This window comes from Aeromonas sp. FDAARGOS 1409 (assembly GCF_019048705.1).
In the GTDB taxonomy this organism is placed as follows: Bacteria; Pseudomonadota; Gammaproteobacteria; order Enterobacterales; family Aeromonadaceae; genus Aeromonas; species Aeromonas sanarellii.
Genome location: NZ_CP077395.1, coordinates 1,460,001 through 1,573,009 on the forward strand (window position 1 = coordinate 1,460,001; position 113,009 = coordinate 1,573,009).

General features: G+C 64.8%; 100 protein-coding genes, 1 tRNA gene and 2 rRNA genes (2 of these 103 cut by a window edge). 52 read left to right on the forward strand and 51 right to left on the reverse strand.

All coding sequences use genetic code 11. The features are described from left to right. Both I6L39_RS06990 and rrf read left to right on the forward strand, forming a co-directional pair. Window positions 1-784 (forward strand): 23S ribosomal RNA (locus tag I6L39_RS06990) (it extends 2,105 nt beyond the left edge of the window). A gap of 78 nt (window positions 785-862) precedes the next feature. Next, window positions 863-977 (forward strand): 5S ribosomal RNA (gene rrf / locus I6L39_RS06995). Window positions 978-1,056: 79 nt separating this feature from the next. Here the strand turns inward: rrf and I6L39_RS07000 are convergent. From I6L39_RS07000 to ilvY, 3 genes are all read right to left on the reverse strand, one after another. Next, a complete protein-coding gene (locus I6L39_RS07000) occupies window positions 1,057-3,636 on the reverse strand; it encodes a bifunctional acetate--CoA ligase family protein/GNAT family N-acetyltransferase (protein ID WP_216991405.1) in 2,580 nt (859 codons plus the stop codon). Window positions 3,637-3,726: 90 nt separating this feature from the next. After that, complete coding sequence (locus I6L39_RS07005; protein WP_209794471.1) at window positions 3,727-3,918, reverse strand: hypothetical protein; 192 nt, start codon at window positions 3,916-3,918, stop codon at window positions 3,727-3,729. A gap of 95 nt (window positions 3,919-4,013) precedes the next feature. Further along, complete coding sequence (gene ilvY, locus I6L39_RS07010; RefSeq protein WP_209794469.1) at window positions 4,014-4,907, reverse strand: HTH-type transcriptional activator IlvY; 894 nt, start codon at window positions 4,905-4,907, stop codon at window positions 4,014-4,016. A 213-nt stretch (window positions 4,908-5,120) separates the two neighbouring features. Between ilvY and ilvC the strand changes: the two genes are divergently transcribed. Next, on the forward strand, window positions 5,121-6,602 hold the full coding sequence (ilvC, locus tag I6L39_RS07015) for a ketol-acid reductoisomerase (RefSeq protein ID WP_216991406.1): 1,482 nt from the start codon (window positions 5,121-5,123) through the stop codon (window positions 6,600-6,602). Between the two features lie 257 nt (window positions 6,603-6,859). On the opposite strand, the gene pgi is transcribed toward ilvC, so the two are convergent. Continuing rightward, window positions 6,860-8,509, reverse strand: coding sequence for a glucose-6-phosphate isomerase (pgi, locus tag I6L39_RS07020; RefSeq protein ID WP_216991407.1), 1,650 nt, complete (start codon window positions 8,507-8,509; stop codon window positions 6,860-6,862). Window positions 8,510-8,922: 413 nt separating this feature from the next. Here pgi and I6L39_RS07025 point away from each other — a divergent pair, with 413 nt between their 5' ends. Next, a complete protein-coding gene (locus I6L39_RS07025) occupies window positions 8,923-9,111 on the forward strand; it encodes a holin (protein WP_209794463.1) in 189 nt (62 codons plus the stop codon). 123 nt (window positions 9,112-9,234) lie between these two features. Here I6L39_RS07025 and I6L39_RS07030 read toward each other — a convergent pair whose 3' ends face one another. The 4 genes from I6L39_RS07030 to coaBC form a co-directional block, all read right to left on the reverse strand. Continuing rightward, complete coding sequence (locus tag I6L39_RS07030) at window positions 9,235-10,068, reverse strand: mechanosensitive ion channel domain-containing protein (protein ID WP_209794460.1); 834 nt, start codon at window positions 10,066-10,068, stop codon at window positions 9,235-9,237. A gap of 279 nt (window positions 10,069-10,347) precedes the next feature. Then, window positions 10,348-10,944 (reverse strand): nucleoid occlusion factor SlmA, encoded by a 597-nt coding sequence (gene slmA / locus I6L39_RS07035; RefSeq protein WP_042078227.1) that lies wholly within the window; start codon window positions 10,942-10,944, stop codon window positions 10,348-10,350. 69 nt (window positions 10,945-11,013) lie between these two features. Continuing rightward, window positions 11,014-11,472 (reverse strand): dUTP diphosphatase, encoded by a 459-nt coding sequence (dut, locus tag I6L39_RS07040; protein WP_010676116.1) that lies wholly within the window; start codon window positions 11,470-11,472, stop codon window positions 11,014-11,016. 90 nt (window positions 11,473-11,562) lie between these two features. Beyond that, the gene (gene coaBC / locus I6L39_RS07045; RefSeq protein WP_216991408.1) at window positions 11,563-12,765 is read right to left on the reverse strand and encodes a bifunctional phosphopantothenoylcysteine decarboxylase/phosphopantothenate--cysteine ligase CoaBC; all 1,203 of its coding nucleotides are present in this window, start codon (window positions 12,763-12,765) and stop codon (window positions 11,563-11,565) included. A gap of 147 nt (window positions 12,766-12,912) precedes the next feature. Here coaBC and radC point away from each other — a divergent pair, with 147 nt between their 5' ends. The 6 genes from radC to I6L39_RS07075 all read left to right on the forward strand — a co-directional run bounded on the left by radC (window position 12,913) and on the right by I6L39_RS07075 (window position 16,575). After that, window positions 12,913-13,587 (forward strand): DNA repair protein RadC, encoded by a 675-nt coding sequence (radC, locus tag I6L39_RS07050; RefSeq protein WP_042078226.1) that lies wholly within the window; start codon window positions 12,913-12,915, stop codon window positions 13,585-13,587. 136 nt (window positions 13,588-13,723) lie between these two features. Further along, window positions 13,724-13,960 carry a 50S ribosomal protein L28 gene (rpmB, locus tag I6L39_RS07055; protein ID WP_005307492.1) on the forward strand — a complete coding sequence of 79 codons (237 nt, stop codon included), beginning with the start codon at window positions 13,724-13,726 and terminating at the stop codon, window positions 13,958-13,960. 11 nt (window positions 13,961-13,971) lie between these two features. Beyond that, a complete protein-coding gene (gene rpmG / locus I6L39_RS07060) occupies window positions 13,972-14,139 on the forward strand; it encodes a 50S ribosomal protein L33 (protein WP_005323752.1) in 168 nt (55 codons plus the stop codon). A gap of 90 nt (window positions 14,140-14,229) precedes the next feature. Continuing rightward, window positions 14,230-14,685, forward strand: coding sequence for a hypothetical protein (locus I6L39_RS07065; RefSeq protein ID WP_216991409.1), 456 nt, complete (start codon window positions 14,230-14,232; stop codon window positions 14,683-14,685). Between the two features lie 27 nt (window positions 14,686-14,712). Continuing rightward, window positions 14,713-15,525 carry a bifunctional DNA-formamidopyrimidine glycosylase/DNA-(apurinic or apyrimidinic site) lyase gene (gene mutM / locus I6L39_RS07070; protein WP_216991410.1) on the forward strand — a complete coding sequence of 271 codons (813 nt, stop codon included), beginning with the start codon at window positions 14,713-14,715 and terminating at the stop codon, window positions 15,523-15,525. Window positions 15,526-15,702: 177 nt separating this feature from the next. After that, on the forward strand, window positions 15,703-16,575 hold the full coding sequence (locus tag I6L39_RS07075; protein WP_216991762.1) for a VirK/YbjX family protein: 873 nt from the start codon (window positions 15,703-15,705) through the stop codon (window positions 16,573-16,575). 93 nt (window positions 16,576-16,668) lie between these two features. On the opposite strand, the gene coaD is transcribed toward I6L39_RS07075, so the two are convergent. Then, window positions 16,669-17,151: a pantetheine-phosphate adenylyltransferase gene (gene coaD / locus I6L39_RS07080; RefSeq protein ID WP_216991411.1), complete on the reverse strand. Its 483-nt coding sequence runs from the start codon at window positions 17,149-17,151 to the stop codon at window positions 16,669-16,671. A gap of 220 nt (window positions 17,152-17,371) precedes the next feature. On the opposite strand from coaD, the gene I6L39_RS07085 reads away from it, so the two are divergent. After that, window positions 17,372-18,415, forward strand: coding sequence for a glycosyltransferase family 9 protein (locus I6L39_RS07085; RefSeq protein ID WP_216991412.1), 1,044 nt, complete (start codon window positions 17,372-17,374; stop codon window positions 18,413-18,415). 230 nt (window positions 18,416-18,645) lie between these two features. On the opposite strand, the gene I6L39_RS07090 is transcribed toward I6L39_RS07085, so the two are convergent. Next, the gene (locus I6L39_RS07090) at window positions 18,646-19,434 is read right to left on the reverse strand and encodes a glycosyltransferase family 2 protein (protein ID WP_216991413.1); all 789 of its coding nucleotides are present in this window, start codon (window positions 19,432-19,434) and stop codon (window positions 18,646-18,648) included. Window positions 19,435-19,750: 316 nt separating this feature from the next. Here I6L39_RS07090 and waaF point away from each other — a divergent pair, with 316 nt between their 5' ends. The 3 genes from waaF (at window position 19,751) to I6L39_RS07105 (ending at window position 23,108) form a co-directional block, all read left to right on the forward strand. Beyond that, a complete protein-coding gene (gene waaF, locus I6L39_RS07095; protein WP_216991763.1) occupies window positions 19,751-20,848 on the forward strand; it encodes a lipopolysaccharide heptosyltransferase II in 1,098 nt (365 codons plus the stop codon). Between the two features lies 1 nt (window position 20,849). Continuing rightward, entirely contained in the window at window positions 20,850-22,118 is a 1,269-nt protein-coding gene (gene waaA / locus I6L39_RS07100) for a lipid IV(A) 3-deoxy-D-manno-octulosonic acid transferase (protein ID WP_216991414.1), read from the forward strand. A gap of 111 nt (window positions 22,119-22,229) precedes the next feature. Next, window positions 22,230-23,108 carry a DMT family transporter gene (locus I6L39_RS07105; protein ID WP_216991415.1) on the forward strand — a complete coding sequence of 293 codons (879 nt, stop codon included), beginning with the start codon at window positions 22,230-22,232 and terminating at the stop codon, window positions 23,106-23,108. A 177-nt stretch (window positions 23,109-23,285) separates the two neighbouring features. On the opposite strand, the gene I6L39_RS07110 is transcribed toward I6L39_RS07105, so the two are convergent. After that, window positions 23,286-24,149: a YicC/YloC family endoribonuclease gene (locus I6L39_RS07110; RefSeq protein WP_216991416.1), complete on the reverse strand. Its 864-nt coding sequence runs from the start codon at window positions 24,147-24,149 to the stop codon at window positions 23,286-23,288. A gap of 146 nt (window positions 24,150-24,295) precedes the next feature. Here I6L39_RS07110 and rph point away from each other — a divergent pair, with 146 nt between their 5' ends. The 9 genes from rph (at window position 24,296) to I6L39_RS07155 (ending at window position 34,051) form a co-directional block, all read left to right on the forward strand. Then, a complete protein-coding gene (rph, locus tag I6L39_RS07115; RefSeq protein WP_216991417.1) occupies window positions 24,296-25,012 on the forward strand; it encodes a ribonuclease PH in 717 nt (238 codons plus the stop codon). A gap of 341 nt (window positions 25,013-25,353) precedes the next feature. Then, complete coding sequence (pyrE, locus tag I6L39_RS07120; RefSeq protein ID WP_042078213.1) at window positions 25,354-26,007, forward strand: orotate phosphoribosyltransferase; 654 nt, start codon at window positions 25,354-25,356, stop codon at window positions 26,005-26,007. Window positions 26,008-26,167: 160 nt separating this feature from the next. Continuing rightward, complete coding sequence (locus tag I6L39_RS07125; protein WP_216991418.1) at window positions 26,168-28,591, forward strand: heavy metal translocating P-type ATPase; 2,424 nt, start codon at window positions 26,168-26,170, stop codon at window positions 28,589-28,591. 10 nt (window positions 28,592-28,601) lie between these two features. Beyond that, a complete protein-coding gene (gene cueR / locus I6L39_RS07130; RefSeq protein ID WP_216991419.1) occupies window positions 28,602-28,991 on the forward strand; it encodes a Cu(I)-responsive transcriptional regulator in 390 nt (129 codons plus the stop codon). A 105-nt stretch (window positions 28,992-29,096) separates the two neighbouring features. Further along, window positions 29,097-30,251 carry a diguanylate cyclase gene (locus I6L39_RS07135; RefSeq protein ID WP_042078210.1) on the forward strand — a complete coding sequence of 385 codons (1,155 nt, stop codon included), beginning with the start codon at window positions 29,097-29,099 and terminating at the stop codon, window positions 30,249-30,251. 31 nt (window positions 30,252-30,282) lie between these two features. After that, a complete protein-coding gene (locus I6L39_RS07140; RefSeq protein ID WP_042078209.1) occupies window positions 30,283-30,546 on the forward strand; it encodes a YihD family protein in 264 nt (87 codons plus the stop codon). 197 nt (window positions 30,547-30,743) lie between these two features. Next, window positions 30,744-32,192, forward strand: a complete 1,449-nt coding sequence (ccoG, locus tag I6L39_RS07145) for a cytochrome c oxidase accessory protein CcoG (RefSeq protein ID WP_042078207.1) — start codon at window positions 30,744-30,746, stop codon at window positions 32,190-32,192. A gap of 126 nt (window positions 32,193-32,318) precedes the next feature. Continuing rightward, complete coding sequence (locus I6L39_RS07150) at window positions 32,319-33,308, forward strand: serine/threonine protein kinase (RefSeq protein ID WP_042078205.1); 990 nt, start codon at window positions 32,319-32,321, stop codon at window positions 33,306-33,308. Between the two features lie 134 nt (window positions 33,309-33,442). Then, window positions 33,443-34,051, forward strand: coding sequence for a thiol:disulfide interchange protein DsbA/DsbL (locus I6L39_RS07155; RefSeq protein ID WP_042078204.1), 609 nt, complete (start codon window positions 33,443-33,445; stop codon window positions 34,049-34,051). An 82-nt stretch (window positions 34,052-34,133) separates the two neighbouring features. On the opposite strand, the gene phnE is transcribed toward I6L39_RS07155, so the two are convergent. The 5 genes from phnE to I6L39_RS07180 all read right to left on the reverse strand — a co-directional run bounded on the left by phnE (window position 34,134) and on the right by I6L39_RS07180 (window position 39,312). Further along, on the reverse strand, window positions 34,134-35,681 hold the full coding sequence (gene phnE, locus I6L39_RS07160; protein ID WP_216991420.1) for a phosphonate ABC transporter, permease protein PhnE: 1,548 nt from the start codon (window positions 35,679-35,681) through the stop codon (window positions 34,134-34,136). Further along, window positions 35,669-36,430 carry a phosphonate ABC transporter ATP-binding protein gene (locus tag I6L39_RS07165; protein WP_216991421.1) on the reverse strand — a complete coding sequence of 254 codons (762 nt, stop codon included), beginning with the start codon at window positions 36,428-36,430 and terminating at the stop codon, window positions 35,669-35,671. Before I6L39_RS07165 ends, phnE begins: the two co-directional genes overlap by 13 nt. Then, complete coding sequence (locus I6L39_RS07170) at window positions 36,427-37,272, reverse strand: putative selenate ABC transporter substrate-binding protein (protein WP_209794429.1); 846 nt, start codon at window positions 37,270-37,272, stop codon at window positions 36,427-36,429. Before I6L39_RS07170 ends, I6L39_RS07165 begins: the two co-directional genes overlap by 4 nt. Before the next feature lie 124 nt (window positions 37,273-37,396). Continuing rightward, on the reverse strand, window positions 37,397-38,575 hold the full coding sequence (gene pncB / locus I6L39_RS07175) for a nicotinate phosphoribosyltransferase (RefSeq protein ID WP_042078200.1): 1,179 nt from the start codon (window positions 38,573-38,575) through the stop codon (window positions 37,397-37,399). Between the two features lie 101 nt (window positions 38,576-38,676). Continuing rightward, entirely contained in the window at window positions 38,677-39,312 is a 636-nt protein-coding gene (locus I6L39_RS07180) for a nicotinamidase (RefSeq protein WP_216991422.1), read from the reverse strand. A 74-nt stretch (window positions 39,313-39,386) separates the two neighbouring features. Between I6L39_RS07180 and I6L39_RS07185 the strand changes: the two genes are divergently transcribed. Together I6L39_RS07185 and I6L39_RS07190 are read left to right on the forward strand one after the other, a co-directional pair. After that, complete coding sequence (locus I6L39_RS07185; RefSeq protein WP_042078198.1) at window positions 39,387-40,037, forward strand: DNA mismatch repair protein MutT; 651 nt, start codon at window positions 39,387-39,389, stop codon at window positions 40,035-40,037. Then, window positions 40,034-40,522: a DUF523 domain-containing protein gene (locus I6L39_RS07190; RefSeq protein WP_216991423.1), complete on the forward strand. Its 489-nt coding sequence runs from the start codon at window positions 40,034-40,036 to the stop codon at window positions 40,520-40,522. The genes I6L39_RS07185 and I6L39_RS07190 overlap by 4 nt, the downstream gene beginning before the upstream one ends. On the opposite strand, the gene I6L39_RS07195 is transcribed toward I6L39_RS07190, so the two are convergent. The 3 genes from I6L39_RS07195 to I6L39_RS07205 form a co-directional block, all read right to left on the reverse strand. Further along, window positions 40,465-41,412 (reverse strand): acyltransferase, encoded by a 948-nt coding sequence (locus I6L39_RS07195; RefSeq protein ID WP_216991424.1) that lies wholly within the window; start codon window positions 41,410-41,412, stop codon window positions 40,465-40,467. The genes I6L39_RS07190 and I6L39_RS07195 overlap by 58 nt on opposite strands. Before the next feature lie 7 nt (window positions 41,413-41,419). Further along, window positions 41,420-42,319, reverse strand: a complete 900-nt coding sequence (locus tag I6L39_RS07200; RefSeq protein WP_216991425.1) for an acyltransferase — start codon at window positions 42,317-42,319, stop codon at window positions 41,420-41,422. 132 nt (window positions 42,320-42,451) lie between these two features. Then, window positions 42,452-43,969, reverse strand: coding sequence for a YifB family Mg chelatase-like AAA ATPase (locus I6L39_RS07205; protein ID WP_216991426.1), 1,518 nt, complete (start codon window positions 43,967-43,969; stop codon window positions 42,452-42,454). A 384-nt stretch (window positions 43,970-44,353) separates the two neighbouring features. On the opposite strand from I6L39_RS07205, the gene ilvG reads away from it, so the two are divergent. The 6 genes from ilvG (at window position 44,354) to ompA (ending at window position 52,110) form a co-directional block, all read left to right on the forward strand. After that, the gene (ilvG, locus tag I6L39_RS07210; protein ID WP_216991427.1) at window positions 44,354-46,000 is read left to right on the forward strand and encodes an acetolactate synthase 2 catalytic subunit; all 1,647 of its coding nucleotides are present in this window, start codon (window positions 44,354-44,356) and stop codon (window positions 45,998-46,000) included. Beyond that, window positions 45,997-46,260 (forward strand): acetolactate synthase 2 small subunit, encoded by a 264-nt coding sequence (gene ilvM, locus I6L39_RS07215; RefSeq protein WP_042078191.1) that lies wholly within the window; start codon window positions 45,997-45,999, stop codon window positions 46,258-46,260. Before ilvG ends, ilvM begins: the two co-directional genes overlap by 4 nt. 12 nt (window positions 46,261-46,272) lie before the next feature. Then, on the forward strand, window positions 46,273-47,205 hold the full coding sequence (locus I6L39_RS07220; protein WP_216991428.1) for a branched-chain amino acid transaminase: 933 nt from the start codon (window positions 46,273-46,275) through the stop codon (window positions 47,203-47,205). A gap of 146 nt (window positions 47,206-47,351) precedes the next feature. After that, window positions 47,352-49,193, forward strand: coding sequence for a dihydroxy-acid dehydratase (ilvD, locus tag I6L39_RS07225; protein ID WP_216991429.1), 1,842 nt, complete (start codon window positions 47,352-47,354; stop codon window positions 49,191-49,193). Between the two features lie 3 nt (window positions 49,194-49,196). Continuing rightward, window positions 49,197-50,729 carry a threonine ammonia-lyase, biosynthetic gene (gene ilvA / locus I6L39_RS07230; RefSeq protein WP_042078187.1) on the forward strand — a complete coding sequence of 511 codons (1,533 nt, stop codon included), beginning with the start codon at window positions 49,197-49,199 and terminating at the stop codon, window positions 50,727-50,729. Window positions 50,730-50,982: 253 nt separating this feature from the next. Next, the gene (ompA, locus tag I6L39_RS07235) at window positions 50,983-52,110 is read left to right on the forward strand and encodes a porin OmpA (RefSeq protein WP_042078186.1); all 1,128 of its coding nucleotides are present in this window, start codon (window positions 50,983-50,985) and stop codon (window positions 52,108-52,110) included. A gap of 156 nt (window positions 52,111-52,266) precedes the next feature. Here ompA and priA read toward each other — a convergent pair whose 3' ends face one another. Then, window positions 52,267-54,474, reverse strand: coding sequence for a primosomal protein N' (gene priA / locus I6L39_RS07240; protein WP_042078185.1), 2,208 nt, complete (start codon window positions 54,472-54,474; stop codon window positions 52,267-52,269). A gap of 147 nt (window positions 54,475-54,621) precedes the next feature. On the opposite strand from priA, the gene rpmE reads away from it, so the two are divergent. The 3 genes from rpmE to I6L39_RS07255 all read left to right on the forward strand — a co-directional run bounded on the left by rpmE (window position 54,622) and on the right by I6L39_RS07255 (window position 57,823). Next, a complete protein-coding gene (gene rpmE / locus I6L39_RS07245; protein WP_042078184.1) occupies window positions 54,622-54,837 on the forward strand; it encodes a 50S ribosomal protein L31 in 216 nt (71 codons plus the stop codon). Window positions 54,838-54,953: 116 nt separating this feature from the next. Further along, window positions 54,954-56,387: a DUF2867 domain-containing protein gene (locus I6L39_RS07250; RefSeq protein WP_042078183.1), complete on the forward strand. Its 1,434-nt coding sequence runs from the start codon at window positions 54,954-54,956 to the stop codon at window positions 56,385-56,387. A 179-nt stretch (window positions 56,388-56,566) separates the two neighbouring features. Further along, entirely contained in the window at window positions 56,567-57,823 is a 1,257-nt protein-coding gene (locus I6L39_RS07255) for a malic enzyme-like NAD(P)-binding protein (protein WP_042078182.1), read from the forward strand. Window positions 57,824-57,906: 83 nt separating this feature from the next. Here the strand turns inward: I6L39_RS07255 and I6L39_RS07260 are convergent, their stop codons facing one another. The 4 genes from I6L39_RS07260 to trmA all read right to left on the reverse strand — a co-directional run bounded on the left by I6L39_RS07260 (window position 57,907) and on the right by trmA (window position 61,569). Beyond that, window positions 57,907-58,083, reverse strand: coding sequence for a hypothetical protein (locus I6L39_RS07260; protein WP_167335715.1), 177 nt, complete (start codon window positions 58,081-58,083; stop codon window positions 57,907-57,909). 54 nt (window positions 58,084-58,137) lie between these two features. After that, a complete protein-coding gene (gene rstB / locus I6L39_RS07265; protein WP_042078181.1) occupies window positions 58,138-59,463 on the reverse strand; it encodes a two-component system sensor histidine kinase RstB in 1,326 nt (441 codons plus the stop codon). 115 nt (window positions 59,464-59,578) lie between these two features. Next, window positions 59,579-60,286 carry a two-component system response regulator RstA gene (rstA, locus tag I6L39_RS07270; RefSeq protein WP_216991430.1) on the reverse strand — a complete coding sequence of 236 codons (708 nt, stop codon included), beginning with the start codon at window positions 60,284-60,286 and terminating at the stop codon, window positions 59,579-59,581. Window positions 60,287-60,435: 149 nt separating this feature from the next. Next, window positions 60,436-61,569 carry a tRNA (uridine(54)-C5)-methyltransferase TrmA gene (gene trmA / locus I6L39_RS07275; protein WP_216991431.1) on the reverse strand — a complete coding sequence of 378 codons (1,134 nt, stop codon included), beginning with the start codon at window positions 61,567-61,569 and terminating at the stop codon, window positions 60,436-60,438. A 179-nt stretch (window positions 61,570-61,748) separates the two neighbouring features. Here trmA and I6L39_RS07280 point away from each other — a divergent pair, with 179 nt between their 5' ends. After that, a complete protein-coding gene (locus tag I6L39_RS07280) occupies window positions 61,749-62,882 on the forward strand; it encodes a DUF5610 domain-containing protein (RefSeq protein WP_216991764.1) in 1,134 nt (377 codons plus the stop codon). A gap of 95 nt (window positions 62,883-62,977) precedes the next feature. Next, window positions 62,978-63,511 (forward strand): ATP--cob(I)alamin adenosyltransferase, encoded by a 534-nt coding sequence (locus I6L39_RS07285; protein ID WP_216991432.1) that lies wholly within the window; start codon window positions 62,978-62,980, stop codon window positions 63,509-63,511. 84 nt (window positions 63,512-63,595) lie between these two features. On the opposite strand, the gene malZ is transcribed toward I6L39_RS07285, so the two are convergent. The 9 genes from malZ to I6L39_RS07330 all read right to left on the reverse strand — a co-directional run bounded on the left by malZ (window position 63,596) and on the right by I6L39_RS07330 (window position 72,146). Then, window positions 63,596-65,425, reverse strand: coding sequence for a maltodextrin glucosidase (gene malZ / locus I6L39_RS07290; protein WP_042077094.1), 1,830 nt, complete (start codon window positions 65,423-65,425; stop codon window positions 63,596-63,598). Window positions 65,426-65,670: 245 nt separating this feature from the next. After that, on the reverse strand, window positions 65,671-66,519 hold the full coding sequence (locus I6L39_RS07295) for an HDOD domain-containing protein (protein WP_209794387.1): 849 nt from the start codon (window positions 66,517-66,519) through the stop codon (window positions 65,671-65,673). 70 nt (window positions 66,520-66,589) lie between these two features. Then, the gene (locus tag I6L39_RS07300; protein ID WP_042077098.1) at window positions 66,590-67,009 is read right to left on the reverse strand and encodes an META domain-containing protein; all 420 of its coding nucleotides are present in this window, start codon (window positions 67,007-67,009) and stop codon (window positions 66,590-66,592) included. Window positions 67,010-67,219: 210 nt separating this feature from the next. Continuing rightward, entirely contained in the window at window positions 67,220-68,581 is a 1,362-nt protein-coding gene (yegD, locus tag I6L39_RS07305) for a molecular chaperone (protein ID WP_216991433.1), read from the reverse strand. A gap of 102 nt (window positions 68,582-68,683) precedes the next feature. Then, a complete protein-coding gene (locus tag I6L39_RS07310) occupies window positions 68,684-69,673 on the reverse strand; it encodes a 2-hydroxyacid dehydrogenase (RefSeq protein ID WP_042077102.1) in 990 nt (329 codons plus the stop codon). Window positions 69,674-69,750: 77 nt separating this feature from the next. Beyond that, a complete protein-coding gene (locus I6L39_RS07315) occupies window positions 69,751-70,227 on the reverse strand; it encodes a CreA family protein (RefSeq protein WP_042077103.1) in 477 nt (158 codons plus the stop codon). A gap of 20 nt (window positions 70,228-70,247) precedes the next feature. Further along, a complete protein-coding gene (locus I6L39_RS07320) occupies window positions 70,248-70,694 on the reverse strand; it encodes a DUF962 domain-containing protein (protein WP_042077105.1) in 447 nt (148 codons plus the stop codon). Between the two features lie 52 nt (window positions 70,695-70,746). After that, window positions 70,747-71,604 carry a hypothetical protein gene (locus tag I6L39_RS07325; protein ID WP_042077107.1) on the reverse strand — a complete coding sequence of 286 codons (858 nt, stop codon included), beginning with the start codon at window positions 71,602-71,604 and terminating at the stop codon, window positions 70,747-70,749. Window positions 71,605-71,759: 155 nt separating this feature from the next. Then, entirely contained in the window at window positions 71,760-72,146 is a 387-nt protein-coding gene (locus tag I6L39_RS07330) for a TraR/DksA C4-type zinc finger protein (RefSeq protein ID WP_042077108.1), read from the reverse strand. Between the two features lie 462 nt (window positions 72,147-72,608). Here I6L39_RS07330 and I6L39_RS07335 point away from each other — a divergent pair, with 462 nt between their 5' ends. The 10 genes from I6L39_RS07335 (at window position 72,609) to I6L39_RS07380 (ending at window position 85,321) form a co-directional block, all read left to right on the forward strand. After that, window positions 72,609-73,940 carry a glutamine synthetase family protein gene (locus I6L39_RS07335; RefSeq protein ID WP_042077110.1) on the forward strand — a complete coding sequence of 444 codons (1,332 nt, stop codon included), beginning with the start codon at window positions 72,609-72,611 and terminating at the stop codon, window positions 73,938-73,940. Window positions 73,941-74,216: 276 nt separating this feature from the next. Further along, window positions 74,217-75,578 (forward strand): aspartate aminotransferase family protein, encoded by a 1,362-nt coding sequence (locus tag I6L39_RS07340; RefSeq protein ID WP_216991434.1) that lies wholly within the window; start codon window positions 74,217-74,219, stop codon window positions 75,576-75,578. A 54-nt stretch (window positions 75,579-75,632) separates the two neighbouring features. Beyond that, the gene (locus I6L39_RS07345; RefSeq protein ID WP_216991435.1) at window positions 75,633-76,730 is read left to right on the forward strand and encodes a polyamine ABC transporter substrate-binding protein; all 1,098 of its coding nucleotides are present in this window, start codon (window positions 75,633-75,635) and stop codon (window positions 76,728-76,730) included. 120 nt (window positions 76,731-76,850) lie between these two features. After that, entirely contained in the window at window positions 76,851-77,936 is a 1,086-nt protein-coding gene (locus I6L39_RS07350; protein WP_084202771.1) for a polyamine ABC transporter substrate-binding protein, read from the forward strand. 76 nt (window positions 77,937-78,012) lie between these two features. Beyond that, window positions 78,013-79,167, forward strand: coding sequence for a polyamine ABC transporter ATP-binding protein (potA, locus tag I6L39_RS07355; RefSeq protein ID WP_042077118.1), 1,155 nt, complete (start codon window positions 78,013-78,015; stop codon window positions 79,165-79,167). Next, entirely contained in the window at window positions 79,164-80,069 is a 906-nt protein-coding gene (locus tag I6L39_RS07360) for an ABC transporter permease subunit (protein ID WP_042077120.1), read from the forward strand. Before potA ends, I6L39_RS07360 begins: the two co-directional genes overlap by 4 nt. A gap of 76 nt (window positions 80,070-80,145) precedes the next feature. Next, window positions 80,146-80,988 (forward strand): ABC transporter permease subunit, encoded by an 843-nt coding sequence (locus I6L39_RS07365; RefSeq protein WP_042077122.1) that lies wholly within the window; start codon window positions 80,146-80,148, stop codon window positions 80,986-80,988. A gap of 48 nt (window positions 80,989-81,036) precedes the next feature. Beyond that, a complete protein-coding gene (locus I6L39_RS07370) occupies window positions 81,037-81,762 on the forward strand; it encodes an MOSC domain-containing protein (protein ID WP_216991436.1) in 726 nt (241 codons plus the stop codon). A gap of 140 nt (window positions 81,763-81,902) precedes the next feature. Next, window positions 81,903-81,979: transfer RNA gene (locus I6L39_RS07375), tRNA-Pro, on the forward strand. Between the two features lie 363 nt (window positions 81,980-82,342). After that, window positions 82,343-85,321: a hypothetical protein gene (locus I6L39_RS07380; protein ID WP_216991437.1), complete on the forward strand. Its 2,979-nt coding sequence runs from the start codon at window positions 82,343-82,345 to the stop codon at window positions 85,319-85,321. A gap of 599 nt (window positions 85,322-85,920) precedes the next feature. Here the strand turns inward: I6L39_RS07380 and I6L39_RS07385 are convergent. Beyond that, a complete protein-coding gene (locus I6L39_RS07385) occupies window positions 85,921-86,448 on the reverse strand; it encodes a hypothetical protein (RefSeq protein WP_084202773.1) in 528 nt (175 codons plus the stop codon). Window positions 86,449-86,572: 124 nt separating this feature from the next. After that, complete coding sequence (locus tag I6L39_RS07390; protein ID WP_042077125.1) at window positions 86,573-87,037, reverse strand: thioesterase family protein; 465 nt, start codon at window positions 87,035-87,037, stop codon at window positions 86,573-86,575. A 133-nt stretch (window positions 87,038-87,170) separates the two neighbouring features. Between I6L39_RS07390 and recQ the strand changes: the two genes are divergently transcribed. Further along, window positions 87,171-88,994: an ATP-dependent DNA helicase RecQ gene (gene recQ, locus I6L39_RS07395; RefSeq protein ID WP_216991438.1), complete on the forward strand. Its 1,824-nt coding sequence runs from the start codon at window positions 87,171-87,173 to the stop codon at window positions 88,992-88,994. 51 nt (window positions 88,995-89,045) lie between these two features. On the opposite strand, the gene I6L39_RS07400 is transcribed toward recQ, so the two are convergent. Then, window positions 89,046-89,348: a c-type cytochrome gene (locus tag I6L39_RS07400; protein WP_216991439.1), complete on the reverse strand. Its 303-nt coding sequence runs from the start codon at window positions 89,346-89,348 to the stop codon at window positions 89,046-89,048. 103 nt (window positions 89,349-89,451) lie between these two features. Here I6L39_RS07400 and I6L39_RS07405 point away from each other — a divergent pair, with 103 nt between their 5' ends. The 3 genes from I6L39_RS07405 to I6L39_RS07415 all read left to right on the forward strand — a co-directional run bounded on the left by I6L39_RS07405 (window position 89,452) and on the right by I6L39_RS07415 (window position 92,028). Then, window positions 89,452-90,879 carry a YdiU family protein gene (locus I6L39_RS07405; protein WP_216991765.1) on the forward strand — a complete coding sequence of 476 codons (1,428 nt, stop codon included), beginning with the start codon at window positions 89,452-89,454 and terminating at the stop codon, window positions 90,877-90,879. Window positions 90,880-90,896: 17 nt separating this feature from the next. Next, window positions 90,897-91,184: a DUF3630 family protein gene (locus tag I6L39_RS07410; protein ID WP_216991440.1), complete on the forward strand. Its 288-nt coding sequence runs from the start codon at window positions 90,897-90,899 to the stop codon at window positions 91,182-91,184. A gap of 169 nt (window positions 91,185-91,353) precedes the next feature. After that, on the forward strand, window positions 91,354-92,028 hold the full coding sequence (locus tag I6L39_RS07415) for a 7-cyano-7-deazaguanine/7-aminomethyl-7-deazaguanine transporter (protein WP_216991441.1): 675 nt from the start codon (window positions 91,354-91,356) through the stop codon (window positions 92,026-92,028). A 282-nt stretch (window positions 92,029-92,310) separates the two neighbouring features. Here I6L39_RS07415 and rraA read toward each other — a convergent pair whose 3' ends face one another. Next, window positions 92,311-92,796, reverse strand: a complete 486-nt coding sequence (rraA, locus tag I6L39_RS07420) for a ribonuclease E activity regulator RraA (RefSeq protein WP_042077135.1) — start codon at window positions 92,794-92,796, stop codon at window positions 92,311-92,313. A 145-nt stretch (window positions 92,797-92,941) separates the two neighbouring features. On the opposite strand from rraA, the gene I6L39_RS07425 reads away from it, so the two are divergent. Continuing rightward, window positions 92,942-94,795, forward strand: a complete 1,854-nt coding sequence (locus tag I6L39_RS07425; protein ID WP_216991442.1) for a methyl-accepting chemotaxis protein — start codon at window positions 92,942-92,944, stop codon at window positions 94,793-94,795. 58 nt (window positions 94,796-94,853) lie between these two features. Here the strand turns inward: I6L39_RS07425 and mgtE are convergent, their stop codons facing one another. The 11 genes from mgtE to I6L39_RS07480 all read right to left on the reverse strand — a co-directional run bounded on the left by mgtE (window position 94,854) and on the right by I6L39_RS07480 (window position 108,764). After that, window positions 94,854-96,278, reverse strand: a complete 1,425-nt coding sequence (gene mgtE, locus I6L39_RS07430; RefSeq protein WP_216991443.1) for a magnesium transporter — start codon at window positions 96,276-96,278, stop codon at window positions 94,854-94,856. 132 nt (window positions 96,279-96,410) lie between these two features. Further along, window positions 96,411-97,817 carry a siroheme synthase CysG gene (cysG, locus tag I6L39_RS07435; RefSeq protein ID WP_216991444.1) on the reverse strand — a complete coding sequence of 469 codons (1,407 nt, stop codon included), beginning with the start codon at window positions 97,815-97,817 and terminating at the stop codon, window positions 96,411-96,413. A 12-nt stretch (window positions 97,818-97,829) separates the two neighbouring features. Beyond that, window positions 97,830-98,642 (reverse strand): nitrite transporter NirC, encoded by an 813-nt coding sequence (gene nirC, locus I6L39_RS07440; RefSeq protein WP_216991445.1) that lies wholly within the window; start codon window positions 98,640-98,642, stop codon window positions 97,830-97,832. A 136-nt stretch (window positions 98,643-98,778) separates the two neighbouring features. Then, window positions 98,779-99,096 carry a nitrite reductase small subunit NirD gene (gene nirD / locus I6L39_RS07445; protein ID WP_016352322.1) on the reverse strand — a complete coding sequence of 106 codons (318 nt, stop codon included), beginning with the start codon at window positions 99,094-99,096 and terminating at the stop codon, window positions 98,779-98,781. 100 nt (window positions 99,097-99,196) lie between these two features. Beyond that, window positions 99,197-101,743 (reverse strand): nitrite reductase large subunit NirB, encoded by a 2,547-nt coding sequence (gene nirB / locus I6L39_RS07450; protein ID WP_216991446.1) that lies wholly within the window; start codon window positions 101,741-101,743, stop codon window positions 99,197-99,199. A 303-nt stretch (window positions 101,744-102,046) separates the two neighbouring features. Next, the gene (locus I6L39_RS07455) at window positions 102,047-103,135 is read right to left on the reverse strand and encodes an ABC transporter permease (protein ID WP_216991447.1); all 1,089 of its coding nucleotides are present in this window, start codon (window positions 103,133-103,135) and stop codon (window positions 102,047-102,049) included. Window positions 103,136-103,137: 2 nt separating this feature from the next. Continuing rightward, window positions 103,138-104,253 carry an ABC transporter permease gene (locus I6L39_RS07460; RefSeq protein WP_216991448.1) on the reverse strand — a complete coding sequence of 372 codons (1,116 nt, stop codon included), beginning with the start codon at window positions 104,251-104,253 and terminating at the stop codon, window positions 103,138-103,140. Then, the gene (locus I6L39_RS07465) at window positions 104,250-105,989 is read right to left on the reverse strand and encodes an ATP-binding cassette domain-containing protein (RefSeq protein WP_216991449.1); all 1,740 of its coding nucleotides are present in this window, start codon (window positions 105,987-105,989) and stop codon (window positions 104,250-104,252) included. Before I6L39_RS07465 ends, I6L39_RS07460 begins: the two co-directional genes overlap by 4 nt. After that, on the reverse strand, window positions 105,986-106,954 hold the full coding sequence (gene hlyD / locus I6L39_RS07470) for a secretion protein HlyD (protein WP_216991450.1): 969 nt from the start codon (window positions 106,952-106,954) through the stop codon (window positions 105,986-105,988). Before hlyD ends, I6L39_RS07465 begins: the two co-directional genes overlap by 4 nt. Continuing rightward, window positions 106,951-107,583 (reverse strand): TetR/AcrR family transcriptional regulator, encoded by a 633-nt coding sequence (locus I6L39_RS07475; RefSeq protein WP_216991451.1) that lies wholly within the window; start codon window positions 107,581-107,583, stop codon window positions 106,951-106,953. The genes hlyD and I6L39_RS07475 overlap by 4 nt, the downstream gene beginning before the upstream one ends. Before the next feature lie 257 nt (window positions 107,584-107,840). After that, window positions 107,841-108,764: a LysR family transcriptional regulator gene (locus I6L39_RS07480; RefSeq protein ID WP_216991766.1), complete on the reverse strand. Its 924-nt coding sequence runs from the start codon at window positions 108,762-108,764 to the stop codon at window positions 107,841-107,843. 164 nt (window positions 108,765-108,928) lie between these two features. On the opposite strand from I6L39_RS07480, the gene I6L39_RS07485 reads away from it, so the two are divergent. Next, complete coding sequence (locus tag I6L39_RS07485) at window positions 108,929-110,353, forward strand: MFS transporter (RefSeq protein ID WP_216991452.1); 1,425 nt, start codon at window positions 108,929-108,931, stop codon at window positions 110,351-110,353. Window positions 110,354-110,497: 144 nt separating this feature from the next. Here the strand turns inward: I6L39_RS07485 and hslU are convergent, their stop codons facing one another. The 3 genes from hslU to I6L39_RS07500 all read right to left on the reverse strand — a co-directional run. Next, a complete protein-coding gene (gene hslU / locus I6L39_RS07490; RefSeq protein ID WP_042078733.1) occupies window positions 110,498-111,826 on the reverse strand; it encodes an HslU--HslV peptidase ATPase subunit in 1,329 nt (442 codons plus the stop codon). A gap of 53 nt (window positions 111,827-111,879) precedes the next feature. Continuing rightward, window positions 111,880-112,413, reverse strand: coding sequence for an ATP-dependent protease subunit HslV (gene hslV / locus I6L39_RS07495; protein ID WP_042078734.1), 534 nt, complete (start codon window positions 112,411-112,413; stop codon window positions 111,880-111,882). A 186-nt stretch (window positions 112,414-112,599) separates the two neighbouring features. Next, window positions 112,600-113,009 carry the 3' end of an SPOR domain-containing protein gene (locus I6L39_RS07500; protein WP_216991453.1) on the reverse strand. Its footprint extends 439 nt past the window's final position, so the window shows 410 of its 849 coding nt (coding positions 440-849); the start codon falls outside the window, past its right edge; the stop codon is at window positions 112,600-112,602.

Consider the following 113,009-nt stretch of genomic DNA (forward strand, 5'->3'; position numbering starts at 1 on the left):
TGGGAGGCTTTGAAGGCGTGACGCCAGTTGCGCTGGAGCCGTCCTTGAAATACCACCCTTGTATGTTTGATGTTCTAACGCAGGGCCCTGAATCGGGCTCGCGGACAGTGCCTGGTGGGTAGTTTGACTGGGGCGGTCTCCTCCCAAAGAGTAACGGAGGAGCACGAAGGTTGGCTAATCCTGGTCGGACATCAGGAGGTTAGTGCAATGGCATAAGCCAGCTTAACTGCGAGACGGACAGGTCGAGCAGGTACGAAAGTAGGTCATAGTGATCCGGTGGTTCTGAATGGAAGGGCCATCGCTCAACGGATAAAAGGTACTCCGGGGATAACAGGCTGATACCGCCCAAGAGTTCATATCGACGGCGGTGTTTGGCACCTCGATGTCGGCTCATCACATCCTGGGGCTGAAGTCGGTCCCAAGGGTATGGCTGTTCGCCATTTAAAGTGGTACGCGAGCTGGGTTCAGAACGTCGTGAGACAGTTCGGTCCCTATCTGCCGTGGGCGTTGGATGATTGAAGGGAGTTGCTCCTAGTACGAGAGGACCGGAGTGAACGAACCTCTGGTGTTCGGGTTGTCACGCCAGTGGCACTGCCCGGTAGCTAAGTTCGGAATCGATAACCGCTGAAAGCATCTAAGCGGGAAGCGAGCCCTGAGATGAGTCATCCCTGACCCCTTGAGGGTCCTAAAGGGCCGTTGGAGACCACAACGTTGATAGGTGGGGTGTGTAAGCGCGGCGACGTGTTGAGCTAACCCATACTAATTACCCGTGAGGCTTAACCATACAACACCCAAGAAGTGTTTCTGGCCTTGTGACAAATACGAAACTACTTACATCAGCTTTCTCAGATTGAAGATTTTGCCTGGCGGCAATAGCGCAGTGGAACCACCTGACCCCATGCCGAACTCAGAAGTGAAACGCTGTAGCGCCGATGGTAGTGTGGCATTCGCCATGCGAGAGTAGGACACTGCCAGGCACCCAACACGAAAAACCCCGCTCATTTGAGCGGGGTTTTTTAATGCCTGAAATTCTTCATCCCTTCCATTTTCTGTACGTTACGCCCCTTCGACCCGCTCCGCACAGGGCAGCACCATATTGACGACGCCATCTTCCAGCTGGATATCGATCTTGAAGCCGAGTCGCCTGGCCAGGTTGATCATGCCACGGTTGCTGGGCATGGTCATGCCCGACAGCTGAACTATGCCGCGCTCTCTGGCATAGCGCACTATCTTCTCCATCATCAGCTTGCCAAGCCCCAGCCCTTTCAGGTCGGAGCGCACCAGGATGGCAAACTCGGCGTCGCTCAGATCCGGCGTCGAGATAGCGCGTACCACCCCTAAGATCTGCTCTTTCCGTTCCCCATCCTGTCCCACGGCGACAAAGGCCATCTCCCGGTCGTAATCGATCTGGGTCATACGGGCCAGCTCCTCATGGCCCAGCTCCCCTACATCGGCGAAGAAGCGCTTGTACCTGTCTTCGTCGGAGACTTGCAGCACGAACTGCTTGTGGGCCGGTTCGTCCTCCGGCCGGATCGGGCGAAGCAGCATATGGCTCTGATCCTTGAGCCAGGCGCCCTCCTCCAGCTCGGTGGGATAGGGACGAATGGCCAGCGGCAACATCGGTTGCCCCTTTTCCATCAACACCAGGCGGGCATCCAGGATCACCATCTCTTCGCCGCAGGCCTGCAGCGGGTGCAGATCCAGCTCCTGGATTTCGGGGAAGGCCAACAGCAGCTCGGACAGTTGGCACAACACCTGGCCGAGGGCGTCGATATCGAGCCGTACCGGGCTGGCCTGCTCGCGGATCTTGCCGTCCTTGAGGGCGCCGATGATCTGGTAGCGCGCCAGCGCCTGGTTGAGGGGCGGCAGGGCGGCGACCATCTCGCGGGGCTCGGCGCCGGACTCCCCTAGCAGGATGACGGGGCCGAACACGGGATCCTGCTGCAGGCGGATCCGCAGCTCCAGCCCGCCGCTGCGGCGGGCCATGCGCTGTACCAGCAGGCCCTCGATGCGGGCGCCGGGATCGTGCTGGCGTACCCTGTCCAGGATGGCGTCCGCCGCCTGGGCGACCTCCGCCGAGGTGCGCAGATTCAACATGACGCCGTGTACTTCGGACTTATGGGCGATGTCGGGGGAGCGCAACTTCACCGCCACCGGGTAGCCTATCTGCTCCGCCGTCAGGGCGGCCTCGATGGCATCGGAGACAATCCAGGTGGACAGGGTGGAGAGCCCGGCGGCCTGCAAGATGGGGTGAGCGAGGTGGGTATCCAGCACGCGCTGCTGGCGATCCAGCGCCTGCCGGAGCAGTTGCTGGCAGCGCTCGACATCGAGCCTGTCCCCGTGCAGAGAGGCCGGGGTTTCCATCAGCTGCTTCTGGTTGCGGCGGTATTCCACCATGTGCATGAAGGCGGTAACGGCACTCTCCGGAGTGCGATAGGTGGGGATCCCCGCCTCGTTGAACAGGCGACGCCCCTCCTGGGCGGAGTATTCCCCCGCCCAGTTGGTGAGGATGTTGAACCGCCTGGCCCTGGGATGCTGCCTGATAAAGGCGATCAGCTCGTGTGCCAGTGTCACACCGCGGGCGGTCAGCGATGGGGCGTGGATCAGCAGGATGGCGTCGGCGCCCTCCCCTTGCAACAGAGTTTCCAGCGCGCTCTTGTAGGCCTCGATATCGGCATCGCTGCCGATGTCGAGGGGCGGCATCGCCAGCTTGCCCCCCCGAGACAGCAGGACGTCTGCTGCCATGTTGGCGAGGCCGCGTCCATTGGAGAGGATGGCGAGCCGCTCCCCCTTGAGCGTCAGGGAGTGGCTCAGGGTCTCGACGGTGGCAAACAGCTCGTGGGTGTCCCGCACCCGCAACATGCCGGCGCGGCGGATGGCGGCGTCATAGACGTTGTCGAGGCCGTTGGCCGGGTCGTGCCGGCCGCTCTTGAGCACCAGGATGGGCTTGTTGCGGGAGGCGGCGCGGGCGGCGGAGAGAAAGTGCCTCGCATCGTGCAGCTTGTCCATGTAGATCAGGATGGCGCGGGTTGCCCCGTCGCGGGAGAGCTGATCCAGCAGTTGACCGAAGTCGATGTCGCAGTGATCCCCGAGGGAGATGAAGGCCGAGAAGCCGAGCTCGCGCTGCTTGGCCCAGTCGAGGATGGTGGTGCTGACTGCAGCGGACTGGGAGAGAAATGCCACCTGCCCCGGGGTGGCGGCGATGGGCGAGAAGCTGGCGTTGATCCCCTGGCCCGGCAGCAGCATGCCCATGCTGTTGGGGCCGAGCAGGCGGATGCCGTACTGCCGGCACAGCTCTCTGAGCCGTTGGCGCTCGTCACCGGAGAACTGGGCAGCCAGTATGATGGCGGCCCCGGTTCCCTTCTTGCCGAGCTCCTCGATAAGCGGCAACACCCGTTCGCGCCGGGTGCAGACGATGGCGAGATCCGGCGCTAGGGGCAGGCTGGCGATATCGGGATAGGCTAGTACCCCTGCGACGGCCTGGCTGTGAGGTGCAACCGGCAATACGGGGCCCTTGAACTGGCCTGCCAGCAGGTGCCTGATGACCACATGGCCGGCCTTCTGCGGATCGCCGGAGGCGCCGATGACGGCGATAGAGTGAGGTTTGAAGAGGCGATCCAGGCCGCTTGGTTTCATGGGCACTCCTCGTGGCGACCCCCGGGGCGAGGGTGACGGATGGTGCCAGTCTAATACGCTTTGCGTGCGCGATCTGTGACCGATTGCGGATCACGACCGGGCCAGGGCATTGGCGCGCAGATAAAAGCGCAGCTCGCCCTGAATGCATTGCACCGTGGCCAGGTGCCTGTCCTGCAAATAGATCTCCTGTTCCCGATCGAGTTCATGGCGCTGAACCCCGAGGCTTTGCAGATATTCTGCGAACAGGATGGCACTGCGGATTTCGACAAGATGCTGGCTCACGCTCTATCCCCTGATGGTGGCTGGATGTGGCGGCCAGTCTCTCCTCTTCTGCGCGACTTTCATACTGACACATTTGACACCGACCCGTTGCGGGCTCAGCGTGCACCGTTCTGGCCGCGCGCCGTATCCCAGAAGGCGCGGATCAGCGGCTCCTCCAGCCGTTTCTTCTGTACGGCGATGCCCACATCGAATGGCTTGAGGGCGGGTTTGGGCTCGACGATACGCACCTTGTCCCCCATGGGACTGTGATCGATCACGGCGGCGGGAACCACGCCAACGCCAAAGCCGAGCGCCACCATGGCGACTATGCCCTCGTTGCCCGCCACCTCGGCGTAGAGGTTGGGGGCTATCCCCTTGTTGCGCAGCCACTGATCGCAGCGTTTTCTGGCCAGCCCCTGCTCGGAGAGGATCAGGGGCAGCCTCTCCCAGTCCGGCTCGCCCTGCTGGAACCACTGGCTCGACTGCGGGGCGGCCCGGGGGGCGATAAAGACCAGCGGGACTTGCTGCAGGCTGGCAAATTCCAGCTTGGAGGAGAGCGCGTCCGGCCGCGCGGCGATGGCCAGATCGGCTTCGTCCGCCAGGATCTTGTCCACCGCCAGCGCCGGGTCCCCGGTTTCCAGCTTGATCTCCAGCTGGGGATAGCGGCGGCGGAAGCGTTCCAGCACTTCGGGTAGCAGGAAGTAGCTTGCAGTCACCGAGCAGAAGACCCGCAGCCGGCCCTGCAGCGGTTCGTCGCTGCGCTTGAGCTCCTGTCTGAGTCGGCGCCACTCCTGCAACAGGCTGCCGCCAAACTCCCGCAGCTTCTCGCCCGCAGGGGTGAGCCGCACCGAGCGATTGTCCCGCTCGAACAGCACGCAGCCGGTCTCCTGCTCCAGCCGCTGGATGGCGCGGCTCAGGGTGGAGGGGCTGACCGCCATGGCGTCGGCGCTCTTGCCGAAATGGAGGGAGTCGGCGAGGTGGAGAAACAGCTCGAGATTGCGAAGATCCATCTTTCAATTCCTGCTAAGGCGTGTAGTGGCGACGGCGTTCGTGGTTCCTTGCGCCCTGTGGCGGCGAAACGGGGCGAGATTGCGGCGTCTCACATTTCAATAAATGCAACGTACTGTTTCGAATATATCAGTTCAGGCAATAAGTGTCCCACGCTATAGTGGTTTGGACAACGCCGTTACCCGGCATGGAATCAATCGAACGGAGCAATCACCATGGCTAACTATTTCAACACCCTGAACCTGCGTCAGCAGTTGGCCCAGCTGGGCAAGTGTCGTTTCATGCAGCGCGAGGAGTTCGCGGACGGCTGCAACGTGCTCAAGGGCAAGAAGGTGGTGATTGTGGGCTGTGGTGCCCAGGGTCTGAACCAGGGCCTGAACATGCGCGACTCCGGGCTGGACATCTCCTACGCCCTGCGCAAGGCCGCCATCACCGAGAAGCGCGCCTCCTGGCAGAAGGCCACCGACAACGGCTTCGCGGTCGGCACCTATGAAGAGCTGATCCCGACCGCCGATCTGGTGCTGAACCTGACCCCGGACAAGCAGCACTCCGACGTGGTGAAAACCGTGATGCCGCTGATGAAACAGGGCGCCGCCCTGGGCTACTCCCACGGCTTCAACGTGGTGGAAGAGGGTCAGCAGATCCGCGCCGACCTCACCGTCGTGATGGTGGCGCCCAAGTGCCCGGGTACCGAAGTGCGTGAAGAGTACAAGCGTGGTTTCGGCGTGCCGACCCTGATCGCCGTGCACCCGGAGAACGACCCCAAGGGCGAGGGCATGGCCATCGCCAAGGCCTGGGCCTCCGCCACCGGCGGCGACCGTGCCGGCGTGCTGGAATCCTCCTTCGTGGCGGAAGTGAAATCCGACCTGATGGGCGAGCAGACCATCCTGTGCGGCATGCTGCAGGCCGGCTCCCTGCTCTGCTACGACAAGCTGGTTGCCGAAGGGACCGACCCGGCCTATGCCGGCAAGCTGATCCAGTTCGGCTGGGAGACCATCACCGAAGCCCTGAAGCAGGGTGGCATCAGCCTGATGATGGACAGGCTCTCCAATCCGGCCAAGCTGCGTGCCTTCGAGCTCTCCGAGCAGCTCAAGACCCTGATGCGCCCGCTGTTCGAGAAGCACATGGACGACATCATCGCCGGCGAGTTCTCCCGCGGCATGATGGCCGACTGGGCCGAGGATGACGTCAAGCTGTTCACCTGGCGCGAAGAGACCGGCAAGTCCGCCTTCGAGAATGCCCCGGCCTATGCCGGCAAGATCGCCGAGCAGGAGTACTTCGACAATGGCGTGGTGATGGTGGCCATGGTCAAGGCGGGTGTCGAGCTGGCGTTCGAGACCATGGTGGCCTCCGGCATCTATGAAGAGTCTGCCTACTACGAATCCCTGCACGAGCTGCCGCTGATCGCCAACACAGTTGCCCGCAAGCGTCTGTACGAGATGAACGTGGTCATCTCCGACACCGCGGAGTACGGCAACTATCTGTTCGCCAACGCCGCCGTGCCGCTCCTGCGCGAGCACTTCATGCCGACGTTGCAAGCGGGGGATCTGGGCAGTGCCCGTGCCGAGAGCAAGGCCGTGGACAACCTGGCGCTGCTGGCCGCCAACGAGGCGACCCGCAATCACCCCATCGAGAAGATCGGCCAGACCCTGCGCGGTTATATGAAAGACATGAAGCGCATCGCAGTCGGCGGCTAATCTGGCATGACCCGCAACGATGCCAGGTGCGAGAAGATCGGCCAGACCCTGCGCGGCTGCATGAAGGACATGAAGCGTATCGCCGTCGGCGGTTAAGCCTTCACCGCGCTGTATCAGAAGGGGCGGGGGTGACGATCCCCGTCTTCTGGCTGGCTTAGACACCTGGCCAGATCTCCAAAGGATGGCAACGCCGGTATCCGGCAATAAAAAGCCCCGCTCATCGAGCGGGGCTTTTGCGTTCAGGAAGGCGTGAGCGATCAGGCCTTCCAGGCTTTCCAGGTGTTGATCAGACCGTTGGTGGAGGCGTCGTGGCTGGTGACGGCCTCGTCGTTGCCCAGCTCCGGCAGGATCTTGTTGGCCAGCTGCTTGCCCAGCTCCACGCCCCACTGGTCGAAGCTGAAGATGTTCCAGATAGCGCCCTGCACGAAGATCTTGTGCTCGTACATGGCGATCAGGGAGCCGAGGGTTTTCGGGGTCAGCTGCTTGAACAGGATGCTGTTGGTCGGGCGGTTGCCCTCGAACACCTTGAACGGCACCAGATCCTTGACCTGCTCCAGCGTCTTGCCGGCGGCCAGGAACTCGGCTTCCACCGCTTCCTTGCTCTTGCCGAAGGCCAGTGCCTCGGTCTGGGCGAAGAAGTTCGCCAGCAGTTTCGGATGGTGATCGCCGATGGGGTTGTGGCTGATGGCCGGCGCCAGGAAGTCGCAGGGGATCAGCTTGGTGCCCTGGTGGATCAGCTGGTAGAAGGCGTGCTGGCCGTTGGTGCCCGGCTCACCCCAGATGATGGGGCCGGTCTGGTAGTCGACCGGGTTGCCGTCGCGATCCACGTACTTGCCGTTGGACTCCATGTTGCCCTGCTGGAAGTAGGCGGGGAAGCGGTGCATGTACTGATCGTAGGGCAGGATGGCCTCGGATTCGGCGCCATGGAAGTTGTTGTACCACAGGCCGATCAGGGCCAGCAGCACCGGCACGTTCTGCTCATAGGCGGCGGTTGCGAAGTGCATGTCCATCTCGAAGGCGCCTTGCAGCAGGGCTTCGAAGTGCTCGAAGCCGAGGGAGAGGGCGATGGGCATGCCGATGGCGGACCAGGAGGAGTAACGACCGCCGACCCAGTCCCAGAACTCGAACATGTTGTCGGTGTCGATGCCGAACTCGGCCACGGCCTTGCCGTTGGTGGAAAGGGCGGCGAAGTGCTTGGCGACGTGCGCCTTGTCACCGGCGTGGCCGAGGAACCAGTCGCGGGCGGTCAGGGCGTTGGTCATGGTCTCCTGGGTGGTGAAGGTCTTGGAGGCCACCAGGAACAGGGTGGTTTCCGCATCAATCTTTTTGAGCGTCTCGGCGATGTGGGTGCCGTCGACGTTGGAGACGAAGTGCATCTCCAGATGGTTTTTATAGGGACGCAGCGCCTCGGTGATCATCACAGGGCCGAGATCCGAGCCGCCGATGCCGATGTTGACCACGTGCTGGATCGGCTTGCCGGTATAACCCTTCCACTCGCCGCCGATGACCTTCTCGCAGAAGCCCTTCATCTTGGCCAGCACGGCGTTCACTTCCGGCATCACGTCCTTGCCATCCACCTCGATGGGGCGGTCGGAGCGGTTGCGCAGGGCGGTGTGCAGCACGGCACGCCCTTCGGTCATGTTGATCTTGTCGCCGTTGAACATGGCGTCGATGGCGCTGCGCAGGTCGGTCTCGTTGGCCAGGCTCACCAGCAGCTTGAGAGTCTCCTCGGTGATCAGGTTCTTGGAGTAGTCGACCAGGATGTCGCCACCGAAGGTGAGGGAAAATTTGTCGAAACGCTTCGGATCCTGTGCGAACAGATCCTTGAGCCGAGTCTCTTTGTTAGCTGCAAAGTGGGCTTCCAGCGCCTGCCAGGCCTGGGTCCGGGTTGGATTGATGTTTTTCATAGGATTATCAGTCTTCCAAGTTGTGTTTGAACCTTGCAGGCAAGGCCCCGCCAAACCTTATTATTCGAGCACTATGCCGGGCCCATTATACCGGGCTCATTGTGCGGTCCGTGTAACAGAGCTTTACCAATTGTCTGTCGTCGAAGGAGTTTACAACCAAAACGCGGTGATTATGAGTCACCCATGGCGGCCGGATCTTGCGTTTGCGCATGCTTGGCACGGCTTCTCCCGGGTGAAAGGGCTTTCAGTCCGGGGTCGGGGAGGCGCAGCCTCCATCCCGGTGAAAGGCCCCAGACAATACACCTTTTCGTCGATTTTATGCGCAAACGCAAACTTGCTCCGTCCGGAGCCGGTTATCATCCGGTCAGATGGACGATGCTCCCAGGGATGGCTGTTGGAACGAGGAGATCGACATGAAACGCGTACTGTCCCTGTTTGCCCTTAGCCTGATTGCCACCGGCCTCATCGGCCTGCTGACCCTGGCATTGACCACGGCCGCCCCGACCCTGGAGATGCGGGTGCTGGCGGTCATGGGGGCCGTGCTGGGTGGCTATGTGCTGGTGCAGCCGTTGCTCAACCGGTTGGCACACCGGCTGGTTTGAGTGCGGCCCGGCCGCGGGTTGCCCACGGGAGGCCCGTAGCCGATCCCGGTGGCCGGCTCGGCCGGGATCCACAAACAACAATGCCAGCCCGAAGGCTGGCATTGGATCACCACGCCGTGCGAATTACTGCGGCTTTTGCATGTGCATGACCATCTGCGGGAAGGGGATCTCGATGCCTTCGGCGTCGAAGGTCAGCTTCACCTTCTCGTGGAAGTCGAACCAGACACCCCAGTAGTCGCCGGTCTTGACCCAGGGGCGCACGACTATGTTGACCGAGGAGTCGGCCAGGGCGGCGACGGCGATGGTGGCCTCGGGATCCTTCAGGATGCGTGGCTCTTCGCTCACCAGACGCTCCAGGATCTGCTTGGCCTTGCGCAGGTCGGAGCCGTAACCGATGCCGAAGGTCATGTCGACGCGGCGGGTGTCCATGCGCGAATAGTTGACTATGGTGCCGTTGAGGATGGCGGAGTTCGGCACCACCACCATCTTGTTGTCACCCGAGGTGAGGGTGGTGGTGAACAGCTGCACAGATTGTACGACCCCCGCTGTCCCCGCGACCTCGATAAATTCCCCCGCCTTGATGGGGCGGAAGATGATCAGCAGGAAACCGGCGGCGAAGTTGGAGAGGGACCCCTGCAGCGCCAGACCGATGGCCAGGCCGGCGGCACCTATGATGGCCACGAAGGAGGCGGTCTGTACCCCGACCCTGCCCAGCGCGGCAATCACCACGAACACCAGTATGGTGTACTTGAGGATGCTGCCGACGAAGTGGGTGACTGTGGTATCCAGCTTGCGGCTTTGCATCACCTTGACCGCGCCACCGCTGAGGATGTTGGCGGCGATGTAACCGATCAGCAGGGTGAGCAGGGCGGCGGCGATGTTGACCGCATACTCGATGATCAGTCCCTGGTTGTTGACCAGCCAGGTCTGTGCTTCGGTAATGATCTCGGGTTCCATAAGGTATCCTGTTGCTCTAAAGGTGGATGGCGCGTGAATCTAACACCGACGCGCGACAGCCTGGGTCGCATCTGGTGCTCATCATTTCTTTTGTGCCACAAAAAACAAGGGAGGCCAAGGCCTCCCTCCGTGTTCCAGTCCACCTGCGTCGGGTGATCCGGCCCTTTGACTCAGCTTTGCAATAGCTGGCTGCGCATAAACTGCCACTGGTCTTCAAACCCGGCGGTGGGCTTGAGCTTGAACTCGGGGCGGACGCATCGGGTGATCCGGCCCTCTGACTCAGCTTTGCAATAGCTGGCTGCGCATAAACTGCCACTGGTCTTCAAACCCGGCGGTGGGCTTGAGCTTGAACTCGGAACGGACGAACTGGCTGATGCGGCCCTCCGCATAGGCGAGCAGCAGGTTGGCCAGCATGGTCTCGTCGAGCTGGAAGCCCTGGCCTTCCCGTAGCCGCTTCTCCCGCAGCGCCTGTTTGAGCTGGGTTTCCAGCTTGTCGAACAGGATGCTGATGCGATCCCGCAGCCGATCGTGCTCCCCCAGCAGGGCGTCGCCGTTGAGGATGCGGGTGATGCCCGGGTTGCGCTCGGCGAACACCAGCAACAGCTGCAGTATGTGGTGGCAGCGGGCCATGGTGTCCTTCTCTTCGGCCATGATCAGGTTGACCCGTGACAGCAGGGAATCCTCGATGAAGTCGATCAGCCCCTCGAACATCCTCGCCTTGCTGGGAAAATGCCGGTAGAGGGCCGCCTCGGACACGCCCACCTCGGCCGCCAGGCGTGCCGTGGTGATGCGCTGGCCCGGGCTGGTTTCCAGCATGTGGGCGAGTGCCTGCAGGATCTGATCGCGCCGACTCTGTTTCTGGTTACTGCTTGCCATGGATTCCCCTAAAAAAACAATGGCTTGATTCTGTTATTTGGCACCGGCCCCGGGGCCGGTGTGGTCTTGTTATTGGCGACCAGAAGAACCAAACCCGCCTTCACCCCGTTCACTCTGATTGAATTCGTCGACCAGCTGGAAGCTGGCCTGGACCACCGGCAGGATCACCAGCTGGGCGATGCGCTCGCCGGGCTGCATGGTGAAGCTGTCGTTGCCGCGGTTCCATACCGAGACCATCAGCTGGCCCTGGTAATCGGAGTCGATGAGGCCCACCAGGTTGCCCAGCACGATGCCGTGCTTATGGCCGAGACCGGAGCGGGGCAAGATGGTGGCGCACAGACCTGGATCCTGGATGTGGATGGCAAGCCCGGTCGGCACCAGCGTGGTGTCGCCGGGGGCCAGGGTCAGCGGGGCATCCAGCAGGGCGCGCAGGTCCATGCCGGCGGAACCCGGGGTGGCGTAGGCGGGCAGCGGGAAGTCGGTGCCGATGCGGGCATCCAGGATTTTCAGTTCAATTTGTGTCGTCATGAATATCGTTCAATTGGATCGCCGGGCGATCGGGTGGTTCAGCGGGTGCCCGCGGGGCACCCGGCATGTTCAACGGGCCCGGGAGAGGGCTTAAGGTCGATAGTGGCGTGCGATCAGGGCGACCAGATGACGAGCCAGCGTCAGCTTATCGGCCAGGGGCAGTGCGGCTTGACCCCCCTGCCAGAAGACGGTCAGGGCGTTGTCATCGGCATTGAAGCCCTGGCCGGCACGGGACACATCGTTGGCGGCGATCATGTCCAGCCGCTTACGTCGAAGTTTGTCGAGGGCGTATTGTTCCACATCCACGGTTTCGGCGGCAAATCCGACGGTGAAGGGTTTGTCTGACAAGGCTCCCACATCGGCGATGATGTCGGGATTCTTGACCAGGGTCAGCGCCATCTGGTCGTTGTCGCCGCTCTTCTTGATCTTCTGGCTGGCCACCTGGGCGGGGCGATAGTCCGCCACGGCGGCGCAGCCGATGAAGAGGTCGCACTGGCCGACCCGGCTCATCACCGCCTCATGCATCTGCAAGGCGCTCTCCACGTCGACCCGCTCAACCCCCAGGGGCGTTGGCAGGGCGACCGGGCCGCTCACCAGGGTCACCTCGGCGCCCGCCTCACGGGCGGCGCGGGCGATGGCATAGCCCATCTTGCCGGAGCTGTGGTTGCTGATGTAGCGCACCGGGTCCAGCGCCTCGCGGGTCGGCCCCGCGGTCAGCAGCAGCCTGACCCCCGCCAGCAGCGGTTCGGCGGCGAGCTGCTGGCAGCAGCGCTCCACCAGGTCGAGGGGATCCAGCATGCGGCCCGGGCCCACGTCGCCGCAGGCCTGGCTGCCGGAATCCGGCCCCCACAGCAGGATGCCGCGGCCGGCCAGGGTCTTGAGATTGGCCTGGGTGGCGGCATTGCGATACATCTGCTGGTTCATGGCGGGCGCCAGGGCGACCGGTGCCGGGGTGGCCAGGCAGAGGGTGGTGAGCAGCTCGTCCGCCATGCCGGCGGCCATGCGCGCCATCAGGTTGGCGCTGGCGGGGGCGATCAGCACCAGATCGGCCCACTTGGCCAGCTCGATGTGACCCATGCCCGCCTCGGCGGCCGGGTCCAGCAGGCTGTCGGCCACCGGGTGACCAGAGACGGCTTGCAGGGTCAGCGGGGTGATGAACTCCTTGGCGGAGCGGGTCATCACCACTCGCACCTCGGCCCCCTGATCTTTCAGGCGACGTACCAGTTCGGCACTCTTGTAGGCGGCGATCCCGCCACTGACACCCAACAGGATGCGTTTATCGGCCAATCTCATCTGCTGCATCTCTTCCGGCTCACTCTGACTGGTCGGGTAAGATAGCACAGGCGATGGACGGCGACAGAGGCTGACATGGGGGAGTTGTGGTCGGGCTCCCGCGATTCTTTGCTATGTTTTCTCTCAACAGCAATGAGGGAGAGACAAATGAGCATCAAGGAGTGGCCAGAGGATGAGCGCCCGAGGGAGAAGCTGCTGCGGCGCGGGGCGACGGCGCTCTCCGATGCCGAGCTGCTGGCCATCTTCCTGCGCACCGGGGTCAGCGGCCTGAGCGCGGTGGATCTCTCCCGCCAGCTGCTCAGCCAGTTTGGCTCCCTGCGGGCGCTGCTCGGGGCCGAGCAGCAGGCCTTCTGCGGGGCTCATGGGCTGGGGCCGGCCAAGTATGCCCAGTTGCAGGCGGTGCTGGAGATGGGCCGGCGTCATCTGGCCGAGCAGCTGCAGCGGGGAGAGGCGCTCACCTCGCCCCAGCTGACCCGGGACTTTCTGCAGGCCCAGTTGCGGGATCGCGAGCGGGAGGTGTTCGCCCTGTTGCTGCTCGACAACCAGCACAGGGTGGTCCGGTTCGTCGAACTTTTTTACGGTACCCTGGACTCGGCGAGCGTCTGGCCCAGGGAAATCGTGCAGATCGCGCTCAAACATAATGCAGCCGCCGTGATTCTGGCGCATAATCACCCGTCCGGCGTGGCCGAGCCCAGTCGGGCGGACCGCCAGATCACGGATCGGATCTTGGCCGCCCTGGCCCTGGTCGATATCAGAGTGCTTGATCACCTGGTGATCGGTGATGGCATCACGGTTTCTTTCGCAGAGCGTGGTTGGTTGTGACTGGGCTCTGGCACTGTATTAGTTGATCTTTGATCACGGATGCTGTATAAAATGCCGCCTTCTGTTTGCCCCGCAATCGAAGGCCAGCGGGGCAGATATTTGCTCGAGCAATGAAGTAAGATTTGGAGAGACTGACATGTCTAGAGTATGCCAAGTAACCGGCAAGCGCCCGGCAGTTGGTAACAACCGTTCGCACGCTAACAACGCTACCAAGCGTCGTTTCCTGCCGAACCTGCACACTCACCGTTTCTGGGTTGAGAGTGAAAAACGCTTCGTGAGCCTGCGCGTATCCGCAAAAGGCATGCGTATCATCGACAAGCGCGGCGTTGAAGTGGTTCTGGCTGAACTGCGTGCCAGCGGCGTTAAGGTATAAGGAATTAGATCATGGCTAAAGGTATTCGCGATAAGATTCGCCTGAACTCCAGCGCCGGTACTGGTCACTTCTATACCACTACCAAGAACAAGCGCACCATGCCCGAAAAAATGGAGATCAAGAAATTTGATCCCGTGATTCGTCAGCATGTGATCTACAAAGAAGGCAAAATCAAGTAATTACTTGGTTTCGCTGCAAAAACCCGGCCTAGTGCCGGGTTTTTTTATGGCTGGAATTCAGTACACTGCCGGTTCGAAGGGAGGCTAGCCATGTTCAAACTGAGCCGCAAAGGCTGGAACAACGTGATCATCGTGGTCGTGTTGATCGTCATTACCCTGCTGCACCGGCTGGAGCAGGCCCAGCAGGAGAACAGCGCCCAGCGACCGCGTCCGCTGTTGCCGGAGAACGCCGTGGTGCTCACCTGGCAGGGGCCGAGCTGGCAGATAGAGCGCATCGGCCAGGGCTGGCGCAGCGGGCCGGATCTCGGGCTCGACAGCACCCGGCTGGCCGCCCGCATCGAGGCCTGGCAGGGCTGGCTGCTGCCGCCCGGCGAGGCCGTGCGCGGCACGCCGGTGACCCTCAAGATCTGGATCGCCGGTCAGAGCGATCCCGTGGAGGTGGGGCTCTATCAGGATGACGGCAAGTTTGCCGCCCTGCTGCCTCCCTCGACCTGGCTCAGCCTGAGCCAGGCGCAGTATCGTGACCTGATGCGTCCCACCCCCTGAACCCTGCTCTGAGCGAGAGGCCCGTTTATGCCCGAATTACCGGAAGTCGAAGTCAGTCGCCAGGGGATCTCGCCCTGGCTCACCGGCATCAAGGTCACCCGAGTGGTGGTGCGGGACGGCCGGTTGCGCTGGCCGGTGCCCGGCGAAATCCAGGAGCTGGTGGAGCTCGTCATCCACCGGGTCCGCCGCCGCGCCAAATACCTGCTGCTGGAGACCGACTTCGGCACTGCCATCCTGCACCTCGGGATGTCCGGCAGCCTGAGGGTGCTGGACATAGGCACCCCGGCCGAGAAGCACGATCACGTGGATATCGAGCTGGCCAACGGCAAGCTGCTGCGGCTCAACGATCCGCGCCGCTTCGGTGCCCTGCTGTGGACCCGCGAACCGGCCGAGGCCCACGCCCTGCTCGCCAAGCTGGGGCCGGAGCCGCTCACCGACGCCTTCAGCGCCGACTACCTGCGGGAGCGGGCCAGGGGGCGCAGCACCGCCATCAAGCAGTTCCTGATGGACAATCACGTGGTGGTCGGGGTGGGCAACATCTACGCCAACGAGGCGCTCTATGCCGCCGGCATCCACCCCAAACGGGCGGCAGGCAACATCAGCGCCGAGCGGCTGGGCACCCTGGTGAGCGAGATCAAGCGAGTGCTGGCTGAAGCCATCCGCCAGGGGGGGACCACCCTCAAGGACTTCACCAGCGCCGACGGCAAGCCGGGCTATTTCGTCCAGCAGCTGCAGGTCTACGGCAGGGGCGGCCAACCCTGTTTCCACTGCCACACCGTGCTGACCGAGGTGAGGATGGGCCAGCGCACCACGGTGTTCTGCTCCCACTGCCAGCGCTGAAAGGCCGATTGTTGAGCCGGGATCGGCCAAGTTGTAAGAGAGTATTGCCAGTCTGTTGAAGCCGCGTCAGCCCATGACTACCATCTCGCCAGTTCAGGCTGCGAGGTAACAAAAATGACAGCTAAATCAATAGACTGGGATCATTTATCCCGGCAGGGGCACTATTGCGCCCAAAAAATGGCCCGCTTCCTCTATCCCGACGACAGTGTCCGCAAGACCTTCAATCGCGGCAAGTTCGTGCTGCGCAGCCTGCTCTACCGGCCGCAGCTGAACCGGGTGTTCGAACTGTTTCAGACCGAACCCCTCAGGGCCCTGCCTGCCCACCACCCCGAACTGCTCGACAAGCCGATACGGCCCTATCGGTTCGCCTGCTCGACGGTAAACCAGAGGGTCAGGATGGTGGAGGATCACTACCGCCTGTTGCTGGGCCTTTATCCCGATCTCATCGACCCGCTCTATCTGGGGGAGGGGATCGAACTCGGCCGCTATCCCGAGGGGGATTATCGCATCGTGCTGCGCCACGACGGCACCTTTCGCCGGGAGGCGGAGCTGGCTCTCTCCATCGTCAGCGAGAAAGGCGAGCGGCTCTACAGCTGCGCCTTCTCCCTGGCGGGCAACGAGCGCGAGCTGGCGCTGGTGATAGGGTCGGTGCAGGGGCCCGAGCCCAGTGTCGCAGAGCCCCAGAGGCAGGTGCGGGCCCTGACCAGGGCGGGCCACGGCCTGAGACCCAGGTCGCTGGTGGTGATGCTGGTGCTGGCGCTGGCCGGAGCCATGGGGGCAAGCCGCGTCTCGGCCGTGCGGATGAGGGCGCACATCTTCCAGGCCAGGCGTTACAGCAAGAAGAAGAAAGCCTGCCTGCAGGCGGATTATGACGCCCTGTGGCAGGAGTTTGGCGCCATCGATCTGGACAGCAACTTCGTGCGGCTGCCGCCAGCCCAGCGCAAGCCGCTGGAGGAGATCGCCTCCAAGAAGAGGGCCATGTACCGGCGCCGCTACGAGTGGCTCGATCTGCTGGTACAGGGGATGGCCGGGCAGTTTGCCCGCCAGTAACCGGCAAGCTGGCCGTGGTCAACACAACGAGACTAATACAACAAGGGCTACCCGCGGGTAGCCCTTGTGCATTGTTGCCGGTGGGGGAAGGGGTCACCCTTTCTGCTTGGCGGCGATGGCCTGGGCCACCGCGGGGTCGACGAACTGGTGGATGTCGCCACCGTGCAGCGCCACCTCCTTCACCAGGGTGGAGGAGATGAAGGAGTTCTCCTCCGCCGGGGTGAGGAAGACGCTCTCCAGTTCCGGCATCAGGCGGCGGTTCATGTTGGCCAGCTGGAATTCGTATTCGAAGTCGGAGACGGCGCGCAGGCCCCGGATCAGCACGTTGGCCTGCTGCTCCCTGGCAAAATCCACCAGCAGGCCGGAGAAGCCGACCACCTTGACGTTGGGGAGGTGCGCCGTCACCTGGCGGGCCAGCTGGACGCGCTCCGCCAGATCGAACAGGGGCCGCTTGCTCGGGCTGTTGGCGACCCCGACCACCACTTCGTCAAACAGTCGGGCGGCCCGGCCGATGAGGTCGGTATGGCCATTGGTGATGGGGTCGAAGGTGCCGGGATAGATTACCTTGTTGGTCATGCTGGTGATTCCTGAAGCCGGAAAGTTGGTCGCATTATAGGGGCTGTTGCCGGTCCGGTGCGACTGCGATGGCGCGGATCCTGGCGTGAGCCCCCTGCTTCGTCCGCACAAATCGGGGCCCCGTGGCGTCTTCGCTTGAGAATAGCCCTGCATCAGGCAAGAATACCCGCATCGCGCATCAAGCCTCCTTCATTGGTGACAGGGAGCATAGGGATTTTTTATGAAACGTATTCTGGTAGTCCGCAATGACAAGATTGGTGACTTCATGCTGGCCTGGCCGAGCTTTGCCATGCTCAAGCGCTCCATGGAGTGTCATGTGACTGCCCTGGTTCCCGCCTACACGGCGCCGCTGGCCCGCCTCTGCCCCTGGATCGACGAGATCATCCTGGATCCGGGTGCCCGGGCCGACAAGGAGCAGCAACGGGCCTTGCTGGCGCGCATCAAGGCGGCCGCCTTCGATGCCTCCATCTGCCTCTTCTCCAACACCCGCAATGCCAAGCTGGTGTGGCAGGCGCACATTCCCTACCGGCTGGCCCCGGCCACCAAGCTGGCCCAGGTGCTCTACAACCAGCGCCTGGTGCAGCGCCGTTCCCGCTCCCAGAAGCCGGAGTACGAATACAACCTGGATCTGGTGCGCCGCTTCCTCGCCGACCAGCACCAGGCGGTGGTGGAGCCCCAGGGGCCCTACCTCGGCTTCGACCCCGAGAGCCTGCAACAGGTGCGCGAGCAGGTCGCCGCCCGTCTCAGGCTCGACGCCAGCCGCCCCTGGCTGATGGTGCACGCCGGCAGCGGCGGCTCGGCCAACAACCTCTCCATCGAGCAGTACTCGCGCCTCATCATCAAGCTCAACCAGGCCTGTCCCGAGTTGCAGTGCGTGCTGACGGCGGGGCCGGGGGAGGAGGGGAAGGCGGAGCAGCTGGCGGCCGAACTGCTGGCCCATGGGGGCAACGGCTGGATCTATCGCTCCGACGAGGGGCTGCCGAAGTTCTGCCAGGTGATGGCCAATGCCGCCCTGTTCGTGGCGGGCAGCACAGGGCCGCTGCACATCGCCGCGGCGCTGGACGTGCCGACCGTCGGCGTCTTCCCGGCGCACCGCTCCGCCACGCCGCTGCGCTGGCGACCCCTCAACAGCGAGGGGCGCCATCTGGCGTTCAGCCCGCCGGAGGACAGCGATCATCCGGATGACATGAGCCAGCTCGATCCCAAGGCCATGGCGGCGGCGATCGCCCGCTGGGCGCCGCCGTTCTGGCGCGCCGAGGGCTGAGAGCGAACACAGGAAATGCAGACAGGGCCCCGAGGGGCCCTGTCTCGTCACGGGAGCTGCCGACGGGCAGCCAGGGTTTGCTGGTGGCTTACTTGCCAGCCTGATCCGGTGCCTGGGGCTGCTGGCGGATCCAGCGAGCCGGTCTTTGCACGGGGCCGATTACTTGTCGGCCTGCTCCGGCGCCTGGGGCTGCTGGCGGATCCAGCGAGCCGGTCTTTGCACGGGGCCGATTACTTGTCGGCCTGCTCCGGCACCTGGGGCTGCTGGCGGATCCAGAGGTCCGCGTACTTCACGAAGGTGGAGTGGGCGGAGAGGATGGCCAGCAGCAGTCCCTGCTTGCCGTCGAGGAAACCGGCCTTGAGCAGGTACATCTTGAGGAAGCAGCCGACGGCGTGCACCAGCCCCTGGCCCAGGGATCCCTTCTTGCCGCGGGCGGTGCGCTGATCGGCCCAGGCGCGGGCGTAGCCGGCGGATTTGACCAGATAGTGCTCCAGATCCCGGTAGGTGTAGTGGAGCAGGTCGCCGTGCAGGTTGACGATCTTCATGTTGGCGCGTACCTCCACCTTCTCGTGCACCAGCGCCTCATTGTAGCCGGTCAGCGCCTTGGGGTAGAGGCGCAGCACCCGATCCGGGTACCAGCCGCTGTGGCGGATGAAGCGACCGAACACCCAGGAGAGGCGCGGGATGGAGTAGATGGTGTCGCTGGCCGGGTTGGCCATGACGTCCTGGATGGCGCTCCTGAGCTCGGGGGTGAGCCGCTCGTCCGCGTCCAGCCACAGCACCCAGTCGGACTGGACATGGGACTGGGCGAGGCGGCGCTGGCGGCCGAAGCCGGGCCAGGCCGTGTTGACGAAGAAGCGGGCGCCGAACTCGGCGGCGATGGCGGGGGTGTCATCCTGACTGCCGGAGTCGAGGACGACGATCTCATCCACCAGGTCTTCGAGGGAGGCGAGGCAGGCACGCAGGTTGTCGGCTTCGTTCTTGACGATCAGGACGGCCGCCAGGGTCGGTTTTTTCACAGGCAAGGGACTCTCATTGGCACCCGGCGGGCGGGTCATGCTCGGATTGGCGCCCATTCTAGCCTAAAACCCCGGCCGGGGCATGGGCTGGGCTCATTTGACCGGCCTGCCTGCCACCGTGGCATCTGGTGGCGCCAGCACGCCTCTATCGGGGCGGGAAAAGGCGCTTGTGTGGCTGAGCGGGCGCAGCGGATCCCGACAAAGAGGCTGTCCGGCGGGGCTGACGGGTATCTTCTGTTATTTCTTCTGCCTTTCTTGGGGCATAATCTCGCCCAGTAACGATCAACAGCCGGGCCAGCCCGAGAGAAGACGCGTGATGAAGATATTGGTGATCGGCCCCTCCTGGGTCGGCGACATGGTGATGTCCCAGAGCCTCTACAAGGCGCTCAAGAGCAACTACCCGGGCAGCGAGCTCCATGTGATGGCGCCGGCCTGGTGCGTTGCGCTGCTGGAGCGCATGCCCGAGGTGGACAAGGCCATCCCCATGCCGCTCGGCCACGGTGACTTCAAGCTGGGGGCGCGCCGCCGCCTCGGCAAGCAGCTGGCCGCCGAGCAGTACGATCAGGCCATCATCCAGCCCAACTCCATGAAGTCGGCCCTCATCCCCTGGTTTGCCAGGATCCCGGTGCGCACCGGCTGGAAGGGGGAGCACCGCTTCGGCCTGCTCAACGACATGCGCAGCAACAAGCAGGCCTTCCCGCTGATGGTGGAAGGCTATCTGGCGCTGGCCTACCCCAAGGGGCAGATGAAGAGCCGGGCCGACATCCCCGCCATTCCCCATCCCTCCCTGCACGTGGATCTTATCAACCAGGGCAAGGCGCTGGAGCGGCTCGGCCTGAATCGCGCCCGCCCCGTGCTGGTGCTCTGTCCGGGGGCCGAGTTCGGTCCGGCCAAGCGCTGGCCTGAGGGGCACTACGCCGTGGTGGCCCAGAAGCACCTCGACGAGGGCTGGCAGGTGTGGATCTTCGGCTCGGGCAAGGACGTGGAGGTGGCCAACACCATCCGCGATCGGATCAACCCCCTGTCACGCCCCAACTGCCACGTGCTGGCGGGCAAGACCAGCCTGCACGAGGCGATCGATCTGATGGCCCTGGCCGGTCGGGTCATCGCCAACGACTCGGGTCTGATGCACGTGGCGGCCGCCCTCAACCGGCCGCTGATCGGGGTCTATGGCTCCACCTCGCCGCTCTACACCCCACCGCTGGCGGACAGGGTCGAGATAGTCCACACCGACATCGAGTGCCGCCCCTGCTTCAAGCGCACCTGCAAGTTCGGCCACCTCAAGTGCCTGATCGAGCTGATGCCGGAGCAGGTCATCGAGGCTGGCAAGCGACTGGAGCGGAGCGAGCCGGAGGATCGGGTGATCGCGCTGCAGCCGGTGGCTCAGGCCGCCGACGGGGGCGAAGGCCGATAACATGATCTACCGGTTGCTCTACAACCTGCTGATCCACTTGGGGTTGCCCCTGGCGCTGCTGGCGCTCTACAAGCCCAGGAAAGGCAAGCCCGGCTTCGGCAAGCGCTGGGCCGAGCACCTGGGGCGGACACCTGCCACCGGGCAGGAGGCGCCGCTCTGGATCCATGCGGTGAGCGTGGGGGAGACCCTGGCCATCACCCCCTTCATCCGTGCCCTCAAGGCCGAGCGCCCCGAGCTGCCCATACTGCTCACCACCACCACCCGCACCGGTGCCGAACAGGCGGCCAAGCTCGGGGATCTGGTGGTGCACCGCTATGCGCCGCTCGACTACCCCTGGGCCGTCTCGGCGTTTCTGAGCACAGTCAAGCCCCGCGCCCTCTGGGTGATGGAGACCGAGCTGTGGCCGAACTGGCTGGCGGCCTGCGAGGCGCGCCACCTGCCGGTGACCATCCTCAATGCCCGCCTCTCGGAGCGATCCTGCCGGCGCTATGGCCGCTTCCAGGGCGCCTTCGATGCCCTCAGCCGGCCCCTGACCCACCTGCTCTGCCAGCATCAGGACGACGCGGATCGCTTCCATCGGCTGGGAATCGCGCGCAACCGGCTGGCGGTGACCGGCTCCATCAAGTTCGACATCCAGTTTGGCGACGAGGTGCAGGCCAGGGGCCGTGCCCTGCGCCAGCAGTTGGGGGAGGCCAGACCTGTCTGGATCGCCGCCAGCACCCACCAGGGGGAAGACGAGCAGGTGCTGGCCGCCTTCGAGCTGGTGATCAAGGCCCATCCCTCCGCCCTGCTGATCCTGGTGCCGCGCCATCCCGAGCGTTTCGATCGGGTGGCCGAGCTGTGCGCCCCCTACGGTTGCGTGCGGCGCACGGCGGGCAGTGCGGTCGGCGAGAGCGACAAGATCTACCTGGGTGACACCATGGGCGAGCTGCCGCTGATGCTGGCGGCGGCGGATCTCGCCTTTGTCGGTGGCAGCCTGGTGCCGGTGGGCGGTCACAACCTGCTGGAACCGGCGGCGCTGGGCAAACCCTGCCTGACTGGGCCCGTCTATTTCAACTTCAGCGACATCACCCGCCAGCTGGTGGCCCAGGGTGGCGCGGCCGTGGTGGCGGACGCCGAGGCGCTCGGCCACCGGGTGAGCACCCTGCTCGGCGATGCCCCTGCCCGCCGCGAGATGGGGGAGCAGGCCCGCGCCGTGGTGCTGCGCAATCAGGGGGCGCTGGCACGCACCCTGTCCCATTGCCTCGCCAGCCTGGAAAGTGACGACTGAGGCGGGGCGGTCTCGTGGCCGCCCCGCCAGCGCGTCTGCCAAACCCCGGGAGACAATGCGCGTCCCTTTCCTTTATGCTCTGCCCTTTGCCCCTGACCCTGTGATGCCCCGATGAACCGCGCTCCCCTGCTGTTGATGATACTGGTCACCCTGCTGGCCGCCGCCGGCTGGCTCTTCTCGAAAGAGGCGATCCGTGAACTGCCCACCGCCGCCTTTATCGGCAGCCGCTTCCTGCTGGCCGCCCTGCTGCTCTTGCCGCTCGCCTGGCTGCGGGAGCCGCCCCCCAGTGGCTCACAACTGCTGCGTGCCGCCGGCTGCGGCACCCTGCTCGGGGCCAGCCTGCTGTTTTGGGTTACCGCCATCAGCCAGAGCGAAGCCCTGGGCAGCGGCGCCTTCATCATGAGTGTGGCCACCCTGATGGCGCCGCTCGCCGCCTGGGCCGCCTTCAAGGCCAGACCCGGCCGCCACTACTGGCTGACCCTGCCCGTCGCCGTGGCCGGTCTGCTGCTGCTCTCCAGCAGCACCCACTGGGGGGTGTCGCTCTCCCTGTTCTGGTTTCTGGCGGCGGCCGCCACCCTGGGGGTTCAGCTCGCGGTGCACCGCCACTTCGCCCAGTCCATCCCTCCTACCTGGCTCACCTGCATCCAGCTGGCGGTGACCGGGTTGCTCGGCACCCTGCTCTCCCTGCTGACCGAGCAGTGGCCCGCCAGCATCGGCACTGGCATCTGGGGCTGGTTTGCCGCCAGCGTCCTGATCGCCACCACCTTGCGTTACTGGCTGCTCACCCATGCCCTGAGCCGGATGACCACGGCCCACGCCGCCCTGCTGATGCTGCTGGAACCGGTCTGGACCCTGATCCTCAGCACCCTCTTCTATGACGAGCCGCTGGGCCCCGCCAAGCTGGCCGGCGCCGGCCTGGTGCTGGGCGCTCTGGTGCTCTACCAGCTCCCCCTGCTGCTGCGCAGCCGCAGGCTGAAGTCACCGGTCTAGCCTGCACGGGCGACGAGCGTAAATGGTTCGGAAAAGCGAGAGGGTTTGCATGGCAGACCCTCTTTGCGTGATGGCGCATGTCGAGTTGGGCTGCCATCAGTCAGGCGGCTGATCACTGCGGGCAACGGGCATAAAAAAGCCCCCGCGTGGCGGGGGCCGGTGTATCGAGGAGGGGGATCACTCGATGTTCTGGATCTGCTCGCGCATCTGCTCGATGAGGACCTTCAACTCGACGGCGGACTGGGTCACCTCGGCGTTGATGGACTTGGAACCTAGGGTGTTCGACTCGCGGTTGAACTCCTGCATCATGAAGTCGAGGCGACGGCCGCAGGCGCCCCCCTTCTTCATGATCTTGGTGGTCTCGCCGATGTGCATCTCCAGGCGATCCAGCTCTTCGGCCACGTCGATCTTCTGGGCCAGCAGCACTATCTCCTGCTCGATGCGGGCAGGATCCAGCTCCACCTTGGCCTCGGCCAGACGGTCGGTGAGCTTCTGGCGCTGCCACTCGATGATCTGCGGCAGGTGTTCGCGCACCTTCTTCACTTCCACCTGGATGCCGGCCAGACGCTGTTCGATCAGCGCCTTGAGGTTGGCCCCTTCGCTGGCGCGGGAGGCGAGGAAGTCGTCCATGGTCAGGTCGAAGCCGGCCATCAGCTCGGTGGCGACCACGTCCATGTCCTGCTCGGCGGCGGCCATGACCCCCGGCCAGCGCAGCACGTCCACCGGGTTGAGCTGGCCCTGACCCGCCTCTTTCATCACCCAGTTGGCGCTGTCGATGATGAGCCTGGCCAGCTCTTCATTGACGTGGAGCTGGCTGGCGGCGGCCTGGGCGGCCTCGAAACGCAGGTTGCACTCCACCTTGCCGCGCTGCAGCTTGGCACGGAAACGCTCGCGCAGGACCGGCTCCAGGCTGCGCAGTTGTTCCGGCAGGCGAATGTAGGTCTCCAGATAGCGCTGGTTGACCGAACGAATTTCCCAAACGGCTGTGCCCCAGTCGCCCTTGAGTTCCTTGCGGGCGTAGGCGGTCATGCTGTGAATCATTGATTGTTCCGGGCTTGATGAAGTGTGCGGCCAGTATACTCAGCCAGGCCTGCCCCGTCAGCCGACGAGGTGGTTTTAGCGGCTGATATTTGAGTAGCAATCGCTTATACTCCTGCGCCAATTCAGCCAGCCCAGAGGTCAGTCCCATGTCCCGTCCCAGCGATCGCAGTGCCGCCCAGGTGCGTCCGGTTACCATCACCCGCAACTTCACCAAGCATGCGGAAGGGTCCGTGCTGGTGGAGTTTGGCCATACCCGGGTGCTCTGCACCGCCAGCGTCGACACCAGCGTGCCGCGCTTCCTGAAAGGCAAGGGTCAGGGCTGGGTCACCGCCGAGTACGGCATGCTGCCGCGTTCCACCCATTCGCGTATGAACCGCGAGGCGGCCGCCGGCAAGCAGAGCGGCCGCACCCTGGAGATCTCCCGTCTGATCGCCCGTTCCCTGCGCGCCGCGGTGGACCTGACCGCGCTCGGCGAGCACTCCATCACGGTGGACTGTGACGTGCTGCAGGCCGACGGCGGCACCCGCACCGCCGCCATCACAGGGGCCTGCGTGGCCCTGGTGGACGCCCTGAACTGGATGGTGGAGAAGGGCATGCTCAAGCAGAGCCCGCTCAAGCAGATGATCGCCGCCGTCTCCGTCGGCATGTATGAGGGGGAGGCCATCTGCGATCTGGAGTACGTGGAAGACTCCGCCGCCGAGACCGACATGAACGTGGTGATGACCGAAGACGGCCGCATCATCGAGGTGCAGGGCACCGCCGAGGCCGAGCCCTTCACCCACGAGGAGCTGCTGGCGATGCTGGCGCTCGCCAAGGGCGGCATCATGGACATCATCGCGCTGCAGAAGCAGTCACTTTCCTGATACCAGGATCTGTTGATGTTTCGGCACAAGTCGCGTTGCAGTGTCAAAGGATGCCAGGCTAGGCGCAGGATGCCGCCAATGGTTATTCCCTTGGCAAGTCCTGCAACAACGCATGGCATCCTTTGCCACGCAACCCATAGGGACGGGTCTGTTTTTGTGCATAACGTCGTTATTCGATGCCTCGTTTGGATCACCAAACTTCGCATCTCATGCCTAGTTCTGCGCAAAAACCGACTCCGTCGCGGCTGTGACGAAGCGTCAACAGATCCTGCAAACGCGGCATTGACCGCGTTTTTTTATACCCCCACAACAGTCAACGACAAGCCAAGCAAGGAGCCAGAATGAAAGCCTACCAGCGTCAATTTATCGAGTTCGCCCTGGAGAAACAGGTCCTCAAATTCGGTGAATTTACCCTGAAATCCGGCCGCAAGAGCCCCTACTTCTTCAACGCCGGCCTGTTCAACAGCGGCCGCGATCTGGCCCGTCTCGGCCGCTTCTACGCCGCCGCCCTGATGGATGCCGGCATCGAATTCGACGTGCTGTTTGGCCCGGCCTACAAGGGGATCCCCATCGCCTCCGCCACCGCAGTGCAGCTGGTGGAGCAGCACGACGTGGACGTGCCCTGGTGCTTCAACCGCAAGGAGGCCAAGGATCACGGTGAGGGCGGCAACCTGGTGGGCAGCCCGCTCAAGGGGCGCATCATGCTGGTGGACGACGTCATCACCGCCGGTACCGCCATCCGCGAATCCATGGATCTGATCCAGGCCAACGGCGCCTCCCTGGCCGGGGTGCTGATCGCCCTGGACCGTCAGGAGAAGGGCAAGGGCGAGCTCTCCGCCATTCAGGAGGTGGAGCGTGACTACGGTGCCCACATCATCGCCATCATCCAGATGAGCGATCTGATCCAGTATCTGGAGGAGAAGCAGGCCGAGCAGCCCGAGCTGGCCTCCCAGCTGGCGGCCATGAAGGCGTATCGCGCCCAGTACGGCATCTGAGCCTCTCCGCATCCATGAGAATGGCGTCGCCCCTGCCGGGGCGGCGCCATTTTTCATGGATAAAAAAGTGGTCATCGCGACTTGAGCTTACCCTTACAGTAAAGGTTAGGGTTTGATCATCGGCATTGGTTCTGGCCGACTGGTTCCTGGGAGGAACATCATGACCACAGATATTCAATCACCCATCCATCTGCAGTTGCCGCTCAGCGGCATGAGCTGCGCCAACTGCGCCAGCCGCATCACGACCGCCCTCAACAAGCTCGACGGGGTGCAGGCCACCGTCAACTTCGCGCTGGAGCAGGCGGCCATCGACCTGGCCAGCCCCGACCGTCTGCCCGAGGTGCTGGAGAGCATCAAGGCCCAGGGCTATGACTATGGCCAGGAGACGCTCACGTTCCAGATAGGCGGCATGACCTGTGCCGGCTGCTCTGCCCGTTTGAACAAGATGCTGGTGGCGCTGCCCGGCGTCATCTCGGCCGACGTCAACTTCTCCCTCGAGCAGGCCCGCCTCGTGCTGGTGCCCGGGATGCAGACGCCGGCCTCCCTGCGCACCCGGATCGAGGCCCTCGGCTTTGACGCCCAGCTGGCACAGGGCTCCGCCAGCGGTCGCCGCCAGCAGTTGCTGGAGCGGGAGGCGCAGGAGTCTGCCGCCGCGCACCAGGCGCTGATCCAGGTCTGTATCTCGGCACTGCTGACCCTGCCGCTGCTGGTGGGCATGCTCTCCATGGCCGGGCTGCTGCACTGGCATCTGCCCGCCTGGCTGGAGCTGGTGCTCGCCACCCCGGTGCAGTTCTGGATCGGGGCCCGCTTCTATCGCGGCGCCTGGCTCGCATTGCGCAACAGGGCGGCCAATATGGACGTGCTGGTTGCGACCGGTACCAGTGCCGCCTACTTCTACAGCCTCTATCTGCTGCTGACCCTGGGGGCTGCCGCCAGCGGCAAGCTCTACTTCGAGGCGAGCGCCATCATCATCACCCTGATCTCCCTCGGGAAGCTGCTGGAGGCGAGAGCCCGCCGCAGCACCCAGTCCGCCATCCGCGAGCTGATGGCCCTGCGCCCCGAGACGGCTACCGTCTGGCGCGGGGGGGAGTGGCGCAGCGTCGGCATCGACGAGGTACTGCGTGGCGACAGGCTGCGGGTGCTGGTGGGCGAACGGGTGCCGGTGGACGGCAAGATAACGAGCGGCGAGAGCGAACTGGACGAATCCATCCTCACCGGCGAGAGCCTCCCGGTGCCGCGCGCGCTGGGGGATGCCGTGCTGGGCGGCGCCATCAACCGCTCCGGCGTGCTGGAGATCGAGGCCACGACCGTGGGGGAGGACTCCAGCCTCAGCAAGATCATCGCCCTGGTGGAGAGCGCCCAGATGGGCAAGGCACCGCTGCAACAGCTGGTGGACAGGGTCTCCGCCGTGTTCGTGCCCGTGGTGATGGCCATCGCCCTCTTTACCCTGCTGGCCTGGTATGCCGCAAGCAACGACTTCGGCCAGGCGCTGCTGGCGGCGGTGGCCGTGCTGGTGATCGCCTGCCCCTGTGCCCTCGGGCTGGCGACTCCGGCCGCCATTGTCACCGGCACCGGGGTGGCGGCGCGCCACGGCATCCTGATCAAGGACGTCGACACCCTGCAGAAGGCCCACGCCATCAAGGCCCTCATCTTCGACAAGACAGGGACCCTGACCCAGGGCCGGCCTGTGCTGGCGAGCTGGAGCGGCAGCGACGAGCAGCTGCGCCTCGCCGCCGCCCTGCAACAGGCGAGCGAACACCCGCTGGCGCTGGCCATGCGCGAGGCAGCTGGCAAAGATGCCGCGCTGCCCCAGCCGGAGGCGGTGGAGGTGCGGGTCGGTGCCGGCATCCTCGGTCAGGTGGCGGGCCATGGGGTCGCCATCGGCAACAGTGTCTTGCTGGCCCAGCTCGGCATCGAGGCGCCTGCGCAGGAGGAACAACCTGCCGACGGGGCGACCCGGGTCTGGGTGGCCATCGACGGCGTGGTCGTCGGCCTCGCCGCCCTGGCCGATACCCTGAGGCCGGAGAGCCCCGAGGCCATCGCCACCCTGCGCCAGCGCGGCATCGCCAGCTGGCTGGTGAGCGGCGACGCGCCCGCGCCTGTGGCCCACATCGCCGCCAAGCTGGGGCTGGACGGGGCCTTCGACTCCGTGCTGCCCGCCGGCAAGGTGGACAAGGTGGCGGCGCTGCGGGCGCAGACCTCCGGGCTGGTGGCCATGGTGGGGGACGGGGTGAACGATGCGCCGGCACTCGCCGCGGCGGACGTGGGGATCGCCATGGGCTCCGGCTCCGATGTGGCCATGGAGACCGCCGCCATCACGCTCATGCGATCTGACCCTCGGCTGGTGGCCGATGCCATCGACATCTCGGCGGCGACCTGGCGCACCATACAGCAGAACCTGTTCTGGGCCTTCGTGTTCAACGTGGTCGGCATTCCGCTGGCGGCGCTGGGCTATCTCAGCCCGGAGCTGGCGGGGGCGGCCATGGCGCTCAGCAGCGTCACCGTACTGAGCAATTCCCTGTTACTGAAGCGCTGGCAGCCCAGGGCGGGCGCCCGCGTCGCAAGCACCCATTCGAGCCAATAAGGAGGCGAGCATGAACATCAGCAAGGTTGCCAAGGCCACCGGCCTGACCGCCAAGACCATCCGGTATTACGAGAGCATCGGGCTCATCACGGCGCCGGTGCGCAGCGACAACGGCTATCGCAGCTACGGCGACGGCGCCCTGCGGGAGCTGCGCTTCGTCAAGCGGGCGCGGGAGACCGGCTTCAACCTGGAGGAGTGCCAGGAGCTGCTGGCACTCTACCGGGACGAGCACAGAACCAGCGCCCAGGTGAAGAAGCTGGCCCAGGAGAAGATCGTCGATCTGCGTGCCCGCATTGCCGGCCTTCAGGCCATGCTCGTTGCGCTCGAGGAGGTGGTGAGCTGCTGCCACGGGGATGCAAGCCCCGAGTGCCCCATCCTCGAGGAGCTGGAGAAAGGGTGAGCGGGCCGGAGGCAGCGCTGAGCGTCAGCTTAATAGCGGGCGATTGATTGTTGAGCAGGAAAGGGGAGTGGTAGACTGTGCGGCTCTTGTACAGGGAGTGCCCAGTTGACCCAGAGTGTGAAACATCAGGTGCGGCGTGCCATCATGGTCCAGCTCTATACCCACGCCTCCTTCAGCCTGCCCTGTCTGGCGCTGCTGGCGATCAGCTGGAGCCTGCTGTGCCACGACTACCTGCCGGTGGGGGAGGCCCTCGGCTGGCTGGGGCTGGTCTTCCTGTTGCTGCTGGGGCGCTGGTGGCACCTGCGCTGGCGTCAGCCCAGACTGACGCAGCTCCCGCTGCCGGTGCTGGAGCGGGAGCTGTTCATCGGCGTCACCATCACCTCCATCATCTGGGCCCTCGGCGTGCTGCTCTACATGGACAGGCTGCCGGACACCTACCGCGCCGCCATGATGATGCTCGCCAGCCTGATCCTCACCGGCAGTGCCATCATGCTGTTCGGCAGCCGCCGCACCCTCTACGGGGCCGTGCTGCCGCTCGGGTCTGCCATGCTGTTCGAACTGGGTGGCGGCAACGAGCAGGAGCGCATCGTCTCCTGCATGTTGGCGGGCTATCTGTTCGTGTTTCTGCCCACCCTGCTGCGACGCCTGCGGCGGGACCAGGTGGCCTCCCTCTACCACAGCTTCTCCAACGCCGAGCTGGTGGCGGAGCTCAAGGCGGTCTCCGAGCACCTCAAGCTCACCTCCCGCCTGGACGGGCTGACCGGCATCGCGAACCGGGCCCATCTCGATGACAGCCTGGCGCGGGCCTGGCGCCGCTGCCACCGGGCCCAGGCCCCCCTCTCCCTGGTGCTGGTGGACGTGGACTACTTCAAGCAGTTCAACGATCACTATGGCCACCAGCTGGGGGACCAGTGTCTGCAGCAGGTGGCGAGCCTGCTGGCCGAGGTGCTGCGCCGGGAGGACGATCTGGCCGCCCGTTACGGGGGGGAGGAGTTCGCCCTGCTGCTGCCCTGCACCACCTTGCAGGGGGCCATGCAGATCGCCGAGCAGGTGCGCACGGCCCTGCGCACGCTCGGCATTCCCCACCACAAGTCCCGGGTCTCGGGGCGGGTCAGTTGCAGCTTCGGGGTGGCGACCCTGGTGCCGGACCAGCACCACTCCATCGCCGATCTCATCCAAAAAGCGGATGCGGCCCTCTACCAGGCCAAGCATAATGGCCGGGATCGTATCGAAGTAGCCTTGATGGGTAAGGTTGCCTGAGTTTCACAAGACAGAGTTGAAGAGGTCGTCTATGCAATGTCATCGTATCGAAGAGCTGCTGGAGCTGCTGCAGCCCGCCTGGATCAAGGAACAGGACCTCAGCCTGGTGCAGTTTGTCGCCAAGCTGGCCGAGGAGGCGGGATTTGACGGTCCCCTGTCCGAGCTGACCGACGACATGCTGATCTATCACCTCAAGATGCGCGAGTCCGACAAGCAGGCGATGATCCCGGGGCTGGCCAAGGATCATGTGCCCGACTTCAAGGAGGCCCTGCTCAAGGCCCGCGGCATCAAGTAACCCGACCGCCGGGTTGCCGGAAGAGGAAGGTTTCAAGGGAATCTCGCAAAAGGCGCATAGTCAACTGGCTATGGGCCTTTTTTGTTGCCTGAAATTGCGACGGCACTCGAACTATAGATACATTTAACCCACACAATTAGCAGGTTGTTTAAGATATAATCGGCTTCATAACAATGTGAGTGGAGCTATGTGTTGCGATGGCCGACCAGGACAAGATCGATATCAAGGACGTGACCGGTGACGTCACCGGGACCTTCAATCCCAATACCTTCAAGGCGGGTGACGACAGGTTCAACCCCGGCAAGCGCATCTATGTCCGCTCCCAGACCGGCTACTGGCAGCGGGTGCGCAAGGCCATGGGCTGGTTCTTCGTCGCGCTCTTCGTCGCCCTGCCCTGGCTGCGTTACGACGGTCGCCAGGCGGTGCTGTTCGATCTGGAGCACCAGCAGTTCCACATCTTCGGCGCCACCATCTGGCCGCAGGACCTCACCCTGCTGGCCTGGGTCTTCATGATCGCCGCCTTCGCCCTCTTCTTCGTGACCACCTTCCTCGGCCGGGTCTGGTGTGGCTATCTCTGCCCCCAGACGGTGTGGACCTTCATGTTCATCTGGTTCGAAGAGAAGCTGGAAGGGGCCGCCAACAAGCGGCGCAAGCTGGATGAGGCGCCCTGGAGCGGCGAGAAACTGGCGCGCAAGGGGGCCAAGCACCTGGCCTGGATCCTGCTGTCGCTAGGCACCGGGCTCACCTTCGTCGCCTACTTCCAGGACGTCTTCCATCTGGTGCCCGACTTCTTCACCCTGCAGGCGGGCGGCTGGGTCATCTTCTGGGTGCTGTTCTTCGCCGCCTGCACCTATGGCAACGCCGGCTGGATGCGCGCCATCATGTGCATCCACATGTGCCCCTATGCCCGCTTCCAGTCCGCCATGTTCGACAAGGACACCTACATCGTCGGCTACGACAGCCAGCGCGGCGAGACCCGGGGTGCCCGGGGCCGCAAGGCCGACCCCAAGGCGCTGGGGCTGGGAGACTGCATCGACTGCGATCTCTGCGTGCAGGTCTGCCCGACCGGCATCGACATCCGCGACGGCCTGCAGTACGAGTGCATCAACTGCGGCGCCTGCGTCGATGCCTGCGACCAGACCATGGATCGGATGGGCTACCCGCGCGGCCTCATCAGCTACACCACTGAGCACAAGCTGGCCCACAGCGAGACCCAGGTCGCGCGGCCCAAGCTGATCGGCTACGGCCTGGTGATGGTCATCATGCTGGGGGTCTTCGTCTACAACGCCATGTCCATCATGCCCATGGGGCTCGACATACTGCGGGATCGCAACCAGCTGTTCCGCGAGAACAGCGAGGGGCTCATCGAGAACACCTACACCCTGAAGATCCTCAACAAGACCCTGCAGTCCCAGACCTATCTGCTGGATGTGGAGGGGCTGCCGGAGCATCAGTGGTTCGGTCCGCGGGAGGTGACTCTCAAACCAGGGGAGATTTTCACCCTGCCGGTGAGCCTGGCGGTGGATCCCTTCAACCTGAAGCGGCCGACCCTGGATGTGCAGTTCGTGTTGAAGCGGGAAGGGGCGGCTGCGGACGACAGCAAGGGCACCCTGCGTCAGCCCAGTAAATTTATCAGCAGGTTGTGACCACGGGGCACCCTGCTTTGAAGCAAGCCAGCAGATTTATCAGCGGGTTGTGACGGTTTCCGGGAGGGCGGGTCGTCCATCCCGGGCTGGATCGGATAGAATGGGGCGCAACAGCGCCCCTTTCCTATGGTGGATGACATGCGTTTCAACTATTCCGACCTCAATCCCGATCTCATCATGGATGCCATCGATCTCAGCGGCCTGCGCATCGATTCAGGCCTGATCGAGCTCAACAGCTACGAGAACCGGGTCTACCAGTTTCAGGACGAGGATCGCCGCCGCTACGTGGTGAAGTTCTATCGTCCCGGTCGCTGGAGCCGGGCCCAGATCCTGGAGGAGCACGAATTCGCCGCCCGCCTGATGGAGACGGAGATCCCGGTCGCCGCACCCCTCAGCTTCGCCGGCGAGACCCTGCTGGAGCATCAGGGCTACCCCTTTGCCATCTGGCAGAGCGTCGGTGGCCGTCAGTTCGAGGTGGACAACCTGGATCAGCTGGAGTGGGTGGGGCGCTACCTTGGCCGCATCCACAGGGTCGGTGCCAGCCACGGGTTTCATCACCGCGTCCCCCTGGACGTGGAGACCATGCTGCACGAGCCGCGCCAGTTGCTGGCGGCAGGCGAATGGGTGCCGAGCGGCCTGGCCAAGCCCTTCTTCGGGGTGCTCGACGAGCTGATCCGGCACGTGAGCGACGCCATGACCCTGGACGTGGCGCGCATCTCCCTGCACGGCGACTGCCACCCGGGCAACATACTGTGGCGTGACGGCCCGCTGTTCGTCGATCTCGACGACTGCCGCACCGGCCCTGCCATCCAGGATCTCTGGATGATGCTGAGTGGCGAGCGTCACGAGCAGCAGCTTCAGCTCGACACATTGCTGGCGGGTTACGAGGAGTTCATGGAGTTCGACCAGCGGGAGCTGGCGCTCATCGAGCCCCTGCGGGCCATGCGCATCGTCCACTACATGGCCTGGTTGGCCCGGCGCTGGGAGGATCCCGCCTTCCCCCGCCACTTCCCCTGGTTCAACACCGAGCACTACTGGCGCCAGCAGATTGCCACCCTGCACGACCAGCTGGCGGCCCTGAAGGCGCCGCCGCTGAGCCTGATGCCGCAATGGTGAGGGAGGCAGCCGGGGGAGGCATGCCAGTCTCCCCCGGCTGCCTTTGCCATTGACGGCACGAGGGTGACGCAATAGGCTTGGACTGCTTCGGTTCGCCGGGCGTGCCTCACAGTGATCCCTTAACAGGAAACGTCATGAAAAAAATCCTATTTTTCCTCGCCGCCATGCTGATGATCCCCATGGTTCACGCCGCCCCGCAATTCAAGGAAGGCGTCAACTATGACGTGGTCACCCAGACCGGCAGCGCCCAGCCGGAAGTACTGGAGTTCTTCTCCTACTACTGCCCGCACTGCGCCAAGTTCGAGCCGATCGCCGAAGATCTGAAGAAGAGCCTGCCCGAAGGCGTGCCCCTGAAGAAGAACCCGGTGGCCTTCCTGGGCCGCGAGATGGGTCCGGAGATGCAGCGTGCCTACGCCGTCGCCAACCTGCTGAACGTGGAGGCCAAGCTGACCCCGGCCATCTTCGACAAGATCCACACCCAGCGTCAGATCCCCCAGAGCCGTGCCGACGTGAAGCAGATCTTCGTGGACAACGGCGTGCCGGCCGAGGAGTTTGACGGCGCCGTCGACAGCTTCGCCGTCTCCGGCATGGTCTCCCAGTTCGATCGCAACACCGAGACTTACAACGTGCGCGGCGTGCCGGCCTTCCTGGTCAACGGCAAGTACATGGTGAAGATTGAATCCATCACCTCCCAGGAACAGTTCAACCAGCTGGTGCAGTTCCTGCTGGCCAAGAAGGACTGATCCAGACTGACCTCGTGAAAAAAGCCCGCCGGTGCAAACCGGCGGGCTTTTTGTTTATCGGGCCCATGACGACGGGAAGGGCTCAGATCTGGCAATCCCGCTGGGTGGGGGCCGGGCGTGGCAGACGGGTACGGCGGCTGAGGGCCTCCGCCAGCCAGACCAGCAGCAGTATGGCCAGCAGCAGGGTGGCCGCCTGATCGTAGCGGAACAGGCTTAAGGAAACATAGAGCTGCTGCCCCAGCCCGCCGGCCCCGACCACCCCGAGGATGGTGGCGGCCCTCAGGTTCATCTCGCCGCGATAGAGGCTGTAGGCCAGCCACTGGCGTGACACCAGGGGAAACAGCCCGTACCAGAAGCTGGCCACGGCGCCGGCGCCGCTCAGTTGCAGGGCGAGGCGGGGGGCGGGGTCCGCATTCTCCAGGGTCTCCACGAACAGCCTGGCCAGCACGCCGGTGGTGTGCAGGGTGAGCGCCAGTATGCCCGCCACCGGCCCCAGCCCGACCGCGATCACCAGCAGGCTGGCGAAGATGAGCTCGGGCACGGATCGCAGCAGGTTGAACAGCAGCCGCAGCGGCCAGCAGTGGCGCGCGAGGCAGGCCAGCGGCAGGGCCAGCAGGGCGCTGAAGAGGGTGCTCAGCAGCGCCATCTGCACCGTATCGAGCAGGCCTGTGCCCACAGCCTTGAGGAAGGGCCATGACCAGTCCGGTCGCAGAAACTCCCCCACGAAGGCGCCCAGGCCGTCCAGGGAGAAGCTCAACATGCGCCAGTCGAGCCGATAGAGGGCCAGGACCCCGGCCAGCCCCAGGCAGATCAGCAACAGCAGGCCGGGGGAGCGGCTGTGGCGCAGCCAGGCGCTGAGGCCGTCCGCCAGGGTCACCAGCAGGATGAAGGCCAGCAGCAGGGTCATCACCTCGCCGCCGGCAAACATGCGCAGGGAGAGCTCGAGCTGCTGGCCGAGCCCGCCCGCCCCGACGAAGCCCATGATGACGGAGGCGCGCAGGGCGCACTCCCAGCGATAGACGGTGTAGGAGAGCAGCTCCTGGCGCACCGCGGGCAGCACGCCATACCAGAGCGCCTGCAACCGGCCGCTGCCGCCGAGCAGCAGGGCGCGGGCCGGTTGCAGGGCGCCGCTCTCCATGATCTCGTTGTAGACCTTGGCCAGCATGCCGCCGTAGCTGACGGCGATGGCCAGGATGGCGGCCAGCGGTCCGAGCCCCGACAGGCGCACGAACAGCAGCGCCCAGATGAGCTCGGGCAGGCTGCGCAGCAGGATGGCGACGAGGCGCGAGAGGGCCCGCAAGGCGCCGCGCAGCGGGCTGGGGACCGGGCCCAGTTCGGCGAGCGACAGGGCGCGCGAGCCGAGCAGGGCGAACGGCACGCCGAGCAGCAGGGCGCCCGCCAGCCCCAGGGTCGCCACCGCCAGGCTCTCCAGAGTCGCGGTCAGGGTCAGGGCGAGAAAGTCCCGATCAAAACGGGGCGGCCAGCTGGTGGCGACAAAGTTGCCCATCTGCCGCCAGCTCTGGCCATCGAACAGGCCGAGCCAGCCGTCGGCCTGCTGCCACAGGCTGTAGCCGATGAGCAGCAGCAACCAGGGCAGGGGATGACGCCAGTGGAGGGTCAGACCAAACACGCTGCCGCCTCGTCGTCACCGGCGTAGAGCTCGGCCAGCATGGCCGGGGTGACGGCCGCCGCCGGGCAGTCGAACTGCACCCGCCCCTCCCGCAGGCCGATGATGCGGGGGAAACGGTCGAGGGCCAGCTCGACTGCGTGCAGGTTGGCGACGAGGGTGCTTCCCCGGGTGCGGGCCTGGGCCAGCAGGGCATCCAGGCTGCTCTGGGCGAGCACGGGATCGAGGGCGGAGACAGGCTCGTCCGCCAGGATCAGGTCCGGCTGCTGGTAGAGCACCCGGGCGATGCCGACCCGTTGCAGCTGGCCGCCGGAGAGCTCGCCGCAGCGCTGCTGCCACTTGTCGGCGAGGCCGAGGCGGGCCAGCTCGGCCCGAGCACCGTCGGGATCCCGGGGGCGCAGCAGGGAGATCAGGGAGCGGCCGAGGGACCACTGACCGAGGCGGCCGGCCAGCACGGCGGTCACCACCGGCTGGGAGGCGGGCAGCGGAGGCTGCTGCCAGACCATGCCGATCCGGCTGCGCAGCCGCTGGCGGGCCCGGGTGGAGAGGGCCCAGGGATCCTGGCCCCAGAGGGTGAGCTCGCCCTCGCCGCGCAGCTCGGTGGCGATCAGCCGCAGCAGGCTGGTCTTGCCCGCGCCGCTCGGCCCGATGACGGCCACGCACTCCCCCGCGGCTATCTGCAGATGAAGCGGGTGCAGGATGCGGCTCTGCCCGAGCCGCAATCCTTTCCCGTCCAGCGCGACGGCGATCACTTCAGCAGGCCGGCCTGGGTCGCGGCGGCTTCGATGCCCTGGTAGTTCTCGGGCCTGGTCTCGATGAAGCGGCTGGCGCGTTGCAGCTTGAGGATCTCGGCCTGAGCGGGCACCGCCGGATCCAGGCTGAGGAAGGCCTGTTTGATCTTCTCCTGAAGGGCCGGATCCAGATCGCCGCGCACCGTCCAGTTGTAGTCAAAGTAGGTCGGCGTGGTCCAGATCACCTTGACCCTGGCGGTATCGACCTTGCCCTCTTCCACGAGCTTCTCCCACACCGAGGCGTTGAGCGCGCCGGCCGGCACCTTGCCGGAGGCGACCCAGGCGACGGTGGCGTCGTGGGCGCCGGAGAAGGCAACGTGGGCGAAGTCACGCTCCGGGTTGATGCCCTGCTCGGCCAGGAAGTGGCGCGGCATCAGGTGACCCGAGGTGGAGGAGGGGGAACCGAACGCGAAGTCCTTGCCCTTGGTGTCGGCCAGGGTCTTGATGCCGCTGTCGACGTTGGCGATGAACTTGGACGTGAACTGGGCGTCTTCCTGGCGCTGCACCAGGGGTACCACCTTGTCGGCACGGCGATGGGCCTGCACATAGGTGAAGCCCCCGAGCCAGGCCATGTCCAGCTTGCCGGCGGCCAGCGCCTCGACCACGGCGGCGTAGTCGTTGACCGGCACGAACACCACCTCGCGGCCCGTCTTCTCGGCCAGGTAGTCACCCAGGGGGGCAAACTTGCGCTGCAGTTCGGTGGGGGCCTCGTCCGGGATGGCGGAGACCCGCAGCGGCTCGGCGGCGACGGCACCCAGGCTGGCGAACAGAGTGGTGAGGGCAAATATCCATTTGGAGGTCATGGGCGGTTCCTTGTGGTCTGGCGTTCAAACAAGCGAAAGGTCCGACGGGGGCCGGACCTTTCAGGTGAGTCATGGTAGGGGGCCATCGGCGCAGTGCGCAAGATGGGGCACTCAAAAAGGCGTCTTATACCCCGACGTGGAACGCCTGCTTGAGGTTGCGGATGAAGTCCGCATCCCGGCACAGGGTCTTGCCCGGGCTGTCGGAGATCTTGGCGACCGGGCCGCCGTTGCACTCCATCAGCTTGAAGACGATGTTCATGGGGGTGACGCCCGGCAGATCGCAGGTGAGCTTGGTGCCGATGCCGAAGCTGGTGTTGATGCGGCCACGGAAGTGGCGGAACAGTTGGACCGCCTTGTCGAGATCCAGGCCGTCCGAGAACACCAGCGTCTTGGTGGCGGGATCGATGCCGAGGCGCTGGTAGTGGCTGATGGCCTTCTCCCCCCACACCACGGGGTCGCCGGAGTCGTGGCGCAGCCCCTGGTAGCGGCTGGCCAGCTCGAAGTCGAAGTCGCGCAGGAAGGCATCCATGGTGATGCAGTCGGTGAGCGCGATGCCGAGGTGATTGGTGAATTCATCCAGCCAGCTGGTGAGGGCCGCGCGCTGGCTGAGCTCCAGCGGGAAGCCGAGCTGCTGATGGGCCTGGAACCACTCGTGGGCCTGGGTGCCCACCGCCGGCAGCCGGTACTTGCGTGCCAGCTGGTAATTGCTGGTGCCGCGAAACGCCGGCAGCCGCTCCTGGAGGCGGCCCACCACGGCATCCTGCACCGCGTGGGAGAAGCGGCGGCGGGTGCCGAAGTCGATGAGGTTGAACTCCTGCATCTCCGCCGGGCTCAGCTCCCGCTCCAGCTTGTCGAGCTTCTGGTCGAGTCGCGCCAGCGCCTGGCTCACCCCGAACTGGGGGTAGCGGAAGCGGTTGCGCATCTCGCTGATGATAGCGAGCACCGGGATCTCCCACAGGATGACGTCCTGCCAGGGCCCCTCGACCCGCACATTGATGCGCCCATCCCGCTCGAACACCTTGAGCAATGAGGCATCCAGTGGCTTGCGGCGCAGGTGATCCAGATAGTCGGCGGTGAAGAAGGGGCGTTCGGCCAGGAAATCGAGTTCGGAGCGGGTCAGGCGCAGGGAGCCGGCGAGGCGCAACTGCTCCTCGATCTGGCCCATCATGGGCAGCAGATCCTCTTCGTTGCGGCTGTGGAATTCGGCCACCACCTCGGCATCCGGGTAGCGGTGGAACACCGCCTGCTGCATGTGCAGCTTGTAGGCGTCGGTGTCGAGCAGGCTGTGGAGGATGGGAGGCATGTCAGGCTCCTCGCAGGCGGGAGCGAACAGTGTCGTTCCCCTGCTGCATGGGTAAGGTGCGGGCGTCGGTATCGAGCAGGCTGTAGAGGATGGGGGGCATATCAGGCGTCCAGCAGGCGTTGTACATCGGCCAGGGTCTGGGCCAGCTCGGCACCGGCCTCGATCATCTGGGTGCGGGCCTGGGCCACCGTCCCGGGGGCAATGCCGCGGCAGGCATCGAGATGGACGATCACCCTAAAACCGGCGCGGCGCAGCTGCAGCACGCTGGTCTTGACGCAGTAGTCGGTGGCGAGGCCGCCCACCAGCACAGTCGCGACATTGCGGGCCTGCAGGAACTCGATGAGCCCGGTGCTGCGCCGCTCTGCCAGATCGTGGTAGCAGGCGCCATAGGGATGCAGATCAGGCTCGACCCCCTTCCAGACGAAGAAGTCGTAATCGATGGGGGCGGGCAGGCCGTCCAGCAGCTCGAACCCCGGGGTGCCCGGCACGCAATGGGCCGGCCAGGTGAGATCGGCATTCGCCAGCGCAAGGGGTTGCAGCATGGCGGCCGGCTCGCTCACCACCCAGGCGGCGTTCACGGGGTGGGCATCCTTGCTGCCGATCCGCAGGCTGGCGAGGGTAGCCTGAGCGTTGAGGGCGGCCACTATCTCGTCCCCGCCCGCGACGGGCAGTTCATTCGGGCAGAGGGGGCTGAACCCCTTCTGCGCATCAATATCCAGGCTGGCGACGATTCCCATGGACGGCTCCTTCACATAGTATTCTTGTGATATTATCTACCAAACATTATTAGAAGGCGAGCAGGTCGACCAGGATGCCGAGAATGAGTCTGGATATGGTGGTGCTGCGGTTGCGCGAGGAGCGGCTCGAACTGCTCCTCGAGACCCGGGATCGCCCCCCCTTTGCCCACTGCTGGCAACTGCCGGCCCTGCGCATCGACGAGACCCGGGACCGGGATCTGGATGCCGCCCGCCACCGATTGCTGGCGCAGTGGGGACTGGAGCAGTGCTACAGCGAGCAGGTCTGTACCCTGGGCAACCTGGAGCGGGATCCCCGGGGATGGTCGACCACGCTCGTTTATCTGTGCCTGGCGGAGCCAGAGGCAGGGGCCGTGCGCGGCTGCTGGCACCCGCTTGCCGACCTGCCCGGCCTGGATCTCGCCTTCGATCACGGCCAGCTGGTCGCCATGGGGCTGGAGCGGCTGCGGATCAAGAGCCGCTACAGCACCTTGCCGTTGCACCTGCTGGGGGCCGAGTTCACCCTCTCGGAGGTGCAGCGGGCGTTCGAGATCGTCCTGCAGACCCCCATGAACACGGCCGCCTTTCGCAAGCGGATCCACCGTGCCGAGATCCTGGTGGACACCGGTCGCAAGCGCACCGGCAAGCAGCGCCCCGCCATCCTCTACCGGCTGGAGAGCCCCTGCTGCGTGATGTTCGACCAGGTGATGAACGGAGCGGAAGCATGAAGGATGTCTGCTTGCACAAGGTGCTGGTGAGCGCGTGTTTGCTGGGTCAGCCGGTGCGCTACGACGGTCGGAGCAAGGGGATTGTCAGCGACTGGCTGAAGGCCCTCGGTGCCGAGGGGCGGGTGCTGGCCTTCTGCCCCGAGGTGGCGGGCGGTCTGCCGACCCCGCGTCCACCCGCCGAGCGGCAGGGGGAGAGGGTCGTGACCGAGGGTGGGCTGGATGTGACGGCGGAGTTCGATCGGGGTGCCCTGCTGGCGCTCGAGCTCTGCCAGGCCCAGGGCATCCGCTTCGCCCTGCTGAAAGAAGGGAGCCCCTCCTGTGGCAGCGGCCGCATCTACAACGGCCGCTTCGAGGGGCAATCCGTGGTGGGCGAGGGCAAGACCACGGCCCTGCTGCGCCGCCACGGCATCGCCGTGTTCAGCGAGGATCAGCTGCCCGAGCTGGCGTCGGCGCTCTCCTTGGCGGTCAACGCCGCGGGCGCCTGAGCCTGCTGCCAGCCTTCCAGCACCTCGTCCTTCTCCTGCCAGCGCCGGTTCAGCCACTCCTGGAAGCCGCGCTTGAACTGCTTGTCGTTGAAGTAATCCCCCACCAGCTGCTCGTCCACCGGCAGCTCCTCGATCCGCACCCGAATGCGCTTCATCCGCCCCATCAGGAAGTCCTTGAAGGGGGTCTCGGGGTTGTCCGGGTAGCTGATGGTGACGTTGATCAGGCTGTCGAACTGATCGCCCATGGCCGCCAGGGTGAAGGCGAGCCCCGCTGCCTTGGGGGGCATCAGGTGGCGAAAGCGGGATCGGGAGGCGTCGCGCTTCGCCTCGGTGAAGCGGGTGCCCTCCACGAAGTTGATGACGGTGGTGGGGATATGGCGAAACTTCTCGCAGGCGTTGCGGGTGGTCTCGATGTCCTTGCCCCGCAGGTGCGGGTTGCGCAGCAGAAACTCTCTCGAATAGCGGCGCATAAAGGGCATGTCCAGCCCCCAGCAGGCGAGCCCCAGCAGCGGGATGTAGATGAGCTCGTGCTTCATGAAGAACTTGGGCACCGGCAGCCGGTCGCGGAACAGGTGACCGAGCACGACAATGTCGGTCCAGCTCAGGTGGTTGCTGATGATGAGATACCAGCCATCCTTGCGCAGCCGGGTGTCGTCCTCCACCTGCCAGTCGATGCGGGTGGTGAGGCGGATCACCAGGGCGTTGCAGGCCAGCCACAACCGCATGAAGCGGTTGTTGAGCCGGCTGCAGGCACGGCCGAAGGCCGGCACGGGGAGCAGCAGCTTGGCCAGGGACACCAGCAGGATCAGGCTGGCGCACAGGGCGGTAAACAATATGGTCAGGCCGGCGCTGATGAGCAGCACCAGGGGGCCGGGGAGCAGGTTTGGCATGGATGTCTTACTGCGTCTTGTCCGCCAGCAGTTGGCCCAGGGTCTGATCTTTCTCGTGCCAGATCCCGTTCAACCACTGTTGAAACTCTTGTTGGAACTCGGGGTCATTGAAGTAATCCCCCACCAGATTGCGTTCGATCGGCAGAAAGCGGACCCGAACCTTGATCTCCCTGACTCGACCGCACATGAAGTCCCAGTAACTGGGGATGCCACCCGGATAGGCGATGGTCACATCCACCAGCTTGTGCAGTTGATCACCCATGGCCGCCAGGGTAAAGGCGATGCCACCCGCCCGGGGGGCAAGCAGATGACGATAGGGTGCCCCCTGTTTGTCGTGCTTGCCGGTGGTGAAGCGGGTGCCCTCCACGAAGTTCATCACGCTCACCGGAATGTGGCAGAATTTGGCACAGGCCTTTCGCGTGGTTTCTATGTCTTTTCCTTTCAGATGCGGGTGTTTTTCCAGAAATTTTCGGGAATAACGTCGCATAAAGGGGAAGTCGAGGGCCCACCAGGACAGACCGAGAAAAGGTACCCAAATCAGTTCTTTCTTGAGGAAAAACTTCAGGAAGGGGATTTTCTGATTAAAAATCCGCTGCAATACCAGTATGTCGACCCAGGATTGATGGTTGGCAATCACCATATACCACTCATTCCGGCGCCCTTTGTCCACTCCGACCACCTCGAAAGGGGTCCTGATGATGGTTTTCTGGATCAGGTTGTTGAAACCTATCCAGCAGCCGGCGCAGCCATCCAGCAGCGCGTTGCACAGGGTGCGCCACCCCTTGATGGGCAGCAGCAGCTTGATGAGGCCAAGCAGCAGGACGGGGGCAAACCAGAACAGGGTGTTGATGAAATAGAGCAGGGTCGAGAGGCTGCCGCGCAGTCGCTCTATCAGCTTGTTGGGCATGGTGGAATCCGTTTTCGTGTCGGTGGATGGCAACCAAGTGGTCAGATCTGTGGTCATGATATCAGCCGATCCGCGGCTAGACCATGGAGACGCCCTCCCCGGACGGGGATCCCCGTGTCGCTTGCTCCGCCTTCACTGGCCGCCGCGCAGGCGCGTCAGCAGCCGGTCCATGGCCCGGTAACCGAGCGCCTCGATGAGATGCTCCCTCTCGATGGCGGGCCGCCCTGCGAGATCGGCGATGGTGCGCGACACCCGCAGGATCCGGTGCCAGGCCCGGATGCTGAGCCCCAGCTTCTGGATGGCGTTCTCCAGAAATTCGGCATCCTGCGGTGATAAACGGCAAATTTCTTCGATTTCACGGCTGTCCAGCAGGTTGTTGAGCTTGCCGTTGCGGGCCAGCATCCGCTCGCGCGCCCTCAGCACCCGTTCGCGGATCTGACCGCTCGATTCCCCCCGCTGTGCCTTGCCGGTCAGGCTCCCCTTGGGCAGCAGCGGCACCTCCACCGTCAGGTCGAACCGGTCGAGGAAGGGGCCTGAGAGCTTGCCGAGGTAGCGCAGGATCTGGTCCGGACTGGAGCGGGTCTGGCCGTCGCCATAGTGGCCGCAGGGGCTGGGGTTCATGGCCCCCACCAGCTGGAAGCGGGCGGGAAAGTCCACCTGGCGGGCGGCGCGGCTGATGGTGATGTGGCCCGTCTCCAGCGGTTCGCGCAGGGAGTCGAGCACCTTGCGCTCGAACTCGGGCAGTTCGTCCAGAAACAGCACGCCGTTGTGGGCCAGGGATATTTCGCCAGGACGAGGGTGACTGCCACCGCCCACCAGGGCTACCGCCGAGGCGCTGTGGTGCGGCGTACGATAGGGTCTGTGGTGCCAGTGACCGGCCCGCGGGGTGAGGCCGCCGATGGAGTGGATGGCGGCGGTCTGCTGCGCCTCCTGTTCGCTCAGCGGCGGCAGAATGCCGGGCAGCCGGCTCGCCAGCATGCTCTTGCCGGTACCGGGCGGGCCGATGAACAGCAGGTTGTGGCTGCCGGCGGCGGCGATCTCCAGTGCCCGCTTGGCCTGGGACTGGCCGATCACGTCCTGCAGATCCGGCACATCGGGCGGCGTCTCCGTGCTCTGGGGCTCCGGCAACGGGAGCTCGTACTGGCCTGCCAGCCAGGCGGTGACCGCCAGCAGCTGGTGGGCGGTGCGCACCTCGGCATCCTGAATAAGCGAAGCCTCGGGGCCGTTCTCCCGCGGCACCAGCAGGGTGCGGCCCGCGTCGCGGCAGGCGAGCACCGAGGGAAGCACCCCGAGTACGGGGCGGATCTCGCCGGTCAGGGCCAGCTCCCCCAAAAATTCGTGATCAAGCAGGTATTTTGCCGGTATCTGCTTGGAAGCAGCGAGAATGCCGATGGCGATGGCCAGATCGAAACGGCCCCCCTCCTTGGGCAGGTCGGCGGGGGCCAGGTTGACCGTGATGTGCTTGGCCGGGAACTCGAAGTTGCCGTTGAGCAGGGCGCTGCGTACCCGATCCCGCGACTCTTTCACCGAGGTTTCCGGCAGCCCCACCATGTTGAAGGCGGGCAGACCGTTGGAGAGGTGCACCTCCACCGTGACTTGCGGCGCCGTGATCCCCAGGCTGGCACGGCTATAAACCACAGCTAATGACATAAATCCCGTCCTTGGTTTGATGTATGTGCTGGTTAACCGTTTTTTATTAGTTTTTTGTTCCAACTGGCGCGTTCTGACTCAGTCAAATTCAGAGTCTTGTCAGGCAAAAATCGCTTGCCCAATAAAAATCACCGTGCTAGTTCTAATAGCCATTCGCGGCAAGCTCCGCCCCTATTTCACAGGATTTCCGGTTGTAACTATGAACATGGCCTCCCGTTTCGTCAGCATTATCGTGGTCCTAGTGGTGATTATTATCTCACCGCTCGGGGCTCGTTTGGCTGCACGGAACAAGGGATAGACCCACCACCGGACAGAACGAAACAAGCGACCCCCGAGCCTTAAGGCCCGGGGGTTTTTTTTCGACCAAAGGACAGGATTTTCCACATGAACGGCGCGCAGTTTTTGGTACAGGCTCTCAAGAAACAGGGTGTGACCCAGGTGTTTGGTTACCCGGGCGGGGCCATCATGCCGGTCTACGATGCCCTGTATGACGGCGGTCTGGCCCATCAGCTCTGCCGCCATGAGCAGGGGGCCGCCATGGCGGCTGTAGGTTATGCCCGCGCCTCCGGTCAGGTGGGGGTCTGCATCGCCACCTCCGGCCCCGGTGCCACCAACCTGGTGACCGGTCTCGCGGAGGCGCTGCTGGATTCCGTGCCCCTGGTGGCCATCAGCGGCCAGGTGCCCTGCGCCGCCGTCGGGACAGATGCGTTTCAGGAGGTCGACGTGCTCGGCATGTCCCTCTCCTGCACCAAGCACTCCTTCATGGTGACGGACGTGGCGGATCTGCCTCAGGTGATTGCCGAGGCCTTCGCCATCGCCAGCGAGGGGCGCCCTGGCCCGGTGCTGATCGACCTGCCCAAGGATGTGCAACTGGCCGCCGTTCCCTCCCAGAGCCCGCTGTTTGCGGTGGCGGAGCCCGAACATCTCAATCCGGCCGACCTGAAGGCCGCCCGCATCCTGCTGGCCGCTGCCGAGCGTCCCGTGCTCTACGTCGGTGGCGGTGTGGGGATGGCCAATGCCGAGCAGCAGCTGCGCGAATTTGCCGCCGCGACCGGCATGCCGGCGGTCACCACCCTCAAGGGGATAGGGGCGCTCGATCCCGACAGTCCCGTCTATCTCGGCATGCTCGGCATGCACGGCACCAAGGCCGCCAACCTCGCGGTGCAGCAGTGCGACCTGCTGCTGGTGGTGGGCGCCCGTTTCGATGACAGGGTGACCGGCAAGCTGGAGGAGTTCGCCCCGGAGGCCAAGGTGATCCACCTGGACGTGGATGCCGCCGAGTTCGGCAAGCGCCGCGCCGCCGAGGTGGGTATCACCCAGGATCTGAAACAGGTGCTGCCACGCCTCGCCATGACTCTCGACATCGACCGCTGGCGTGAGCACTGCGCCGCCATGGCCCGGGAATATGCGTTTCGCTACGACCACCCTGGCCAGGCCATCTACGCCCCGGCCCTGCTCAAGGCGCTCTCCGCCCGGCTGGCGGAGAGCAGCGTGGTGGCCTGCGACGTGGGTCAGCACCAGATGTGGGTGGCCCAGCACATGCGCTTCACCAGCCCGCGCAACCACCTCTCCAGCGCCGGTCTCGGCACCATGGGTTTCGGCCTGCCCGCCGCCATCGGCGCCAAGATGTCGCGCCCGGAGGATGAAGTGGTGCTGGTAAGTGGTGACGGCTCCTTCATGATGAACGTGCAGGAGCTCGGCACCATCCGCCGTGCCCAGCTCAAGGTGAAGATGGTGCTGCTGGACAACCAGCGCCTCGGCATGGTGCGTCAGTGGCAGGAGCTGTTCTTCGACGGTCGCTACAGCGAGACCAATTTGTCCGACAACCCCGACTTCATCGCCCTGGCCGCCGCCTTCGGCATCCCCGGCGAGACCATCACATGCAAGGAGGAGATAGCCCCGGCGCTCGATCGCCTGCTGGCGAGCGAGACCGCCTATCTGCTGCATGTGGCCATTTCAGAGGAAGAAAACGTCTGGCCCCTGGTTCCGCCAGGAGTCGCCAACCACAAGATGATGGAGCAACGCCCATGAGTCAGCACAGTCAGCACCAGCACACCTTGCATATCCATGCCCAGCCCAGACCCGAAGTGATGGAGCGAGTGCTGCGGGTGGTCCGCCACCGCGGCTTCGCCCTCAATGCCCTGCACATGGAGCAGGATTGCCAACAGCTGCGGATCACGGTTACTGTCGAGTCGGTGCGTCCCATCCAGCAGTTGTGGAGCCAGCTGAACAAGCTGGTGGACGTCTCCCGGGTCGATGCACTGGAACAGCCATCCCGGATCAGCGCTTAAGGAGCCAAGCCAATGTCACAGCCTTCCCACCCTCAATACATCTGGTTCAACGGCAAGCTGGTGCCCTGGCAAGATGCCCAGGTGCACGTCATGAGCCACGCCCTGCACTACGGCTCCTCCGTGTTCGAGGGGGTGCGCGCCTATGACACCCCCAGGGGCACCTGCATCTTCCGCCTGCAGGAGCACACCCACCGCCTGTTCGACTCCGCCAAGATCTACTGGATGGATGTCCCCTACAGCGAGGCCGAAGTGAATGAAGCCTGCCGCACCGTGGTGCGCGAGAACGGCCTGAAAAGCGGCTACCTGCGTCCGCTGGCCTTTGTCGGCAACGTGGGGCTGGGGCTGCATCCGCCGCTGGATGCCAAGGCAGACCTCATGGTCGCGGCCCTGCCCTGGGGCGCCTATCTCGGTGAAGAGGGGCTGAAAAACGGGGTGGATGTCTGCGTCACCTCCTGGAACCGGCTCGCCCCCAACACCATCCCCACCGGCGCCAAGGCGGGCGGCAACTACCTCTCTTCCCAGCTCATCAGCCGCGAGGCCAAGCGCAACGGCTTCGCCGAGGGGCTGGCGCTGGACGTGAACGGCTACCTGAGCGAAGGGGCGGGGGAGAACCTGTTTCTGGTGAAGAACGGCGTGCTGTTCACCCCGCCTGCCACCGCCGCCATCCTGCCCGGCATCACCCGTGACACCATCATGACGCTTGCGCGTGACTTGGGTTATGAGGTGCGGGAGCAGGCGCTGCCCCGCGAGGCGCTCTACGTCGCGGACGAGATCTTCATGACGGGCACGGCCGCCGAGGTGACCCCGGTGCGCTCGGTGGATCGGATGAAGGTGGGCGCCGGTTGCCGTGGCCCGGTGACCGAACAGCTGCAGAACGCCTTCTTCGGCCTGTTCAACGGCCAGACCGAAGACAAGTGGGGCTGGCTGACCCCCGTCAACGACTGATGAGAGCGGGGAGGCGTCACGCCTCCCCGAGTCGCTTCCGGTGAAGGCTCCCCGAGGTGCCTTCACCAGGATCGATTCCCGATCCGCGAATCACACATTCATGTTGAAAGACAATGCGCCCCAGGGGCATTCAGGGAGTAGAGACAATGCCGAAGTTGAGATCCGCCACCACCACCCACGGACGTAACATGGCCGGGGCCCGCGCCCTCTGGCGTGCCACCGGCATGACCGATCAGGATTTCGGCAAGCCCATCATCGCCGTGGTCAACTCCTTCACCCAGTTCGTGCCCGGTCACGTGCATCTCAAGGATCTCGGCCAGCTGGTGGCCCGGGAGATCGAGGCGGCCGGCGGGGTCGCCAAGGAGTTCAACACCATCGCCGTGGATGACGGCATCGCCATGGGCCACGGTGGCATGCTCTATTCCCTGCCGTCCCGCGAACTCATCGCCGACTCGGTGGAGTACATGGTCAACGCCCACTGCGCCGACGCCATGGTCTGCATCTCCAACTGCGACAAGATCACCCCGGGGATGCTGATGGCGGCCCTGCGCATCAACATCCCGGTGATTTTCGTCTCCGGCGGCCCCATGGAAGCGGGCAAGACCAAGCTCTCCGACCAGATCATCAAGCTGGATCTGGTGGACGCCATGATCCAGGGGGCAGACCCCAAGGTCTCCGATGCCCAGAGCGATCAGATCGAGCGCAGCGCCTGCCCCACTTGCGGCTCCTGCTCCGGCATGTTCACCGCCAACTCCATGAACTGCCTGACCGAGGCACTCGGTCTCTCCCAGCCGGGCAACGGCTCCCTGCTGGCGACCCACGCGGATCGCGAGCAGCTGTTCAAGCTGGCGGGCCAGCGCATCGTCACCCTGGCCAAGCGCTGGTATGAGCAGGACGATGCCTCGGCGTTGCCGCGCAACATCGCCACCAAGGCGGCGTTCGAGAACGCCATGGCGCTGGATATCGCCATGGGGGGTTCCACCAACACCGTGCTGCACCTGCTGGCGGCGGCCCAGGAGGCGGGTGTCGACTTCACCATGGCCGACATCGACCGCATGTCCCGCAAGGTGCCCCAGCTGTGCAAGGTGGCGCCCTCCACCCAGAAATACCACATGGAGGACGTGCACCGCGCCGGCGGCGTGGTCGCCATCCTTGGCCAGCTGGAGAAGGCGGGCCTGGTGCACGGGGATGCCCGCAATGTGCTCGGCACCTCGCTCAGCGAGCTGCTTGAGGCGTACGACGTGAGCCGCTGCGATGACAAGGCGGTGCACGACTTCTACCGCGCCGGCCCGGCCGGGATCCGCACCACCAAGGCGTTCAGCCAGGATTGCCGCTGGCCCGAGCTGGATCTGGACAGAGCGGAAGGCTGCATCCGCTCCTTCGACAACGCCTACAGCCAGGAGGGCGGCCTCGCCGTGCTCGCCGGCAACCTGGCGCTGAACGGCGCCATCGTCAAGACCGCCGGGGTGGATGAGGAGAACCTCCGCTTCCGTGGCCCGGCCCGGGTGTTCGAGAGCCAGGAGAGCGCGGTGAGCGGCATCCTGGACGGCACGGTGAAAGCCGGTGAGGTGGTGGTGATCCGCTACGAAGGGCCGAAAGGGGGCCCTGGCATGCAGGAGATGCTCTACCCCACCACCTATCTCAAGTCGATGGGATTGGGCAAGGCGTGCGCCCTGATCACCGATGGCCGCTTCTCCGGCGGTACCTCGGGTCTCTCCATCGGCCACGTCTCGCCGGAGGCGGCCTCCGGCGGCACTATCGGTCTGGTGGAGGATGGCGACATCATCAACATCGACATCCCGGCCCGCAGCATGGTGCTGGAGGTGGCCGACAGCGTGCTGGCCGCCCGTCGCGTGGCCGTCGAAGCCCGTGGCTGGAAGCCGCTGGATCGCCAGCGTCAGGTCTCATTCGCCCTGCGTGCCTACGCCATGTTCGCCACCAGCGCCGATAAAGGCGCGGTGCGCGATCGCTCGATGCTGGGGGAATAAGCCATGGTCTCTGCGGCGGATTATCTGCGCAAGGTGCTGCTCTCCCCCGTCTACGAGGCGGCGCGGGTCACCCCCCTGCAAACCCTGAAGAAGCTCTCCGAGCGGCTCGGCAATCACGTCAGCCTGAAGCGGGAGGACCTGCAACCGGTCCACTCCTTCAAGCTGCGCGGCGCCTACCACAAGATCGCCACCCTGACCCAGGAGCAGAAGGCGCGCGGCGTAGTGGCGGCCTCGGCGGGCAACCACGCCCAGGGGGTCGCCCTGTCGGCTGCCAAGCTCGGTATCAAGGCGATCATAGTGATGCCCAAGACCACGCCAGACATCAAGATCGACGCGGTGCGCCGTCAGGGCGGCAACGTGCTGCTGTTTGGCAACAGCTTCGACGAGGCCTATGGCGAGAGCCGCCGCCTCGCCGAGAGCGAGGGCTATACCCTGATCCCGCCCTTTGACGACGTCGAGGTGATCGCGGGTCAGGGCACCATCGGCAAGGAGCTGCTGGAGCAGGATACCCACCTCACCCACGTCTTCGTGCCGGTGGGGGGCGGCGGCCTGGCCGCCGGGGTGGCGGTCTACATCAAGCAGCTGCTGCCGGACGTCAAGGTGATCGGGGTGGAGGCGGAGGGCTCCGCCTGCCTCAAGGCCGCGCTGGCGGCCGGCGAGCCGGTCAACCTGGAGCGGGTCTCCCTGTTTGCGGACGGGGTGGCGGTCAAGCGCATCGGCGAGGAGACCTTCCGCCTGTGCAACCAGTATCTGGACGAGGTGGTGACCGTCTCCAACGACCAGATCTGCGCCGCGCTGAAAGACATCTTCGACGACTGCCGCGCCATCGCCGAGCCGTCGGGGGCCCTGTCCCTGGCCGGCCTCAAGGCCTATAGCGAGCGGGAGCAGGTGAAGGGCGGGCGGATGGCGGCCATTCTGTCGGGCGCCAACGTCAACTTCCACAGCCTGCGCTACGTGTCGGAGCGCTGCGAGATAGGCGAGAAGCGCGAGGGCATGCTGGCGGTGACCATCCCCGAGCGCAAGGGGGCCTTCCTCGACTTCTGCCGTCAGCTCGGGCCCCGCATGGTGACCGAGTTCAACTACCGCTACGCCGATGCCGAGCAGGCGTCGCTGTTCGTCTCGGTGCGCCTCACCGGCGGTGACGAGGAGCTCGGCCAGATCATCGATCAGCTCGGCGGTAACGGCTATCCGGTGGTCAACATGACCGAGAGCGAGCTGGCCAAGAACCACGTGCGATACATGATTGGTGGCCGGCCTGCCCGGCCGCTCGGTGAGCGGCTCTACAGCTTCAAGTTCCCGGAGCAGCCGGGGGCCCTGATGCGCTTCCTCGAGACCCTGGGCTGCCGCTGGAACATCAGCCTGTTCCACTACCGCAACCACGGTGCCGACTATGGCCGGGTGCTCTGTGCCTTCGAGCTGCCGGACGAGGACGTGGCCGCCTTCCACGACTACCTGCACGAGATTGGCTACGGCTGGAAGGAGGTGAGCGACGATCCCGCCTACCGGTTGTTCCTGGCGAGCCAGGGCAGTCAGTGACGGCGGCTTGACGATCCGCGCTACGAGATGAGAAACGAAGAGCCCGGCTCTTCGTTTTTTTATGGGCGACGTTCCAACCCCCCATGATTGGGGGCACGGTGGTCGATAATGTCGCCAATATCACACTCCTGAGGCCCTGGTCGTTTGAGGCTGGTTGCAGATGGGATAATCTGAAGACGGGGCTTGGATTCGGGGCCCCGTCAGGGAAGAGAGGCGCAGTCGCGTCATAACAATTCATTGCAGGGGCTCATCCATGAACAGATCTATGCTCGCCGTCCTGATCGGCGCTCTGATGGCAACGGGGACGGTGCAGGCTGCCGCCCAGGACAACACCTGGTACGCCGGTGGCAAGGCCGGCTGGTCCAGTTTTTACGGGGTGGATTACGACGATCAGGTCAAGGATCTGCTCGATACCTATGATCCGGACAAGGATCACAGCGACCTGGGCCTGGGGCTCTTCGCCGGTTATCAGGTCAACCGGAACGTGGCGATCGAGCTGGGTTACGACTGGCTCGGCAAGTACCAGGTGGATCAGCGCTTCTCGGGCAACGGTGTCGATGCGGGTCTGAATGGGGAAGCCAAGGCCCAGATGATCCAGGCCACCATGAAGATCGGCTTCCCGGCGACCACGGCGCTGGACATCTATGGTCGGCTGGGGGGCGCCTACGCCTGGACGGAGAGCACCATAGATGCCTGGGCCAACGACGGCACCACCAATCTCACCGAGTCGGGTGGGGGCAAGTACCACGGTGCCGCCTTCGTGGGGGCCTTGGGGGTGGAATACGCCATCGACAAGGACTGGGCCGCCCGCCTCGAATACCAGTACACCACGCCGCTCGGCAAGACCTCGCTGGATGAGTCCGGCATAGAGATGGACAACGGCCTGCTGTCGGTCGGCATGCTCTATCGTTTCGGCCAGATAGGCGACGAGCCGGTGGCGCCGACCCCCGCGCCCGAGCCTGCGCCCGCCCCGGCTCCCGTGCTGGTGGAGAAGCAGTTCAACCTGGATTCCGACGTGCTGTTCGAGTTCAACAAGGCGACCCTGAAGCCCGAAGCCAGCCAGGCCCTGGACAACCTGTTTGCCCAGATCCTGGCCGCCAATCCCAAGGACGGGGTGGCGACCGTGATCGGCCACACCGATCGCATCGGCTCGGAGGCCTACAACCAGTCCCTCTCCGAGCAGCGGGCCCGTACCGTGGCGGATTATCTCATCGCCAAGGGGCTGTTTGCCGACAAGGTACGCGCCGAGGGGCGGGGCGAGTCTTCCCCGGTGACGGGGGGCAGTTGCCCGGATGGCGCCAAGGCGCAGATGATCGCCTGCCTGGCCCCGGATCGCCGGGTCGAGGTGCGGCTGACCGGGGTGTCCCAGGTCGCCGAATAGGCCGGTGCCGTCATGGGGTAAAAATAACGAGGGGGCCAAGGCCCCCTCGTTGCGTTCTGGCTCCCCCCTCATCCCCAACCCTTCTCCCGCGAGGGGAGAAGGGAGCAGGGACGTAGGTTCGATTAGCGAAGCGTAATCGGATCAGCGCAGCGACCCTCAATTCAACTCCGTGGGGTCTATATCCAGGCTCCAGCGCACCTTCTTGGTCTCGGGCCAGGCCTCCAGCTCCTTCACCGCCCAGTCCAGCAGCTGGGCCAGCGGTGCACGGCTCGGTCCCTGCACCAGCAACTGCATGCGAAACTTCCCCGCCTTGCGCTCCATGAAGCCGCTGATGGGCCCCAGCACCTGCACCTGGGGATAGCGGGCGCTGCGCAGGGTATCGGCGAGGCGAGCGAGGAACAGCTGCACCTCGTCCCGGCCATTGGCCTCGGCCCGAAACAGTCCCTGATGGCTGAACGGCGGCAGCCCCAGCAGGCGGCGCTCTTGCAGCGCCGTGTCGGCGAAATGGCCATAGCCGTTCTGGGTCAGATCCTGCAGCAGGGCATGCTCCGGGTGGTGGCTCTGCAGCACCACCAGCCCGGGTTTGCTGGCCCGGCCTGCCCGGCCCGCCACCTGGGTGTAGAGCTGGGCCAGCTTCTCGGCTGCCCGAAAATCGGCGCTGAACAGGGCGCCATCCACATCCAGCAGACCCACCAGGGTCACATCCGGGAAGTGGTGGCCCTTGGCCAGCATCTGGGTGCCGATCAGGATCTTGTACTTGCCCGCCTTGATGTCGCCGAGATGGACTTCCAGCTCCCCCTTGCGGCGAGTGTTGTCCCGATCGATGCGCACCACGGGGTATTGCGGGAAGATAGTGGTGAGCAGCTGCTCCAGCTGCTCTGTGCCCACCCCGGAGCCGATGAGTTCGCTGCTGCCGCATTCGGGGCAGTGGTGGGGCAGGGGGCGCACGCTGTCGCAGTGATGGCAGTGCAGCCGCCGCCCGGCCTGGTGCCAGGTGTACCAGGCGTCGCAGCGTTCGCAGGCGGCGCTCCAGCCGCACTGATGGCAGATGAGGGCCGGCGCATAACCACGGCGGTTGAGAAACAGCATCACCTGGTTGCCGGCCGCCAGGTGTTCCGCCATCAGCTGCTCCAACTGGGGGGAAAGCCCGGCCTGCAGCCGCACGTTCTTGATGTCGAGGATCACCTGGCGGGCGGTCTGGGCGTTGCCGGCACGCCGGGTCAGGCTGAGGTGGTGATACTTGCCGGTGCGGGCGTTGTGCAGCGTCTCCAGCGACGGGGTGGCCGAGCCGAGCAGGATAGGGATGCCGGCGCGATGGGCCCGCATCACGGCGAGATCCCGCGCGTGGTAGCGAAAACCGTCCTGCTGCTTGAAGGAGCCGTCGTGCTCCTCGTCGATGATGATGATGCCGAGATCCTTGAACGGCGTGAACACCGCGGAGCGGGTGCCGATCAGGATGGCGGCGCCACCGTCGCGACAGGCCAGCCAGGCGTCGAGCCGCTCCCTGTCGTTCATGGCGGAGTTCATGGCCACCACGGGCACCTTGAAGCGGCGCCGGAAGCGGTTGATGGTCTGCGGAGTGAGGCCTATCTCGGGCACCATCACCAGGGCCTGCTTGCCCGCCTTGAGCAGGGGCTCGAGGATGCTCAGGTAAACCTCGGTCTTGCCGGAGCCTGTGATGCCGTCCAGCAGGAAGGCGCCGAACCTGTCGCTCTGGCTGGTGACGGCGGCCACCGCCAGCGCCTGCTCGCCGTTGAGGCGCAGACCCTCCCCCGGCTCGAAACGGGCGGCCCAGTCGCCGTCATGGCTCGGCTCCAGCGAACGCTTCTCCAGCAAGCCTTTCTTCTCCAGCGCGGTGAGGGCGGCGCCCTGGATCTCCTCCTGCTTGAGGGCGGATGGCGTCTGCGGTCCCTTGCGCAGCAGGGCGAGGGCCTGCTGCTGCTTGGCGGCCCGCTTGAGCTCGTTGAGGTCGATGGCCATGCCGGCCTCGGTGGCGAACCAGAACTCCAGCTCCCGATAGGCGGCGGGCTCCCCCTTGCGCACCAGCACCGGCAGGGCGTGGGGCAGCACCTCCCCCAGGGGGTGCTGGTAGTAGCAGGCGCTCCAGGCCATCAGCGCCAGGATGTCGGGCCCCAGCGCGGGGGCGCTGTCGAGTACGCGCTTGATGGGCTTGAGCTTGTTGCGCGGCACCTGACTCTCGGCCGGATGATCGACCACCAGGCCGACCAGGGTCTGGGGGCCGAACGGGATCTCGACCCGGCAGCCGGGGGCAGGCAAGGGCAGGGGGGAGAGATAGTCGAAATGACGGCGCAAGGGCACCGGCACTGCCACACGAACCAGATCAAGGGTTTGGGAAGAATTCACCAGGGATTGCCTATTTTTTCTGCGAAGCCACTTGCCTGATCTCAGGCGTTTCCTATATTATTCGCAGCCTTTGAAACTGTGTTCAACAATCGTGTGGTGTCCGACAAGAGATCGGATGGCGACACGGCCTGATAATTGAGGTTGTCCATGAAAGCTGGTATCCATCCTGACTACGTAGCCATCACCTGCAAGTGCTCTTGCGGTAACGTCATCAACACTTTCTCTACCATCGGTAAAGATCTGAACCTGGACGTGTGTTCCGAGTGCCACCCCTTCTACACCGGCAAGCAGAAAGAAGTTTCTAGCGGCGGCCGCGTAGACAAGTTCAACAAGCGTTTCGGTGGCTTGACCTCCAAGAAGTAATCTTGCTTCTGAAGAATTCTGAAAAAGGCGCCCATCGGGTGCCTTTTTTATTGCGCGGCATTCTGTAATTCCCCGCTTTGCCCTATGGTGTTGGCTCAACCAAGGGAGAAGAGCCGATGCGCACATGTCTGGTGATGGGGGCGGCCGGGTACATAGGATCCTACCTGGTGCCCCATCTGCAGGGTCTGGGGTACAGGGTCATCGCCGGGGCTCGCCACCCTTGCCGCCTGCCGGAGGGGGTGGCGTTTCGCCTCGCCGACAGCCTCAAGCCCATCACCCTGTTGCCCGCGCTGGCGGGGGTCGACACCGTCTTCTATCTGGTGCACGCCATGGGGGCGGGAGCCGGTTTTCACCGGCTGGAGCAGCAGGGGGTGAAGAACTTCGCCGCCGCCGCCCGCGCGGCCGGGGTGCGGCGCATCGTCTATCTCGGTGCCATCCAGCCCGACCCCTGCAACAGCCGCCACCTCAACTCCCGCCGTTACTGCGGCGAGCTGTTTCGGGAGGCCGGCGTGCCCACGGTGGAGCTGCGGGCCGGCATCATCATAGGTCCCGGATCGGCGGCGTTCGAGGTGATGCGGGATCTGGTGTTCAACCTGCCCATGATGGTGACGCCCAAATGGGTGCGATCCCGCACGCCCCCCATCGCCCTCTCCAACCTGCTGCACTATCTGGTCGGGCTGGTGGAAGCGGAAGGGGTGGATGGCCAGATCTTCAACGCCGCCGGCCCCGAGCTGCTCAGCTACCAGCAGCAGCTCCAGAAGTTCGCCGCCCATATCGGCAAGCGTTGCCCCATCATCCCGCTCCCCTTCCTGAGCCCGCGGCTCTCCGCCTGGTGGCTGCAGTTCGCCACCTCGGTGCCCCAGCCGGTGGCCAAGGCGCTGGTGGGCGGCCTCAAGCACGACATCCCGGCGGACGACGGCCCGCTGCGCGCCCTGCTGCCGCAAACCCTGCTCAGCTTCGACGAGGCGCTGACCGAGAGCCTGGCCCTGGAGCAGAGGCTCGGCGCTGAGCAGCAGGGAGAGGAGACGCCGCTCGGCCTGCGCTGGCGCCACCCCGAATATGGTTTCTACGATCGCACCGCCAGCGGCGAGGCAGACAGCCTCGCCTCCCCCGAGGTGGTGTGGCAGGTGCTGCAGCAGCTGGGGGGCGAGCAGCGCTACTTCTACATGAACGAGCTGTGGGTGGTACGGGAGTGGATGGATCACCTGATCGGCGGCCCGGCCCTGACCCGGGGGCGCACCAACCCGGATCGCTTCGTGAAGGGGGACATGCTGGACTCCTGGCAGATCCTCGGGGTGGACGAGGGGCGCAGGCTGGATCTGCTGTTCAACATGAAGGCCCCCGGCGTCGGGCGGCTGGAGTTCAACATCCAGCCGCTGGAGTCCGGCCTGACCCGGCTCAGGGTGACGGCCCACTGGCACCCGCAGGGGGCCTGGGGACTGGCCTACTGGCTCGCCATGCTGCCCTTCCACCTCTTCATCTTCCAGGGGATGACGGAGGCCATCGCCCGCCAGGCGGAGCAGAGGGCCGGCATACCCGTGATGGATTGAAACCATATCTATAACTAAATGGGTATTAATATTTGGTGTTACCTGCTGACAAACGCCTCATCAGTAGATCTGGACAATACTTTCTGCTGTGAAAGGGAGCGGGTTTTCTTTATGATCCCCAGCCCTCGCCCATCGGCGAGCCAATGCACCACTCATTCACTTCCGTATCGGGGTCCCCCATGTCCGATCAGCAGCACGATCTCCGCCAACAGGCACTCGACTACCATGCCCAGCCCGTGCCGGGCAAAATCGCCATCGCCCTCACCAAGCCCGCCGAGACCGCGCGGGATCTGGCGCTGGCCTACAGCCCGGGTGTCGCCGAGCCGGTGCGCGAGATCGCCGCCAACCCGGCCGATGCCTACCGTTACACCGGCAAGGGCAACCTGGTGGCCGTCATCTCCAACGGCACCGCCATCCTGGGGCTGGGCAACCTGGGGCCGCTGGCCTCCAAGCCGGTGATGGAGGGCAAGGCCCTGCTGTTCAAGCGCTTTGCCGGCATCGACGCCATCGACATCGAGGTGAAGCACGAGACCAGCGCCCAGTTCATCGACACTGTGGCCGCCATCGCCGACACCTTCGGCGGCATCAACCTGGAAGACATCAAGGCCCCCGAGTGCTTCGAGATTGAAGAGGCGCTGATCGCCCGCTGCGACATCCCGGTGTTCCATGATGACCAGCACGGTACCGCCATCGTCACCGCCGCCGGCCTGCTCAACGCCCTGGAAGTGCAGGGCAAGGTGATCGGCAGCAGCCGCATCGTCTGCATGGGCGCCGGCGCCGCCGCCACCGCCTGCATGGACCTGCTGATCAAGTGCGGGGCTGCGCCCGAGAATATCTTCATGCTGGACCGCCAGGGGGTGATCCACAGCGACCGCACCGATCTCAACCAGTACAAGCAGCGTTTCGCCAACGACACGCCCCTGCGTACCCTGATGGATGTCATCGACGGGGCTGACGTGTTCGTCGGCGTCTCCGGCCCGGACGTACTGCCCGCCGAGGCGGTGGCCCTGATGGCCCCCAACCCGGTGATCTTCGCCTGCTCCAACCCGGACCCCGAGATCAAGCCTGCCCTGGCTCACGCAGTGCGCGGGGATCTCATCATGGGGACGGGCCGTTCCGACTACCCGAACCAGATCAACAACGTGCTCTGCTTCCCCTTCATCTTCCGCGGTGCCCTCGACGCCCGTGCCAGCCGCATCAACGATGCCATGAAGATTGCGGCAGTGGAGGCGATCCGCGCCCTGGCCAGGGAGCCGGTGCCCGCCGAGGTGCTGACCGCCGCTGGCGTGAGTGAACTCGCCTTCGGCAAGGAGTACGTCATTCCCAAGCCCATGGACGCCCGCCTGCTGCCGCGGGTCGCCCGTGCCGTGGCACTGGCGGCGGTTGCCTCCGGGGTGGCCCGCATCGAACTGCCGGCGGACTATATGCTGGAGTGAACCTGAGCCGATGAGGGCAGGACAAGCGACAAGAGGGGCCCCGTGATGGGGCCCCTCTTCATTGCGGGAAGCTTGTGGTTGGATTACTTGGTCTTGGGAGCCACCTGGGCGGTCGGCGCCTTGGCGGCCTTGTGGTGCTTCTTCACGACCTTGGTCTGGGTCGCCTGGGGGGCGGCGGCCTTGGTCGGGGTGGCCGCCATGGTGAAGCCGGAGGTCAGGGCGAAGACGGCGGCCAGGCTCAGGGGGATCAGCTTGTTCATATTCCAGTTCCTCGTTCGGGTTGATGGCATGGAGCGTTTCTCCATGAGTTCATCCTAAGTCTGCCCCCGGTTTGCTTCAGTGAGGGAGTGGTGACGGTGTGTATCCAAATGTACGGGCAGGGTCAGGCAGAAACGGGCGCCGCTGGGGCTGGGCAGCAGCTGCACCTCGCCGCCGTGGTGGCGGGCAATGCTGCGCACTATGGCCAGCCCCAGGCCGGCGCCGCCGGTGCGCCTGTCCCGGCTCTGATCCAGCCGCACGAAGGGCTCGAAGATCTGGCCCGCCAGTGCGGGAGCTATGCCGGGCCCGTCGTCGGCCACCTCCAGCAGATAGTCGCCCCCCTGCCGCGCCATGCGCAGGGTCACCTGGCGGGTGGCGTGACGCAGGGCGTTGCCGATGAGGTTCTCCAGCGCCCGATCCAGCAAGCGGGTGTCGCCGCGCCAGGGCAGGGGAGCGGCGGGGGACTCGAGTTCGAGCCGGATCTCGGGGCGCAGCGCCTGCCAGTCGGCGAGGCGGCTGCCGGCCCAGTGGCCCAGCTCCAGTTCGCTGTACTGGAGCGGCAGCTCGGGGCGATCGAGCCTGGCGTAGGTGAGCATCTCCTCGATCAGGGCGTCCAGCGCGCCGAGGTCCCGCTCCAGCCCCTGCTGCTCCTCTGCCGAGGGGGCCCGCTCCAGCATGGCGAGCCGGTATCTCAGCCGTACCAGGGGAGTGCGCAGCTCGTGGGCGATGGCGTCGGTCAGCTGCTTGCGGCTGGCCAGCATGGCCTGCAACTGCTCGGCCATCTGATCGAAGGTGCGACCGACCCGGCCCAGGCTGCTGCCCGCAGGCAGGTCGGTGCGGCAGGAGAGATCCCCGTCGCCGACCCGGCGGGCGGTCTGCTCCAGCCGCTGCAGGCCGCGCCAGTGGGGGCGCAGCCAGAGCAGGATGGGCAGGCCCAGCGAGAGACCGATGAGCAGCAGCAGCCCCACGTCCACCCAGCGCAGCTCGTGCAGGTAGGAGAGGTAGGGGACGGGGCCGACGATCAGCACCCGGTCCGTGCCCGGGATGCGCTGCAGGAAGGTGTCGTCCTCCTCGACGATGACGATGTTGCCCGCCGCGAGGAAGGCCCGATCCTCGCGGGCGAGGGGCTGGCTGGCGAGGGGACCAACCTGCAGCGGCAGGTTGAGCTGGCGGCTCTGCTCCGCCGTGCGGGCGGGCCAGCGCGCCGGTGGCAGCCGGGCCAGCTCGCCGGTGAGCAGGCCGAGTGAGCCTTGCATCATCCGCTCCAGGTAGCGATCCCCCGCCCGCTCGGCGCTGACCTGATAGACCAGGCCGATGAGCAGGATGGCCAGGGCGAAGCAGCCCATCAGCAGCAGGTAGAACTGGATAAACAGGCGTCGCATCGGGGGCTCTCCTCTTGCCTGGATTGCGTCGGGCATTGCCTTGTTGCCCCTCATCCCCAACCCTTCTCCCGCAAGGGGAGAAGGGAGCAGAGAACATCAAGGTCATTCGGCGGGCTTATTCCCAGGCCTGGGGCACCAGCAGATAGCCCTTCTGGCGTACTGTTTTGATCCGGGTCGGGTTGTTGCTGTCGTCCCCCAGCCGGCGGCGCAGGCGGGAGATGGCCACGTCCATGCTGCGATCCTGGCCGTCGTAGTCGCGCCCCCGCAGGCTGCGAAACAGCGCCTCCCGCCCCAGGATCTGGCCGGCGTGGCAGGCCAGCTCCCACAAGAGGTCAAAATCGGCGGTGGAGAGGGGAATGCTCTCCCCATCGAGGCGCACGTCCCGGCCCGGGCCGTCGATCCGCAGGCGGCCGAACTGCAGGCGCTGGGGAGGGGGACTTGGGGCCACGGGGTGGGGAGCCTGTCCCTGCTGGCGGAACTGGACCCGCAACCGGGCCAGCAGCACGGGGGGCGGCGTGGTCTTGAGGATGTAGTCGTTGGCGCCCAGCTCCAGGCTGAGGATCTGGTTCATGTCGCTGTCCAGCGAGGTGAGCATGACGATGGGACCCTTGAAGCGCGGGCGCAGATCCCGGCACAGGGAGAGGCCGTCCTGCCCCGGCAGCATGATGTCGAGCAGCACCAGGTCCGGCTGCTCGGCCTCCACCCTGGCGAGTGCCCGATCGCCCCGGGTCTCCAGCAGCACCTCGATGTCGTGGCGACCGAGCCAGCTGCTGATGAGCTGGCCTATCTCGGGATCGTCTTCAACAAACAGAACGCGTGGCATGGTGGCGTGGCCCCCCGATCATGGCGCGAATGCGCGTGTCGCCAGCATAACGGCTGCGCCCGCGCCCTGCACCGGGATAACTAATCAAACAGGGCCCGCGGGCCCTGTCTTGTCTTGCTGGTCGAGTGGGGAGCTGTTCCCCGGCGGCATCAACCCGCCTTGCGCTTGAGATAGACCCCGGCCTCCATATGGTGGGTCCAGGGGAACTGGTCGAACAGGGCGAAGCGGGCGATCTCGTGGGTGTCGCCCAGCACCGCCATGTTGGCCTGCAGGGTCTCGGGGTTGCAGGAGATGTAGAGGATGTTGTCGTACTCCTGCACCAGTTTGACGGTCGCATCGTCGAGGCCGGCGCGGGGGGGATCCACGAAGATGGTGTTGCACTGGTAGCTCTTGAGATCCACCCCCTTGAGGCGGTTGAACTCCCGCTCGCCGCGCATCGCCAGGGTGAACTCCTCCGCCGACATGCGCAGTATGATGAGGTTGTCCACCCCATTGGCGGCTATGTTGAACTGGGCGGAGTCCACGCTCGGCTTGGCGATCTCGGTGGCCAGCACCTTGCTAAAGTTCCGGGCCAGGGCGATGGAGAAGTTGCCGTTGCCGCAGTAGAGCTCCAGCAGATCCCCCTCGCTCCCCCTAGTCACGTCCAGCGCCCAGCCCAGCATCTGCTCGTTGATGGCGGCGTTGGGCTGGGTGAAGCTGTTTTCCACCTGCTTGTAGACCAGCTCGCGACCCTGCACCTGGAGCCGCTCGATGACGAACTCCTCCCCCAGGCAGATCTTCTGCTTGTGGGCGCGGCCAATCAGCTGCAGATCGAAGCCCTGGGCTCTCAGGTCGGCCTGCAGGGCTTCGGCGGCCTGCTGCCATTCGGCTTCCAGCTTGCGGTGATAGAGCAGGCTGACGCAGATCTGGCCGGACTGGGTGGAGAGGTAGTCTATCTGGAACAGCTTGCGGCGCAGCACCGGGTGCGGGCGCAGCCCGGCCAGCAGCACCGGCATCAGCTGGTTGATGAGCAGGCTGGCGGTGGGGAACTGGTCGACCCGGATGATCTCCTTGGTGGCCGGTGCATACATGCAGTGGTAGAGGTCATCCCCCTCGTGCCAGATGCGGAACTCGGCGCGCATCCGGTAGTGCTCGGCGGGGGAGGCATGGACCTCCAGCGCGGGCGGGTTGAAGGGGGCGAACAGCTGGGCGAGGCGATCGCGCTTCTCGTCGAGCTGGGCCTGGTAGTCGGCGGGAGTCCGTCTGGCCTGGGTGTCGGCGGAAGATGGCTGGGATTGAGTCATGGATACCTCGCATGCGCCGGCAGAGCCGGGTAAAGACCGGGGGAGGGCCGCAGCCAAGCAACAGCCAACCAAAGGGTGGGGATTTTAAAAGGCCGCCACGGATTGTCCAAGTTTTTTGTGGTCAAGAAGTGGCCAGTCGGGCCGATAACCGATCCACCACTATAGGCGGGAGAGTGATGATGCAGATCGATGGCATGGGCGCGGCCCAACCCAAGGGAGTGGGCACTGCTCCCAAATCGCCCCAACAGACGGCGTCGAAAGCGGCGGACAAGGGGGAGGAGGTCTCCCTGAACAAGCCTCCGAAGTGGGCCCAGGTGCTGATCCAGCAGGCGCTGCAATTTGCACTGGAGATCAACGGCCAGCACTATCAGGCCCCCAGGAGTGAGGAGTTCAAGCTGGAATCGCCGGAGGCGATCACCCCGGAGACCCTGTTCGACTACGAGACGGTGGCGGACAACGTGCTGCAGTTCGTCACCGGACGGCTGGGCGCGGCCCGTGCCGATGGCAAGAGCGACGAGGATCTGGCCGAGATGATGGCCCAGGCCCGCAAGGGGGTGGACATGGGCTTTGGCGACGCCAGGAAGCAGCTCGGCGACTGGGCGGACAACGAGGATATCAAGACCGGCATGGATCAGAGCTACAAGCTGATCCAGGAGGGGCTGGAGTCCTTCGAGAAGGAGTTCTTCGGCGAGGTCTCGACCACGGATCTGGGGGCGGCCAGGATGGCCAGCCGGCAGCAGGCCTTCCTCGAGATCGAGACCCGGGACGGGGACAAGGTGATGCTGCGCTTCAGCGACAGCTGGCAGTTCAGGTCCCGGAACGACGGGAGCGGCAACCAGTTCAGCCTGAAGTCTAGCCAGAGCTTCGACTTCTCCCTGGAGGGCGATCTCGACGGCGCCGAGATGGAGGCCATCGGCACCCTGGTCAAGGGGCTGGACGAACTGGCCGGCCAGTTCTTCGGGGGAACGGATGGCAAGACCCTGGCCGACAGGCTGGCGGGCTTGCAGCTGGACGACAGCCAGCTGGTCTCCTACTCCCTCAAGCTCAAGCAGTCGGCCAAGCTGAGCCAGGCCTATCAGGGGGCCCACTCCCTGCAGGAGAGCCTCAAGCCCCTGGCGGACTACCTGCCACGGCTGAGCCGGGTGCAGCAGCAGGCCGATGCCCTGCTGCCGACCGCCCAGCAGCAGGCGTTGACACCGGCCGTGCTGGCTGCGCGGGGCCAGGACGGGGCGACGGGGGCCGGCTTCATGGGCTTTAACCAGCGGATGCTGGAAGCCATGCGGCTGCTCGGCCAGCAGATGGCCGCGGGCTAGTCTCGCCGCATCGCCCCTGATGTGCCCGAGGGCGGGCCGTTTGCCAGCCTGCCCCCGGGCTGGCACACTGCCCTTTTCCCCAGCCAGATCATGCCATGAACCCCAAGAAGCCAAGAGACAAGCGCGAACTCTGCTACCCCTTCATCTTCGAGACCCAGTTCCAGTGCGACTACGAGATCGCCACCGACGAGCTCTGCTGCCAGGTGGGGGCCGTGCTCTCTCACCTGGTGGCGGATGAGGATACCCGACCCATGATGGCGGATCTGGCGACCCTGCAGCGGCTCATCTACAACCTCAACGGCTCGGTGCGGGGCAGGCTCGGGATCTTCGAGGAGGATCTGGCGTGGCTGAAGGGGCGTTACGATCACTACAACGAGGCGAGCCGTGGCCGGGTCACCGGCTTCGTGCTGCCCCAGGGGCCCCAGCCCATCCCCACCCTGCACCTGTGCCGCTGCGGCAGCAAGAAGGTGGTGCGCTTGCTGGTGCGCCTGGAGGAGAGCGGCGTGCGCTTCGATCCCATCCTCTACCGCTTCGCCAACCTGCTGGCCAACTTCTTCTTCGTGCTCACCGTCTACCTCAAGCAGGCGTGGGATGTGACCGAAGTCCCCTATGTCAGCATCAACTACTGAGGTCGCCGGGATTTGCCGAAGCGGCACAAAGAAAAACCGGAGCCTTGGGCTCCGGTTTTGCTTTTCAGCGCGCCAACAGCGCATTCAGCTGGAGAGCAGCACCCTGGCCGAGTTGGCGGGGATGGTGAGCTGCACTTCCCCCTGCACCACCTCGAACTTGTCGCCGTTGAAGGCGTCGGTGAAGCGGCTAGCGGGGCTGGCGGTCTGCCACAGGGGCAGGCTGATGGTGCGCGGCTCCGTGGGGTGGCGGTTGCAGGCCACCACCACCTGATCGCTTTGCAGGGTGCGGGCGAACACATAGCTGTGGGGGCCGGCGTAGAGGGTCTGGATGTCGCCGCGGCGCAGGGCAGGGCGCTGCTTGCGCAGCTGGATCAGGCGGCGATAGTGGTCGTGCAGCACGTGATCCCAGTCCGTGGTGTCCCAGGGGAAGCAGCGGCGGCAGTCCGGATCGTTGCCTCCCGACAGCCCCACCTCGTCGCCGTAGTAGATGGAGGGCACGCCGATGTAGGTGATCAGCAGGGTGGCGGCGAGCCGCATCCGCTGCTTGTCCTCCCCCAGCAGGTGCAGGAAGCGGGCGGTGTCGTGGCTGTCCAGCAGGTTGAACTGGGCCAGCTGGTTCTTGAACGGGATATGGGCCCGCGCCAGCTTGAGCCAGTGGTCCAGCTCGGTGGCGCTGATCTTGATGGGGTGGTAGGCGATGTCCTGCCCCGCCAGGAAGGCGCGGACGGGGTGGGCGAAGCCGTAGTAGTTCATGGCACCATCCTCCTGATCCCCCTGCAGCCACTGACTCGCCTCGAAGAAGTGCTCGCCGAGCACGTAGGCGTCCGGGTTCTCCTGCTTCACGGCGCCGCGAATGGCGCGCACGTGGCCACGGTTGCCCTCGGCGGTGCCCCGCTCCCCCAGCATGTGGATGACGTCGAAGCGCCAGCCGTCGATCTGGTAGGGCGCCCGCATCCAGTAGCGCAGGATGGCGTTGTCTGCCCGGTAGACGGCGTCCTGCACCTGTTCGCTGGCGAAGTCCAGCTTGGGCAGGCTGCGGATCCCCTTCCAGCTGACGTAGTCCCCCTCCTGGTCGAAGGTGTAGAAGCTGCGCCAGGGGGAGTCCGGGTTGCTCTGGGCCCCCAGCGGCGGACAGAACCAGGGGTGCTCGGTGGAGGTGTGGTTGACCACGGCATCCAGGATGATCTTCATGCCGCGCTGGTGCAGGTTGCGGGTCAGCTCGGCGAACTGGGCGTTGGTGCCGAGGTGGGCATCCACCTTGAAGTAGTCCTGAGTGTCGTATTTGTGATTGCTCGGCGAATCGAAGATGGGGTTGAGGTAGAGCGCCGTCACCCCCAGGGATTGCAGGTAATGCAGCTTGGCGTCGATGCCCGCCAGATCCCCGCCGTAGAACTCGCAGGCGCCGTGCCCCTCCTCGTGACGGCTGACCGGCTCGCCCCAGGCCTTGCTGATGACTGCCTTGCCTCTGTACTCGTACTCGTGATGCTTGACGCTGAGGGACGGATCGCCGTTGCAGAAGCGATCCGGGAAGATCTGGTAGAACACCTGATCCTGCACCCAGGCCGGCGGCTGGTGGCGGCTGTTGAAGCGAAAATGCTGCTCGCGCGGCGGCATGGCGGCGCTGACGCCGGCGCCGTGCAGCCACCACTGCTCCTCGTCGGTGAGGCACTTGAAGCAGTAGAGGTGGATCTCCTGCCCTCTGGCGAGCGGCAGCTCGACCTGCCAGACCTGGAGCCTGTCCCGGGTGGCGACCGGTGTCATGGCGACCAGGTACTCTTCGTTGTCCGGTTCGTGGCGCAGCCACACCTCGCGGATGGGGGCGTCCAGCTCGCTGAACAGGGTGAGCTGCAGGGTGTCGGCACTCTCTTTGAACCAGGGTGCCGCCTGGGGGTGAAACAGGAAGGGATGGGTCATGGTGTCTACTGTGTCAGAGAGGCTACCGGGTCAGGGGATGCGCGAGGGCCATCCTAGCCTGCCCATGGGGTTGAGTATGTGACGACCGACCAGAATGAGGCGGTTGCCCGGCTCCGCGGGTCGGCCAGCCGTGAGTCTATTGCGTCAGCAGCTCGGCCAGGGCATTGCCCTGCTCGTGGAGCTGTTCGAGCTGATCCGCCAGAATGAGACGGGGATCCGGCTCCTGCTGATCGGCCGTTGTACATCTACTGGGTCAGCAAATCGGCCAGGGCATTGCCCTGTTCGTGCAGCTGTTCGAGCTGATCCGCCAGGCTGGCGGGATCCAGCCCCAGCTGGTCGGCCAGGGGCCTGGGGAAGCGGGCGATGATGGCCTGGGCCGGTACCCCCGCATGCCAGGCGAAGGAGACGAAGACGGCGAGCCGGATCAGCACGGCCTCCTTGCTGACTGGTTCGTGGGAGAGGGGGTCCAGCTGCTGGGCGATGGCGTCGACGAAGGCGGTCGACAGGTTCCAGCGCCGCGCCAGCTCGGCGCCGAGCTGGGCATAGTCGTAACCCAGCATCTCCCGCTGGGCCTCGACCCGGCTGCTCCCCTTCTCGATGGCCAGGTTGATGAGCCCGGCCTCCTCCGGCAGGGTGCTCTGGATCAGCAGCTCGCCGATGTTGTGAATGAGGGCGCAGGTGAAGGCGGTCTCCGGATCCACCGCCCTGGTCTGCTGGGCCAGGGTGCGGGCTATGGTGGCGACCTGGAAGGTCTGGGTCCAGAAGTGGTGCTTGTCGAAACCGGGGGGGGCCTTGAAGCTGCTGATGATGCCGGAGGCGACCACCACGGAGCGCAACCGGTTGAAGCCGAGCCGGATCACCGCCTGCTCGATGGAGGTCACCTCGTTGCCCCGGCGCAGGGCGGCGGAGTTGGCCATCCGCAGCACCTTGACGCTGATCACCTGGTCCATGGCGATCTTGGCCGCGATCTCGTCGATGCGGGCATTCTCGTCGTTGAAACTCTGCATCAGCTCGTGCAGCAGCTTGGGGATTGTGGGCAGTTGCTTGATCTTGCCAAACAGGCGATCCATCGACATGGCTGAGGCAGCCTCCATTGCTAACAGTGCCTCATATTGTGCCACAGCCTGGCCAGTTGTTCCTGTACCGGATCTGGTTTCGTCGGCCTCAGTACACCCAGTCTTGCAGTCTGTATTCCAAACGGTGCCGTTTTCCCTGCAGGATCAGGGTCTGGGTGGAACCGCTCAATGTGGCCCCCTCCGTCAGGGTGGCGAGCACGGCCTGTTCGACCTGGTCGAGCCCGGAGGGGCAGGCCATGGCGGTGCTGCCGAGGCTGGTGACCCAGAGCCGGTTCCCCTTGAGGTGGCCCTGGCCGAAGTAGCGGTTGCAGCCGGCGATGCCGTTGACGGTGAAGTGCTCCCCGATCTCGAGATCGGGGGGATTGACGCGGCTGCCGGTGACGGCCTGGCCATCCAGCCGGTCGAGCACCCAGTGGTGGTGCTGCAGATCGTGCGAGGCGAAGCGGGGAGTACTGCTGCAGGCACTGAGCAGAAGCAGGGCGAGCAGCAGTAGTAGGTATCTGGGCATTGAAGGGGCTCCGGTGATGGGTAGGACAAGCATACCCGTCCCGGGGCCTGCGAGGCAGGGCGAGGGGGGAGGTGCCCGACCGCTTCTGTCGCCCCGGGGGAAGAGGGGGTGTCGGTAAATGGCAACACTTGCCCCGGGCGAGCCTCGTCACGCACAAAAGGGGCCACGATGTGGCCCCCTGCTATCCCTGCGCCTTGGCGAGCCTGCCCATCAGCGGGCAAACAGCCGCTCGGCGTAGCGGGCGAGGCCGGAGGCGACCGAGCCGAAGTCGTCTCCCCCTTCCAGCGGTACCCTGGGCAGTTTCTGCTGGATGAAGGCCTTGATGAGGGGCGAGCGGGCGCTGCCGCCTGTGATGAAGATCCGGTCAGGCTGCACCCCGGCGGCCTGGATCGCCTCCTCCATCAGTTCGCCTATCTTCTCTAGCAGCGGTGCGGAGGCGGATGCCAGCTGGTCGCGTCCCAGCTCGGCCTCCAGCCCCTTCTCCAGCTCGTTCAGGGTCTGGTGATTGCGCTCGTGATCGGAGAGGGCGATCTTGCCCTGCTCGGCGCGCCACACCAGCTGGTGGCTCAGCTTGTGGGCCCGCAGGCTGGCGAGACGGGGCAGCTTGCTGCCGGGTTGGCTGTCGAGCTGGAGATCCTGCAGCTGGCGGCCCGTCTCCAGGCTGTAGAAGCGGCTCTGGGCGCTGACGTCGTTGATGGCGGCCGCGTCCCAGAACAGGGGGTGGGGCAGCGGCTTGCCGGTCTTGAGGGTCTCGTGCATACCGAGCAGCGGCATCATGCCCTCCACCGTCAGGCGGATGTCGAAGTCATTGCCGCCGATGCGCTGGCCGCTGTGGCCGAGCAGATCGCCGCTGCGATCCAGCCGGTCGCGATGGCTCGGACCCATGCGCAGCACGGAGCAGTCCGTGGTCCCGCCGCCGATGTCCACCACCAGCACCACCGCATCCTCGCTGAGGCGCGCCTCGAACTCGAAGCCGGCGGCCACCGGCTCGTAGAGGAATTCCACCCGCTCGAACCCGGCGAGGCGGGCCGCCTCGCTCAGGATGGCGATGGCCTGGCGGTTGCTCTCCTCCCCCGCCAGCCCCTGGAAGTTGACCGGCCGGCCGATCACCGCCTGGCGGACGGGGGCGCCCGTCTGTTGCTCCGCCTGCTGGCGCACGTGCAGCATCATGGCGCAGACGATGTCCTCGAACAGGGCGATCTGGGGGGCCTTGAGGCCATAGGCGCCGAGGAAGGATTTCGGCGACTTGATGTAGTAGCCCTCGTCCGGCTCTTCCAGATAGCGCTCCAGCGCCGCGCCGCCGAAGCTGAGCTCGTCGGCCAGCCCCTCTTCGCGCATCTGGCGGCGCACCGCCTGGGCCCGGGTCACCACGGGGCCGCGCAGCTTGAGGTACTCCGCCTGCTGGGCGGGAGCCAGCCCTTCGGCCAGCAGGCCGGCGATGGCATCCCGGTGCGGGGCGTGCAGGGTGGAGGGGAGGTAATGGGAACCGGAGAGGGTCAGCAGCCTGGGGCTGCCCTGTTCCATCACGGCGACGGCACAGTTGGAGGTACCGTAATCAAATCCGATAAACATGGGCGGCCAGACTCCTGCACAAAAAAGGGCTGGTAGCCTACCCGAAGGCGCCGGGTCTCACAACCCGGCGAGTCTGAATGGTGAGCGAAAGGCGAGGAGGGCTTATTCCACCTCGTTGTCGCAGCGGCCCTGGCCCTCGATGGCCTGGATGTTGCTGAGGGTGGTGTCGGCGATGGCGTGCAGCGCCTCCCGGGTCAGGAAGGCCTGGTGACCGGTGAACAGCACGTTGTGGCAGGCGGAGAGGCGGCGGAAGACGTCGTCGGTGATCACCTCGTTGGACTTGTCCTCGAAGAAGAGATCCTCCTCCTCCTCGTAGACGTCCAGCCCCAGGGCGCCGATGCGGGCGGTCTTGAGGGCCTCGATGGCGGCGTTGGAGTCGAGCAGGCCGCCCCGGCTGGTGTTGATGATCATCACCCCGTCCTTCATCTTGGCGAAGGCCTCCTTGTTCAGCAGGTGGTAGTTCTCCTTGAACAGGGGGCAGTGCAGGCTGATGACGTCGGACTGGCGGAACAGGGTGTCGAGGTCCACGTACTCGGCGCCGAGATCGATGGCCGCCTGGTTCGGATAGGGATCGCTCACCAGCAGGCGCATGCCGAAGCCCTTGAGGATGCGCAGGGTGGCGATGCCGATCTTGCCGGTGCCTATGATGCCGGCGGTGCGGCCGTGCATGTTGAAGCCCACCAGCCCCTCCAGGGAGAAGTTGGCGTCGCGGGTGCGCTGATAGGCCTTATGGATGCGGCGGTTGAGGGTCATCATCAGGCCCACCGCGTGTTCGGCGACCGCCTCCGGGGAGTAGGCGGGCACCCGCACCACTTTCAGCCCCAGCTCCTTGGCGGCCACCAGATCCACGTTGTTGTAACCGGCGCAGCGCAGGGCGATGACCTGGGTGCCGTACTGTGCCAGCTCGGTCAGCACCTCGCGGTCGGCGTCATCGTTGACGAACAGGCAGACCACGGGGAAGCCGTGGGCGAGGCGGGCGGTCTTGGCCTCCAGCCGCACGTCGAAGAACTCCAGCTCGAAACCGTACTGGCTGTTGGCCTGGTGGAAGTGTTCCTTGTCGTAGCTCTTGGTACTGAAAACGGCGACTCTCATGGTGCGCTCTCCGCAGATAATGATGTGGTTAAATTACAACAAATATGGGCCGTCATCACGGGATAAATGGCGGGGCATCAGCCCCAGGGCATGATGGGCACGGCGCTCACCGCACTCTTGTAAGAACCATCCACCAGCTTGGTGCTGTAGGTCAGATAGACCAGGGCATTGCGCTTCTCGTCGTAAAAACGCACCACCTTCTGTTCCTTGAACACCAGGGAGGTGCTGACGTCGAACACCTCCTCCCCCGCCTTCAGCCTGGCGGGCAGGGTGATGGGGCCGATCTGGTGGCACGACAGGGAGGCGTGGGAGGGATCCTCCGCCAGCCCCAGGCCACCCTTGACGCCTCCTGTCTTAGGACGCGCCAGATAGCAGGCGACGCCGGCGATCTTGGGGTCGTCGAACGCCTCCACCAGGATCTTGTGGTTCGGGCCGACCAGCTTGAAGGCGGTGCTCACCTCGCCTACGGGGTCCGCCTTGTCGGCCAGCGCCGGGCCGGCCAGCAGCGCCAGCATCAGGGGCAGGGTACGGGCGAGGGGGGAAGGGTGTGTCATGGTTTCTCCTTCAGGCTCCCTCAGTAGGGGATGCCCAAGCGACGATAGAGGCTGGCCAGCACCCAGGCGGGGCCTACCAGCAGAAATTGCAGGTCGGTGAGGAAGGAGGGGCGTTTCCCCTCGATCCGGTGACCGACGAACTGGGCCAGCCAGAGCAGCACGAAACCGGCCAGGGCGGGCCACAGTAGCGGGCCTTGCCAGGTGTAACAGAACGCCAGCCCAAGGGTGGTCAGCGCCGCCATCCCCACAAACAGCGAAAACGACAGATGCAGATAGAAGGCCAGCACCGGCATGGCAACCAGCGCCGCCCAGTTCAGGGAGGGCTGCAGCGGCCCGGCCGGCAGGCACCAGAGCAGGGCCAGGGCGCAGAGGTAGATGCCAGGCACCGCCACCTTGTGGATGGCCACATTGACGGGATGCCGGTGGCTCTGGCCGTAGTCGCTGAACCATTCGTCGAGTCGTTTCATGGCACCTCCCTGGCGCGCGGCTTGTGCCACCCCGGTCGAGGTGGCCGAATCTTCATCCCTGCGGGGGATATTCCCAATATTGGGCCGGTATGCTCCTGAGCAAGGGGGTCATGTCCGGGTTGGGCAGGGAGATGGTGACCCTCTGCTCCAGGTTGGCGCTGGCCAGGGCCTCGCGGATCTTGGGATTCTCGTGGAAGAACTTCATGAAGCTGCCGTCGGCGTAGGCCCGCTCCAGCCCGGTCTGGATCGCCTTGGCCAGCTTGGGCGACTCCGGGCTGACGAAGAAGAACTCGGCGAAGGGGTAGCGGATCAGCAGGTGCTGATCGATGACCAGGTTGGGATATTGCGCCACCAGCTCGCTGCGCTCGGCGAAGATCTCCACCAGGCCGCGGGGGAAGAAGTCCAGCTTGTCGCCGTCATTCATCAGGCGGAACAGGTTGCTGTAGCGACCCGCATAGGTGGGAATGCCCGCCTGCTCCAGGATCTTGTTGTCGGCCCAGCCCACCCCCTGCGCCGCCTTCAGCTTCTTGAGATCCGCCAGGGTGTTGACCTGGTTGAACTTCTCCTGGGCGTCGGCGTGGATGAAGGAGAGGCGCAGCCCTTCCAGCCCGCGGAACAGCGGAATGGGGACGGCGATCAGGGAGGATTCGAGGGCGCTGGAGGTTCCCATCCAGAACACATTGATGGTCTTGCCCCTGGCGAGCGCCTGCTGGAGGCTGTACTGATTGAGGTTGAGGTCGACCCGCTCCAGCTTGTAGGGCTGACCGGCACGGGTGAGGGCCAGATCCAGCAGCTTGAGCTGGTACTCGTTGTCGAGGTCGTTGATCGGTCGGCTGGGGACCTTGACGGTGAGGGTCTGTGCCTGTGCCAGCAGCGGCAGGCACAGGCACAGCCTGATGAGCCATTTCACGCTTTGATCTCCTGTAGAGTCCGGGGCCTGCCCGGAGTCTAACAGAAGTTGTCACGCTCTTGCGTGACGCCGTGGGTGGGGGTCAGGCTCGCCGCTGGCGACACGGCCCCCGGCCTGCGGGGCTGGCCCAGGCGGGACGGGGGTCTGTCGGAGCATCAGGCGACGCGGCGGAACACGTGGGTATCGTTGAATTCCTTGGTGCTCTGACACTCGACGCAGAAGCGGGACTCGGGCCGCGCCTGCAGCCGCTTGAGGGAGATCTCGTCGCCGCAGGATTCGCAGTAGCCGAAATCCCCTTCATTGATACGCTTGAGCGCCCCCTTCAGCTTGCGCAGATGCAGCTTGTCGTGCTCGATGCGGTTCAGCTCCAGACGGCGGGCCTCCTCGACACTGGCGCGATCGATCTCGTCCGCCATTTCGTTGGTATCGGTGGCGATAGCCTGGCTGGCCTGGGAGTTGAGACGTTCTTCGAGCTCGAGGATCTGCCGCTCGATCTGGCCCTTGTAAAAGGCCAGTTGGTCTTCAGTCATGAAATCACACATATGGTTTGCTACCAGTCAGTTTCCCAATTTTTCCCATTTATGGGGGCTGTCTGTCTTCAGACCAAGCCCTTGTATCCCGATTTGCACCAAATCCAGGCAGGAGAGTGCAAATCAGGGCGGGCCTTGTACCAAAAAAATGCAGGCATGCAAAGAAAATTGGATAAGGAGTGTGCGCCCTTGCAAAGAAATGAGCCTTCTCCGACAGGGGCTGACTGAGTATCGCGCGGCGGCTGTCCGCTATTGGCATCCGGCTTGCAATGGGCTGATCGTGGCACAGAGTGTTTAGTATTTGGTGCCGACCTGGTCATTTTACAGGCCGTTGTTTATAGTTTTTTAAACACCACCGCTTGACAAAGGGCTTTATGGCGGGCTTTTATGGTGTGGTCGATTACATTTTCTTAACAAGGGTGTTCCTTATATTAGACACCCTTGCCTATGACAACCGTAGAGTCGGGGTTTAACATGGACAGTATCAAGGGCTGGATGGAGAGCAATCGCATCACGGAAGTGGAGTGCCTGTTCCCGGATTTCACCGGCAATGCCCGAGGCAAGATCATTCCAGCCAACAAATTTCTGCGCGAGGGGGGCATGCGGCTGCCAGAGGTCATCTTCACCCAGACGGTGACCGGCGAATACCCGGATGACGACAGCATGATAGACCCGCTGGAGCGGGACATGCAGCTCTATCCCGATCCCAACACCATTCGTTTCGTCCCCTGGGCGCTGGAGCCCACCGCCCAGGTGATCCACGACTGTTTCGACGTCAACGGCAAGCTGATCGACATCGCGCCGCGCTCCGTGCTGCGCCGGGTTCTGTCATTCTACGAGAAGCAGGGCTGGAAGCCGGTGGTGGCGCCGGAGCTGGAGTTCTACCTGGTGACCCGCAACGAAGACCCCGACTACCCGCTGGTGCCGCCGGTGGGTCGCAACGGCCGCCCGGAGACCGCCCGCCAGTCGTTCAGCATCGATGCGGTGAACGAGTTCGACCCCATCTTCGAGGACATGTACGACTACTGCGAGGCCCAGGAGCTGGAGGTGGACACCCTGATCCACGAGTCCGGCGCCGCCCAGATGGAGATCAACTTCCTGCACGGCGATGCCATCGATCTCGCCGATCAGGTGTTCCTGTTCAAGCGCACCATGCGCGAGGCGGCCCATCGCCACGGCATCTATGCCACCTTCATGGCCAAGCCCATGAGCAACGAGCCGGGCTCCGCCATGCACATCCACCAGAGCCTGGAGGACATGGACGGCAACAACCTGTTCGGCACCAGCGAGGGGGGCAACTCCGCCCTCTTCATGCACTTCATCGCCGGCCTGCAGAAGTACACCCCGGCGGTGACCGCCCTGCTGGCGCCGAACGTCAACTCCTACCGCCGCCTCACCTTCGGCGAGAGCGCGCCGCGCAACGTGCAGTGGGGGGTGGAGAACCGCACCTGCGGGTTGCGGGTGCCCTTCTCCGAGCCCAGCGCGCGCCGGGTGGAGAACCGCTTCGCCGGCGCCGATGCCAACCCCTATCTGGCCCTGGCCGCCACCCTGGCCTGCGGCTATCTCGGCATGCTGGAGAAGCTGGAGCCCATGCAGGAGATGAAGGCGAGCGCCTACGACCTGCCCTACAGCCTGCCCCGTTCCCTGGAGGAGGCACTGAGCCATCTGGAGCAGTGCGAGCCCATCAAGGACATGCTGGGCGAGCGCTTCATCCGAGCCTTCGTCGCGGTCAAGCGCAAGGAGTACGAGACCTACTTCGGCGTGATCAGCCGCTGGGAGCGCGAGTTCCTGCTGTTGAACGTGTGACCCGTTTTGGGGAGAGGCGTCGGCCTCTCCCGTCAGATCGCAAGCAAGAGGGCACTGGACTCGTGAGTGCCGGCAGACGGTGCCGGCCGCGACGGCGTGCGCGAAGCCGCGTGACCGTGCCGAGCGCCTTCAATGGACGGGCGGCGACGCTCGCCACATGGAAAGGCATCGAGGAGCAGGCGAGGCAGCATACCCGCGACTGGCAGTGACCGGGGGCCCGCACCCTCATCAAGGGGCGGCAATGACCGCCGAATCGAAGGAACCGAGGAGCAAGCAATGCAGCACACCACCCGTGAGTGGCAGCAACTGGAAGCCAGCCACCACCTGCACCCCTTTACCGACTTTCAGGCCCTGAACAAGAAGGGCAGTCGCATCATCACCAAGGCCGAGGGGGTCTATCTGGAAGACTCCGAAGGCAAGCGAATCCTGGACGGGATGGCGGGCCTGTGGTGCGTCAACCTGGGCTATGGCCGTCAGGAGCTGGTGGACGCCGCCACCCGGCAGATGCAGCAACTGCCCTACTACAACCTCTTCTTCCAGACCAGCCACCCCCCCGCCGCCGAACTGGCGACCCTGCTGGCCGAGATCACGCCCCCGCACCTCAACCACGTCTTCTTCACCGGCTCGGGCTCCGAGTGCAACGACACCGTGCTGCGCATGGTGCGCCACTACTGGGCCAGCAAGGGGCAGCCGGACAAGCAGGTGATCATCAGCCGACACAACGCCTACCACGGATCCACGGTGGCGGGTGCCAGCCTGGGTGGCATGAAGGGCATGCACGCCCAGGGCGGGTTGCCCATCCCCGGCATAGTGCACATCGACCAGCCCTATCACTTCGGCGAGGGGCAGGGGATGAGCGCCCACGAGTTCGGGCTGGCCCGTGCCCGCCAGCTGGAGGAGAAGATCCTGGCGCTGGGGGTGGACAAGGTGGCGGCCTTCATCGGCGAGCCTATCCAGGGCGCCGGCGGCGTCATCATCCCGCCCGACAGCTACTGGCCCGAGATCCAGCGCATCTGCGACAAGTACGGCATCCTGCTCATCGCCGACGAGGTGATCTGCGGCTTCGGTCGCACCGGTCACTGGTTTGCCAGCGAAGGTTTCGGCATCAAGCCGGATCTCATGTGCCTGGCTAAGGGCATCACCTCCGGCTATCTGCCGATGGGGGCCGTGATGGTGGGGGACAGGGTCGCCAGGGTGCTGGTGGAGGAGGGAGGCGAGTTCAACCACGGCTTCACCTACTCCGGTCATCCGGTGGCTTGCGCCGTGGCCATCGCCAACATCCAGCTTATGCAAAAGGAGAGCATAGTTAAGCGCGTTCATGATAGTATCGGCCCCTATTTGCAGCGCCGCTGGAGCGAGCTTGCCGATCACCCTCTGGTGGGAGAAACCCGGGGCAAGGGCCTGGTCGCCGCGCTGGAAATAGTCCAGGACAAGCAGACGAAACGTCGTTTCCCGGCCGAACGCCATGCCGGGATGACTTGTCGGGAGTTCTGCTTTAACAATGGCTTGGTGATGAGGGCGGTCGGCGATACCATGATCATATCGCCCCCCTTGGTGATCACCGAGGAACAGGTGGATGAATTGGTCAAACTGGCCAGGCTCAGTCTGGACCTGACGGCGGAAAAGCTGCGGGAATAGGCCGTGCCAGGCTGGGTTGGCTTACGCATACAATTTGCTTAGGAGACAAGGACTATGTCTTTTAAAAAGGGAATGATGGCTGCTTCCGTGGCGCTGGCCATGATGAGTTCCGGGGCGATGGCCGACGAGAAGGTGCTGCACGTCTACAACTGGAGCGACTATATCGCGCCAAACACGCTGGAAGACTTCCAGAAGGAGACGGGCATCAAGGTGGTGTACGACGTGTTCGACAGCAACGAGGTGCTGGAAGCCAAGTTGCTGGCGGGCAGCTCGGGTTATGACATCGTCGTGCCGTCCAACTCCTTCCTGGCCAAGCAGATCCAGGCGGGCGTCTTCCAGAAGCTGGACAAGTCCAAACTCTCCAACTGGCAGAACCTGGATACCGCCTTGCTCAAGGCGCTCGAGCCGAGCGATCCGGGCAACCAGTATTCGGCGCCCTATCTGTGGGGCACCATCGGCTACGCCTACAACATCGACAAGGTGAAGGCCTTGCTGGGCAAGGACGCGCCGGTCGACTCCTGGGATCTGGTGTTCAAGCCGGAGAACATGGCCAAGCTGAAGGAGTGCGGTGTCTCCTTCCTCGACTCGCCGACCGAAATGCTGCCGGCCGCCCTGCTGTATCTGGGCTTCAAGCCGGACAGCCAGAAGCCGGACGAGCTGAAGAAGGCTGAGGAGCTGTTCCTCTCCATCCGTCCCTACACCGCCTACTTCCACTCCTCCAAGTACATCTCGGATCTGGCCAACGGCAACATCTGCGTGGCGGTCGGCTACTCCATGGACCTGCAACAGTCCAAGGCCCGGGCGATCGAGGCCAAGAACGGGGTCGATCTGACCTACGTGATTCCGAAGGAGGGGGCTGGCAGCTTCTTCGACATGCTGGCCATTCCGGCCGATGCGAAGAACGTGGAAGAGGCCCACGTGTTCCTGAACTACCTGATGAAGCCCGAGGTGATCGCCAACATCACCAACCAGATCCATGCGCCCAATGGCAACAGCGCGTCCACCCAGCTGGTGGACAAGGCCATCAGCTCGGATCCGGGCGTCTACCCCGATGCGGCGACCCTGCAGAAGATCTATACCTTCCCGGCCTTGCCGGCCAAGGTGCAGCGTCTGATGACCCGCAGCTGGACCAAGATCAAGTCAGGCAAGTAAGCAAGACGAGCAGTACCCCTCCCGGTCCGCAGTTCGGCCGGGAGGGGAGTGACCACCCGACAGGTTGGACGGCGCGTAAGGATGCGCGACTGGCAAAATCACACCAATGAGGACTGACAAGTGCACATGACCAAGATGGCAACGCTGGCCCTGACCCTGGGGTTTGCAAATCTGACCCAGGCAGCCCCTGTGGTTCATTTTTACAACTGGTCCGATTATATCGGCGAGACCACCCTCAGCGACTTCCAGCAGAAGACCGGGATCAAGACCGTCTACGACGTCTTCGACTCCAACGAGACGCTGGAAGGCAAGTTGCTGACCGGACGCACCGGTTACGATCTGGTCGTGCCCTCCAACAATTTCCTGGCCAAGCAGATCAAGGCGGGAGCCTTCCAGAAGCTGGATCCCGCCCTGCTGCCAAACCTGAGCAACCTGGATCCCGTGCTGCTCAAGCAGCTCGACAAGGTGGATCCGGGTCATCAGTATGCCGTGCCCTATCTGTGGGGCACCAACGGCATCGGTTACAACGTCGAGAAGGTCAAGGCGGTGCTCGGGGTCGACAAGATCGACTCCTGGGCCGTCATCTTCGAACCTGAAAACATGAAGAAGCTCTCCCAGTGCGGGGTGGCCTTCCTCGACTCGGCGGACGAGATGATCCCGGCCGCGCTGAACTACCTGGGGCTCAACCCCAACAGCCATGAGCCGGCGGATCTCAAGCGGGCCGAGGAGCAGTTGCTGAAGGTGCGTCCCTACGTGACCTACTTCCACTCCTCCAAGTACATCGGCGATCTCGCCAACGGCGACATCTGCGTGGCGGCGGGCTTCTCCGGCGACATCCTGCAGGCGGCGGCCCGGGCCGAGGAGGCGGGCAAGGGGATCCAGATTGCCTACAGCATCCCCAAGGAGGGTGGCAACCTCTGGTTCGACATGATGGCGATCCCGGCCGATGCCACCAACGTGAAAGAGGCGCACGCCCTGATCAACTACATTCTCGAGCCGCAGGTGATCGCCAAGGTGAGCGACTACGTGGGCTACGCGAACCCGAATATCAAGGCGGGCGAGTACATGGACAAGGCCGTCCGCGAGGACGAGTCGGTCTATCCCCCCCAGGCGGTGCTTGAGCGGCTCTATGTGCAGGAAGCGCATCCCCGCTCGGTGCAGCGTCTGATCACCCGGAGTTGGACCAAGATCAAGTCCGGAACCTAACCTTGGCGCCCATCCCGGGGCGCCAGATTGTATTGATGGATCGGCCCAGGCCGATCTCACCTTTGGGAGTTTGGTAATGGCGATAGCCTCCAGTGCCTACAAGAAAGCCCTCGAGGGCAGCCAGCAGCGTAAAGAAGTGCTGGTCAAAATAGACAGGGTAAGCAAGCAGTTCGACGAAACGCTGGCGGTCGACAACGTGTCTCTCAACATCCACAAGGGCGAGATCTTCGCCCTGCTGGGGGGCTCCGGCTCCGGCAAGTCCACTCTGCTGAGGATGCTGGCGGGGTTCGAGCGCCCCACCGAGGGACGGCTGTTCCTCGACGGGGTCGACATTACCGACATGCCGCCCTACGAGCGCCCCATCAACATGATGTTCCAGTCCTATGCCCTGTTCCCCCACATGACAGTGGCGCAGAACATTGCGTTCGGCCTCAAGCAGGACGGCCTGCCCAAGGCGGAGATCGACGCCCGGGTGGAGGAGATGCTCAAGCTGGTGCAGATGACCCAGTACGCCCGCCGCAAGCCGCACCAGCTCTCCGGCGGCCAGCGCCAGCGGGTGGCCCTGGCCCGTTCCCTGGCCAAGCGTCCGAAACTGCTGCTGCTGGACGAACCCATGGGGGCGCTCGACAAGAAGCTGCGCTCCACCATGCAGCTGGAGCTGGTGGAGATCATCGAGCGGGTCGGCGTGACCTGCGTCATGGTGACCCACGACCAGGAAGAGGCCATGACCATGGCCGAGCGGATCGCCATCATGCACCTGGGCTGTATCGAGCAGATCGGCAGCCCCATGGACATCTACGAGACCCCGGCCAGCCGGCTGGTGTGCGAGTTCATCGGCAACGTCAACCTGTTCGACGGCCTGCTGGTGGAGGATGAGCAGGACCACGCCACCATCGCCTGTGCGGATCTGGAACAGCCCATCTACGTGGGCCACGGCATCAGCTCCCGCGCCGAGAACAAGAAGGTCACCTATGCCCTGCGTCCGGAAAAGCTGCTGATGAGCCTGCACAAGCCGGAGGAGATCGAGCATCCGGACTTCAACTGGACCAAGGGCGAGGTCTACGACATCGCCTATCTGGGCGGCCACTCCGTCTATCACATCCAGCTGCCCTCGGGCAAAATCGTTCAGGCTTTCATCGCCAATGCCGAGCGCCACGGCAAGCGGCCGACCTGGGATGACCAGGTGTTCCTGTACTGGGAAGATGACAGCGGCGTGGTGCTGCAATCATGAAGGCATTGAGACGACTGCAACAGGCGGGGGGGCGCCAGCTGGTGATCGGCATCCCCTTCTTCTGGCTCTTCCTCTTCTTCCTGCTGCCCTTCATCATCGTCGTGAAGATCAGCTTCGCCGAAGCGGACGTGGCGATCCCGCCCTACACCGACGTGGTGAGCTGGGCGGACAACCAGCTCACCATACTGCTCAACATGGGCAACTACCTGCTGCTGGAGGAGGATGAGCTCTACATCGCGGCCTATCTCGGCTCCCTCAAGATGGCCCTGGTCAGCACCATCCTCTGCCTGCTGATCGGCTATCCCATGGCCTACGCCATTTCGAAGGCCAACAAGGAGACCCAGACCGTCCTGCTGCTGCTCATCATGATGCCGACCTGGACGGCCATCCTGATCCGGGTCTACGCCTGGATGGGCATCCTCAGCAACAACGGCCTGCTCAACGGCCTGCTGCTGGAGCTGGGCCTCATCAGCGAGCCGCTGCAGATCCTCAACACCAACCTGGCGGTCTACATCGGCATCGTCTACTCCTACCTGCCCTTCATGGTGCTGCCGCTCTACGCGAACCTGGTCAAGCATGACCAGAGCCTGCTGGAGGCGGCCTCCGACCTCGGCGCCCGCAACCTGACCCGGTTCTGGCAGATCACGGTGCCGCTCTCCAAGAACGGCATCATCGCCGGCTGCATGCTGGTCTTCATCCCCGTGGTGGGGGAGTTCGTCATCCCCGAGATGCTGGGCGGCCCGGAGACCCTGATGATCGGCAAGGTGCTGTGGCAGGAGTTCTTCAACAACCGTGACTGGCCGGTGGCCTCCGCCCTGGCGGTGGTGATGCTGGCGGTGCTGATCGTTCCGATCATTCTCTTCAACCGCAACCAGGCCAAGGAATTGGAGGGCAAGGCATGAATAAGGAACTGCTGCTGATAGTCCCCCTGTCATTCCTGTTCAACGGTAGCCAGGCCAAAGAGCTGGAGGGCAAGGCATGAGACGTTTCGGTTTTGCCAAGCTGATGCTGTGGCTGGGGCTGCTGTTCATCTACCTGCCCATGATCATCATGGTGATCTACTCCTTCAACGCCTCCAAGCTGGTGACGGTGTGGGGCGGCTGGTCCATGAAGTGGTACTTCGGCCTGCTCGACAACAAGCAGCTGATCGGCTCCGTGTTCCGCTCCCTGGAGATCGCCTTCTACACCGCCATCGCGGCGGTGGCGCTGGGGACGGTCGCCGCCTTCGTGCTGACCCGGATCCCCCGCTTCCGTGGCCGGACCCTGTTCGGCGGCATGGTGACGGCGCCCCTGGTCATGCCCGAGGTGATCACCGGTCTGTCGCTGCTGCTGCTGTTCGTGGCCATGGCCCAGCTGGTGGGCTGGCCCGCCGAGCGGGGCATGCTGACCATCTGGATAGCGCACACCACCTTCTGTACCGCCTACGTGGCCATAGTGGTGTCGGCGCGACTGCGGGAGCTGGATCTCTCCATCGAGGAGGCGGCCATGGACCTGGGGGCCAAGCCGTGGAAGGTGTTCTTCCTGATCACCATCCCCATGATAGCCCCGTCCCTGGCGGCGGGTGGCATGATGTCATTCGCCCTGTCGCTGGATGACCTGGTGCTGGCGAGCTTCGTCTCCGGTCCGGGGTCGACCACCTTGCCGATGGAAGTGTTCTCGGCGGTGCGTCTCGGGGTGAAGCCCGAGATCAACGCCATCGCGAGCCTGATCCTGCTGTCCGTATCCCTGTTCACCTTCGGTAGCTGGTACCTGATGGCGAGGGCGGAGAAGCGTCGCCGCGCCGAGATCGCCATGACCACCCAGATGCAGGCAGTGGCCTGACCTGCCCCGTGATAAGATCCGCATTCCCCCATCCGTCAGGAGAATGGAATGCGGATCTCCCTCTTTATCGGCCAGAGCGCCGAACTGAACCCCGAACAGGCTCCCGGCCTCGTCAGCGCCATCCACAAGCAGCCTGTCGACACACCCCTGTGGTGCGGCTTCCTCGGCCTTCGCGGGGATGAGCAGAGCGACCGGCGCCACCACGGCGGTCCGGAGCGGGCTCTCCATTACTACCCCGCTGATCACTACCCCTGGTGGAAGACCTGGCAAACCGCGCTGGGCCTGCCCGCGCCCCGCACCCCCTGGCAGCCCGCCGCCTTCGGCGAGAATCTCTCTGGCCTGGGGCTCGGCGAGACGCAGGCCTGCATCGGCGATGTCTATCGTCTCGGTGAGGCTCTGATCCAGATCAGCCAGCCGAGATCCCCCTGTTTCAAGCTCAACCAGCGCTTCGGTTATGGTCAGCTGTCCCAGGTGATCCAGCTCAATGGTCGCTGCGGCTGGCTGCTGCGGGTGCTGGAAGAGGGAAGGGTGGCCCCCCAGGCCGAGCTGGTATTGGTGGACAGGCCCTACCCCGAGCTGACGGTGAAGCGCACCGCCGACATCCTGTTCAACCAGACCCGCAACGAGGAGGATCTGAAACTGCTGCTGGAGAATCCTGCCCTCTCTCCCAACTGGCGCCAGCATGCGGCTCATTGGCTGGAGCATGGTGTGGTGGCGGACTGGCGCCGGCGTCTGCTGGGGCCGGCCGAGTTCCAGGTGCCGCCGCAGGCGTGATGACGTCGCAGGAGGACGGTCGCGCTCGTTTTTTCCTCGATGCGCTGAATTGTTGAGCGGAAAGCCATTTTTTTGATGTGAATGCAAAAAAAGGCTTGTGTCGGGTCGGGGCTTTCGGTAAATTCTCGCCCCGCAGACATCGGTGTGTAGCGCAGCTTGGTAGCGCACTTCGTTCGGGACGAAGGGGTCGGAGGTTCGAATCCTCTCACACCGACCAAATTCAACAAGGGCTTAGCTTCGGCTAGGCCCTTGTGCTTTTCCGGCCTTCCAGTTCTGGTGGGCATGCCCTCTTCGCCCCCTTCTTCTCCTCCCCAGTATCAATCCCGATACAGTGTGTGCCTGGTTCGTTTGGTTTATTTATCAACGCATTGCCGTTCCCCATGACGGGTTGCGGGGGGCCCCCTGTTTCAGGCCTGTGACAGGTCTCGGCATCAGTTCCTGTAACCCCTTGTTTTTTCACTCTCCACCCGCTGGCATATGGCTTGCTCCATCGCTCTCGTCATGACGACAGGCGGTCGCAGGTGTCCGTGTTGATCGGCGCCACCCGGCCACACGAGGACAACGTCAAGGAGAGATCGACATGTTCGTCAGTAAACGATGGGCGACTATGCTGGGGGCCGTGCTCACGCTCGGACTGCTCGGCACGACGCCAGCACAGGCCGCCGACCCCGTTGGGGTTCAGACTACGCTGGAGGGCTGCCGCAAAGATGCGAGCTTTACCTTCCCCGATGGCGGCCCCTTCATCTGCCCCGACGAGGACTACACCACAGGCAACCTAGGCAAGACGTGGAACGAACTCGACCTCGTTCCTTACCGCATCACGCTGCAGGCCGGCAACTCGGCCCCGGCCAACCAGCAGTACACCCTGGGGGTGGTACTGGACAACGAGGATGCAGGCAAACCCGGATATGACATCCTGTCGGCCCCCGTGCTGAATGTGGGCAAGTCGAGCGCATCCTGCGTGGCGGCCCAATCGACACAGCAAACGCCATTGGATCCCGGCATCGGCGGAACCGACGTCTCGATTTACCGGCTGATCACGGTCACTCAGGCGAAAAACACCACCTGCGTTTACGACTACTACGGCCGGCTGGCCCTGGGGTCGCACCTGTTCCCGGGCTCGTCGCTGCACGCCAATCTCCTGGCCGAGGATCTCGGCACGGGGGGCGCTGGCGCACGGGATGTGTCGATCCCCGTCAAGGAGATCGAGCCGCAGGAAATATCCAAGACGATGACGGCTCACCAGGGGGCGGAGCAGACCTGGAATATCTCCAAGGGAACCGAAGATACCCTGGACTTCGGCAACGTCTGTCGCAGTGACGCGCCGGCATCCCTGCCCGTCCAGATCACGGTGACCTGGACCAAGGCGGAGGTCATCGGCGGCAAGGTCGCGGTCAACATAGTGCTGAACGCGAAGAACCCGGCCGCGCGCACCATCACCATCGACTTGACGGACAAGCTCTATAAGGGCTCGAACAACAGTGGCACCTTGCTGGGCACCTACAATGAGGGTCCATTCGACCTCGCCCCTGGCTTCAACGGCATGGTCGCCGAATTCACGGTCGAATTCGACGCGGCCACGGCGGGCAAGGTCGGCGACTGGCTGCACAACGAGGTGTCAGGAGTCTATACGGACAAGGCAACCGGTATCGCGGTGCCGGGCACGACGACGGCGGTCGCGGACGCCCAGATCCAGCAGGGCGCCATCACCAATGCTTCGACGACCATCAAGGACGTGGAGGAGATCGACGGCGATGGCCTGACCTATTCAGTCGCAACACCGTCGCTTGGCGGCTTCCTGGACGGCTACCTCGCGGGCGACAAGACGGATGGCGTGGTAGGGTGGCAGGTGACAGGCCAGACAGACAGCGGTTTCATTACCTTCAACAAGGAGGTCTACCTCGATGATCCCAAGCGGGTCACGACAGGCGTATTGAGAGATACCGCCTACCTGACCGCGTCGGACGGATTCGCAGCCAGCACCGACGAGCTGCAGATCCCGATCGCCTCCTCGGCCAAGGCCAAACTCACCATCGAGAAGAGCATCCCCAGCTTCCTGGATACGGGCGAGAAGCTCGAGATAACGTTCCACATTACCCGCGCCAATGATGGCACATTCAGCAAGACCAAGGTCATCACCTTCACGGGCGGTGGCGCGACGACGCAGTCCGTCACGGCATGGGGCCTGGTTCCCGACACCTATTACGTCGAGGAGCAGGGCAGCATGTTCTTCGCCGCCGGCAGCGACACGGGCGTTCCCATCGGTCTGGCCGATCCGCGCGATCCAACGGTGTACCCGAATCCCAGGACGGTGAACCTCCAGCTCGAAGACGGCATGGCGACCCGTTGCTCGGCAACCGTCGACTTCCAGAACGAGCCGACGGACGAGCCTGCCAAGGCACAGGTGGAGAAGACCACTGAGCCGGCGCTGGAAAGCTCGGATGACGACTACTACTGGACCTTCAAGCTGTATGGTCCGGGCGGCGCGCTGCTGAGCACGCAAGAAGTCGGCGCGGGTGCTGGTTACGGTACCTTCCAGGGGGGCGGTGGTGACCTGCTGCTCATGACCGAGGGTACCTACACGGTCGTGGAGACCACCAAGGCGGGCTGGGATCTGATTTCGGCCAATCCGGACTCACCGATCCAGGACAAGGTCTGCGACTTTACGGTCGACTATCCGGAGGATGCAGGCAAGGTCTTCTCCTGCTCGTTCCTGAACCGGGAACGCGGCAGGGCACAGGTCCTCAAGACCTTGAACGGCAGCGGCGATCTGGGCAGCTACTCGTTCACCTTCGTGCTGCGGCAGGGGGCTACTACCTTCTCCATCGGCGAGACTCTGGAGTCGATGTCGGCCAATGCCGGGAACGGCGGCACCCTGGCGTTTACGCAGGAGCTCATCCCCGGCCAGACCTACCAGATCTGCGAGATCGTGGGTCCGGGGTGGCTCACCAACTTCGGAACCTTCGTGCCGAATGCCTTCATGCCACCGGATGGTGTCGTCATCAACCCGAATGTCGACAACAGCATACTCTGTGGCGACTTCGAGGTGGGTCCGGGCGAAACCAAGGTGTTCAGGATCGACAACACACCGCCCCCAGGGGGTCGTGCATTGACCATCGGTTTCTGGCGGAACTGGGCGTCCTGCGCCAAATCCAATGGCAAACAGAACCCCGTGCTTGACCAGACGCTGGCCTCCTTCGCCGGTGGCGGAGTCTACATCGGCAACCTGTTCGTGGATACCTGCCAGGAGGCCGTACGTATCCTGAGCAAGCAGGATGTCGGGAGCGGCAAGCAGAAGTCGAGCGATCCGGCGTTCAACATGGCGGCGCAACTGCTCGCCGCGAAGCTGAACGCACAGGCCGGGGCCGGTGTGTGCCCGAATGCGGCCACGGCTATGGTTGCTGGCCAGGCCATCCTCGATGGCGCACCGCCGAGCTATGCGGTGAGCTTCACCGGGATGGGGGATTATCCGAAGAAGGGTCAATTTGCGACCGAGGCGAACAACCTCGCCACGTCGCTTGACCAGTACAACAACAACTACCTGTGTGCCGGGCCGTAAAGAGGCCGCACACAAGGTGTCCAGCGAGGGCCCGGCGCAAGCCGGGCCCTCTTTTTAATCTGGCGGGCAAGGCGGTGGCTGTATGTGGTGGGTTTGGCAGCACCTGCTCGGTGCCTTGCCACTGTGCGGTCAGACAGGGGGCAGGGCTGCTGCTGGTGTCTTGTGGCCGGCATACGGACGGTCAGACGTGAGGGAGCCGGGTTGGCAGAGCATCGGCGAGCTTCGACAAGATGAGGCACCAGCGCGCCAGCCGGCGGCTTGCGGGAGTCGGAGCCTGCCGTCATCTTGTCGCGCTGAGGCGGTTCACCCCCATGGCAGCCTGTCTGCAGGGATCGTGGGGAACATGGGGTGACGCTGTCCCGGACCTGGGGTCTTGCTGACAGCTCTCCACCAAGGGTCGCATCGCGTGCAGTTGGACATTCGGCACTGACTGGCGTGTCTGAATGGCGGGGAGATAGACGGGGCATGGCGCCCAATTAAAAGGGCCACCGCTCGGTGGCCCCACGGGTGGAGTCTGATCCTGACTCCGGCACTCTAGATTGTGGCAATCTCGTTGTGGGTCTTGTCGATGGTGCCCTCCTTGCGCGCCAGGCGCGTGATCAGATATGCCAGTGTTGATGGCGCAATGCCTTGAAGCCGTGTTGAGTTTGCAGAGCCGCATGCTTGGGGTACTCGCTGATGAAGTGTTCGAGACCCTCCACCAGTTGTGAGCGCAACGAAGACACGGGCTCATGCCAGGCTTGCAGGCAGAGATGGCCGGGGATCAACTGCTCTCGATACGCTTCCAGCAGTTGTTCTGGCCAGGGCTCGATATGGGAATCATGACGCAGCAAATAGTGGGCGGCGGGTTCACGGGCATAGATGAACTGAACTTGGGCCAGGTCGCGTTGGCTTAGCGTTTGGCTGCCGATGTGGCAAGTCAGATATTTTCCCGTCTTCAGATTCAGGAAGTGACCGCGTTGCCGACAGGCAATGATGCGATACCAGGGCAGGGGTGAACAGAGAGAATACCCCTCCAGCTCCTGTTCCAACCAGTGACGACACTCAGGCGTCTGCACCTGTTCGCGCATGGCCTCGAGCTGTGTCAACAAGGCTCTGGATGGTTGGGTAGCCAGTGTCGCGCTCATCGTCTGCAATCCTCCCTCTGCACAGAATCCCGACTTTCAGTATGGACCTTGGCCGACGGAGGGGGGTAGCAATTCTAATGATTAAAATCGGCTTAGAAGCGCACTTTTTATTCAATAAAGGCCACTAGCCGACCAGGTAGGTGCCGGTGCCGAAGGCGATGTGGGTCCCTTCTTCGTTGTGCAGTTCCATACGGGCGACGGCCACCTTGCTGCCGGCCCGGATGATGTGGGCGGTGGCGATGAACTCGTTGCCGCGCCCCGGGCGCAGGTAGTCCACCCGCAGGTCTATGGTGCCGAGGCGGGAGAAGCGCTCCTTGAGGTAGCTGGGGGAGAAGTCCTCCAGCTCGTCGATGCAGGAGGCCGCCACTATCATGCCGCCGGCCACGTCCAGCAGGCTGGCGGTGACGCCGCCGTGCAGGATGTTGTGGAAGGGGTTGCCGACCAGCTTCTCCTCCATCCTGATGCGCAGCTCCACCCTGTCGAAGTCGTAGTGGGTCACCTGCATGCCGATCAGCTTGTTGAAGGGCATCTTCTCGGCGAACAGGTTGGCAATGCCACTGAGCGCCATCTTCTTGAGCATCTGTTTCATTCTCTGAGTCCGATCCCTGTCATCAAAGCCGAGTAAAAACTCCAGCCAGTCTGCAACACTTCCTTAACAGTCGCAATGCCAGGTTTATTGTGAGCGGCGGCTGCTTTAGAATGGCGACCCCAAAGGAGAGCACATGACCGCGATTGCCGATACCTTGCCCGATACCCCCCTTGCCCTGCTGCAGGCGGTGTTTGGCTATCAGCAATTCAGGCCGGGCCAGCTCGAGATCATCGAGCAGATAGTGGCGGGGCGCGATGCCCTGGTACTCAAGCCCACCGGTGGCGGCAAGTCCCTCTGCTACCAGATCCCGGCGCTGCTGCGCCCCGGCCTGGGGGTGGTCGTCTCGCCGCTTATCTCGCTGATGAAGGATCAGGTGGACAGTCTGCGCGCCAACGGGGTGGCAGCGGTCTACATCAACTCGGCCCTGAGCCGGGAGGAGATGATCCAGAACTTCGCCGCCATGCGCCGCGGCGAGATAAAGATCGTCTACGTCTCCCCCGAGCGGCTGCTGCAACACGAATTCATGGATCGGCTGGCGGAGCTGCCGCTCGGCCTGTTCGCCATCGACGAGGCGCACTGCGTCTCCCAGTGGGGCCACGATTTTCGGCCGGAATACGCGGCGCTGGGGCGGCTCAAGCAGTGGTTCCCCCAGGTACCCGTGGTGGCGCTCACCGCCACCGCCGACGAGGCGACCCGCAGCGATATGCTGCACCGGTTGGAACTGAGCGATCCCTTTATCCACACCGCCAGCTTCGACCGGCCCAATATCCGCTACAGCCTGGTGGAGAAGTTCAAGGCGGCGGAACAGCTGCTGCGCTATGTGCAGAGCCAGAAGGGCAATTGCGGCATCGTCTACTGCTCCAGCCGCAACCGGGTGGAGGAGGTGGCCGAGCGGCTCTCCCGCCACGGCTGCAAGGCGGCCCCCTATCACGCCGGTCTGCCACTGGAGCTGCGCCAGCAGACCCAGGAGGCCTTCCTCAAGGACGACATCGAGATCGTGGTGGCGACGGTGGCGTTCGGCATGGGCATCGACAAGCCGAATGTGCGCTTCGTGGTGCACTACGACATCCCCAAGAACATCGAGTCCTACTATCAGGAGACCGGCCGCGCCGGGCGTGACGGCACCCCGGCCGAGGCGCTGCTGCTCTACGATCCCGCCGACATCGGCCGGGTGCGGCGCCTGCTCGACAACATCGAAAACCCCCAGCAGTTGCAGGTGGAGCAGTACAAGCTCAACGTGATGGCGGCCTTCGCCGAGGCACAGACCTGTCGTCGCCAGGTGCTGCTCAACTACTTCGGCGAGTACAACGACAAGCCGTGCGGCAACTGCGACATCTGCCTCGATCCGCCCCAGAGCTATGACGGCACCGAAGATGCCCAGAAGGCGCTCTCCTGCGTCTGGCGGGTAGGGCAGGCCTTCGGGGTGGGCTACGTGGTGGAGGTGCTGCGCGGCTCGCTCAACCAGCGCATCAAGGATCACGGCCACGACAAGCTCTCCACCTACGGCATCGGCAAGGATCAGAGCCACGAGTACTGGATGAGCGTCATCCGCCAGCTGATCCACAAGGGGCTCTTGACCCAGAACATCACCCGCAACCTGGTGCTGCAGCTCACCGAGGCGGCCCGCCCGGTGCTGCGCGGCGAGGTGAAGCTGGATCTGGCGGTACCGCGTCTTCAGCCCATCTCCAGCCGCAAGGAGAAGCGCAACGGTCTGCTCGACAGCGCCAACTACGACAAGCGGCTGTTCAAGGAGCTGCGCGCCCTGCGCAAGCAGATCGCCGAGGAGGAGGAGGTGCCGCCCTACGTGGTGTTCAACGACGCGACCCTGGTGGAGATGGCGCAGCTCATGCCGATGACCGAAGACGAGATGCTGGCGGTCAACGGCGTCGGTCACCGCAAGCTGGAACGCTTCGGTGAGGCCTTTATGGACCTTATCATCGACTACTGCCGGCGGTAGGGTCGATTAGCGCAGCGTAATCGACCGCATCGGGGATAGGGCGTCGCCAGGCTACTTCAGGCTGGCGTAATAGGCTGCCAGGTTCTCCATGTCCGCCTCGGTGAGCGCCGCCATGAAGGGCACCATCAGGGGCTCCTTGCGGCTGTCATCCTTGAAGGCCTTCAGCTGTTTCACCAGATAGGCGGCATTCTGGCCAGCCAGGTGGGGATAGACGGGCACGCTCGCCTTGCCATCCACGCCGTGGCAGGCGGCACAGACCGCCGCCTTGGCCTTGCCCGCGTCGATGTCGGCGGCCTTGACCTGATGTCCCCAGGCCAGCGCCAGCAGGGGTAGGGTATAGACCCACTTTGGCATCTTCTTCTCCTTGAAATGAATAATCGCGATCGCCTGTTAGCCTCAAGGGGCCGGCGGCGGTATAAAGGTGACACGAGCATACGCAGAGACAACCCCCATCACCATGAAGCTGATCAACACTTTCGCCACCGAGCTGCCCTGGGCCTGCGAGCCCGTCGCGCCCCAGCCCCTGCACAACGCCAGACTGCTGCACCTCAATCAGGGGCTGCTGCGGGAGCTGGGACTGGACCGGGTCAGCGCGGCCGATTGGCTGGCCTGCTGTGGTCTGGGGCAGCCCCTGTCCGGCATGCAGCCGGTGGCCCAGGTCTATGCGGGCCACCAGTTCGGCGGCTACAGCCCACGCCTCGGCGATGGCCGGGCGTTGCTGCTGGGGGAGCAAGAGGCGCCGGATGGCAGCCGCTGGGACCTGCATCTCAAGGGAGCGGGCAAGACCCCCTTCTCCCGCTTCGGCGACGGCCGCGCCGTGCTGCGCTCCAGCATCCGCGAATACCTCGCCTCCGAGGCGCTGCATGCCCTCGGCATCCCCACCACCCGCGCCTTGGTGCTGGTGGGGAGCCAGGAGCCGGTCTACCGGGAGCAGGTGGAGACGGGGGCGACCGTGCTGCGCACCGCGCCCAGCCACCTGCGCTTTGGCCACGTCGAGTATTTCGCCTGGAGCGGTCAGGGGGAGAAGATCCCCTTGCTGATCGACTATGCGCTGCGGCACCACTTCCCCGAGCTGACCGATGGCGCAGAGCTGTTCGCCGAGGTGGTGCGGCGTACCGCTCGCCTCATCGCCAAGTGGCAGGCGGCGGGGTTCTGCCACGGAGTGATGAACACAGACAACATGTCCCTGCTCGGCCTGACCCTGGATTACGGCCCCTACGGCTTCATCGACGCCTATGTGCCGGACTTCGTCTGCAACCACTCGGATCCGGGCGGTCGCTATGCGCTGGATCAGCAGCCGGCGGTGGGGTACTGGAACCTGCAGAAGCTGGCCCAGGCGCTGGCCGGTCATGTGGATGGCGACGCGCTCGCGTCGGCCCTGGCCCAGTATGAACACCAGCTGATGCTGCACTACTCCGAGCTGATGCGCGCCAAGCTGGGGTTGGCGGTGTGGGAAGAGGACGATCCTGCCCTGTTCCGCGAGCTGTTCCGGCTGCTGGCGGCGCACGGGGTGGATTACCACCTCTTCCTGCGAAGGCTCGGGGAGCTGACCGTACAGGGGACCTGGCCCACCGCTCTGCTGGCGCTGTTGCCGGACCCGGCCGCCTGGCAGGAATGGCTCGAAACCTATCGGGCGCGCCTGGCCAGGGAAGGGAGCGAGGATGGAGCGCGCAAGGCGCGCATGGATGCCATCAACCCCAAGTATGTGCTGCGCAACGCCCTGGCCCAGCGGGTGATAGAGGCTGCCGAGGGAGGTGAGATGGCGCCGTTCGAGCGGCTGTTTGCGGCCCTGCAGCAGCCCTATGCAGAGCAGCCCGAATACGAGGATCTCGCTACTCCGCAACCAGCATGGTATTGCGGCGGCGAGCTCTCTTGCAGCAGTTGAGGACCCGGATGAAAGAGATGAACTGGCAAGTGGTGGGCATTGATGAGGGCGCTGGCGTGCTGATGCTGGATTGCCCGGGCCTTGACTGGGACAACTTTCCGGCCCTGGCCGAGGGGCTGCTGCGGGAGTGGGAGCTGGCGGCGATCGAGCGGGAGTGGGGCGCCGATCGCCACGGCTGGCTGCTGGAGTTCGAAGGCAGCCGGCTGCGGCTGGAGTATGAGCATCACAGCGGCTGCTGGATGACGGCTGTGCACCCCGCCGATGGCGAGGTCGTACTCTGGCTGGGGCGACGGCATAAAGGGTGAGCCGTGGCTGGCGGAGCCCATGACGTCGTCCTTTGGCGACTGCCGTGGCGAGCCAGCGCGACAGCATAAAGATTGAACTATCGGTATTGGGGCGTATAATCGCGCCCCTCGATTATCGCCATGGTGGCGATATGGGTTCCCTAACCCCATTAACCAAAAAGGTCACAATATGAACCTGACTCCGGCTCAGTACCAGACGGCACTGATGCGTCTCTCGTTGTTCCACATCCTGATCATCGCCGGCAGTAACTACCTGGTGCAGCTGCCGATCACCATCTTTGGCTTCCACACCACCTGGGGTGCCTTCAGCTTCCCGTTCATCTTCCTGGCCACCGATCTGACGGTGCGGATCTTCGGCGCCGGCCTGGCCCGCAGGATCATCCAGACCGTGATGCTGCCGGCATTGACTGTGTCCTACGTGCTCTCGGTGCTCTTCTTCGAGGGCAGTTTCCAGGGGGTGGGCAACCTGGCGGAGTTCAATATATTTGTTGCCCGGATCGCGTTAGCCAGCTTTATGGCCTATCTGGTTGGCCAGTTCATGGACGTGGTGGTATTCAACCGCCTGCGCCTGCTGAAAGCCTGGTGGGTGGCACCGGCGGCCTCCACCTTGTTCGGCAACCTGGTGGACACCATCGCCTTCTTCAGCATCGCCTTCTGGCGCAGCACGGATCCCTTCATGGCCGAGCACTGGGTCGAGATAGCGACCGTGGATTACGTATTCAAGCTGCTGATAAGCCTGGGGTTGTTTGTGCCGCTCTACGGCGTGCTGCTGCGCTACCTCAGCCGCAAGCTGGTGGGGGAGGCGGGGCTGGACGGCCTGCAAACCGCGGCCCGTCAAGCCTGATGGAAGATGACCACCCTGGGGTGGTCATTTTTTTCGCATTTCTTGCAAATAAGGCTTGCACAGTTAAATGAGAATGATTATTGTTACCTTGTTTTCCGGGAAAGACTTCATTTGTTCCAACGTGATGGACTTCTTGTGAAGGCACGACATTGCTCACATTGCTTCCAGTTAAGGGGCCAGTAGTTTACTGGCCCTCTTTTTTTGTTATTTTTCAGACCCTTGCAGCCTGAGCTCGGCCATAAAAAATGGGAGCCAGGGCTCCCATCTTCAGTCTGTGTCCGCTTACTCGATGTCTAGGGCATCGGGGGAGAGGATGACCCCTGTGGTATCGGCGTAGAGGTGATCGTCTGGCAGGAAGGTAACGCCGCCGAAGTTGACCGGCAGGTCGGTCTCCCCGATATCCTTGCTGTCGGCACCCACCGGAATGGCAGCCAGCGCCTGAATGCCGATATCCAAGTCTTCCAGAATGTCGACCTCGCGCACGCAGCCGTAGCAGACGATCCCTTCCCACTCGTTCTCCGCCGCCGTGGTGGCGATCTCGCTGTCGATCAGGGCGCGGCGCATGGAGCCGCCACCGTCGATCAGCAGCACGCGACCGGCGCCGTTCTCCTTGACCAGCTCACGGATCAGGCCGTTTGATTCGAAGCATTTGACCGTGGTGATGACGCCGCCGAAAGAGGCGCGGCCGCCGAAGGAGCAGAGCATGGGTTCGAGCACATCCACCATGTCCTGATAGATGTCGCACAGTTCTGAAGTGTTGTATTCCATTGTGTCAGATCCACCGCTGGAAACAGGTGGATCCAGTATAAGGAGTGGGGTTGGCATTTCAATGAATATTCCTTGAACGGACATATGGATAACGTATTCTGCCCGCGATCGATGCAGTCCACCCCCAGATCCCCAGAGGTTTATCGTGCTGATCCGCCACAAGTTGATATTGAATACCGCCCTGGTTGCCACGGCCATGCTGACCCTGAGCGGGCTCTTCTTCTACGCCAGCCAGGAGAGTCGGCACATGATGGAGGCACAGCGCAGCGTCGATGCACTCGAGCGCGCCATGTTGCAACTGAGGGGGGCCGAACAGGACTTCTTGCTGCACAAGGATCCGGCCGACGTCGACCGGTTCAACGCCGTGCTGGCGGACGTGCACTCCCTGGAGCAGACCCTGGAGGCGGACGACCGCCTGGGCAACGCCCGGGCCGGGTTGACGGGCCTGGATCGCCAGTTCGGTGCCTATGGCAAGGCCTTCAACGAGCTGGTGGCCCAGCAGCAGAAGATCGGGCTGGGGCCGGAGGATGGCCTCTATGGCCGGTTGAGGGCGGCGGTGCACAAGGTGGAGGAGGCCCTCAAGGCGCAGGATCAGCAGACTCTGCTCATCACCATGCTGCAGCTGAGGCGCGCGGAGAAGGACTTCATGCTGCGCTCGGACATCCAGTACCTCGAGCGTTTCCAGACCCTGCATGCCGCCTTCCAGCAGGGGCTCGGCGGCCTGCCACAGACGCAGCGCAACGAGCTGGAGCAGGCCAGCGAACAGTACCGGCAGGATTTCGTCGCCCTGGTGCAGGGCATGCAGGTACTGGGGCTGAAGGAGACGTCCGGACTGCGCGGCCAGATGCACACCCTGGTGCTGCAGGCCGAGCAGGCCCTCAAGGGCGCCAGCCAGCAGGTCGCCGACGAGCTGGCCCGCCAGACCACGGGTTTCAATCGGCTGATGTTGGCCTGTGGCGCCCTGATCATCCTGGCCATCGGTTTTATGAGCGTGCTGCTGGGCCGCAGCATCGACAGGCCCATCGCGCGGGTCAATGACACCGTCAACCGCATCCGCCGGGACAACGACCTGCGCCTGCGCATCGCCCTGAAGGGGGATGACGAGATGGCGCAGCTGGCGGGCAATCTCGATGTGATGCTGGATGGCTTCCGCCATCTGATAGGGGACGTGAAACAGAGCGTGAACACCCTGACCGGGGCGGCGGATCACCTCTCTGACAATGTGCGCCGCACCAGCGAGGGGGCCCAGCGCCAGCTGCTGGAGACGGATCAGGTGGCGACCGCCTCCACCGAGATGGGTTCCACCATAGAGGAGATAGCCCGCAACACCGAACAGGCCGCCAGCGATGCCGCGGCCACCAACCACAAGGCCAGCGAGGGGCGTGGCGCGGTCGAGCAGACCGTCAACCAGATCCACGCTCTGGCGACCCAGCTGGAGCAGGCGTCCGGCGAGGTGACCCGGTTGCAGCAGGAGAGCGAGACCATAGGCTCGGTGCTGGGGGTGATCCGCGGCATCGCCGATCAGACGAACCTGCTGGCCCTCAATGCGGCCATCGAGGCGGCGCGGGCGGGGGAGCAGGGTCGCGGTTTCGCCGTGGTGGCGGACGAGGTGCGCAGCCTCGCCATCCGCACCCAGCAGTCGACTCAGGAGATCGCCGTCATCATCCACTCCCTGCAGCAGCAGACCGACAGCATAGTGGCCAGGATGGCGCTCTGCCGGGAGCAGGGCGATCAGAGCGCGCAGCAGGCGAGGGTGGCCGGCGGGCTGCTCGGCCAGATAACGGAAGATGTCACCCGGATCATGGACATGAGCACCCAGATCGCCGCCGCCATCGAGCAGCAGAGCCTGGTGGCCAACGAGGTGAACCGCAACGTCAGCAGCATCCGCGACATCGCCCAGGCGTCGAGCCAGATGGCGGAAGACAACGCCAGCTCCAGCCAGGGCTTGAGCGAGCAGGCCAGGCTGCTGAATCGGGCGGTGGAGCCGTACCGGGTGTGACTGACCTGCTGATGGAAAAAGGGAGCCATAGCGGCTCCCTTTTTATCGCAGACCGGATTCAGAGCAGGAACAGGGTGGCCAGGCCGAGGAAGATGAAGAAGCCGCCGGTGTCCGTGATGGCGGTGATCATCACGCTGGCCCCCACCGCAGGGTCGCGCCCCAGCCGGCTCATGGTCATGGGGATGATGACCCCCATCAGGGCCGCCACCAGCAGGTTGAGCATCATGGCGAGGGTCATCACGGCGCCGAGCGCCGCATCCTGATAGAGGAAGTAGGTGGCGACCCCCATGGTGCCGCCCCACACCAGGCCGTTGATCAGGGCCACCCCCAGCTCGCGCCACAGCAGGAAGGAGACGTTGCCGGTCTGGATATGCTGCAGCGCCAGGGCCCGCACTATCATGGTGATGGTCTGGTTGCCTGTGTTGCCGCCGATGCCCGCGACGATGGGCATCAGGGCCGCCAGCGCCACCAGCTGGGAGATGGTGTGCTCGAACAGGCCTATGACCCGGGAGGCCACGAAGGCGGTGCAGAGGTTGATGGCGAGCCAGGCCCAGCGGGTCCTGACCGCCTTGGAGACGGGCGCGAACACGTCTTCTTCCTCGCTGATCCCCCCCATGCGGCGCAGGTCGGTGTCGCTCTCTTCATAGACCAGATCCACCACCTCGGCGACGGTGAGCCGGCCCATCAGCTTGCCCCTGGCATCCACCACGGCGGCAGAAAGCAGGTCATCCCGCTCGAAGGTACGGGCCGCCGCCTCGTCGTTGTCTTCCGGATCGAAGGTGACGGGGTTCTTCTCCATCACGTCCCCCACTCGAGTCTCTGGCTTGTGCAGCAGCACGGCGGTGAGGGGCAGCTCCCCCTGCAGCCGGTTGCTCCTGTCGATGACGAACAGCTTGTCGGTGTTGGCGGGGATCTTGCCGCGCAGGCGCAGGTAGCGCTGCACCGTGGCCAGGCTCACCTCGGCCCGCACCGTGATGAGCTCGAAGTCCATCATGGCGCCGACCGTGTGTTTGCCGTAGCGGATCACCTCCCGCACCCGGTCGCGCTGATCGGGGGCCATGGAGGTGAGCAGCCGCCCCATCAGGTTGCGAGGCAGGTACTGGCCCAGATAGATCTGATCGTCGATATCCAGGGTGCGCAGGGCGTGCAGCAGCGCCTTGTCGCTCATGCCGCTGATGAGGCTGTCCCATACCGTCTCCGACGCCTCGACCAGAATCTGACCTTGCTTGTCTGCATCCACCTGCTGCCACAGCACCTGGCGCTCGTCCGGTGGCAGGGATTCCAGCGCATCAGCGACGTCGGCGGCCGGCAGGCTGTTGACCAGCCGGGTGAGCTCGCTGGTCTGATCCCGCAGCTCGGCATCCTGCACCCCTTGCGGGTCGAGCAGGCTGTCGGTGAGGGCATCGTCGGCCAGCAGCAGGGTGAGAATGCGGGCTCTGTCTTGTTCACGCTGTTTGGCGCTGTTCTTGGCGGGGAGAGACATGAAGCAGAATTCCTGAATGCGATGGTCCGGCTGACACACCCCATAGGATACCAGACTCAAAACAAGAGGTTATGACAGTAAATGCAGAAAAAGAAACGCCACCCGAGGGTGGCGTTGACATAGATGTAGCGATCAGGCCGAAGCGAGGGCCGCGTCAGCGGTGCATCCTTGCCCGAACCAGGCAAGCTGGTCCGCCAGGGTCACCACAGATCCCACCATGATGAGGGCCGGACTCTCGACCCCCACCGCCAGCTCGGGCAACTGATCGAGGGTGCCGCGAATGACCCGCTGGCTTGGCTGGGTGCCACGCTCGATCAGTGCCACCGGGGTGTCGCCCCCCTTGCCGTGGGCCAGCAGCTGATCGCGGATTACCCCGCAGGATGACAGCCCCATATAGAAGACCAGTGTCTGCTTGTCTCTGGCCAGCAGCGGCCAGTCGAGATCCTGGGCGCCCCCCTTGCCGTGGGCGGTGACGAAGCGCACGCTCTGGGCGTGATCGCGGTGGGTCAGCGGAATGCCGGCGTAGGCGGCGCAGCCGCTGGCCGCCGTGATCCCCGGCACCACCTGAAAGCCGATGCCGCTGCCGACCAGCGTCTCCAGCTCCTCGCCGCCACGGCCGAAGATGAAGGGGTCGCCCCCCTTCAGCCGCACCACCCGCTGGCCCTTCTTCGCCTCCTCCAGCAACAGCTGGTTGATCCCCTCCTGCGGCACGCAGTGGTTGCCCGCCTGCTTGCCGACGAAGATGCGTTTGGCGTCGCGGCGCACCAGCGCCATCACCTCGTCGGAGACCAGCCGGTCATAGACCACCACGTCCGCCTGCTGCATCTGGCGCAGGGCGTGCAGGGTGAGCAGGCCCGGATCGCCGGGGCCGGCCCCCACCAGCACCACCTCGCCACCGGTCTGGCTCTCGTCGGCAAACAGACTGTCGGCCAGCTGATTGGCAGAGGCGCTATCGCCCCGTGCCAGTGCCTGCCCGAGCCGATCCGCCCCGAGCAGCCGTTCCCAGAAGCGGCGCCGCTCGCCCATGCTGGCGAAGCGGGCCTTGACCCGCTCCCGCAGGCTGCCGGCGAAGGCCGCCACGGCGCCCAGATGCTGGGGCAGCAGGGCTTCGAGTTTTTCCCGCAGCAAGCGGGCCAGCACCGGGGCCTTGCCGCCGGAGGAGATGGCCACCATCAGCGGCGAGCGGTCGATGATCGACGGCATGATGAAGCTGGAGCGTTTCGGGTCATCCACCACGTTGGCAAAGATCCGCGCCTGATTGGCGCTCTGGTAGACCAGGGCGTTCACCTCGCGCCGATCGGTGGCGGTCACCACCAGCCACTTGCCCGTCAGTTGCTGCGGCGCGAATTCACCGGCCAGCCACTCGATGCTGCCGTTGGCAGCCAGTTCTGCCAGCTCGGGGTCGAGCTCGGGTGCGACCACGGTGAGCTGGGCACCGGCATCCAGCAGCAGGCGCGCCTTGCGCTCCGCTACCTCGCCGCCGCCGACCAGCAGCACGGGTTTGTTGTCGAGTCGGCAAAAGATGGGCAAGTAGTCCATGGGGCCTCCTGATCAGGCGGTTTGGGTCTGGCTGGCAGTGGTGGTGGTCTCGTTCACCGCGATTGGGCGCTCAGCCTTGGGGGTGGCATACCAGTAGCCGAGGCCCATGAAGAGGGCGCCGGAGACGGTGTTGCCCAGGGTCACCCACAGCAGGTTGTGGCCGATGCCGCCCAGGGTGTAGGCCTCGGAATGGGCACCAAACCAGGAGAGGGCGAACAGGGTCATGTTGGCGACCGAGTGCTCGTAGCCGGAGGCGATGAAGGCCAGCAGGCACCACCAGATGGCGATGAACTTGGCGGCACCCTCGGTGCGCAGCGCCATCCAGATGGCGAGGCAGACCAGCCAGTTGCACAGCACACCTTTCATGAACAGGGTCAGCGCCGGTGCCTGGGTCTTGGCCAGCGCGACCTTGTGCGCCAGGCTGCCCGCGTCCGGCAGCAGGCTGCCGCCGTAGGAGTAGATCAGCGCTACCGCGATGGAGCCGAGCAGGTTGCCGGCCCAGGTCTGCGGCAGGATGCGCAGCAGATCCCCCATGGAAATCTTGCCGGTCTTCACCCCGAAGGTGAGGAACATGGTGTGGCCGGTGAACAGCTCGGAGCCGGCGATGACAACTAAGGTGAGGGCGATGCCGAAGGTAGCCCCCATCACCAGAGGACGGACGCTGGGATCCACCAGGTTGCCCAGGGTGAAGATGAGGATGATGCCAAGGCCCACATAGGCCCCCGCCATGGCGGAGCTGAGCCAGAAGCCGAGCTTGTCGCTGCGCTCGAAGCGGTTGATGCGGGCCGCGTTGGCGGCGCACTTGTTGATGGTGTCGGTATACATCTTTGTTTCCTTCAAGAGGGCCGCCCGCAGGCAGCCCTGACAATGTGTGACCCCCTCCCAGCCTCCCCCTTGTCAAGGGGGAGGGGCTTTTTGCTCCCTCCCCTTGCGAAGGGGAGGGCCGGGGTGGGGTCTGCTGTTAGACGGCGACCCAGACCTGCTGGTCGCGTACTTCAACGGGATAGCTTTGCACCGACATGGCGGCGTTCTCGAGGCAGTGGCCGTCGCGCAGACGGAAGTGCTGCTTCTTGAGCGGGCTGGCCACCCAGAGCTCACCCTCGTGTTCACCTACGATGCCGCGCGACAGCACGTTGGCGGCGAAGAAGGGATCCCGGTTGTCGATGGCGAACACCTCGGCCGCCGCGCTCGGGCGGAACAGGGCGATCTGACGGCCTTCCAGCAGGGCACAAACACCAGTTCCCGGCAGGATGTCGTTGAGTTGGCAGGCAAGTTTCATCGCTTAATCTCCACGTCGAGTTGGATGAACTGGCTATCGAGCAGGGCGCAAACGTCCATGCAGCCCGGCAGGGTGTCGTTGAGTTGGCAGGCAAGTTTCATCATTTGGTTTCCACCTCGATCTGGTAGACGGGGATGCGCTCGGCCGGGGTGGCGGGTCTGTGCTGGTCGCGTTCGCTGACGAACTGGACGTCCGGGTCGCGCTTGTCGCTGTTGATGAAGTGGCTGAAACGCTTGAGCGCTTCCTCTTCGTTGAGGGTGCGCGACCATTCGCACTCGTAGCTGTCGATAAGGCGTTGGATGTCGCGCTCCAGGGTGTCGGCCAGCCCCAGCTTGTCGTCGACGATCACCTCGCGCAGGTAGTCGATACCCCCTTCCAGATTGCCGAGCCAGACCGAGGTGCGCTGCAGTTTGTCGGCGCTGGTGACGTAGAACATCATAAAACGGTCTATCAACCGGACTAACGTCTCGCGGTCGAGATCGGAGGCCAGCAGGTCGGCGTGGCGCGGCTTCATGCCGCCGTTGCCGCCCACATAGAGGTTCCAGCCCGCGTCGGTGGCGATGATGCCGACGTCCTTGCCCTGGGCTTCCGCACATTCGCGGGTACAGCCGGAGACGCCGAACTTCATCTTGTGGGGGGTGCGAATGCCCTTGTAGCGGTTCTCGAGGAAGACCCCGAGGCCGACGCTGTCCTGCACGCCGAAGCGGCACCAGGTGCTGCCGACACAGGTCTTGGCCATGCGCAGCGCCTTGGCATAGGCCTGACCGGTCTCGAAGCCGGCCGCCAGCAGCTTGCGCCAGATGGCGGGCAGATCATCCTTCTGGGCCCCGAACAGGCCGATGCGCTGGGCGCCGGTGATCTTGGTGTAGAGCTTGTAGTCGCGGGCCACTTCGGCCACCGCCAGCAGCCCCTCCGGGGTCACCTCGCCACCGGCCATGCGCGGGATGACGGAGTAGGTGCCGTCCTTTTGCATGTTGCCGAGGAAGATGTCGTTGGTGTCCTGCAGCGGGGTGTTGAGCGGGCTCAGCACATAGTCGTTCCAGCAGGAGGCGAGGATGGAGCCGACCGTGGGCTTGCACACCTCGCAGCCATGACCCTGGCCATGCTTGGCCAGCAGCTCGTCGAAACTCTTGATCCCCTCCACCTTGACGAGGTGGAACAGCTCCTGACGGGAGTGGGGGAAGTGGGCGCAGAGGTGGTTGTTGACCTCGATGCCCTGTTTCACCAGCTCGGCGTTGAGCACCTGGCTGATGAGGGGCACGCAGCCGCCGCAGCCGGTACCGGCCTTGGTGTGCTGCTTGATGGCGGCGAGCGTGGTGTGACCCTCGGCGACGGCCTGGGCGATGTCGCCCTTGGAGACGTCGAAGCAGGAGCAGATCTGGGCGCTGGTGGGCAGGGCGTCGACCCCTAGGGTCGGCTTGGCACCGGCGTAGGCGGGCAGGATCAGGGTGTCCGGGTGGCTCGGCAGGGGCAGGGCATTGAGCATCATCTGCAGCAGGTTGCCGTAATCTTCCACGTCACCCACCAGCACGGCGCCGAGCAATCGGCTGTTGTCCTCGCTCACCACGATCTTCTTGTAGACGCCGGCCTGGTCGTCCTGGAACACATAGCTGTGGCTGCCCGGAGTGCGGCCATGGGCATCACCGATGGAGCCGACGGAGACGCCGAGCAGCTTGAGTTTGGCGCTCATGTCCGCCCCCTCGAAGCGGCTGTCTCCACCGAGCAGATGGTCGACGGTGATCTGGGCCATCTTGTAGCCCGGCGCCACCAGTCCGAAGAAGCGGCCCTGCCAGGCGGCGCACTCGCCGATGGCGTAGATGTCGGGGTCGGAGGTGAGGCAGTGATCGTCGATGACGATGCCGCCGCGCTCGGCGATGGCCAGATCGCCGTAGCGACCGAGCGTGTCTTGCGGGCGGATGCCGGTGGAAAAGACCACCACGTCTACTTCCAGCTGGCTGCCGTCGGCAAAGGCGAGACGGTGTTTCGCCTGCTCACCGCCATGCATCAGGATCTCGCTGGTGCTCTTGCTGGTGTGTACCTGCACACCCATGGATTCGATCTTGCGGCGCAGCAGCTGGCCGCCCTGGCCGTCGAGCTGCTCGGCCATCAGCACCGGAGCAAACTCCACCACATGGGTCTCGAGACCCAGTGCCTTGAGGGCGCCGGCGGCTTCGAGACCAAGCAGACCGCCCCCGATCACCACCCCGCTCTTGCCGCTCTTGGCGGCGCTACGGATGGCTTTCAGATCCTCGATGGTGCGATAGACGAAGCATTCGTGGTGCTGACTGCCCTGGATGGGCGGCACCCAGGGGTAGGAGCCGGTGGCCAGCACCAGCTTGTCGTAACCGACCACTGTGCCCTTGTTGGAGTGCACTTCGCGGTTGGCCCTGTCGATTTTTTTCACCGCTTCGCCGAGCAGCAGGCGGATGCCGTGCTTGTCGTAGAAACCGGGTTTGACGAGGGAGAGATCTTCGCTGGTGTGATGGGAGAAGTAGGAGGAGAGATGGACGCGATCGTAGGCGGGACGGGGTTCTGCACCGAAGACGGTGATCTCGTAGTGGCCCGGGTCGGCCCGCTCGATCAGCTCTTCGATGAAGCGGTGCCCCACCATGCCGTTGCCCACAACGACCAGTCTGACTTTGCTCATAGTTGCCTCAAGTTTGGAGTAATAAAACATCATTCTGAGGCTAGGCTACCCAGTTGGAGGGGGCGGCCAATTGATGCAAATCAAGTGTCCATTTATATATCTCATCAGGGGTAATTCGATAAAATTCAGTGCTATACAAAAATAGGTATACCAGTTGATGATTTGTGGGCTTGGCCGGAGGGAGGCAATCGGGGGAAGAGTGATTTGCTGTATGGAGGGAGATGAAAACATCTACCGCCAACACGCCGGTCTCGCACTGGGCGAGACCGGTATCAATGGGCATCAGCTGAACAAGGTGGCGCGTCAGGCAATATGGCGGCGGAACAGGGCGAGCGCGAGGGACAGGCTGATGCCGCCGATGGCGATCAGGGGCCAGAGCAGGGGCCAGGCGGCCGACCAGCCCAGCCCCTTCAGGAAGACCCCCTTGAGCAGCACGATGAAGTGGGTCAGGGGGTCGATGGCGGCCAGCCACTGGAACAGGGTCGGCATGTTCTCCACCGGCGAGACATAGCCAGAGAGGATCACCGCCGGCACCATGAAGCAGAAGACCCCGAGAAACGCCTGCTGCTGGGTGGTGCAGAGGGAGGAGATGAAGAGGCCGATCCCGGCGAGCGCCAGGCCGTAGCAGACCATGCCGGCCAGCAGCAGGGTCAGGCTGCCGGAAAAGGGCACCTGATAGACGAAGCGGGCAGCCAGCGCGACTATGGTGCCCTGTCCCACCGCCACCAGGATGCCGGGCACCGCCTTGCCCGCCATGATCCAGCCCGGGGTGAGGGGGGAGACCAGCAGCTGGTCGAAGGTGCCCTCCTCCCGCTCCCGCGCCACCGAGAGTGCGGTGACGATGAGGCAGCCTATGGTGGTGATGATGGCCACCAGGGAGGGGAGCACGTGCCAGCGAAACTCGATGTTGGGGTTGTAGAGGTGGCGCATCGGCAGCTCGGGGGCGCCGCGCCCCTCGCTCTGCCAGCGGGCGATCACCTGGCTGATGTAGCCCGCCGCCACCTGGCCGCCGTTGGAGCGACGCCCATCGATGACAAGCTGCAGCGGGGCTGTGTCGCCGCGGGCCAGCCGGCGGGAGAAGTCGGGGGGGATGATCAGCCCGAGCAGCGCCTGCTGCCCGGTGATGGCCTCGGTCATGCCCGCCTCGCCTTGCACCGGAATGATGGTGGTGAAGGCGGGCATATGGGTGAGGCGCTCGATCAGCTCGCGGCTCTCGGCGCCGCCGTCCTGGTTGTAGACGGCCAGCGTGTTGCCGGTCACCTCCAGGGTGGCGGCGAAGGGGAAGAGGGCGGTCTGCAGCAGCACCGGCATGATCAGCAGGAAGCGCCCCTGGGTGTTGCCCAGCAGGATGGCGAGCTCTTTTCGCACCAGCCACCAGAGTCGAGTCAGCATGCTTACTCCAGGGTGCGCCGCGTCTTGCGGGCGGTGAGGGCGAGCCAGAAGAGCGCCAGCAGCAGCAGGCTGAGGGCGTTGACCAGCAGGATCGACAGCACGTTGCCCGCCTGATAGAGGGTCTGCAAGGAGCTGGCAAAGTAGCGGGCCGGAATGAGGTGAGTGATGGCCCGAAGCCAAGGCGGCATGCTGGCGATCTCGAACACGAAGCCCGAGAGCATCATGGCCGGCAGGAAGGCCGCCGTCAGGGCCGCCTGGGCGGCGTTGAACTGGCTGCGCATCAGGGTGGAGAGAAACAGCCCCAGCCCCAGGGCGCTGCCGAGAAACAGGCTGGTGACCAGGAACAGGACGACCAGGGAGCCGCGCCAGGGTACCCCCATCACCACCACGGAGAAGAGCAGGCAGATGAGCATGGCGGCGATGCCGAGCCCGTAATAGGGCAAGAGCTTGGAGAGCAGCAGCTCGGTCCTGGTCACCGGGGTGGCGAGCAGGGCCTCCATGGTGCCGCGCTCCCACTCCCTGGCCACCACCATGGAGGTGAGCAGGGCGCCTATGATGGTCATCACCACGGCGATGGAGCCCGGCACCAGGAAGTTGCGGCTCACTAGCGCCGGATTGAACCAGGCCCGGGTGCGCAGCTCCACCGGCTGGCTCTGGGGCTTGCCCTCACCGAGAAGCCAGCCTTGCCAGATCCCCTGCACATAGTGGGTGACGAAGTTCGCCGTGTTGGGCTCGGTGCCGTCGGTGAGCAGGACGATGGACGCCGTCCCCCCTCCCTGGCCGGCCAGGGCGCGGGAGAAGCCCTCGTCGATCACCAGCAGCCCCCGGATCTCGCCGTGCTCAAGGCTCCCCAGCAGTGCCTCCTTGCTCGGGCCACCCTGCACCTCCAGGGCGGTGGAGCCGCGCAGAGCCTGCTCTAAGCGGATCGCCGGCGCCCCGCCGTCGGCACGCCAGACCCCGAGGCGCAGGTGGTCCACGTCCAGGTTGATGGCGTACCCCATCACCACCAGCAGCACCACCGGCATGATGAAGGCGACCAGTATGCTGCTCGGGTCGCGCACTATCTGCAGCGACTCCTTGCGGCAGAGGGCCAGCAGGCGGCGACGGCTAATGCTCATGGGGTCTCCTCGTCGGCCCGCTCGACCAAAGTGATAAAGGCCTCTTCCATGGTGGGTAAAGAAGTTGCTGCGTCTTTGGCGGCCAGCCCCTTGAGCTCGTCCGGGGTGCCGAGGGCCAGCAGCTTGCCGCGGTAGATGAGGGCGATGCGGTCGCAATACTCCGCCTCGTCCATGAAGTGGGTGGTGACCAGCACGGTCACCCCGTGATCGGCCAGGGCGTTGATGTGGGACCAGAACTCGCGCCGGGTGACAGGGTCGACTCCGGAGGTGGGCTCGTCGAGAAACAGCAGCGGCGGCGCGTGCAGCAGGGCGCAGGCCAGCGATAAGCGCTGGCGCAGCCCCAGCGGCAGGGACTCCGCCTTCTGATCGAGCCAGGGGGCGAGGGCGAAGGCCGTCACCATGGCGTCGATGCGTGCCTGCTGGGCACGACCGAACAGGCCGTAGATGCCGGCGAAGAAGGCGAGGTTCTGGGCCACGGTGAGCTGCTTGTAGAGGGAGAACTTCTGGGCCATGTAGCCGAGGTGCTGGCGCGCCGCCGAGGGGCTGCGGGCCAGATCGATGCCGGTCACCAGGGCCTGGCCACCGCTTGGGCGCAGCAGGCCGCACTCCATCTTGAAGGTGGTGGACTTGCCGGCGCCGTTGGGGCCGAGCAGGCCGAAGATCTCGCCCCGGCGCACCGCGAAGCTGACGTCGTCGGTGGCCGCGAAGTCGCCGAAACGCTTGGTGAGGTGGCGCGCCTCGATCACCGCTTCGGGGGAGACCCCTGCCGGCAGCGCGGCCTCGCGCATCCCGGCCGCCAGGCTCGACTCTCCGCCGGGGCCGCCGCCGAGCAGATCGATGAAGGCATCCTCCAGCCGCGCCGGGGTCGGCACGAAGGCCCCCTCAGAGAGCCCCAGCTCCGCCAGCGGGGGGGTTGCCACGCCGGCGTGCAGCAGCAGGCGCACCCGCTCCCCGGCCACGGCGCCATCCATCACGGCGGGGTGGGCCAGCGCCCGGCGCAGCAGGGCGCGCCGCTCCCGGCCATCCAACTTACCCGCCTCCAGCAGCCAGCAGCGGTGCGCCATGGCCCCCATGAGTTCCGCCGGGGTGCCGCTGGTGCGCAGCTCGCCGTCCGCCATCAGCAGCACGTGATCGCAGAGCTCAGCTTCATCGAGATAGGCGGTGCTCCAGAGCACCGTCATGCCTCCCTGGGCGAGCTCGCGCACCATCTTCCACAGGGCGCGGCGGGAGATGGGGTCGACCCCGACCCCGGGCTCGTCCAGCAGCAGCACATCCGGGGTGCCGAGCAGGGCGCAGGCCAGCCCGAGTTTCTGCTTCATGCCCCCCGAGAGCTTGCCCGCCGGCCTGGCGGTGAAGCGGGCGAGATCGGTGAAGGCGAGCAGCCGGGCAAACGTCGTGCTGCGCTCGGGCTCCACCACACCGCGCAAGTCGGCGTAGAGGGCGAGGTTCTCCAGCACGCTGAGATCTTCATAGAGCCCGAACTGCTGGGGCATATAACCGAGGCGCTGGCGCAAGGCATCGCCATCCTGCACCGGATCCAGCCCCAGCACCCGGCTCTGCCCCGCCTCCGGCACCAGCAGGCCGGCGAGCAGGCGCAGCAGGGTGCTCTTGCCCGCCCCGTCCGGTCCCACCAGGCCCGTGATGCCGCCGCTCGGTATGGTGGCCGAGATGGCATCCAGCGCCACGCGCTCGCCAAAGCGCTTGGTCAACCCCTCGAGCCGGATGGCGGCGCTCATGGGGCCAGCCTGACGGTGACCGGCATCCCCTGACGCAGGGCCGGGTCGGGATCCTGCACCACTATGCGCAGCCGGTAGACCAGGTGGGTGCGAAGATCCGGCGTCTCCACCGATTTCGGGGTGAACTCGGCGGTGGGCGAGACAAAGCCCACCACCCCCTGATAGGGCTTGTCCGGCCGCGAGTCGGTGGTGAGCTGCACCCTGGCACCGCTCGGGAAGTGGCCAAGCCAGGGCTCCTCCACATAGGCGCGCACCCAGACCGGCGCGGTCAGGGAGAGGTTGAAGGCGGTGGCCCCCGGTTGCACCAGGGTGCCTGGCTCGATGGCGCGGGTCAGAATGATGCCGTCGCTCGGGGCGGTCAGCACGGCGTCGGCGAGCGCCAGCTCGGCGCTGGCCAGCGCCGCCTTGGCGCCGTCCAGTTGGGCGTCGGACTGGGCGATCTCCTCGGGGCGGTAGCCGGTCTCGAGCTGGGCGAGCTGCTCGCGGGCGGCGCGCACCCTGGCCTGGGTCTGATCCCGCTGGGAGCGGGCGCTGTCGAGCTGGCCGCGGGAGATGGCGCCGGTGGCCGCCAGGGCGCTCTGGCGGCGCCACTGCTTGTCGGCCTCCAGCGCGGCGGCCTCGGCGGCCGCCAGCTCGGCCCGGGCGCGGTCCGTCTCCTCGCTGCGATACCCCTTGTGCATCAAGGCGTTGGAGGCACTAATCGCGGCCAGATTGGCGCGGGCACTGTCGCGGCTGTGGGTGAGGGGCGCCGGATCCAGGCGGGCCAGTGGCTGGCCGGCTTTCACCCCGTCCCCCTCATCCACCAGCACCCGTTCGACGCGCCCCCCGACCCGAAAGGCCAGATTGACGTCGCGGATGTCGACGTTGCCGTAGAGGAGGGAGCCGTCGGCGGGCCGGCCCTGCCACCAGAGGTAGCCGCCGATCAGGGCCAATAGGAGGGCCACCAGCGCAATGCGTTGTTTCATACCGCTTCTCCTTCGGTGGGGCGCAGGCCACGCAGGGCCCACGCCAGCCGCTGCCGGGCAGCCTCGGGGTTGTCGATCTGGGCGAGGAAGGGCGCGGCTTCCCTGGGCAGCCAGCCGAGCTGGCGCCCGCCACCGGCGATCACGAGGGGCAGGCCCACGGAACCCATGATGAAGATCATCAGCTGCAAGGGGTTGGCCGCCACCAGGGATCCTTCCGCCTGCGCTTTTTGCACCTGTTCGAGCAGCAGCAGGGGGTGGCGGCGCGGCAGGCTCAGCAGAAAGCGCTGGGCCGCGTTCTCGCCGGCCAGGGCGTCGCCAAACAGGTGGTTGATGAAGCCACGCTGGCGGGCCACCAGGGTGATCAGCGCCTCCATGGTGGCCTCGAAGGTTGCCAGGGCAGAGGGGTAGGCGCTGCGGGCCGCCACCGCCTTGAGCTCGTCGTAGAGGGGGGCGTACCAGAGCTCCACCAGCTCGTCGATATAGGCGTCGCGGTTGCCGAAGTGATAGACGAAGGTGCCGAGATTGACCTCGGCCGCCGTCGCCAGCTCGCGCACCGTGAGGCCGCGCAGTCCCTTGTCGGTGGCGATGGCAAGGCCGGTATCGAGCAGTTTCTGACGGGTCGGGTGCATCCTGCGATCGCTCCTGGTGTACAAACTTTGCACGTAATTATACGTGCGTATAAAAATAGCGGAAGTGGGTGGCGGGATTTTTTTCAGCAGTGTGATCCGCGAGCGCTATGGGAGGTCGGCGATCGCCGTCCGATAAGAAGGAAGAGGGGGCTCACCGATCCAGGCCGCGCAGCCGGCGCTATGGGGTATCGGCGATCTCGGTCCGATAAGAAGGAGGGCGGGCGCAGGTCTCTCCGATTCAGGCTGCGCTGCCGGTGTTATGGCGTGTCGGCGACCCTTGTTCGATAAGGCGGACGGGCGCAGGTCTCGCGTATCAGGGTGCGCAGCCAGCGGTGGGCTGGGTCCGCATCCTGGCTGGGGTGCCAGAGCAGGGCGACCCGGATCCCGGGCAGCGAGAAGGGCAGGGGCAGGGTGACCAGGTCGCCGAGCAGGCTGGCGCAGTGCAATCTGGGCACGGTCGCTACCAGATCGCTGCCGCGCACCAGGGCCAGCGCCGTGGCAAAACCGGGCACCAGGGTCGCAATGGTCCGCGTCAGTCCCTGTGTGGCGAGCACCTCGTCGACGGGGCCGTGGAGTTGACCCCGGCGGGACACCAGTACGTGGCGGGCGGCGGCATAGCGGGCCGCGGTCAGGGGACCGTCGCAGAGCGGGTGATCCGGGCGCACCACGGCGACGAAGTGGTCCTGAAACAGGGCCTGGGTACGCAGCTCGGGCGCCGTCTGTGCGCCTATCACCCCGGTCTCGAAGTCCAGCTCGCCGCGGCGCAAGGGGCCGCTCTCCTTGTCGGGCTTGGCCAGAAAATGGAGTCGCACTCCGGGGGCCTCGGCGGCGAGGCGGGCCAGCAGGGCGGGACCGACCGCCTCCACGAAGCCGTCGCTGGATCTCAGGCGAAAGGTGCGCACCAGGCTCGCCGGATCCACCGCTTGCTGGGGACGCAGCACGCTTCGGGCCTCCTGCACCAGCCGGCCGACTCGTTCGCCCAACTCCCGCGCCCTGGGGGTCGGTACCAGGCCACGGCCGGCCCGCACCAGCAGGGGATCCCCCGTGGTCTCCCGCAGCCTGGCCAGGGCCCGGCTCATGGCGGAGGGGCTCAGGGAGAGGCGTCTGGCGGCGCCGGCCACGCTGCCTTCCTCCAGCAGGGCCTCCAGGGTGAGCAGCAGGTTGAGATCGGGTGTGGTCATGGTCTTGCCCTCGCAGCCGGTACTTGTGAGTCTTCCCATCATACGCGAGCTGCGGCTCTTTGATATGGCGTCTGGTGCAGCTATACGCTGCAAGCCGTGCGTCTTCCGCCTTGTCAGCGTGCCCACTAGCCTTGTCGGCATCATCACTTGCCGGAGATACTGCCATGTCCACAAAGCCTCTCGTTTCCCCTCCCGTGACGCACCGCCTGGGGCTCGCGGGGCTCGGGCTCGCCACCCTGCTGCCCATGCTGGCGGGGAGCATGGCCAACCTGGTGCTGCCTGCCCTGGGGCCGGTATTTGCGGTGCCCTTTGCCAGCCTGCAGTGGGTGCTGGTGGCCTATCTGCTGGGGATCACCTGCCTGACGGTGGTGGCCGGTCGGCTCGGCGATCGTCTCGGTCGCCGTCGCCTGCTGCTCTGGGGCTCCGGGGTGTTCGTGCTGGCCTCCCTGCTGTGCGCCCTGGCGCCCTCCATCGGCTGGCTGATCGCGGCCCGTGCCCTGCAAGGGGCGGGAGCGGCCTGCATGCTGGTGCTCTCGCTGGCCATGGTGGGGCAGCTGGTGCCGCCGGCCCGACGCGGCTGGGGCATGGGGTTGCTCGGCACCCTGTCGGCCTGCGGCACGGCGCTCGGCCCCTCGTTCGGCGGTCTGCTGATCGCCGGATTTGGCTGGCAGGCCCCCTTCCTGCTGCTGCTCCCCCTCGGGCTACTGGCGTCTGGGTGTCTTTGGGGCGGTCTGCCGCCGGATGACGGGCATCCGTCCCGGGGCGAGCTCCCTCTCCCCGGCCTGCTGGCGCTGGTGGTTGCGCTGCTCTGCTACGGGCTGGCGCTGACGTGGGGTGGCCTGGCCGGGATCTGGGCTGGGCTGGGGGCCCTGCTGGCGACCACGCTGTTTGTGCGCCTCGAGGCGCGGGCCCACGCGCCCCTGTTGCCGCCAGGGCTGCCGGGGGATGCCGGGCGGCGCAACGGCATCGTCGCCAGCGCCCTGGTGGCCAGCGTCATGGTGGTGACCCTGCTCATCGGCCCCTTCTACCTGCACGGGGTCTTCGCCCTCGACATGGGCACCGTGGGCCTGATGATCTCGGGCGGCCCCCTGCTGGCGGCGTTGTCCGGCATGCCCGCCGGCTGGCTGGTGGATAGGTTGGGTTCGCGGCTGGTGGTGCGGCTGGGGCTGCTGCTCATGGTGGGGGCCGTGACCTGTCTCGTCCTCCCGGGATCGGCCCTCGGCCCCCTCGGCTACCTGCTGCCCATCCTGCTGCTGACCGCCGGCTACGCCCTGTTCCAGACCGCCAACAACAGCGCCGTGGTGGGTGGTGTGGATGAGCGGAGCAGGGGGGCCGTGGCCGGCCTGCTGACCCTGTCGCGCAATCTGGGCCAGCTGACGGGGGCGGCGGGGCTGGGTGCCCTGTTCGCCACCCTGGTGGGGCGGCCCGATCTCGCCACGGCCACGGCGGACGAGCTGGTGTTCGCCACCCGGGTCACCTTCGCCCTGACGGCCTTGCTGCTGGTGACGGCATTCTGGCTGGCGGGAAGAGGGGAGTGTGTCGTGCAGGGTGACGCGACCCGGGACGGCCGCGAGTTGGGAGAGCGCTGAAAACGAAGACGCCTCCACAGGGGAGGCGTCTTGCTATGAGATTGAGTGGTTCGCTTACAGGCTATTAAACCACTCAGAACTTCGTCTTCGATCAGTCTGTTACAGGATACTGAACCGCTCAGACTCTCTTTTTCTATCAACCTGTTACAGGATAAAGCGGCTCAGGTCCTCGTCTTCAATCAGCTTGCCGAGGTGGGCGTTGACGTAGTCGGTGTCGATGACGAAGGTCGCGCCGGACTGCTCGGAGGCATCGAAGGAGATGTCTTCCATCAGGCGCTCCATCACGGTGTGCAGACGGCGGGCACCTATGTTCTCGGTGCGCTCGTTGACCTGCCAGGCCGCCTCGGCCAGACGGCGGATGCCGTCCTGGGTGAACTCGATCTTGACCCCTTCGGTGGCCATCAGCGCCTGGTACTGATCGGTCAGGGAGGCGTTCGGCTCGGTCAGGATGCGCTCGAAGTCTTCGGTGGTCAGCGCTGTCAGCTCGACCCGGATCGGCAGGCGCCCCTGCAGCTCGGGGATGAGGTCGGACGGCTTGGCGATCTGGAAGGCGCCGGAGGCGACGAACAAGATGTGGTCTGTCTTGACCATGCCGTGCTTGGTGTTGACGGTGCAGCCCTCGACCAGGGGCAGCAGGTCGCGCTGGACCCCTTCACGGGAGACGTCCGGGCCCGAACTCTCGCCGCGCTTGCAGATCTTGTCGATCTCGTCGAGGAAGACGATGCCGTTGTTCTCGACGGAGGCGATGGCCTTCTGCTTGAGCTCTTCCGGGTTGACCAGGCGGGCTGCTTCCTCTTCGATCAGCGCCTTCATGGCCTCCTTGACCTTGACCTTGCGCTTCTTCTTCTGGCCCTGGCCCAGGTTCTGGAACAGCCCCTGCAGCTGGTTCGCCATCTCTTCCATGCCCGGCGGGGTCATGATCTCGACGCCCATGGGGGTGGCGGCCAGATCCAGCTCGATCTCCTTGTCATCCAGCTGGCCTTCCCGCAGCTTCTTGCGGAAGATCTGGCGGGTGTTGGAGTTGTCGGCTTTCTCCTCCTCGCCCCAGCTGTTGCGCGGGTTTGGCAGCAGGGCGTCGAGGATGCGCTCCTCGGCGGCCTCCTCGGCGCGGTATTTCATCTTCTCCATCTCGGTCTCGCGCACCAGCTTGATGGCGACGTCGGTCAGATCGCGGATGATGCTGTCCACTTCCTTGCCCACATAGCCCACCTCGGTGAACTTGGTCGCCTCCACCTTGATGAAGGGGGCGTTGGCCAGCTTGGCCAGGCGGCGGGCGATTTCGGTCTTGCCGACGCCGGTCGGGCCTATCATCAGGATGTTCTTCGGGGTCACCTCGTGGCGCATCTCCTCATTGAGTTGCATCCGGCGCCAGCGGTTGCGCAGGGCGACGGCGACCGCGCGCTTGGCATCGGCCTGACCAATGATGTGTCGGTCCAGCTCGTGGACGATTTCTCTCGGGGTCATCTCGGACATGATGGGATTCCTGTGTCGGGGGCGGCCTGGCCGCCCCTAAGAAGAGGGGGCGCTTACTTGGCGCTGTAGTCCAGCACTTCCACTGTGTGGTGCTGGTTGGTGAACACGCAGATGTCGCCCGCGATCTTGAGGGCCTTCTCGACGATGCTCTTGGCGTCGAGGTCCGTGTTCTCCAGCAGGGCGATGGCGGCGGACTGGGCGAAGTTGCCGCCGCTGCCGATGGCGATGAGATCGTGCTCCGGCTGCACCACGTCACCGTTGCCGGTGATGATGAAGGACTTGTGCTCGTCCGCGACCGCCAGCAGGGCCTCAAGGCGGCGCAGGGCGCGGTCGGTGCGCCAGTCCTTGGCCAGCGCCACGGCGGCGCGCTCCAGGTTGCCCTGGTGGGCCTGCAGCTTGGCTTCGAAGCGTTCGAGCAGGGTGAAGGCGTCGGCGGTGCCGCCGGCGAAACCTGCCAGCACCTTGCCGTTGTAGAGGCGATGAACCTTGCGGGCATTGCCCTTCATGACGGTGTTGCCAAGGGAGACCTGGCCATCGCCACCGATGACGACCTGACCGTTGCGGCGAACTGAAACTATGGTAGTCACTTCATTTACCTCGCTTGAGCCGAATGACGGCCTGACTGTGCATGGCAACAAAGATGGGGATGGCCAACCGGCTTTTCAAGCCTGTTCAGTGACCGGATCGAGGGAGGGAAGAGAGGGGATCAGGAAGGGGGTCGAAAGAAACAGGGCCGGGTGTTGTCACCCGGCCCTGTGCCTGGCAAGCGGCGATCACCCCTTCTTGGGGATGCAGCCGCTGATGCCGGAGCCCTGCAGCTTGCGGTTGGCCGCGTCGGCCGCCGCCTTGCCGTTGAAGGGGCCCACCATCACCTTATAGACGGCGCCACCGGCCCCGTTGACCACCTGCAGACTGGAGGAGAGGCCGGCGGTGAAGGCGATGCGCGCCTTGAGCGACTCCGCGGAGTCCTGGGAGCGCAGGGCGGCGCACTGCATCATGTAGCGACCGCCGTCGGCGGCTGCGGTCTGTGCAGTCTGGGTCGCTGCCTTGGCCCTGGCGGCCTCGGCCCGTTCCCGTTCCAGCTCGGCGCGGATCTCCCGCTCCATCCGTTCACGCTCGGCCTTCTGGTCGATCACCTGTTCCCGGGCGCTGGCGACCGGGGCACCGGTGGCCGGCTTGGTCG

Bases quoted from the DNA above. Each gene is read 5' to 3' on its own strand.
- I6L39_RS07065 (WP_216991409.1), top strand. From the start codon at position 14,230: ATGTTCAAACTGAGCCGCAAAGGCTGGAACAACGTGATCATCGTGGTC.
- I6L39_RS07185 (WP_042078198.1), top strand. From the start codon at position 39,387: ATGCCGAGAATGAGTCTGGATATGGTGGTGCTGCGGTTGCGCGAGGAG.
- rph (WP_216991417.1), top strand. From the start codon at position 24,296: ATGTCCCGTCCCAGCGATCGCAGTGCCGCCCAGGTGCGTCCGGTTACC.
- rstA (WP_216991430.1), bottom strand. From the start codon at position 60,286: ATGCCACGCGTTCTGTTTGTTGAAGACGATCCCGAGATAGGCCAGCTC.
- slmA (WP_042078227.1), bottom strand. From the start codon at position 10,944: ATGGCAAGCAGTAACCAGAAACAGAGTCGGCGCGATCAGATCCTGCAG.
- I6L39_RS07385 (WP_084202773.1), bottom strand. From the start codon at position 86,448: ATGAGCGCGACACTGGCTACCCAACCATCCAGAGCCTTGTTGACACAG.
- I6L39_RS07365 (WP_042077122.1), top strand. From the start codon at position 80,146: ATGAGACGTTTCGGTTTTGCCAAGCTGATGCTGTGGCTGGGGCTGCTG.
- I6L39_RS07315 (WP_042077103.1), bottom strand. From the start codon at position 70,227: ATGACACACCCTTCCCCCCTCGCCCGTACCCTGCCCCTGATGCTGGCG.
- waaF (WP_216991763.1), top strand. From the start codon at position 19,751: ATGAAGATATTGGTGATCGGCCCCTCCTGGGTCGGCGACATGGTGATG.
- ccoG (WP_042078207.1), top strand. From the start codon at position 30,744: ATGGCCGACCAGGACAAGATCGATATCAAGGACGTGACCGGTGACGTC.
- ilvG (WP_216991427.1), top strand. From the start codon at position 44,354: ATGAACGGCGCGCAGTTTTTGGTACAGGCTCTCAAGAAACAGGGTGTG.
- waaA (WP_216991414.1), top strand. From the start codon at position 20,850: ATGATCTACCGGTTGCTCTACAACCTGCTGATCCACTTGGGGTTGCCC.
- I6L39_RS07140 (WP_042078209.1), top strand. From the start codon at position 30,283: ATGCAATGTCATCGTATCGAAGAGCTGCTGGAGCTGCTGCAGCCCGCC.
- I6L39_RS07085 (WP_216991412.1), top strand. From the start codon at position 17,372: ATGAAACGTATTCTGGTAGTCCGCAATGACAAGATTGGTGACTTCATG.
- I6L39_RS07405 (WP_216991765.1), top strand. From the start codon at position 89,452: ATGAAGCTGATCAACACTTTCGCCACCGAGCTGCCCTGGGCCTGCGAG.
- rpmE (WP_042078184.1), top strand. From the start codon at position 54,622: ATGAAAGCTGGTATCCATCCTGACTACGTAGCCATCACCTGCAAGTGC.
- I6L39_RS07220 (WP_216991428.1), top strand. From the start codon at position 46,273: ATGTCACAGCCTTCCCACCCTCAATACATCTGGTTCAACGGCAAGCTG.
- ilvY (WP_209794469.1), bottom strand. From the start codon at position 4,907: ATGGATCTTCGCAATCTCGAGCTGTTTCTCCACCTCGCCGACTCCCTC.
- I6L39_RS07465 (WP_216991449.1), bottom strand. From the start codon at position 105,989: ATGAGCGCCGCCATCCGGCTCGAGGGGTTGACCAAGCGCTTTGGCGAG.
- I6L39_RS07360 (WP_042077120.1), top strand. From the start codon at position 79,164: ATGAAGGCATTGAGACGACTGCAACAGGCGGGGGGGCGCCAGCTGGTG.
- I6L39_RS07260 (WP_167335715.1), bottom strand. From the start codon at position 58,083: ATGAACAAGCTGATCCCCCTGAGCCTGGCCGCCGTCTTCGCCCTGACC.
- I6L39_RS07400 (WP_216991439.1), bottom strand. From the start codon at position 89,348: ATGCCAAAGTGGGTCTATACCCTACCCCTGCTGGCGCTGGCCTGGGGA.
- I6L39_RS07455 (WP_216991447.1), bottom strand. From the start codon at position 103,135: ATGCTGACTCGACTCTGGTGGCTGGTGCGAAAAGAGCTCGCCATCCTG.
- malZ (WP_042077094.1), bottom strand. From the start codon at position 65,425: ATGACCCATCCCTTCCTGTTTCACCCCCAGGCGGCACCCTGGTTCAAA.
- mgtE (WP_216991443.1), bottom strand. From the start codon at position 96,278: ATGTCTCTCCCCGCCAAGAACAGCGCCAAACAGCGTGAACAAGACAGA.
- rpmB (WP_005307492.1), top strand. From the start codon at position 13,724: ATGTCTAGAGTATGCCAAGTAACCGGCAAGCGCCCGGCAGTTGGTAAC.
- I6L39_RS07150 (WP_042078205.1), top strand. From the start codon at position 32,319: ATGGTGGATGACATGCGTTTCAACTATTCCGACCTCAATCCCGATCTC.
- I6L39_RS07475 (WP_216991451.1), bottom strand. From the start codon at position 107,583: ATGCACCCGACCCGTCAGAAACTGCTCGATACCGGCCTTGCCATCGCC.
- ompA (WP_042078186.1), top strand. From the start codon at position 50,983: ATGAACAGATCTATGCTCGCCGTCCTGATCGGCGCTCTGATGGCAACG.
- I6L39_RS07155 (WP_042078204.1), top strand. From the start codon at position 33,443: ATGAAAAAAATCCTATTTTTCCTCGCCGCCATGCTGATGATCCCCATG.
- I6L39_RS07415 (WP_216991441.1), top strand. From the start codon at position 91,354: ATGAACCTGACTCCGGCTCAGTACCAGACGGCACTGATGCGTCTCTCG.
- I6L39_RS07460 (WP_216991448.1), bottom strand. From the start codon at position 104,253: ATGAGCATTAGCCGTCGCCGCCTGCTGGCCCTCTGCCGCAAGGAGTCG.
- hslU (WP_042078733.1), bottom strand. From the start codon at position 111,826: ATGTCCGAGATGACCCCGAGAGAAATCGTCCACGAGCTGGACCGACAC.
- trmA (WP_216991431.1), bottom strand. From the start codon at position 61,569: ATGACTCAATCCCAGCCATCTTCCGCCGACACCCAGGCCAGACGGACT.
- nirC (WP_216991445.1), bottom strand. From the start codon at position 98,642: ATGTATACCGACACCATCAACAAGTGCGCCGCCAACGCGGCCCGCATC.
- recQ (WP_216991438.1), top strand. From the start codon at position 87,171: ATGACCGCGATTGCCGATACCTTGCCCGATACCCCCCTTGCCCTGCTG.
- I6L39_RS07000 (WP_216991405.1), bottom strand. From the start codon at position 3,636: ATGAAACCAAGCGGCCTGGATCGCCTCTTCAAACCTCACTCTATCGCC.
- I6L39_RS07200 (WP_216991425.1), bottom strand. From the start codon at position 42,319: ATGCCCAACAAGCTGATAGAGCGACTGCGCGGCAGCCTCTCGACCCTG.
- ilvM (WP_042078191.1), top strand. From the start codon at position 45,997: ATGAGTCAGCACAGTCAGCACCAGCACACCTTGCATATCCATGCCCAG.
- rpmG (WP_005323752.1), top strand. From the start codon at position 13,972: ATGGCTAAAGGTATTCGCGATAAGATTCGCCTGAACTCCAGCGCCGGT.
- ilvD (WP_216991429.1), top strand. From the start codon at position 47,352: ATGCCGAAGTTGAGATCCGCCACCACCACCCACGGACGTAACATGGCC.
- I6L39_RS07025 (WP_209794463.1), top strand. From the start codon at position 8,923: ATGAAACGCGTACTGTCCCTGTTTGCCCTTAGCCTGATTGCCACCGGC.
- I6L39_RS07340 (WP_216991434.1), top strand. From the start codon at position 74,217: ATGCAGCACACCACCCGTGAGTGGCAGCAACTGGAAGCCAGCCACCAC.
- I6L39_RS07280 (WP_216991764.1), top strand. From the start codon at position 61,749: ATGCAGATCGATGGCATGGGCGCGGCCCAACCCAAGGGAGTGGGCACT.
- dut (WP_010676116.1), bottom strand. From the start codon at position 11,472: ATGACGACACAAATTGAACTGAAAATCCTGGATGCCCGCATCGGCACC.
- pyrE (WP_042078213.1), top strand. From the start codon at position 25,354: ATGAAAGCCTACCAGCGTCAATTTATCGAGTTCGCCCTGGAGAAACAG.
- I6L39_RS07195 (WP_216991424.1), bottom strand. From the start codon at position 41,412: ATGCCAAACCTGCTCCCCGGCCCCCTGGTGCTGCTCATCAGCGCCGGC.
- I6L39_RS07205 (WP_216991426.1), bottom strand. From the start codon at position 43,969: ATGTCATTAGCTGTGGTTTATAGCCGTGCCAGCCTGGGGATCACGGCG.
- I6L39_RS07105 (WP_216991415.1), top strand. From the start codon at position 22,230: ATGAACCGCGCTCCCCTGCTGTTGATGATACTGGTCACCCTGCTGGCC.
- ilvA (WP_042078187.1), top strand. From the start codon at position 49,197: ATGGTCTCTGCGGCGGATTATCTGCGCAAGGTGCTGCTCTCCCCCGTC.
- I6L39_RS07485 (WP_216991452.1), top strand. From the start codon at position 108,929: ATGTCCACAAAGCCTCTCGTTTCCCCTCCCGTGACGCACCGCCTGGGG.
- I6L39_RS07380 (WP_216991437.1), top strand. From the start codon at position 82,343: ATGTTCGTCAGTAAACGATGGGCGACTATGCTGGGGGCCGTGCTCACG.
- coaD (WP_216991411.1), bottom strand. From the start codon at position 17,151: ATGACCAACAAGGTAATCTATCCCGGCACCTTCGACCCCATCACCAAT.
- I6L39_RS07030 (WP_209794460.1), bottom strand. From the start codon at position 10,068: ATGGAACCCGAGATCATTACCGAAGCACAGACCTGGCTGGTCAACAAC.
- pgi (WP_216991407.1), bottom strand. From the start codon at position 8,509: ATGAAAAACATCAATCCAACCCGGACCCAGGCCTGGCAGGCGCTGGAA.
- I6L39_RS07330 (WP_042077108.1), bottom strand. From the start codon at position 72,146: ATGTGTGATTTCATGACTGAAGACCAACTGGCCTTTTACAAGGGCCAG.
- rraA (WP_042077135.1), bottom strand. From the start codon at position 92,796: ATGGAATACAACACTTCAGAACTGTGCGACATCTATCAGGACATGGTG.
- I6L39_RS07125 (WP_216991418.1), top strand. From the start codon at position 26,168: ATGACCACAGATATTCAATCACCCATCCATCTGCAGTTGCCGCTCAGC.
- I6L39_RS07295 (WP_209794387.1), bottom strand. From the start codon at position 66,519: ATGGAGGCTGCCTCAGCCATGTCGATGGATCGCCTGTTTGGCAAGATC.
- cysG (WP_216991444.1), bottom strand. From the start codon at position 97,817: ATGGACTACTTGCCCATCTTTTGCCGACTCGACAACAAACCCGTGCTG.
- I6L39_RS07110 (WP_216991416.1), bottom strand. From the start codon at position 24,149: ATGATTCACAGCATGACCGCCTACGCCCGCAAGGAACTCAAGGGCGAC.
- I6L39_RS07345 (WP_216991435.1), top strand. From the start codon at position 75,633: ATGTCTTTTAAAAAGGGAATGATGGCTGCTTCCGTGGCGCTGGCCATG.
- I6L39_RS07300 (WP_042077098.1), bottom strand. From the start codon at position 67,009: ATGCCCAGATACCTACTACTGCTGCTCGCCCTGCTTCTGCTCAGTGCC.
- I6L39_RS07190 (WP_216991423.1), top strand. From the start codon at position 40,034: ATGAAGGATGTCTGCTTGCACAAGGTGCTGGTGAGCGCGTGTTTGCTG.
- I6L39_RS07480 (WP_216991766.1), bottom strand. From the start codon at position 108,764: ATGACCACACCCGATCTCAACCTGCTGCTCACCCTGGAGGCCCTGCTG.
- I6L39_RS07255 (WP_042078182.1), top strand. From the start codon at position 56,567: ATGTCCGATCAGCAGCACGATCTCCGCCAACAGGCACTCGACTACCAT.
- rstB (WP_042078181.1), bottom strand. From the start codon at position 59,463: ATGCGACGCCTGTTTATCCAGTTCTACCTGCTGCTGATGGGCTGCTTC.
- yegD (WP_216991433.1), bottom strand. From the start codon at position 68,581: ATGTTTATCGGATTTGATTACGGTACCTCCAACTGTGCCGTCGCCGTG.
- hlyD (WP_216991450.1), bottom strand. From the start codon at position 106,954: ATGAAACAACGCATTGCGCTGGTGGCCCTCCTATTGGCCCTGATCGGC.
- I6L39_RS07285 (WP_216991432.1), top strand. From the start codon at position 62,978: ATGAACCCCAAGAAGCCAAGAGACAAGCGCGAACTCTGCTACCCCTTC.
- I6L39_RS07250 (WP_042078183.1), top strand. From the start codon at position 54,954: ATGCGCACATGTCTGGTGATGGGGGCGGCCGGGTACATAGGATCCTAC.
- nirB (WP_216991446.1), bottom strand. From the start codon at position 101,743: ATGAGCAAAGTCAGACTGGTCGTTGTGGGCAACGGCATGGTGGGGCAC.
- I6L39_RS07390 (WP_042077125.1), bottom strand. From the start codon at position 87,037: ATGAAACAGATGCTCAAGAAGATGGCGCTCAGTGGCATTGCCAACCTG.
- pncB (WP_042078200.1), bottom strand. From the start codon at position 38,575: ATGCCTCCCATCCTCCACAGCCTGCTCGACACCGACGCCTACAAGCTG.
- I6L39_RS07180 (WP_216991422.1), bottom strand. From the start codon at position 39,312: ATGGGAATCGTCGCCAGCCTGGATATTGATGCGCAGAAGGGGTTCAGC.
- mutM (WP_216991410.1), top strand. From the start codon at position 14,713: ATGCCCGAATTACCGGAAGTCGAAGTCAGTCGCCAGGGGATCTCGCCC.
- I6L39_RS07075 (WP_216991762.1), top strand. From the start codon at position 15,703: ATGGCCCGCTTCCTCTATCCCGACGACAGTGTCCGCAAGACCTTCAAT.
- I6L39_RS07320 (WP_042077105.1), bottom strand. From the start codon at position 70,694: ATGAAACGACTCGACGAATGGTTCAGCGACTACGGCCAGAGCCACCGG.
- I6L39_RS07335 (WP_042077110.1), top strand. From the start codon at position 72,609: ATGGACAGTATCAAGGGCTGGATGGAGAGCAATCGCATCACGGAAGTG.
- ilvC (WP_216991406.1), top strand. From the start codon at position 5,121: ATGGCTAACTATTTCAACACCCTGAACCTGCGTCAGCAGTTGGCCCAG.
- coaBC (WP_216991408.1), bottom strand. From the start codon at position 12,765: ATGAGATTGGCCGATAAACGCATCCTGTTGGGTGTCAGTGGCGGGATC.
- I6L39_RS07370 (WP_216991436.1), top strand. From the start codon at position 81,037: ATGCGGATCTCCCTCTTTATCGGCCAGAGCGCCGAACTGAACCCCGAA.
- potA (WP_042077118.1), top strand. From the start codon at position 78,013: ATGGCGATAGCCTCCAGTGCCTACAAGAAAGCCCTCGAGGGCAGCCAG.
- I6L39_RS07170 (WP_209794429.1), bottom strand. From the start codon at position 37,272: ATGACCTCCAAATGGATATTTGCCCTCACCACTCTGTTCGCCAGCCTG.
- I6L39_RS07410 (WP_216991440.1), top strand. From the start codon at position 90,897: ATGAACTGGCAAGTGGTGGGCATTGATGAGGGCGCTGGCGTGCTGATG.
- radC (WP_042078226.1), top strand. From the start codon at position 12,913: ATGAGCATCAAGGAGTGGCCAGAGGATGAGCGCCCGAGGGAGAAGCTG.
- cueR (WP_216991419.1), top strand. From the start codon at position 28,602: ATGAACATCAGCAAGGTTGCCAAGGCCACCGGCCTGACCGCCAAGACC.
- I6L39_RS07310 (WP_042077102.1), bottom strand. From the start codon at position 69,673: ATGAGAGTCGCCGTTTTCAGTACCAAGAGCTACGACAAGGAACACTTC.
- nirD (WP_016352322.1), bottom strand. From the start codon at position 99,096: ATGAAACTTGCCTGCCAACTCAACGACATCCTGCCGGGAACTGGTGTT.